General features: G+C 70.5%; 104 protein-coding genes, 4 tRNA genes and 2 pseudogenes (1 of these 110 only partly in view). 19 read left to right on the top strand and 91 right to left on the bottom strand.

What is annotated here, in order from left to right:
* From glmM to rplM, 3 genes are all read right to left on the bottom strand, one after another.
* Positions 1–1,131, bottom strand: partial view of a phosphoglucosamine mutase gene (gene glmM / locus AB0881_RS15505; protein ID WP_366617522.1) — the 5' portion only. Its footprint begins 213 nt before the window's first position; only the first 1,131 of its 1,344 coding nucleotides appear in the window; its start codon is at positions 1,129–1,131; its stop codon lies off the left edge, out of view.
* Between the two features lie 346 nt (positions 1,132–1,477).
* On the bottom strand, positions 1,478–1,999 hold the full coding sequence (rpsI, locus tag AB0881_RS15510; RefSeq protein WP_366617524.1) for a 30S ribosomal protein S9: 522 nt from the start codon (positions 1,997–1,999) through the stop codon (positions 1,478–1,480).
* 154 nt (positions 2,000–2,153) lie between these two features.
* The gene (rplM, locus tag AB0881_RS15515) at positions 2,154–2,597 is read right to left on the bottom strand and encodes a 50S ribosomal protein L13 (protein ID WP_366617526.1); all 444 of its coding nucleotides are present in this window, start codon (positions 2,595–2,597) and stop codon (positions 2,154–2,156) included.
* 829 nt (positions 2,598–3,426) lie between these two features.
* Here rplM and AB0881_RS15520 point away from each other — a divergent pair.
* From AB0881_RS15520 to AB0881_RS15530, 3 genes are all read left to right on the top strand, one after another.
* Positions 3,427–4,221 carry a CAP domain-containing protein gene (locus AB0881_RS15520; RefSeq protein WP_366617528.1) on the top strand — a complete coding sequence of 265 codons (795 nt, stop codon included), beginning with the start codon at positions 3,427–3,429 and terminating at the stop codon, positions 4,219–4,221.
* 142 nt (positions 4,222–4,363) lie between these two features.
* Positions 4,364–5,422, top strand: a complete 1,059-nt coding sequence (locus AB0881_RS15525) for a hypothetical protein (protein ID WP_366617530.1) — start codon at positions 4,364–4,366, stop codon at positions 5,420–5,422.
* Between the two features lie 24 nt (positions 5,423–5,446).
* Positions 5,447–7,276 carry a hypothetical protein gene (locus AB0881_RS15530; protein WP_366617531.1) on the top strand — a complete coding sequence of 610 codons (1,830 nt, stop codon included), beginning with the start codon at positions 5,447–5,449 and terminating at the stop codon, positions 7,274–7,276.
* Positions 7,277–7,280: 4 nt separating this feature from the next.
* On the opposite strand, the gene truA is transcribed toward AB0881_RS15530, so the two are convergent.
* The 8 genes from truA to infA all read right to left on the bottom strand — a co-directional run bounded on the left by truA (position 7,281) and on the right by infA (position 12,212).
* Positions 7,281–8,186 carry a tRNA pseudouridine(38-40) synthase TruA gene (gene truA / locus AB0881_RS15535; protein ID WP_366617533.1) on the bottom strand — a complete coding sequence of 302 codons (906 nt, stop codon included), beginning with the start codon at positions 8,184–8,186 and terminating at the stop codon, positions 7,281–7,283.
* Between the two features lie 176 nt (positions 8,187–8,362).
* Complete coding sequence (gene rplQ / locus AB0881_RS15540) at positions 8,363–8,890, bottom strand: 50S ribosomal protein L17 (RefSeq protein ID WP_366617534.1); 528 nt, start codon at positions 8,888–8,890, stop codon at positions 8,363–8,365.
* Between the two features lie 53 nt (positions 8,891–8,943).
* Positions 8,944–9,957 (bottom strand): DNA-directed RNA polymerase subunit alpha, encoded by a 1,014-nt coding sequence (locus AB0881_RS15545; protein ID WP_366617536.1) that lies wholly within the window; start codon positions 9,955–9,957, stop codon positions 8,944–8,946.
* Between the two features lie 126 nt (positions 9,958–10,083).
* On the bottom strand, positions 10,084–10,710 hold the full coding sequence (rpsD, locus tag AB0881_RS15550) for a 30S ribosomal protein S4 (protein WP_366617538.1): 627 nt from the start codon (positions 10,708–10,710) through the stop codon (positions 10,084–10,086).
* 21 nt (positions 10,711–10,731) lie between these two features.
* A complete protein-coding gene (gene rpsK / locus AB0881_RS15555) occupies positions 10,732–11,133 on the bottom strand; it encodes a 30S ribosomal protein S11 (RefSeq protein WP_344596409.1) in 402 nt (133 codons plus the stop codon).
* A gap of 60 nt (positions 11,134–11,193) precedes the next feature.
* Positions 11,194–11,574 carry a 30S ribosomal protein S13 gene (gene rpsM / locus AB0881_RS15560; RefSeq protein ID WP_366617540.1) on the bottom strand — a complete coding sequence of 127 codons (381 nt, stop codon included), beginning with the start codon at positions 11,572–11,574 and terminating at the stop codon, positions 11,194–11,196.
* Between the two features lie 238 nt (positions 11,575–11,812).
* Positions 11,813–11,926 carry a 50S ribosomal protein L36 gene (rpmJ, locus tag AB0881_RS15565; protein ID WP_018657566.1) on the bottom strand — a complete coding sequence of 38 codons (114 nt, stop codon included), beginning with the start codon at positions 11,924–11,926 and terminating at the stop codon, positions 11,813–11,815.
* A gap of 64 nt (positions 11,927–11,990) precedes the next feature.
* A complete protein-coding gene (infA, locus tag AB0881_RS15570; protein WP_197009446.1) occupies positions 11,991–12,212 on the bottom strand; it encodes a translation initiation factor IF-1 in 222 nt (73 codons plus the stop codon).
* Between the two features lie 296 nt (positions 12,213–12,508).
* Between infA and AB0881_RS15575 the strand changes: the two genes are divergently transcribed.
* A complete protein-coding gene (locus AB0881_RS15575; protein WP_366617542.1) occupies positions 12,509–13,066 on the top strand; it encodes a hypothetical protein in 558 nt (185 codons plus the stop codon).
* Between the two features lie 202 nt (positions 13,067–13,268).
* A complete protein-coding gene (locus AB0881_RS15580) occupies positions 13,269–14,084 on the top strand; it encodes a phosphodiesterase (protein ID WP_366617543.1) in 816 nt (271 codons plus the stop codon).
* A 15-nt stretch (positions 14,085–14,099) separates the two neighbouring features.
* Here the strand turns inward: AB0881_RS15580 and AB0881_RS15585 are convergent, their stop codons facing one another.
* From AB0881_RS15585 to AB0881_RS15850, 54 genes are all read right to left on the bottom strand, one after another.
* Positions 14,100–14,540, bottom strand: coding sequence for a DUF1707 domain-containing protein (locus AB0881_RS15585; RefSeq protein WP_366617545.1), 441 nt, complete (start codon positions 14,538–14,540; stop codon positions 14,100–14,102).
* Positions 14,541–14,558: 18 nt separating this feature from the next.
* Positions 14,559–15,380: a type I methionyl aminopeptidase gene (map, locus tag AB0881_RS15590; protein ID WP_366617547.1), complete on the bottom strand. Its 822-nt coding sequence runs from the start codon at positions 15,378–15,380 to the stop codon at positions 14,559–14,561.
* Positions 15,381–15,419: 39 nt separating this feature from the next.
* Positions 15,420–16,070, bottom strand: a complete 651-nt coding sequence (locus AB0881_RS15595) for an adenylate kinase (protein WP_366617548.1) — start codon at positions 16,068–16,070, stop codon at positions 15,420–15,422.
* Complete coding sequence (secY, locus tag AB0881_RS15600; protein WP_366617656.1) at positions 16,070–17,365, bottom strand: preprotein translocase subunit SecY; 1,296 nt, start codon at positions 17,363–17,365, stop codon at positions 16,070–16,072. The genes AB0881_RS15595 and secY overlap by 1 nt, the downstream gene beginning before the upstream one ends.
* A gap of 201 nt (positions 17,366–17,566) precedes the next feature.
* A complete protein-coding gene (gene rplO / locus AB0881_RS15605) occupies positions 17,567–18,046 on the bottom strand; it encodes a 50S ribosomal protein L15 (RefSeq protein ID WP_366617549.1) in 480 nt (159 codons plus the stop codon).
* Position 18,047: 1 nt separating this feature from the next.
* On the bottom strand, positions 18,048–18,230 hold the full coding sequence (rpmD, locus tag AB0881_RS15610; protein WP_366617550.1) for a 50S ribosomal protein L30: 183 nt from the start codon (positions 18,228–18,230) through the stop codon (positions 18,048–18,050).
* Positions 18,227–18,853, bottom strand: a complete 627-nt coding sequence (gene rpsE / locus AB0881_RS15615) for a 30S ribosomal protein S5 (RefSeq protein ID WP_366617657.1) — start codon at positions 18,851–18,853, stop codon at positions 18,227–18,229. Before rpsE ends, rpmD begins: the two co-directional genes overlap by 4 nt.
* Before the next feature lie 34 nt (positions 18,854–18,887).
* On the bottom strand, positions 18,888–19,274 hold the full coding sequence (gene rplR / locus AB0881_RS15620) for a 50S ribosomal protein L18 (protein WP_366617551.1): 387 nt from the start codon (positions 19,272–19,274) through the stop codon (positions 18,888–18,890).
* A 2-nt stretch (positions 19,275–19,276) separates the two neighbouring features.
* Positions 19,277–19,813 (bottom strand): 50S ribosomal protein L6, encoded by a 537-nt coding sequence (gene rplF, locus AB0881_RS15625; RefSeq protein WP_366617553.1) that lies wholly within the window; start codon positions 19,811–19,813, stop codon positions 19,277–19,279.
* A 16-nt stretch (positions 19,814–19,829) separates the two neighbouring features.
* The gene (gene rpsH, locus AB0881_RS15630; protein WP_197009436.1) at positions 19,830–20,228 is read right to left on the bottom strand and encodes a 30S ribosomal protein S8; all 399 of its coding nucleotides are present in this window, start codon (positions 20,226–20,228) and stop codon (positions 19,830–19,832) included.
* 134 nt (positions 20,229–20,362) lie between these two features.
* Positions 20,363–20,548: a type Z 30S ribosomal protein S14 gene (locus AB0881_RS15635; protein WP_285942699.1), complete on the bottom strand. Its 186-nt coding sequence runs from the start codon at positions 20,546–20,548 to the stop codon at positions 20,363–20,365.
* A gap of 2 nt (positions 20,549–20,550) precedes the next feature.
* On the bottom strand, positions 20,551–21,126 hold the full coding sequence (rplE, locus tag AB0881_RS15640) for a 50S ribosomal protein L5 (RefSeq protein ID WP_366617555.1): 576 nt from the start codon (positions 21,124–21,126) through the stop codon (positions 20,551–20,553).
* Between the two features lies 1 nt (position 21,127).
* Entirely contained in the window at positions 21,128–21,436 is a 309-nt protein-coding gene (rplX, locus tag AB0881_RS15645) for a 50S ribosomal protein L24 (RefSeq protein ID WP_366617557.1), read from the bottom strand.
* Positions 21,436–21,804 carry a 50S ribosomal protein L14 gene (gene rplN / locus AB0881_RS15650; RefSeq protein WP_366617558.1) on the bottom strand — a complete coding sequence of 123 codons (369 nt, stop codon included), beginning with the start codon at positions 21,802–21,804 and terminating at the stop codon, positions 21,436–21,438. Before rplN ends, rplX begins: the two co-directional genes overlap by 1 nt.
* Positions 21,805–21,879: 75 nt before the next feature.
* Positions 21,880–22,152 (bottom strand): 30S ribosomal protein S17, encoded by a 273-nt coding sequence (gene rpsQ, locus AB0881_RS15655; RefSeq protein ID WP_366617560.1) that lies wholly within the window; start codon positions 22,150–22,152, stop codon positions 21,880–21,882.
* On the bottom strand, positions 22,145–22,387 hold the full coding sequence (gene rpmC, locus AB0881_RS15660; protein ID WP_366617561.1) for a 50S ribosomal protein L29: 243 nt from the start codon (positions 22,385–22,387) through the stop codon (positions 22,145–22,147). Before rpmC ends, rpsQ begins: the two co-directional genes overlap by 8 nt.
* Positions 22,387–22,806, bottom strand: coding sequence for a 50S ribosomal protein L16 (rplP, locus tag AB0881_RS15665; RefSeq protein ID WP_366617563.1), 420 nt, complete (start codon positions 22,804–22,806; stop codon positions 22,387–22,389). Before rplP ends, rpmC begins: the two co-directional genes overlap by 1 nt.
* 8 nt (positions 22,807–22,814) lie before the next feature.
* Entirely contained in the window at positions 22,815–23,672 is an 858-nt protein-coding gene (rpsC, locus tag AB0881_RS15670; protein ID WP_366617564.1) for a 30S ribosomal protein S3, read from the bottom strand.
* Complete coding sequence (gene rplV / locus AB0881_RS15675; protein WP_366617565.1) at positions 23,672–24,049, bottom strand: 50S ribosomal protein L22; 378 nt, start codon at positions 24,047–24,049, stop codon at positions 23,672–23,674. Before rplV ends, rpsC begins: the two co-directional genes overlap by 1 nt.
* Positions 24,050–24,084: 35 nt before the next feature.
* Complete coding sequence (rpsS, locus tag AB0881_RS15680; protein ID WP_030176138.1) at positions 24,085–24,366, bottom strand: 30S ribosomal protein S19; 282 nt, start codon at positions 24,364–24,366, stop codon at positions 24,085–24,087.
* Between the two features lie 12 nt (positions 24,367–24,378).
* Positions 24,379–25,212, bottom strand: coding sequence for a 50S ribosomal protein L2 (gene rplB / locus AB0881_RS15685; RefSeq protein WP_366617566.1), 834 nt, complete (start codon positions 25,210–25,212; stop codon positions 24,379–24,381).
* A gap of 45 nt (positions 25,213–25,257) precedes the next feature.
* Positions 25,258–25,557, bottom strand: a complete 300-nt coding sequence (rplW, locus tag AB0881_RS15690) for a 50S ribosomal protein L23 (RefSeq protein WP_366617567.1) — start codon at positions 25,555–25,557, stop codon at positions 25,258–25,260.
* Entirely contained in the window at positions 25,554–26,168 is a 615-nt protein-coding gene (gene rplD / locus AB0881_RS15695; protein WP_366617568.1) for a 50S ribosomal protein L4, read from the bottom strand. Before rplD ends, rplW begins: the two co-directional genes overlap by 4 nt.
* Positions 26,165–26,815, bottom strand: a complete 651-nt coding sequence (rplC, locus tag AB0881_RS15700; protein WP_366617570.1) for a 50S ribosomal protein L3 — start codon at positions 26,813–26,815, stop codon at positions 26,165–26,167. The genes rplD and rplC overlap by 4 nt, the downstream gene beginning before the upstream one ends.
* A gap of 15 nt (positions 26,816–26,830) precedes the next feature.
* Positions 26,831–27,139 (bottom strand): 30S ribosomal protein S10, encoded by a 309-nt coding sequence (gene rpsJ / locus AB0881_RS15705; RefSeq protein WP_018657599.1) that lies wholly within the window; start codon positions 27,137–27,139, stop codon positions 26,831–26,833.
* A 107-nt stretch (positions 27,140–27,246) separates the two neighbouring features.
* Entirely contained in the window at positions 27,247–28,440 is a 1,194-nt protein-coding gene (gene tuf / locus AB0881_RS15710; protein WP_366617573.1) for an elongation factor Tu, read from the bottom strand.
* A 78-nt stretch (positions 28,441–28,518) separates the two neighbouring features.
* Entirely contained in the window at positions 28,519–30,630 is a 2,112-nt protein-coding gene (gene fusA / locus AB0881_RS15715; RefSeq protein ID WP_366617575.1) for an elongation factor G, read from the bottom strand.
* Positions 30,631–30,673: 43 nt separating this feature from the next.
* Positions 30,674–31,144 (bottom strand): 30S ribosomal protein S7, encoded by a 471-nt coding sequence (rpsG, locus tag AB0881_RS15720; RefSeq protein WP_366617577.1) that lies wholly within the window; start codon positions 31,142–31,144, stop codon positions 30,674–30,676.
* Between the two features lies 1 nt (position 31,145).
* Positions 31,146–31,520 carry a 30S ribosomal protein S12 gene (gene rpsL / locus AB0881_RS15725; RefSeq protein WP_117398359.1) on the bottom strand — a complete coding sequence of 125 codons (375 nt, stop codon included), beginning with the start codon at positions 31,518–31,520 and terminating at the stop codon, positions 31,146–31,148.
* A 533-nt stretch (positions 31,521–32,053) separates the two neighbouring features.
* Positions 32,054–33,733: a hypothetical protein gene (locus tag AB0881_RS15730; RefSeq protein ID WP_366617580.1), complete on the bottom strand. Its 1,680-nt coding sequence runs from the start codon at positions 33,731–33,733 to the stop codon at positions 32,054–32,056.
* A gap of 362 nt (positions 33,734–34,095) precedes the next feature.
* On the bottom strand, positions 34,096–34,338 hold the full coding sequence (locus AB0881_RS15735) for a hypothetical protein (RefSeq protein WP_366617582.1): 243 nt from the start codon (positions 34,336–34,338) through the stop codon (positions 34,096–34,098).
* A 202-nt stretch (positions 34,339–34,540) separates the two neighbouring features.
* Entirely contained in the window at positions 34,541–38,413 is a 3,873-nt protein-coding gene (locus AB0881_RS15740) for a DNA-directed RNA polymerase subunit beta' (RefSeq protein ID WP_366617584.1), read from the bottom strand.
* Between the two features lie 20 nt (positions 38,414–38,433).
* Complete coding sequence (gene rpoB / locus AB0881_RS15745; RefSeq protein WP_366617586.1) at positions 38,434–41,901, bottom strand: DNA-directed RNA polymerase subunit beta; 3,468 nt, start codon at positions 41,899–41,901, stop codon at positions 38,434–38,436.
* Between the two features lie 492 nt (positions 41,902–42,393).
* Positions 42,394–43,494: a hypothetical protein gene (locus AB0881_RS15750; protein WP_366617588.1), complete on the bottom strand. Its 1,101-nt coding sequence runs from the start codon at positions 43,492–43,494 to the stop codon at positions 42,394–42,396.
* On the bottom strand, positions 43,491–43,988 hold the full coding sequence (locus AB0881_RS15755) for a hypothetical protein (protein ID WP_366617590.1): 498 nt from the start codon (positions 43,986–43,988) through the stop codon (positions 43,491–43,493). The genes AB0881_RS15750 and AB0881_RS15755 overlap by 4 nt, the downstream gene beginning before the upstream one ends.
* Before the next feature lie 17 nt (positions 43,989–44,005).
* Positions 44,006–45,487 (bottom strand): MCE family protein, encoded by a 1,482-nt coding sequence (locus tag AB0881_RS15760; RefSeq protein WP_366617592.1) that lies wholly within the window; start codon positions 45,485–45,487, stop codon positions 44,006–44,008.
* Positions 45,484–46,842 (bottom strand): MCE family protein, encoded by a 1,359-nt coding sequence (locus AB0881_RS15765; RefSeq protein WP_366617594.1) that lies wholly within the window; start codon positions 46,840–46,842, stop codon positions 45,484–45,486. Before AB0881_RS15765 ends, AB0881_RS15760 begins: the two co-directional genes overlap by 4 nt.
* Complete coding sequence (locus AB0881_RS15770) at positions 46,839–48,095, bottom strand: MCE family protein (RefSeq protein WP_366617596.1); 1,257 nt, start codon at positions 48,093–48,095, stop codon at positions 46,839–46,841. The genes AB0881_RS15765 and AB0881_RS15770 overlap by 4 nt, the downstream gene beginning before the upstream one ends.
* 18 nt (positions 48,096–48,113) lie before the next feature.
* On the bottom strand, positions 48,114–49,223 hold the full coding sequence (locus AB0881_RS15775; RefSeq protein ID WP_366617598.1) for an MCE family protein: 1,110 nt from the start codon (positions 49,221–49,223) through the stop codon (positions 48,114–48,116).
* Complete coding sequence (locus AB0881_RS15780; protein ID WP_366617600.1) at positions 49,224–50,255, bottom strand: MCE family protein; 1,032 nt, start codon at positions 50,253–50,255, stop codon at positions 49,224–49,226.
* Positions 50,252–51,595, bottom strand: a complete 1,344-nt coding sequence (locus tag AB0881_RS15785) for an MCE family protein (RefSeq protein ID WP_366617602.1) — start codon at positions 51,593–51,595, stop codon at positions 50,252–50,254. The genes AB0881_RS15780 and AB0881_RS15785 overlap by 4 nt, the downstream gene beginning before the upstream one ends.
* Before the next feature lie 7 nt (positions 51,596–51,602).
* A complete protein-coding gene (locus tag AB0881_RS15790; protein ID WP_366617604.1) occupies positions 51,603–52,454 on the bottom strand; it encodes an ABC transporter permease in 852 nt (283 codons plus the stop codon).
* Complete coding sequence (locus AB0881_RS15795) at positions 52,454–53,152, bottom strand: ABC transporter permease (protein ID WP_366617658.1); 699 nt, start codon at positions 53,150–53,152, stop codon at positions 52,454–52,456. Before AB0881_RS15795 ends, AB0881_RS15790 begins: the two co-directional genes overlap by 1 nt.
* Positions 53,153–53,301: 149 nt before the next feature.
* The gene (locus AB0881_RS15800; protein ID WP_366617606.1) at positions 53,302–54,363 is read right to left on the bottom strand and encodes an ABC transporter ATP-binding protein; all 1,062 of its coding nucleotides are present in this window, start codon (positions 54,361–54,363) and stop codon (positions 53,302–53,304) included.
* 563 nt (positions 54,364–54,926) lie between these two features.
* On the bottom strand, positions 54,927–55,319 hold the full coding sequence (gene rplL, locus AB0881_RS15805; RefSeq protein ID WP_366617608.1) for a 50S ribosomal protein L7/L12: 393 nt from the start codon (positions 55,317–55,319) through the stop codon (positions 54,927–54,929).
* A 60-nt stretch (positions 55,320–55,379) separates the two neighbouring features.
* Positions 55,380–55,934: a 50S ribosomal protein L10 gene (rplJ, locus tag AB0881_RS15810; protein ID WP_366617610.1), complete on the bottom strand. Its 555-nt coding sequence runs from the start codon at positions 55,932–55,934 to the stop codon at positions 55,380–55,382.
* Between the two features lie 323 nt (positions 55,935–56,257).
* A complete protein-coding gene (locus AB0881_RS15815; protein ID WP_366617612.1) occupies positions 56,258–57,106 on the bottom strand; it encodes a hypothetical protein in 849 nt (282 codons plus the stop codon).
* A 107-nt stretch (positions 57,107–57,213) separates the two neighbouring features.
* The gene (locus AB0881_RS15820) at positions 57,214–58,080 is read right to left on the bottom strand and encodes an LppX_LprAFG lipoprotein (protein ID WP_366617614.1); all 867 of its coding nucleotides are present in this window, start codon (positions 58,078–58,080) and stop codon (positions 57,214–57,216) included.
* 183 nt (positions 58,081–58,263) lie between these two features.
* Positions 58,264–59,160, bottom strand: coding sequence for a hypothetical protein (locus AB0881_RS15825; RefSeq protein WP_366617616.1), 897 nt, complete (start codon positions 59,158–59,160; stop codon positions 58,264–58,266).
* Positions 59,161–59,329: 169 nt separating this feature from the next.
* Positions 59,330–60,046 carry a 50S ribosomal protein L1 gene (rplA, locus tag AB0881_RS15830; RefSeq protein ID WP_366617617.1) on the bottom strand — a complete coding sequence of 239 codons (717 nt, stop codon included), beginning with the start codon at positions 60,044–60,046 and terminating at the stop codon, positions 59,330–59,332.
* Positions 60,047–60,107: 61 nt separating this feature from the next.
* Positions 60,108–60,536 (bottom strand): 50S ribosomal protein L11, encoded by a 429-nt coding sequence (gene rplK, locus AB0881_RS15835; protein ID WP_366617618.1) that lies wholly within the window; start codon positions 60,534–60,536, stop codon positions 60,108–60,110.
* Positions 60,537–60,692: 156 nt separating this feature from the next.
* A complete protein-coding gene (nusG, locus tag AB0881_RS15840; protein ID WP_366617619.1) occupies positions 60,693–61,577 on the bottom strand; it encodes a transcription termination/antitermination protein NusG in 885 nt (294 codons plus the stop codon).
* 131 nt (positions 61,578–61,708) lie between these two features.
* A complete protein-coding gene (gene secE, locus AB0881_RS15845) occupies positions 61,709–61,957 on the bottom strand; it encodes a preprotein translocase subunit SecE (protein WP_366617620.1) in 249 nt (82 codons plus the stop codon).
* 144 nt (positions 61,958–62,101) lie between these two features.
* Positions 62,102–62,174: transfer RNA gene (locus AB0881_RS15850), tRNA-Trp, on the bottom strand.
* Between the two features lie 204 nt (positions 62,175–62,378).
* On the opposite strand from AB0881_RS15850, the gene AB0881_RS15855 reads away from it, so the two are divergent.
* Complete coding sequence (locus AB0881_RS15855) at positions 62,379–63,590, top strand: pyridoxal phosphate-dependent aminotransferase (RefSeq protein WP_366617621.1); 1,212 nt, start codon at positions 62,379–62,381, stop codon at positions 63,588–63,590.
* Positions 63,591–63,740: 150 nt separating this feature from the next.
* Here the strand turns inward: AB0881_RS15855 and AB0881_RS15860 are convergent, their stop codons facing one another.
* The 3 genes from AB0881_RS15860 to AB0881_RS15870 form a co-directional block, all read right to left on the bottom strand.
* On the bottom strand, positions 63,741–64,484 hold the full coding sequence (locus AB0881_RS15860) for a hypothetical protein (protein ID WP_366617622.1): 744 nt from the start codon (positions 64,482–64,484) through the stop codon (positions 63,741–63,743).
* Between the two features lie 3 nt (positions 64,485–64,487).
* Complete coding sequence (locus tag AB0881_RS15865; RefSeq protein WP_366617623.1) at positions 64,488–64,997, bottom strand: SigE family RNA polymerase sigma factor; 510 nt, start codon at positions 64,995–64,997, stop codon at positions 64,488–64,490.
* 166 nt (positions 64,998–65,163) lie between these two features.
* Positions 65,164–66,060: a hypothetical protein gene (locus AB0881_RS15870; protein ID WP_366617624.1), complete on the bottom strand. Its 897-nt coding sequence runs from the start codon at positions 66,058–66,060 to the stop codon at positions 65,164–65,166.
* A gap of 242 nt (positions 66,061–66,302) precedes the next feature.
* Here AB0881_RS15870 and AB0881_RS15875 point away from each other — a divergent pair, with 242 nt between their 5' ends.
* Positions 66,303–67,397 (top strand): adenosine deaminase, encoded by a 1,095-nt coding sequence (locus AB0881_RS15875; protein WP_366617625.1) that lies wholly within the window; start codon positions 66,303–66,305, stop codon positions 67,395–67,397.
* A gap of 27 nt (positions 67,398–67,424) precedes the next feature.
* Here AB0881_RS15875 and AB0881_RS15880 read toward each other — a convergent pair whose 3' ends face one another.
* The 8 genes from AB0881_RS15880 to AB0881_RS15915 all read right to left on the bottom strand — a co-directional run bounded on the left by AB0881_RS15880 (position 67,425) and on the right by AB0881_RS15915 (position 72,549).
* Positions 67,425–68,120, bottom strand: a complete 696-nt coding sequence (locus AB0881_RS15880; protein WP_366617626.1) for a GntR family transcriptional regulator — start codon at positions 68,118–68,120, stop codon at positions 67,425–67,427.
* A 217-nt stretch (positions 68,121–68,337) separates the two neighbouring features.
* Positions 68,338–69,420, bottom strand: coding sequence for a UDP-N-acetylmuramate dehydrogenase (locus AB0881_RS15885; protein WP_366617627.1), 1,083 nt, complete (start codon positions 69,418–69,420; stop codon positions 68,338–68,340).
* A gap of 89 nt (positions 69,421–69,509) precedes the next feature.
* The gene (locus AB0881_RS15890) at positions 69,510–69,935 is read right to left on the bottom strand and encodes a MaoC family dehydratase (protein WP_366617628.1); all 426 of its coding nucleotides are present in this window, start codon (positions 69,933–69,935) and stop codon (positions 69,510–69,512) included.
* Positions 69,935–70,372 (bottom strand): MaoC family dehydratase N-terminal domain-containing protein, encoded by a 438-nt coding sequence (locus AB0881_RS15895; protein WP_366617629.1) that lies wholly within the window; start codon positions 70,370–70,372, stop codon positions 69,935–69,937. Before AB0881_RS15895 ends, AB0881_RS15890 begins: the two co-directional genes overlap by 1 nt.
* A 223-nt stretch (positions 70,373–70,595) precedes the next feature.
* The gene (gene rpmG / locus AB0881_RS15900; protein WP_067812252.1) at positions 70,596–70,760 is read right to left on the bottom strand and encodes a 50S ribosomal protein L33; all 165 of its coding nucleotides are present in this window, start codon (positions 70,758–70,760) and stop codon (positions 70,596–70,598) included.
* A 112-nt stretch (positions 70,761–70,872) separates the two neighbouring features.
* Positions 70,873–70,946 (bottom strand) — tRNA-Met (locus AB0881_RS15905).
* 322 nt (positions 70,947–71,268) lie between these two features.
* Positions 71,269–71,341: transfer RNA gene (locus AB0881_RS15910), tRNA-Thr, on the bottom strand.
* Positions 71,342–71,421: 80 nt separating this feature from the next.
* The gene (locus AB0881_RS15915; RefSeq protein ID WP_366617630.1) at positions 71,422–72,549 is read right to left on the bottom strand and encodes an acyl-CoA dehydrogenase family protein; all 1,128 of its coding nucleotides are present in this window, start codon (positions 72,547–72,549) and stop codon (positions 71,422–71,424) included.
* Between the two features lie 69 nt (positions 72,550–72,618).
* Here AB0881_RS15915 and AB0881_RS15920 point away from each other — a divergent pair, with 69 nt between their 5' ends.
* Positions 72,619–73,656: a hypothetical protein gene (locus AB0881_RS15920; RefSeq protein ID WP_366617631.1), complete on the top strand. Its 1,038-nt coding sequence runs from the start codon at positions 72,619–72,621 to the stop codon at positions 73,654–73,656.
* Between the two features lie 2 nt (positions 73,657–73,658).
* On the opposite strand, the gene AB0881_RS15925 is transcribed toward AB0881_RS15920, so the two are convergent.
* Complete coding sequence (locus AB0881_RS15925; protein ID WP_366617632.1) at positions 73,659–74,390, bottom strand: hypothetical protein; 732 nt, start codon at positions 74,388–74,390, stop codon at positions 73,659–73,661.
* A gap of 79 nt (positions 74,391–74,469) precedes the next feature.
* On the opposite strand from AB0881_RS15925, the gene AB0881_RS15930 reads away from it, so the two are divergent.
* Positions 74,470–75,351 (top strand): hypothetical protein, encoded by an 882-nt coding sequence (locus AB0881_RS15930; protein WP_366617633.1) that lies wholly within the window; start codon positions 74,470–74,472, stop codon positions 75,349–75,351.
* A gap of 44 nt (positions 75,352–75,395) precedes the next feature.
* Here AB0881_RS15930 and AB0881_RS15935 read toward each other — a convergent pair whose 3' ends face one another.
* Entirely contained in the window at positions 75,396–75,944 is a 549-nt protein-coding gene (locus AB0881_RS15935) for a YciI family protein (protein WP_366617634.1), read from the bottom strand.
* A gap of 108 nt (positions 75,945–76,052) precedes the next feature.
* On the opposite strand from AB0881_RS15935, the gene AB0881_RS15940 reads away from it, so the two are divergent.
* Positions 76,053–76,496, top strand: a complete 444-nt coding sequence (locus tag AB0881_RS15940) for a hypothetical protein (protein ID WP_366617635.1) — start codon at positions 76,053–76,055, stop codon at positions 76,494–76,496.
* A gap of 15 nt (positions 76,497–76,511) precedes the next feature.
* Here the strand turns inward: AB0881_RS15940 and AB0881_RS15945 are convergent, their stop codons facing one another.
* A complete protein-coding gene (locus AB0881_RS15945) occupies positions 76,512–77,354 on the bottom strand; it encodes an SDR family NAD(P)-dependent oxidoreductase (RefSeq protein ID WP_366617636.1) in 843 nt (280 codons plus the stop codon).
* Between the two features lie 78 nt (positions 77,355–77,432).
* Between AB0881_RS15945 and AB0881_RS15950 the strand changes: the two genes are divergently transcribed.
* The 3 genes and pseudogenes from AB0881_RS15950 to AB0881_RS15960 all read left to right on the top strand — a co-directional run.
* Positions 77,433–77,840, top strand: coding sequence for a helix-turn-helix domain-containing protein (locus AB0881_RS15950; protein ID WP_366617637.1), 408 nt, complete (start codon positions 77,433–77,435; stop codon positions 77,838–77,840).
* A gap of 449 nt (positions 77,841–78,289) precedes the next feature.
* Entirely contained in the window at positions 78,290–78,790 is a 501-nt protein-coding gene (locus AB0881_RS15955) for a GNAT family N-acetyltransferase (RefSeq protein ID WP_366617638.1), read from the top strand.
* 525 nt (positions 78,791–79,315) lie between these two features.
* Positions 79,316–79,537, top strand: a pseudogene (locus AB0881_RS15960) (site-specific integrase); the annotation flags it as partial.
* 248 nt (positions 79,538–79,785) lie between these two features.
* Here AB0881_RS15960 and AB0881_RS15965 read toward each other — a convergent pair.
* A tRNA-Tyr gene (locus AB0881_RS15965) sits at positions 79,786–79,867 on the bottom strand.
* Between the two features lie 178 nt (positions 79,868–80,045).
* Between AB0881_RS15965 and AB0881_RS15970 the strand changes: the two genes are divergently transcribed.
* Positions 80,046–80,534 carry a YajQ family cyclic di-GMP-binding protein gene (locus tag AB0881_RS15970; RefSeq protein ID WP_366617639.1) on the top strand — a complete coding sequence of 163 codons (489 nt, stop codon included), beginning with the start codon at positions 80,046–80,048 and terminating at the stop codon, positions 80,532–80,534.
* Between the two features lie 120 nt (positions 80,535–80,654).
* On the opposite strand, the gene htpX is transcribed toward AB0881_RS15970, so the two are convergent.
* From htpX to AB0881_RS16005, 7 genes are all read right to left on the bottom strand, one after another.
* Entirely contained in the window at positions 80,655–81,509 is an 855-nt protein-coding gene (htpX, locus tag AB0881_RS15975; RefSeq protein WP_366617640.1) for a zinc metalloprotease HtpX, read from the bottom strand.
* A gap of 70 nt (positions 81,510–81,579) precedes the next feature.
* Complete coding sequence (locus AB0881_RS15980; protein WP_366617641.1) at positions 81,580–83,034, bottom strand: NADH-quinone oxidoreductase subunit N; 1,455 nt, start codon at positions 83,032–83,034, stop codon at positions 81,580–81,582.
* A 1-nt stretch (position 83,035) separates the two neighbouring features.
* Positions 83,036–84,517 carry an NADH-quinone oxidoreductase subunit M gene (locus AB0881_RS15985; protein WP_366617659.1) on the bottom strand — a complete coding sequence of 494 codons (1,482 nt, stop codon included), beginning with the start codon at positions 84,515–84,517 and terminating at the stop codon, positions 83,036–83,038.
* Between the two features lie 5 nt (positions 84,518–84,522).
* Positions 84,523–86,355 carry an NADH-quinone oxidoreductase subunit L gene (locus AB0881_RS15990; protein WP_366617642.1) on the bottom strand — a complete coding sequence of 611 codons (1,833 nt, stop codon included), beginning with the start codon at positions 86,353–86,355 and terminating at the stop codon, positions 84,523–84,525.
* Positions 86,352–86,726, bottom strand: coding sequence for an NADH-quinone oxidoreductase subunit NuoK (gene nuoK / locus AB0881_RS15995; protein ID WP_366617643.1), 375 nt, complete (start codon positions 86,724–86,726; stop codon positions 86,352–86,354). Before nuoK ends, AB0881_RS15990 begins: the two co-directional genes overlap by 4 nt.
* The gene (locus AB0881_RS16000) at positions 86,726–87,277 is read right to left on the bottom strand and encodes an NADH-quinone oxidoreductase subunit J (RefSeq protein ID WP_366617644.1); all 552 of its coding nucleotides are present in this window, start codon (positions 87,275–87,277) and stop codon (positions 86,726–86,728) included. The genes nuoK and AB0881_RS16000 overlap by 1 nt, the downstream gene beginning before the upstream one ends.
* The gene (locus tag AB0881_RS16005; RefSeq protein WP_366617645.1) at positions 87,274–87,804 is read right to left on the bottom strand and encodes an NADH-quinone oxidoreductase subunit I; all 531 of its coding nucleotides are present in this window, start codon (positions 87,802–87,804) and stop codon (positions 87,274–87,276) included. Before AB0881_RS16005 ends, AB0881_RS16000 begins: the two co-directional genes overlap by 4 nt.
* Before the next feature lie 114 nt (positions 87,805–87,918).
* Between AB0881_RS16005 and AB0881_RS16010 the strand changes: the two genes are divergently transcribed.
* On the top strand, positions 87,919–88,839 hold the full coding sequence (locus tag AB0881_RS16010) for a helix-hairpin-helix domain-containing protein (protein WP_366617646.1): 921 nt from the start codon (positions 87,919–87,921) through the stop codon (positions 88,837–88,839).
* A 37-nt stretch (positions 88,840–88,876) separates the two neighbouring features.
* On the opposite strand, the gene nuoH is transcribed toward AB0881_RS16010, so the two are convergent.
* The 4 genes and pseudogenes from nuoH to AB0881_RS16030 all read right to left on the bottom strand — a co-directional run bounded on the left by nuoH (position 88,877) and on the right by AB0881_RS16030 (position 91,808).
* Positions 88,877–89,830, bottom strand: coding sequence for an NADH-quinone oxidoreductase subunit NuoH (gene nuoH / locus AB0881_RS16015; RefSeq protein WP_366617647.1), 954 nt, complete (start codon positions 89,828–89,830; stop codon positions 88,877–88,879).
* A gap of 121 nt (positions 89,831–89,951) precedes the next feature.
* Positions 89,952–90,380: pseudogene (locus AB0881_RS16020) on the bottom strand (NADH-quinone oxidoreductase subunit C); the annotation flags it as partial.
* Positions 90,377–91,396, bottom strand: coding sequence for an NADH-quinone oxidoreductase subunit B family protein (locus tag AB0881_RS16025; RefSeq protein ID WP_366617648.1), 1,020 nt, complete (start codon positions 91,394–91,396; stop codon positions 90,377–90,379). The pseudogene AB0881_RS16020 and the gene AB0881_RS16025, both read right to left, overlap by 4 nt.
* A 40-nt stretch (positions 91,397–91,436) precedes the next feature.
* Positions 91,437–91,808 (bottom strand): NADH-quinone oxidoreductase subunit A, encoded by a 372-nt coding sequence (locus AB0881_RS16030; protein WP_366617649.1) that lies wholly within the window; start codon positions 91,806–91,808, stop codon positions 91,437–91,439.
* Between the two features lie 270 nt (positions 91,809–92,078).
* Between AB0881_RS16030 and AB0881_RS16035 the strand changes: the two genes are divergently transcribed.
* The 4 genes from AB0881_RS16035 to AB0881_RS16050 all read left to right on the top strand — a co-directional run.
* Positions 92,079–93,278, top strand: coding sequence for a hypothetical protein (locus AB0881_RS16035; protein WP_366617650.1), 1,200 nt, complete (start codon positions 92,079–92,081; stop codon positions 93,276–93,278).
* A gap of 243 nt (positions 93,279–93,521) precedes the next feature.
* The gene (locus tag AB0881_RS16040) at positions 93,522–94,814 is read left to right on the top strand and encodes a hypothetical protein (protein WP_366617651.1); all 1,293 of its coding nucleotides are present in this window, start codon (positions 93,522–93,524) and stop codon (positions 94,812–94,814) included.
* Between the two features lie 101 nt (positions 94,815–94,915).
* The gene (locus AB0881_RS16045) at positions 94,916–95,065 is read left to right on the top strand and encodes a putative leader peptide (protein ID WP_366617652.1); all 150 of its coding nucleotides are present in this window, start codon (positions 94,916–94,918) and stop codon (positions 95,063–95,065) included.
* Positions 95,066–95,418: 353 nt separating this feature from the next.
* On the top strand, positions 95,419–96,827 hold a 1,409-nt coding region (locus AB0881_RS16050), incomplete at its 3' end, for a 2-oxoacid:acceptor oxidoreductase subunit alpha (protein WP_366617653.1).

Here is a 96,827-nt window from a genome sequence, read left to right on the forward strand (position 1 = left end):
GACGTTCACGAGCACCTGCGGCAGCCGCGTCATCACCTTGGCCAGCTCGTCCAGCGGCCGGCCGCGGCGGGCCATCGCGGCCAGCAGGTGCAGGCCGGTCAGCACGCCGTCGCCGGTGGTGGCGTGCTCCAGCATGATGACGTGGCCGGACTGCTCCCCGCCGAACCCGAAGCCGCCCTCCTTCATGGCCTCCAGCACGTAGCGGTCGCCGACGGCGGTCTCCACGACGGTGACACCGGCCTCGCGCAGGGCGTTCTTGAACCCGAGGTTCGACATCACGGTCGCGACCACCGTGTCGGCCGGCAGCCGGCCGGACTCGCGCAGCTCCAGCGCCAGGATCGCCATGATCTGGTCGCCGTCGATCGGCTCGCCGCTCGCGGTGACCGCGAGGCAGCGGTCGGCGTCGCCGTCGTTGGCGATGCCCGCGTCCGCGCCGTGCTCCCGGACGGCCCGCTGCAGCGCCTCCAGATGGGTCGAGCCGCAACCGGAGTTGATGTTGAGGCCGTCGGGGGCCGCGCCGATCGTGATCACCTCGGCGCCCGCGCGGCGCAGCGCCTCGGGCGCCACGTCGGAGGACGCGCCGTTCGCGCAGTCGACCACGACGCGCAGGCCGTCCAGCGACACCGGAACGGTCGAGACCAGGTGCGCCACGTACTGCTCGACCGCGCCGTACGCGTCGCGGACGCGGCCCACGGAGGCGCCGGTCGGCGGGTCCCAGTCCTGGCCGAGGGCGGCCTCGATCCGGTCCTCGATCTCGTCCGGCAGCTTGTGGCCGCTGCGGTCGAAGAACTTGATGCCGTTGTCGGGCGCCGGGTTGTGCGAGGCCGACAGCATCACGCCGAGGTCGGCCGTCAGCGTGTGGGTCAGGTACGCGACCGCCGGCGTCGGCAGCACCCCGAGGCGCAGCACCTCGACGCCCGCGCTGGCGAGCCCGGCCACCACCGCGGCCTCCAGGAACTCGCCCGAGGCGCGCGGATCCCGGCCCACCACGGCCAGCGGGCGGTGCCCCTGGAACGCTCCCGCCTCGCCCAGCACGCGCGCCGCGGCGACGGACAGGTCCATCGCCAGCGGTGCGGTCAGATCGCGGTTGGCGAGCCCGCGTACGCCATCGGTCCCGAAGAGACGACCCACAGTTCAACTCCCGATAAGGCAAAAGACCGCGGGACGCGGCCGGGGCCGGCGCCCCGCCCGCTCCACACGGTCGAATCTAGTGCGCATGCCCCGCGCGCTTCCGGCGGCACCGCACGGCGCGCCCGGATTGCGGCACGTAAGCCATGACGTCCATCAAAGCAGCCGAAGGGCTGGATCGTCCCGAGGAATCCCCATCCGGCCGTCCGGATGGGGCCGCGAGGACACCCGCGGGGCCCGGAGAAACGGACGAGCCGCCGCACCCGTGCCGCCGACCATGAGGGTCGGCCGCGAGATCGTTCCGGGGGTGCGGCGGCTCGTGCCTGCGATCAACGTCTGGAGAGGCCGATCAGCGCTTGCTGTACTGCGGAGCCTTACGGGCCTTCTTGAGACCGGCCTTCTTGCGCTCGGTCGCCCGCGCGTCACGGGTGAGGAAGCCCGCCTTCTTCAGCGCCGGGCGGTGCTCGATGTTGGCGAACTGCAGCGCCCGGGAGATCCCGAGGCGCAGCGCGCCGGCCTGGCCGGTGGTGCCACCGCCGTTGACCCGCGCCAGCACGTCGAACTGGCCCTCCAGGCCCAGCAGCACGAACGGCTCGTTCACGATCTGCTGGTGGACCTTGTTGGGGAAGTACTGGTCGAGGGACCGGCCGTTGATGGTCCAGTTGCCCGAACCGGGGACGATCCGGACCCGCGCGATGGCCTCCTTGCGGCGGCCGGTGCCGGCGGCCGGGCCGGTCGCGACCGGCTGCGCGAGGAAGCCCTCGCCGGCGGCCTCGGGGGACTCGGTGCTGTACTCCGACGGGGCGTCTTCGTACGAGTCGAGCTCGGCGCCGCCTTCGGCGGTCGTCTCGGTGTCGAAGGACTCGTCCACGGTTCTCCTAGGGTCTTCTGGCCAGGGCGGCGGGCCCGCGCGTTCATCGCTCCGGGTGCCCCGGCGGCCACAGGTCTGGGGCGCGTACGGGTTCGTACGGCTTGAGGGTGGTGCTGGTCGTGCTCGTGGTGCTGGGTGGTGCTCGTGCGCCGCGCTACTGCTTGATCTGGGTGATCTCGAACGGAACGGGCTTCTGCGCCTGGTGCGGGTGGTCCGGACCGGCGTAGACCTTCACCTTGCCGAACATCTTCCGGCCGAGGGAGTTCTTGGGCAGCATGCCCTTGATCGCCTTCTCGACGGCCCGCTCGGGGTGCTTCTCCAGCAGGTCGGCGTAGGACACCGAGCGGAGACCGCCCGGGTAGCCGGAGTGCCGGTAGGCCCGCTTCTGCTCGAGCTTGTTGCCGGACAGCGCCACCTTGTCGGCGTTCACGATGACGACGAAGTCACCGGTGTCGAGGTGCGGCGCGTAGATCGGCTTGTGCTTACCCCGAAGCAGCTGCGCGACCTGGCTTGCGAGGCGGCCCAGCACGACATCGGTCGCGTCGATGACATGCCACTGACGCTGTACGTCAGCAGGCTTTGGGGTGTACGTGCGCACGGTCGTAGGCCTTCGTTTCTTGTCGACTTCTCAGCGGATTCCTGCTCGCGCCGATCAGAGGCTGATCCGACCTGGCGCTCCGGGAGGCCGGGACCCGATCACGCGTCCCGATCACGCGGGACGGCGCTGCGAGTGCACCGGCGGTTGCGGCCGGTGCCCTTCCCGAAGGACAGGCGTCACCGCATACAGCGAATAGGTAGGATACCCAGCGCCGAGGGTGCCGGTCAAAGCGGGGCCTCGCGGAAGGCCCGGCGGAGAGCGGTGTGCCGGGTCACCGTGCCGACCGTACCCGGCCCCTGGATTTGGCCGGTAACAAGGACTTGAGGGCCTTTATAGGGATAAGGTGCGGGCCGACCGGTCTCTGACGACGGCCGTCACCGTCCAGCCCCCGGGAGGCCCGCCGATGCCCCGTAGTTCCGGCCGACCCGCCGACCCCGGACGTTCCGGAGGGAACGGCGCATCCGGACCCGCCGTCCCGCCAGGACCTCCCCCCGGCTCCGCGCCAGGGCAGACCGGACGGTACGGCAGGCGGGGCGCGCCGGCACCCGGCGAGGCCCGCCTGGTCGCAGGACGCGGCCTCACGCCCGAACGGCCCCCCGCACCCCCCGCACCGCCGGCACCCGCGGCGCCCGCCGGCCAGGAGGGCGACTGGTTCTCCCGGCCGAGCCGCCCCCGCCCAGAAGAGCCGATCATCGCCGCGTCCCCGAGCGCAGGCCCGCCGACCCCTTCGCCTTCGCCCGCCGCGCCCGCGGCACCGGTCTCGCCTGCCGGTACGAGCGCGGGTGGCGGCGGCGACCGGCCGGTCCGGGTCGAGTTCGCCGGTCCGCCGATGCCTCCCCGCCGCTCCGCACCGCCCGGCTCTCCGGGGCCCGGCCGCCGCGGGCCCGGGTCGCGGCGCAAGCGCGGCACGTCCAAGGCGACCGTCCTCGCGGTGCTGGGCGTCGCGGTCCTGGCCGTCGGCACGGGCGTCGCGATCGACCGGCTCGTCCTGCCCGAGACGCGGTCGGAGCCCCTCGCCGCGTCCAAGCGGACCCCGCAGGCGGACATGCCGGCGCCCGGTACCGACCTCGACCGGCAGCGGAGCGCCGGCGGCGCCACCCCGCCCGCCGCGCCGAGCGAGAGCGCCCCGCCGCTCAAGGTGCTGCCCAAGCGGGACACCGAGCCCTCCCCGAGCCCGGACACCTCCGAGTCGTCCTCCCCGGACGGCTCCAAGCCCGACCGCGGGACCGCGCCGGCGCCCGGCTCGTCGGTCACCGAGACCGCCGTGGCGCTTCTCACCAACAAGGAGCGGGCGGCGAAGGGCTGCGCGCCGCTGCGCATCGACACCCGCCTGGTGAGGTCGGCCCGCGCGCACTCCCGGGACATGGCCGCCAACGACTACTTCTCCCACACGTCCAAGAACGGCGACAGCCCCTGGAAGCGGATGGAGGACGCCGGTTACCCGAGCCCCGGCGCGGAGAACATCGCCAAGGGCTACCCCACCGCCGAGGCCGTGGTGGAGGGCTGGATGAACAGCCCCGGGCACCGCGCGAACATCCTCAACTGCGATCTGCGCGCGATCGGCGTCGGGATGGCGGCGGGCGGCGGCGGTCCGTACTGGACGCAGAACTTCGGCTGGAAATAGGACCATTCCGCACGGTAGGCGACCTGGCGAAACCGGCGGCGGCCCGTTCGGCCCCATGTCATGGTGGGTGTTCGAACCGACCGGAACAGGGGCCGCGAGCATCGGTCCAGAGCCAGGATGAAGGAACGGTAAGGTCCAAGCCATGGGTTATCCGGGCGATCAAGGCAAACCCGGCGGCTGGCCTCCCGAGCAGCCGCCGCACGCCCCGTACGGAGAAGAGCGGCAGGGCGACGACCCCTTCGCGCCGCGCGGCGACGACGCGTTCGCCCCCCGCGGGGACGACCCCTACGGCGCGCCGCCGGGCGACCACTTCGGCGCTCCGGGAGCCGGCGACCAGTTCGGTCCGGGCCCGGGCGACCGGTTCGCCTCCGGCCCCGGCGACCACTTCGGCCCGGGCGGTCCCGGCGGGGACTTCGGCGACGGGTACGGCCCCGGCCCCGGCGGCCCCACGCCCCCGCGCAAGAAGCGCAACCTCCCGCTGATCATCGGCGCCGCGGCGGTGGCCGGGCTGGTGCTGGTCGGCGGCGGAATCGGGCTGTCCTCGCTCCTCAAGGACGACGAGTCCAAGGCCGGTACGGCGGGCAACGACCAGGCCGCCGCGACGCGCAAGCCGACGGCGGCGCCGTCCCCGACGCAGCCCGTGCTGGAGCCGGTCAAGCTGAAGAGCCGGACCACCGACCCCAGCCCGCTGACGCTCAAGGAGGCGTTCGGCAAGTCCAAGTTCAAGGCCGGCGGCGAGAACTTCGTGCGGACCGGCTGGCACGCCAGGCGCGACTGCACCAAGACCGTGAACGGGAGCAGGCTCGTCTCCGCGGTCAAGAAGGGCGGCTGCACGCAGGCGCTGCGGGCCACCTACGCCCGCGGCGACAAGGTGCTCGTCGGCACGGTCGGGGTGCTCAACCTCAAGACCGAGGCGGCCGCCCAGGCCGCCCAGAAGGCCGCGGTCGCCAAGGACGCGTTCCTGGAGCCGCTGGCCGGGAGCGGCGCCAGCAAGACCATCGGCAAGGGCGAGGCCCTCGGCACCGCGCAGGCGCAGGGCCACTACCTGGTGATGACCTGGGTACAGCGGCCGGACGGCAAGAAGATCCCCGAGAAGTACCACAAGACCGTCTCCGCCTTCGGGCAGCAGCTCATCAAGGGCAGCAATCTGAGCTTCGCCCTGCATTACCGGGAAACCGAAGGAAAGCCCTTCTCCAACTGATCTGGATGAATACCTTTCTTGGCTATGTCTGGACCTAACGAGGCCCCGGAGCGGGCCGGGGACGACGGGACCGAACCCGTCCCCCACCCGGCCCCGCCCAGTTTCGGCAACGCGGACGATCCCGCGGCCGGCGACGCGGGCGCGCCCGCCGAGCTCCGGCTGCCCATCGGCCTGCAGAAGCCCTGGTGGGCCTCCTCCCCCGAAGCGTCCGCCGAAGCCGACACCGACCCCGAAGCCGAGCCGGAGCCCGAGGGCGCGGACGAGGTCGTCTTCGGCGAGCGCGCGAAGCCCGCGGAACCGGCCGCCCCTCCCGGCACGCTGGTGGCCGGGCACGGCGCCCCGAAGATCGACACACGTGGCGCCGTCCCCGCCGAGCCGGTGATCCCGACGTCCGCCCCGTCGTTCCCCGACACCGACCCGGACGGCATCCCGGTCATGCGACCGGACGAGCCCGCCGCCGAGACGCTCCCGGAACCCCCCGCGCCACCGTCTCCCGAGACGCGGCCTGAAACGACGTCCAAGGCCGAGCCCGCACCGGCACCCGAGGCGACCCCCGAAGCCGAAGCAGCCCCCGCATCTGACGCGAAGCACGAGGCCAAGGCCACCGAGCCCGGCCCGAGCACGGAGCCCGAGGCCACGCCAGGGGCGGAGTCCTGGTCTGGGGCTCGGCGCGAGGCCTACGCCACCGAGCCCGGCCCGGCATTGGAACCCGAGGCGGAGCCGGAGGCCCAGCGCGAGGTTGGAACTCGGCGTGAGGCCAAGGGCGGCGAGTCCGGCCCCGGAGCGGAGTCTGAGGGCGAGCGGACGGGGCGCGAGGCCGCCGTGGCGCCCGTACCGGCGCCTCGGGTCGAACCCGAAACCGCAGGCGGTGCGGCCGCTGGGGCGGAGCCGCAGCCCCGGGCGGGGAGCGAGACGGCGGGTGCGCCGGTGTTGCGGCCGGAGGTCGTGGGGCCGGCGAGCGCCCAGGAGACACGGCCGCAGCCGGTCGTGCCGGAAGGCCCGGCTCCCACGGTGATCACGCCGGTCTACCACGCCGAGGGCGGCGTCCCGGTCGAGGGCGGGCAGAGCCCGTTCAACGCCGGTCCGCTCGGGCCGGGCGCGCCGGGCACTCCCGGCAAGGCCGGCGGCGGGCGCGGGCGCAAGCCGCTGCTGATCGGCGGCGGCGTGGTCGCGGCGGCCGTCGTCGCCATCGCGGCCTTCGCGTTCGCGGGCGGCGACTCCGACAGCAAGGGCCGTACCGCCAAGGCGGTCGAGTCCTCCGGTACGAAGACCGCCCCGGCGCAGTCCCAGGCCCCCGCCCCCGGCGCCTCGCCCACCGCCGACGGCGGTCCGCCGTCCACCATCGACAGCGCGCGCACCGACGCCAAGCCGCTGGCGCTCACCGAGGCGTTCCCGAACTCGCGGATCGCGCTCGGCGGCCGCGACTACGTCCGCGACCGCGCCTCGGTCAACCACCAGTGCGCGCTCACCGCGCGCGGCGCCATGGCCAAGGCGCTCACCACCGGACGCTGCAGCAGCGTCGTCCGCGTCACGTTCCTGGACAGGGAGCGCTCCCTCGCCGTCACCTCGGGCATCGCCGTCCTCCCCACCAAGGCGGGCGCGCTCAAGGCCAACGGCGCCGGCGACCCCAGCCGGTACGAGTGGTTCCGCGGCATGGCCGGCGAGCGGACGAAGAACATCGACCGCGCGGGCGGCTACGCGGCCAGCACCGTGCGCGGCCGCTACATCGCCTACGCGTACGCCACGTACGCCGACGGCAGGCAGCCCAAGCCCGCCGACCCGACGCTGAAGTCGGTCGCCGAGCAGTTCGTGGGGTACGCGCTGCGTCCCGTCGACGCCCGCGCCCGCGGCTGACGCGCTAGGAGGGCGAGGACGCGGCGCCGCCGGGGTTGAGCGTCCGGACGCGCCGCGTCTCCTGCGCGCGCCGCGCGAGGTCCTCGGCCTGCGGGTAGCGGATCTCCTCCAGCGAGAGGCCGTGCGCGGGCGCGACGTTCACGGCCGAGTCGCGGGTCCGGGCGGCGAGCACCTTCGCGGGCCACTCCACGTCCCGCCGGCCGTCGCCGACCACCAGCATGGCGCCGACGAGCGCGCGCACCATCGAGTGGCAGAACGCGTCCGCCTCGACCGTCGCGACCGCCACGCCGCGCTGGGGGGCCGCGGAGCGCAGCACGCGGCCCTCGGTGCGGTCCTTGACCCCGTACGGGTCCTCGCGGTGCCAGTCGAAGCGCAGCAGCTCGCGGATCGTCGTCGCGCCCTCGCGCTTGCGGCAGTACGCGGCGAAGTCGTGCTCGCCGACCAGCAGCGCGGCGGCGGCGTTCATCCGGTCCAGGTCCAGGGGCCGCGGGTGCCACAGGACGTCGTGGCGGCGCAGCGGGTCCACGCCCACCGGGTCGTCGCAGACGCTGTAGGCGTAGCGCCGCGACAGCGCCGAGAACCGCGCGTCGAAGCCCTCGGGCGCCACCGACACCCGCCACACGCGCACGTCCGGGGGCAGCAGGCCCGCCAGCCGGCGCGGCATGGTGCCGTTCACCATCGAGTACGAGGCGGCCGGCACGACCAGGTGCGCGACCTGGCCGCGCGCGTGCACGCCCGCGTCCGTACGGCCCGCCACGGTCAGTACCGGGGCCGGGTCCAGCCGCAGCAGCCGGGCCAGCGCGTCCTCGATGACGCCCTGCACGGTGCGCTGGTTCGGCTGGCGCGCCCAGCCCGCGAAGCCCGAACCGTCGTACCCGATGTCGAGCCTGAGTCGTACCAAAGCGGTCATGTCAGAGCTTCTCTCCCTCGCGGCGCCCACGCCCCGGCGCGCTGGCGGACAACCGACGACCCCCCTGACGTGACCATGAGTGCAGTCTGGCAAAGAACGGGCCCGCCGTCCCGTAGCGGAACGGCGGGCCCGTGCGCATGTCGGGCGCGGACCCCCTCGCGGGTGCCCGCCCGGCCCTACTTGGCCTCGCCCTCGCCCTTCGACACGTCGTCGGTGATCTCGACGTCGGTCTCCGCGGCCTCGGGGGCCTCGTCGGCCTCGCCCTTGGTGAGCGTGACGTCCTCGGCGGGCGCGGTGTCCTCGGCGGCCGGAGCCGCGGCCTGGACCGTGCCGCCCGAGGCGGCCAGCGGCTCGCGCACCAGCTCGATCACGGCCATGGGGGCGTTGTCGCCCTTGCGCGGCCCGAGCTTGGTGATGCGGGTGTAACCACCGGGACGGGTCTCGAACGCCGGCGCGATCTCGGTGAAGAGCTCGTGCACGACGCCCTTGTCGCGGATCACGCGGGCCACCTGGCGACGGTTGTGCAGGTCGCCCTTCTTGGCCTTGGTGATCAGCTTCTCGGCCAGCGGGCGCACCCGCCGGGCCTTGGCCTCGGTGGTGGTGACGCGGCCGTGCTCGAACAGCGCCGTGGCCAGGTTGGCCAGGATGAGCCGCTGGTGCGCGGCGCTGCCGCCCAGACGGGCGCCCTTGGTGGGCTGAGGCATGGTCGTTCCTCTCTGCACCGGCCGTATCAGGTACCGGTGTCAGCTTGTGTTCTCTAGTACTGCTCGGTCTCGGCGTAGCCGGCGTCGTCGTCGCCGTAGTTGTCGGCCGCCGCGCTCGGGTCGAACCCGGGCGGGGAGTCCTTCAGCGACAGCCCCATGTCGTTGAGCTTCTGCTTGACCTCTTCGATCGACTTGGCGCCGAAGTTGCGGATGTCCAGCAGGTCCTGCTCGCTGCGGGCCACCAGCTCGCCCACCGAGTGGATGCCCTCGCGCTTGAGGCAGTTGTAGGAGCGGACCGTGAGGTTGAGCTCCTCGATCGGCAGGGCCAGGTCCGCGGCCAGCGCGGCGTCCGTCGGGGACGGGCCCATGTCGATGCCCTCGGCCTCGACGTTGAGCTCCCGGGCCAGGCCGAACAGCTCGACGAGGGTCTTGCCGGCGGAGGCGACCGCGTCGCGCGGCGCCATCGCCTGCTTGGTCTCCACGTCCAGGATCAGGCGGTCGAAGTCGGTGCGCTGCTCGACTCGGGTCGCCTCGACCTTGTACGTGACCTTGAGCACGGGCGAGTAGATGGAGTCGATCGGGATCCGGCCGATCTCCTGGCCCGGCTGCTTGTTCTGGGCGGCCGAGACGTAGCCGCGGCCGCGCTCGACCGTCAGCTCCATCTCCAGCTTGGCCTTGTTGTTCAGGGTGGCGATGTGCAGGTCGGGGTTGTGCACCTCGACGCCGGCCGGCGGCGCGATGTCGGCCGCGGTCACCTCGCCGGGACCCTGCTTGCGCAGGTACATCACCACGGGCTCGTCGTGCTCGGACGAGACCACCAGCTCCTTGAGGTTCAGGATGATGTCGGTGACATCCTCCTTGACCCCGGGAACGGTGCTGAACTCGTGCAGCACGCCCTCGATCCGGATGCTGGTGACGGCGGCACCGGGGATCGAGGAGAGGAGGGTGCGGCGGAGCGAGTTGCCGATCGTGTAGCCGAAGCCCGGCTCCAGCGGCTCGATGGTGAACCGCGACCGGAACTCGTCGACCTGCTCCTCGGTGAGGGTGGGACGCTGTGCGATGAGCATGGATGATCCTTCTTTCCGCGGTGCCCGCTATTTGACGACCGCGTTCTCCATGGTACGTGACCGTCCCCCGCACGCCCCGGGCCGGCGTTTCCGCGGGCCCGGGGCGTGCCGGGGACGATGTGAGCCCTACTTGGAGTAGAGCTCGACGATCAGCTGCTCCTGGACGGGAGCGTCGATCTGCTGCCGGACGGGCAGCGAGTGGACGAAGATCCGCATCTTGTCCGCGTCCACGCCCAGCCACGCCGGGACCTGGCGCTCGCCGGCCTCGGCCTTGGCGACCTGGAACGGCGTCATCTCCTGGGACTTGGCCTTGACATCGACGATGTCGGCCTCCTTCACCAGGGCGGACGGGATGTTGACCTTGCGGCCGTTGACCCGGATGTGACCGTGCCGGATCAGCTGGCGGGCCATGTCGCGGGACTTGGCGAAGCCCGCGCGGTAGACCACGTTGTCGAGCCGGCGCTCCAGGAGGCTGAGCAGGTTCTCACCCGTCTTGCCGCCCTGGCGGTTCGCCTCGACGTAGTAGTTGCTGAACTGCCGCTCCAGAACGCCGTAGATGCGCTTGGCCTTCTGCTTCTCGCGGAGCTGCAGCAGGTACTCGGTCTCCTTGGGACGGCCGCGGCCGTGCTCACCCGGCGGGTACGGCCGGATCTCGATGGGGCACTTCGGCCCCTCGCACTTGCTGCCCTTGAGGAACAGCTTCATCTTCTCGCGACGGCAAAGCTTGCAGTCGGCGCCCGTGTAACGAGCCATTGTCTGTCTTCTCCTCCTGGCTCAGACCCGGCGCCGCTTCGGCGGGCGGCAGCCGTTGTGCGGGACCGGGGTGACGTCCTGGATGGAGCCCACCTCGAGGCCGGTCGCCTGCAGCGACCGGATGGCGGTCTCACGGCCGGAGCCCGGGCCCTTGACGAACACGTCGACCTTGCGCATGCCGTGCTCCATGGCGCGGCGCGCGGCAGACTCGGCGGCCTGCTGGGCGGCGTAGGGCGTCGACTTGCGGGAGCCCTTGAAGCCCACGTGGCCGGAGGAGGCCCACGAGATCACGTTCCCGTTCGGGTCGGTGATCGAGACGATCGTGTTGTTGAACGTGCTCTTGATGTGGGCGTGCCCGTGAGCGACGTTCTTCTTTTCCTTGCGGCGCACCTTCTTCGCGCCGACACGGCTCTTGGGAGGCATCTGCTCTCTCTACTCCTGAGGTCATCGATCCGGAACGGACCGAGCGGTCCGCGTACCGGACTACTTCTTGCCGGCCTTCTTCTTGCCGGCCACGGTCTTCTTCTTGCCCTTGCGCGTACGCGCGTTGGTCTGCGTGCGCTGGCCGTGCACGGGAAGACCGCGGCGGTGCCGGATGCCCTGGTAGCAACCGATCTCGATCTTGCGGCGGATGTCGGCCTGAACCTCGCGGCGGAGGTCGCCCTCCGTCTTGTAGTTCGCCTCGATCCAGTCGCGGAGCTTGATCAGCTCATCGTCGCCGAGCTGGTGGACCCGCAGGTCCGGGTTCACCCCGGTGCCCGCCAGGGTCTCCTGGGCCCGGGTCCGGCCGATGCCGAAGATGTAGGTGAGAGCGATCTCCACGCGCTTGTCGCGCGGGAGGTCGACGCCGAGCAGGCGTGCCATCTCGGGCAGTCCTTTCGTTTCGCGGAGGTATGAGCGCACCGCTTCCCGCGAACACCCTGCCCGGGTGGCGGCCTCGGCCTCCGTCCGAGGGTTCCCCCTCACACGCCGGTGCCGTACGACCTGATCTAGAGCCTGGGCTCCGGACCGGTTTCGTACGGCGACGTGTGAAGGAGTGCGATGCGCGTTCTGGAGTTTCTCCGGACGCCGTCCCCGGGTGGGGGCGGTGTCCGTCAGGGCGTCAGCCCTGGCGCTGCTTGTGGCGCGGGTCGGAGCAGATCACCATGACCCGGCCGTGCCGGCGGATGACGCGGCACTTCTGGCAGATCTTCTTGACGCTCGGCTTGACCTTCACTGGGTCTCCTAGGTTCAGGGTCACCCCCGCGCCGCCACGCACGGGGAAGGCAACCCCAGTGGGATTACTTGTAGCGGTAGACGATCCGACCGCGCGAGAGGTCGTAGGGGCTCAGCTCCACGACGACGCGGTCGTCCGGCAGGATCCGGATGTAGTGCATCCGCATCTTCCCGCTGATGTGGGCGAGCACCTTGTGCCCGTTGTCCAGCTCCACTCGGAACATGGCGTTGGGGAGGGACTCGATGACGGTGCCCTCGATCTCGATGGCGCCTTCCTTCTTGGGCATGTCCTCCGCGCTTCACTGATCGGCTCATTGGACGCCGGCCCGCAGCGTCCACCACAAGAAATCCTGGGATCTCCAAGGGAACCCGGCCGCGACCATCGCCGGGACGGAAAGTCCGGGCAGGAACGAGGCGGCCGACAGCGAGCCGACATGAGAGTTTACGTCACCCGGCGGCCGAATGTGAAATTGTCGCACGACTCGGCTCCGGAGACTGCTCCCGACCCAAGCATACAGCGCCCGCGCGTTGTACCTTTCGGGAGGAAGGACGTCCAGGGAGGATCCGTCCGGGGAGGGTCGGCATGCCGAGTTACGACTTCGCGCTGATCCTCAGCCGTCCCCTCTTCGAGGAGGAGCTGGACGACCTGTTCGACCGCACGCACGGCTACGTCACCGTCTCGATCGTCACCGAACCGCAGCACGCCGAACGGCCCGGCAACGCCTCGTGCACCTGGCAGGGCCGCACCCTCGCCGCCGCGATCATGGAACTGGTCGAGCACATGGAGGCCAGCGCGCCCGGGCTGCGCGTCCAGCGGGTCGAGGCCGACCCGCTGCTGACGATCCGCGACATCTCCGAGCGCGTCGGCCGGTCGGTCGACTCGGTACGGTTGTCGATCACCGGCGCGCGCGGGCCGGGCGGGTTCCCCGCCTCCGAGATGTCGTCGGCGGGGCACCGGCTCTGGCGCTGGTCCAAGGTCGCCGCGTGGTACGACTACGACGACCCGCAGCTGCGCGAGGCCCGTCCCACCACCCAGGCGATCAACGGCTGGCTCGCGCTGCGCGACGTCGTACCGGACGTGGCGCCGGCCGCCGAGGACGTCACCACGGCGCTCCAGGCGGTCATCCAGCACGTCGCCTGACCAGCGGCCCGGCCAGGGGACTGCGGGCCTCCGGCAGAGGCCGCGCCACGCCCGGGACGGCCCGCCGCGGACGTGATGTTGCTCTCGGACGGCCGGATCGACAGCGCGCCCGCGCGCCGTCAAGATCGACTCGGTTCCGGCGCCGGGGGGCGCGTGCCCGCGGCCCGGTTCCGTGATGTGCTTGCTCAGGGGGAGGGGATCAATGGCGATCATCGCGCAGCTCAGCGACATCCACATCGCGGTCGGCCGCGGCGGCGCGGTGGACGACGACTCCGGCCCCGTACGGGCCCTGCGGGCCGCGGTGTCGAGCCTGCTGTCGCTGCCTGCGCGCCCGGACGCCGTGGTCCTCACCGGCGATCTCGCCGACGGCGGCCGGCCGGCGGAGTACGCCCGCCTGCACGCGCTCCTGTCGCCGCTGCCGATGGCCGTCTACCCGCTGCCCGGCAACCACGACGACCGCGACTCGCTGCGCGCCGCGTTCGGCGATCATCCGGCGGTGGCGGCGAGCGGCGTCCTCCCCCAGGCCCCGGTGCAGTACGCGGTGGACGTGGCCGGCGTGCGCCTGGTGTGCTGCGACACCAGCGTCCCCGGCTCGCAGTACGGGAACATGGACCCCGAGCGGCTGGCCTGGCTCGACGCCACGCTCGCGGAGCAGCCCGGGACCCCGACCGTGGTCGCGACCCACCACCCGCCGTTCCCCGTCGGCATCCCGTTCCTGGACGACCTGCGCTTCATCGACCCGAGCGGGTTCGCCGACGTCATCGGGCGCCACAAGCAGGTGGTCCGGCTGATCAGCGGTTACGTGCACCGCGGCTCGGTGGGGATGCTGGCCGGCCGGGTGAGCACCACCTGCCCCAGCACGTACCGGCAGCTGTTCCTCGACCTGACCTCGGCCGGGCGCGCGGCCGTGACCGGCGAGCCGGCCGGCTTCGCGGTGCACCTGGTGGGCGTGGACGGCGGCGCGACCACGCACTTCCTGCCGACGGGCAACTACCGCCCGCTGATGGAGGTGGACTGACCGGGAGCGCCGCGTTCAGGGGCGCTTCGGGCCGAAGATCTGGCCGATCAAGAGCATGATCCCCCACGGGCCGGCGACCCACAGCCACCACGGGTAGACCAGGTTGCCGGTCAGCGCGATGGCCAGCCAGATGACGAGGTTGATCCCGCTGACGGTCGCCCAGGTGGCCCACATCCCGCGCATCCCGGCCCGGTACAGCTCACCGCCCTGGCCCTTGCGCTCCGGGACGTACGAGGTCCGCTGGTCGGCCGGGACGGGCAGCTGGTGCAGGTCCTCTTCCGGCAGGTCGTGGGTGACCTCTTCGAGCTGGCCGAGCGTGCGGGCGGCGTAGGTGGCCTCCAGCCGCTCCTCCAGCTCGTCCATGGTGATCCGGCCCTGCGCGCAGTGCTCGCGCAGGGTCGAGGCGACCCGGTCGCGGTCGGCGTCCGAGGCCCTCATGTCGGGGTTGGGCGGCATGGCCATTCCCTCGTGGCTTCAGGAGGAGTTGCTGCTCCCCAGCTTGGCGAACCACTCCCGGCCCTCGTCAAGTGCCGTGAGCACGCGAGGCCCTTCGGGGGTCACGGCGAACGTGTGCTCGAAGTGCGCCGAGTGGAGGCCGTCGGTGGTGACGACGGTCCAGCCGTCCTCGAGTTCCAGGGTGTTCTTGGTGCCGAGATTGACCATCGGCTCGACCGCGAAGCACATCCCGACCTCCAGCTCGGGCCCGTGGCCGGGCGCGCCGTGGTTGGGGATCAGCGGGTCCATGTGCATCTCGGTCCCGATGCCGTGCCCCCCGTACCCCTCGACGATGCCGTAGCGGCCCTGAGAGCGGATGTACGACTCGATCGCGTGCGACATGTCCGTGAGCCTGGCCCCGGCGATCCCGGCCGCCAGACCGTGCCACAGGGACGTCTCGGTGACCTCCAGGAGCCGGGCCTGCTCGGCGGAGATCTCCCCCACCGGGACGGTGATCGCCGAGTCGCCGTGCCAGCCCTCGACGATCGCGCCGCAGTCGATGGAGATGATGTCGCCGTCCCGCAGCTCCTTGCCGGAGCTGGGGATGCCGTGCACGATCTCCTCGTTCACCGAGGCGCAGATCGTCGCCGGGAAGCCGTGGTAGCCCTTGAACGACGGGACGCCGCCGTTGTCGCGGATGTTGGTCTCCGCGATCACGTCGAGATCCTTGGTGGTGATCCCGGGCTTGACCGCGTCGCGCAGCAGCTCCAGGGTCCGGCCGACCAGCAGGCCGGCCGCCCGCATCAGCTCCACCTGCTCCGGGGTCTTCACCTGGATCGCGGGCCTACGCCGTCTGAACATCTCTCCCCTTGACCATGGCCGTTCTCCGGGCCGCGGGGATCACTTCTCCAGCGGCCGAAGCGCCGCGAGGGCGCGGTTGGTGACCTCCTCGACCGGACCGGTCGCGTCGATACCGACCAGAATGTTCTCGTCTGCATAGAACTGCACGAGCGGCGCGGTTTGTTCCTGGTACACCTCGAGGCGGTGCCGGACGACCTCTTCCTTGTCGTCGTCCCGCTGGAACAGGTGACCGCCGCACTCGTCGCAGATGTCGTCCTGCTTGTCGTCGAAGTCGACGTGCCAGATGCGCCCGCACTGCTCGCAGGTGCGCCGGCCCGACAGCCGCCGTACGACCTCGTCCTCGTCGACGACCAGCTCCAGCACGATGTCCAGGCGGGAGTCCCACTCGGCGAGGATCTTCTTCAGCGTCTCGGCCTGCGGCACGTTGCGCGGGAACCCGTCCAGCAGGAACCCGTGCGCCGCGTCGTCCTCGGCCAGCCGGTCGCGCACCATCGCGATCGTGACCTCATCGGGGACGAGGTCGCCGCGGTCCATGAACTTCTTGGCCTGCTTGCCGAGTTCGGTGCCGCCGCTGACGTTGGCGCGGAAGATGTCACCTGTCGAGATCTTCGGGATGGACAGATGCGATGCGATGAACTGGGCCTGCGTCCCCTTGCCCGCTCCCGGGGGGCCCACCAGAACGATGCGCACTACCGGAGGAAGCCCTCGTAATTGCGCTGCTGGAGCTGACTCTCGATCTGCTTCACGGTATCCAGTCCGACGCCGACGACGATGAGGATGCTCGTCCCCCCGAACGCGAAGTCCTGGCTCGCCCCGATGAGCGCGAAGGCGACCATCGGGATCAGGGAGACGACCCCCAGGTAGAGCGCACCGGGCGTGGTGATCCTGGTGAGCACGTAGTCGAGGTACTCGGCGGTCGGCCGGCCCGGACGGATACCTGGGATGAAACCACCATACTTCTTCATGTTGTCGGCGACTTCAGTGGGGTTGAACGTGATGGCCACATAGAAGTACGTGAAGAAGACGATGAAGGCGAAGAAGACGCCCATGTGCCAGGGGTTGTCCTGGGCCAGGTACGGCTGGGCCTTCTGCAGCCACTTCGTGTTGGGCCACAGCTGCGTCGCCAGCACCGGCAGGTAGAGCAGCGATGAGGCGAAGATCACGGGGATGATGCCCGCCTGGTTGACCTTCAGCGGGATGTAGGTCGAGGTCCCGCCGTACATCCGGCGGCCGACCATCCGCTTGGCGTACTGCACCGGGATGCGCCGCTGGGCCTGCTCGACGAAGACGACACCGGCCATGATCGCGATACCGACGATCAGCACGATGGCGAAGACGAAGCCGCCCTTGGACTTGTAGATGCTCCAGAACTGGCCGGGGAAGACCGCGACCACCTGGGTGAAGATCAGAATGGACATGCCGTTGCCGACGCCGCGGTCGGTGATCAGCTCGCCCAGCCACATGATGACCGCGGTGCCGGCCGTCATGCAGACCACGATCGTGATGATCGTGAACACGTCGTTGTTGTAGAGGACGTCCTGGCCGCCGGCCACGCCCTGGAACAGCTGCCCCGTACTCGCCATCGCCACGATGCCGGTGGCCTGCAGGATCGCCAGGCCGACGGTCAGGTAGCGGGTGTACTGGGTGATCTTGGTGGTGCCGGACTGGCCCTCCTTCTTGAGGGCCTCCAGCCGCGGGATCACCACCGTCAGCAGCTGGAGAATGATGCTCGCGGTGATGTAGGGCATGATGCCCAGCGCGAACACCGACAGTTTCAGCAGCGCTCCGCCGCTGAACAGGTCGACCAGGCCGTAGAGCTGGTTGCTCTCCTTGGCGGCGTCGGCCGTCTCGCGCAGCACCTCGGTGTTCACGCCCGGGGACGGCAGCATCGAGCCGATCCGGAAGATCACGATGATGAACAGCGTGAACAAGAGTTTCTTACGCAGGTCCGGCGTACGGAAAGCCCGAGCGAACGCGGTCAGCACCATTCCTCCTGCGCGACTGGCGAATCCTTGGCCGCCGAGGGGCCGGAATCGGGTCCATGGACGACGGCGGGCCCGTAGGGGGACACCACCGCCGGTGTGACTCTAACAGCAGATGATGCCGGGACCGTGCCGCCGAGCGCCGGGACCTCGGGAGTCCCGGCGGACGGCGCGCACGTCCCCGGCATCATCGGGCGTTCCTTCTTACAGCTCTTCGGCGGAGCCGCCGGCGGCCGCGATCTTCTCCTTGGCGGAGCCGGAGAAGGCGTGCGCCTTCACCTGCACCGCGACGGAAATCTCGCCGCTGCCGAGCACCTTGACCGGACGGCCGCGGCGCACCGCGCCCTTGGCCGCCAGGTCCTCGGCGGTGACCTCGCCGCCCTCGGGGTAGAGGGCGGAGAGCTTGTCCAGGTTCACGACCTGGAACTCGACCCGGTTCGGGTTCTTGAAGCCCTTGAGCTTCGGCACCCGGCGGATCAGGGGCATCTGGCCGCCCTCGAACCCGACCGGGACCGTGCTGCGGGCCTTGGTGCCCTTGGTGCCGCGGCCCGCGGTCTTGCCCTTGGACGCCTCGCCGCGGCCCTTGCGGGTCTTGGCCCTGTTGGCGCCCGGGGCGGGCCGCAGGTCGTGCACCTTCAGCGGGGTGCCCTCGGCACCCGCGGCGTCCTTGCTGAGGTCCGCCATGTCAGTCGACCTCCTCGACGGTGACCAGGTGGTTCACCGTCCGGATCATGCCGCGCACCTCGGGCCGGTCCTCGCGGACGACACTCTGGCCGATCTTCTTGAGACCGAGGGTGCGCAGCGTGTCACGCTGGTTCTGCTTCTCGCTGATCACCGACTTGGTCTGGGTGATCTTGAGCTGGCTCATGAGGAGGCGACCTCCTGTCGCGGCTCGCTGCCGGCGGCGCGCGCCCGCAGCATGGCGGCCGGGGCGACGTCCTCGATCGGCAGACCGCGCTTGGCGGCGATCTCCTCGGGCCGCTTCAGCGACTTCAGGCCCGCGATCGTGGCGTGCACGATGTTGATCGCGTTGTCGCTGCCCAGCGACTTGCTCAGCACGTCGTGGATGCCGGCGGCCTCCAGGACCGCGCGCACCGGGCCACCGGCGATGACGCCGGTACCGGGGCTGGCCGGACGCAGCAGGACCTCGCCCGCGGCGTCGCGCGCCTGCACCAGGTGCGGGATGGTGCCCTGGATCCGCGGCACCTTGAAGAAGTGCTTCTTGGCCTCCTCGACGCCCTTGGCGATCGCCGCGGGCACCTCCTTGGCCTTGCCGTAGCCGACGCCGACGGTGCCGTTGCCGTCACCGACGATCACCAGGGCGGTGAAGCTGAAGCGACGACCACCCTTCACGACCTTGGCGACGCGGTTGATCGCCACGACCTTCTCGATGTACGACTGGCCCTTGTCGGCGCCACCGCGGCGGTCGTCGCGGCGGCCGTCGCGACGGTCGCCACCCTGACCGCCACCACGCCTCTGCGCTGCCATCAGTGGTTCCTCTTCTCGTTGACGAAAGACAGGGCCATCAGAGTTCCAGGCCCCCCTCGCGCGCGCCGTCGGCGACGGCGGCCACGCGGCCGTGGTACTTGTTCCCGCCCCGGTCGAAGACCACGGCGGTCACCCCGGCCTCCTTGGCCCGGGCGGCGACGAGCTCGCCGACCCGGCGGGACTTGGCCGTCTTGTCGCCGTCGCCGGCGCGCAGGTCGACCTCCATCGTCGACGCGTAGGCCAGCGTGTGGCCCGCGGTGTCGTCGATCACCTGGACGAACATGTGCCGGCTGGAGCGCGTCACGACCAGGCGCGGCCGCGCGGCGGTGCCCACGACCTTCTTGCGGACCCGGATGTGCCGGCGCTTGCGGGACTTCGCCCGTGCCGACGTGGCCTTGCCGGCCAGGGTCTTCGTGCCTGCCATGACTACTTACCAGCCTTTCCGACCTTGCGGCGGATCTGCTCGCCCTCGTACCGCACGCCCTTGCCCTTGTACGGGTCGGGCTTGCGCAGCTTGCGGATGTTGGCGGCGACCTCGCCGACCTTCTGCTTGTCGATGCCCTCGACGACCAGCTGGGTCGGCTTCTCCACCGTGAAGGTGATGCCCTCCGGGGGCTCCACCGTGATCGGGTGGCTGTAGCCGAGCGAGAACTCCAGGTTCTTGCCCTTGGCCACCACTCGGTAGCCGACGCCCTGGATGACCAGGGTCTTCTTGTAACCCTCGGTCACGCCGACCACCATGTTGTTGATCAGCGTGCGGGTCAGCCCGTGCAGCGCGCGGTTGACGTTGATGTCGTCCGGGCGGGTCACGGTGACCGTGCCGTCCTCCAGCGCCACCTCGATGGGCTCGGCGACGGTGTGGCTGAGCTCGCCCTTGGGCCCCTTGACGGTGACCTGGCGGCCGTCGACCCGCAGGTCGACACCGCTGGGAACGGCGATGGGGAGACGTCCGATACGCGACATAACTAGTGCCCTCCCCTCACCAGACGTAGGCGAGGACTTCCCCGCCCACGCCACGCTTGCCGGCCTGCCGGTCGGTCATCAGGCCGGAGGACGTCGAGATGATCGCGACGCCCAGTCCGCCGAGGACCTTGGGCAGGTTGTCCTTCTTCGCGTACACGCGCAGACCCGGCTTCGAGACGCGCTTGATGCCGGCGATGGAGCGCTCACGCGTCGGGCCGAACTTCAGCTCGATCACGAGCTTCTTGCCGACCTCGGCGTCCTCCACGCTCCAGCCCGAGATGTAGCCCTCCTGCTGGAGGATCTCGGAGATGTGCGCCTTGATCTTCGAGTACGGCATCGACACCGAGTCGTGGTACGCCGAGTTCGCGTTCCGCAGACGCGTCAGCATGTCTGCGATCGGATCGGTCATCGTCATGGGCTACAGGCCCTCCCTCGCCACGGTTTCCTCGGGCCGATGAAACCCGTGGACCTTTGGCGCGGTCGTGGGCACCTTCTTCAGGTGCCCGGTGGTTATTACAGGCTGGGACGCCGGCTCAGTGCGGCCGGCGCTTACCAGCTGGACTTGGTGATGCCCGGCAGCTCGCCGCGGTGGGCCATCTCCCGGAAGCAGACCCGGCACAGGCCGAACTTCCGGTAGACCGAACGCGGGCGCCCGCAGCGCGAGCAACGAGTGTAGCTGCGCACGCCGAACTTGGGCTTCCGGGCCGCCTTGGCGATCAGCGACTTCTTCGCCATGCTCAGTTCTCCTTGAAGGGGAAGCCCAGGAGCTTCAGGAGCGCCCGGCCCTCGTCGTCGGTCTTCGCGGTGGTGACCACCGTGATGTCCATGCCGCGGGTGCGGTCGATCTTGTCCGGGTCCACCTCGTGGAACATGACCTGCTCGGTCAGGCCGAAGGTGTAGTTCCCGTTCCCGTCGAACTGCTTGGGCGACAGGCCGCGGAAGTCGCGGATCCGGGGCAGCGCGGTGGCCAGCAGCCGGTCCAGGAACTCCCACATGCGGTCGCCGCGCAGCGTGACGTGCGCGCCGATCGGCATGCCCTCGCGCAGCTTGAACTGGGCGATCGACTTCTTGGCCCGGTTCACGGCCGGCTTCTGACCGGTGATCGCCGACAGGTCGCGGATCGCGCCCTCGATGACCTTCGCGTCCTTGGCGGCCTCGCCGACACCCATGTTGACCACGATCTTGGTCAGCCCGGGGATCTGCATCACGTTGGCGTAGCCGAACTGCTCCTGCATGGCCTGGGCGATCTCTTCGCGGTAGCGAAGCTTCAGCCGGGGGGCCGGAACGGGGCGCTCGGTGGCAGTTTCGGTCATCTCAGATCTCCTTACCGCTACGGCGCGAGATCCGGACCTTGTTGCCGTCGTCGTCGAACTTGTAGCCGATCCGGACCGGCTTGCCGTCCTCGACGATCGCGACGTTGCTGGCGTGCAGCGGCGCCTCGACCGTCACGCGGCCGCTCTCCTTGCCGGCGCGCTGCTGGTCGGCCTTGATGTTCTTGGTGATGAGGTTGACGCCCTCGACGACGACGCGCTCGGCGCGCGGGTCGACGCGCAGGACCTTGCCCGTCGCACCCTTGTCCTTGCCGGCGAGGACGATGACCTCGTCGCCCTTCCTGATCTTCATCACAGCACCTCCGGCGCGAGCGAGATGATCTTCATGAACTTCTTCTCGCGCAGCTCGCGGCCCACCGGGCCGAAGATACGGGTGCCACGGGGGTCGCCACCGTCCTTGATCAGGACGGCCGCGTTCTCGTCGAAGCGGATGTAGGAGCCGTCCGGACGCCGGCGCTCCTTGCGGGTGCGCACGACGACCGCCTTGACGACGTCACCCTTCTTCACGCCCGCGCCGGGAAGGGCGTCCTTCACCGTCGCGACGATGATGTCGCCGACTCCCGCGTAGCGCCGACCCGAGCCGCCGAGAACCCGGATGCAAAGGATCTCCTTCGCACCCGTGTTGTCGGCGACCTTGAGTCGCGACTCCTGCTGGATCACGTCAACTCCTGTTCGTCACACCGGTTCTCCCCGGATCGCGTTCCCGCGTTCCGGGGAGCCTGGCGGAACCAGTAATTACTTGGCCTTCTCGAGGATCTCCACCACGCGCCAGCGCTTGGTCGCCGACATCGGGCGGGTCTCCATGAGCCGGACGCGGTCGCCGACGCCACACTCGTTGGCCTCGTCGTGCGCCTTGTACTTGGTCGTACGGCGGATCACCTTGTGGTACCGGCGGTGGGTGATGCGGTCCTCGACGGACACGACCACGGTCTTGTCCATCTTGTCGCTCACCACGAGGCCCTCGAGCACCTTGCGGGTGTTCCGCTGCTCCGTCTGCTGCTCAGTCATCGTTGCCCTCCGAGGACTCCTCGACCGTGACGATGCCGAGCTCCCGCTCCCGCATCACGGTGTAGATGCGGGCGATCTCGCGCTTCACGGTGCGCAGCCGCCCGTGGCTCTCCAGCTGGCCGGTGGCGGCCTGGAAGCGAAGGTTGAAAAGCTCCTCCTTCGCCTCCTTCAGCTTGGTGACCAGGACGTCCTCGGGCTCGGTCCGCAGATCGTCGGCGGTAAGACCCTTGGCCATCAGGACTCACCCACCTCTCGCTTAACAATCTTGCACTTCATCGGCAGCTTGTGGATCGCGCGGGTGAGCGCCTCACGAGCGATCTGCTCGTTCGGGTACGAGATCTCGAACATCACGCGGCCCGGCTTCACGTTGGCCACCCACCACTCGACCGAGCCCTTACCGGAACCCATGCGGGTCTCGGCCGGCTTCTTGGTCAGCGGGCGGTCCGGGAAGATGTTGATCCAGACCTTGCCGCCACGCTTGATGTGGCGGGTCATCGCGATACGCGCGGCCTCGATCTGCCGGTTGGTCACGTACGCGCCCTCGACGGCCTGGATGCCGAACTCGCCGAACGTCACGCGGGTGCCGCCCTTGGCCATCCCCCGGCGCTTCGGGTGGTGCTGCTTACGGTGCTTGACCTTACGAGGGATCAGCATCGGCTACTTCAGCTCCCCTCACCACTCGCAGCAGCCTCGTTCGCGGGGGCCTGCTGCTCTGAACTCTGCTGCTGCTTGGGGGCGCGCTCGCCGCGCTCGCCGCCGCCGCGCTGACCGCCGCGGCCACCGCCGCCACCGCCACCGCGACCGCCACGGCGGTCACCGCGGCGCTCGCGGCCACCGCCGCCGCCACCGCCGGCGGCGCGCTGCTGCGCGGCCTTCTGCTCGCGCTCGGCGCGGGTCGCCGCGGCCTCGCCCTTGTAGATCCACACCTTCACGCCGATGCGGCCGAACGTCGTACGGGCCTCGTAGAAGCCGTAGTCGATGTCGGCGCGCAGGGTGTGCAGCGGGACCTGGCCCTCGCGGTAGAACTCCGAACGGGACATCTCGGCCCCGCCCAGGCGCCCGCCGCACTGGACCTTGATGCCCTTGGCACCGGACTTCATCGCGGACTGGATCGCCTTGCGCATGGCGCGGCGGAACGCGACCCGGCTGGACAGCTGCTCGGCCACGCCCTGCGCGACCAGCTGAGCGTCGATCTCGGGGTTCTTGACCTCGAGGATGTTCAGCCGCACCTGCTTGCCGGTCAGCTTCTCCAGGTCGCCCCGGAGCCGCTCGGCCTCCGCGCCGCGGCGGCCGATGACGATGCCCGGCCGGGCGGTGTGGATGTTGACCTCGACACGGTCACGGGTCCGCTCGATCTCCACCTTGGAGATGCCCGCCCGGTCCATGCCCTTCTGCAGCATGCGCCGGATCTGGACGTCTTCCTTGACGTAGTCCTTGTAGAGCTTGTCGGCGAACCACACGCTCTTGTGGTCGGTGGTGATGCCGAGCCGGAACCCGTGCGGGTTGATCTTCTGACCCACTACCGGGCCCTCCTCTGCTTCTTACCGCTCGTCGCCGAAGCCTCTTCGCGCGACTCCACGACCACGGTGATGTGGCTCGTGCGCTTGTTGATGCGGTAAGCCCGACCCTGAGCGCGAGGCCGGAAACGCTTGAGCGTCGGCCCCTCGTCGACCCACGCACGGCTCACGACGAGCGTGTCGGTGTCGAGCTTGAAGTTGTGCTCGGCGTTGGCGATGGCACTCGCCAGCACCTTGCCCACCGGCTCACTCGCAGCCTGTGGGGCGAACCGCAGCACCGCCTGAGCCTCCGCGGCAGGCAGGCCGCGGATGAGGTCCACCACGCGGCGGGCCTTCCTGGGCGTGACGCGGATGAACCGCGCCTGGGCCCTGGCTTCCATCGCTGTTCCCTCTCTCCGTACGATCTACTGCCTGCTCAGCCGCGACGGCTGCGGCGGTCTTCCTTGACGTGGCTGCGGAACGTGCGCGTCGGCGCGAACTCGCCGAGCTTGTGTCCCACCATCGCGTCGGTGATGAACACCGGCACGTGCTTGCGGCCGTCGTGCACGGCGATCGTGTGACCGATCATGTCCGGCACGATCATGGAGCGCCGCGACCACGTCTTGATGACGTTCTTGGTGCCCTTCTCGTTCTGGGCGTCCACCTTCTTGATCAGGTGGTCGTCCACGAAGGGACCCTTCTTAAGGCTACGTGGCATAGCGAGCGACTCCTACCGCTTCTTCTTGCTGCGACGACGGACGATCAGCCGGTCGCTCGACTTGTTCGCCTGGCGAGTACGGCCTTCCTTCTTGCCGTTCGGGTTCACCGGGTGCCGGCCACCGGAGGTCTTGCCCTCACCACCACCGTGCGGGTGGTCGATCGGGTTCATGGCCACACCGCGGACGGTCGGGCGCTTGCCCTTCCACCGCATCCGGCCGGCCTTGCCCCAGTTGATGTTCGACTGCTCGGCGTTGCCCACGGAGCCGACCGTCGCGCGGCAGCGCACGTCGACCATCCGCATCTCGCCGGAGGGCATGCGCAGCGTGGCGTACTTGCCCTCCTTGGCCAGCAGCTGGACGCCGGCGCCCGCGGAACGGGCCAGCTTGGCGCCGCCGCCGGGCCGCAGCTCGATGGCGTGCACGACCGTACCGGTCGGGATGTTGCGCAGCGGCAGGCAGTTGCCCGGCTTGATGTCCGAGCCCGCGCCGTTCTCCACGCGGTCGCCCTGCTTCAGGCCGGTCGGCGCGAGGATGTAGCGCTTCTCGCCGTCGGCGTAGTGCAGCAGCGCGATGCGCGCGGTGCGGTTGGGGTCGTACTCGATGTGCGCGACCTTCGCCGGCACGCCGTCCTTGTCGTGCCGGCGGAAGTCGATCACCCGGTAGGCGCGCTTGTGCCCGCCGCCCTGGTGGCGCGTGGTGATGCGGCCGTGGTTGTTGCGGCCGCCCTTCTTGGGGAGCGGACGCAGCAGCGACTTCTCGGGCTCGCGGCGCGTGACCTCCACGAAGTCGGCCACGCTGGACCCGCGACGACCCGGAGTCGTCGGCTTGTACTTACGGATGCCCATCTTTTTCGTTCATCCCTTACTAACTCTTCGGTCGGTCTCCCGGCCTTAGGCCGGGCCGCCGAAGATGTCGATCCGCTCGCCCTCGGCCAGGCTGACGATGGCGCGCTTGGTGTCCTTGCGCTTGCCGTAGCCGAACCGGGTGCGCTTGCGCTTGCCCGGCCGGTTGAGGGTGTTCACGTTCGTCACCTTGACGTTGAACACCTCCTCGACGGCCTGCTTGATCTGCGTCTTGTTGGCGTCGGGCGCGACGACGAACGTGTACTTGTTCTCGTCGAGAAGCCCGTAGCTCTTCTCCGAGACGACCGGCGCGATGATGACGTCCCGGGGGTCGGCGATCCTGCTCACTTCGCCCGCTCCTTCTTGCCGGCGCGCGCCACGAACTCGTCGTAGGCGGCCTTGGTGAAGACGACGTCGTGGTTCACCAGCACGTCGTAGGTGTTGAGCTGGTCGGAGACGATGACGTGCACCTCGGCCACGTTGCGCAGGCTCTTCCAGGTGACCTCGTCCTCGCGGTCGAGGACCACCAGGACCCGCTGGGCCTCGGTGATCGTGCGGAGCGCGGCCAGCGCGTCCTTCGTCTTCGGGGTGTCGCCCTCGATGAGGTTGTCGACCACGTGGACCAGCCCGTAGCGCGCCCGGTCCGACAGGGCGCCGCGCAGCGCGGCGGCCTTCATCTTCTTGGGCGTGCGCTGGCTGTAGTCGCGCGGCTGAGGGCCGTGCACGGTGCCACCGCCGGCGAACTGCGGCGCCCGGGTCGAACCCTGGCGGGCCCGGCCGGTGCCCTTCTGCCGGTACGGCTTCTTGCCGCCGCCGGAGACCTCGCCCCGGGTCTTGGTGGAGTGCGTGCCCTGGCGGGCCGCGGCCTCCTGCGCCACCACGACCTGGTGGATCAGCGGGACGCTGGTCTTCGCGTCGAAGATGTCCGCAGGCAGATCGATGTCGAGCTTGGTCGTCACTTGCCCGCTCCCTTCACAGCGTCGCGGACCAGCACCACGCCACCGTTCGGACCGGGAACCGCGCCCTTGATGAGCAGCAGGTTCTTGTCCGTGTCGATGGCGTGAACGGTCAGGTTCTGCACGGTGGTGCGGGCGTTGCCGTGCCGCCCCGCCATGCGCAGGCCCTTGAAGACGCGACCAGGGGTCGCGCAGCCGCCGATCGAGCCGGGCGAGCGGTGCTTGCGCTGGGTGCCGTGAGAGGCGCCCAGGCCGGCGAACCCGTGGCGCTTCATGACGCCCGCGGTGCCCTTGCCCTTGCTCGTGCCGGTGACGTCGATCTTCTGGCCGGCCTCGAAGACCTCGACGGTGATCTCCTGGCCGAGTTCGTACCCGGTGGTGTCGTCGGCCCGCAGTTCGACGAGGTAGCGGCGCGGCGTCACGCCGGCCTTCTCGAAGTGACCCGTGCGCGGCTTGTTCACCTTGCGCGGGTCGATCTGCCCGTACCCGATCTGGACGGCGGTGTATCCGTCGCTCTCCTGGGTGCGGAGCTGGGTCACGACACACGGCCCGGCCTGGACGACGGTCACCGGAACGATCCGGCCCTCATCGTCGAAGACCTGGGTCATGCCGAGCTTCTCGCCCAGGACGCCCTTCCTCTGCTTACTCATCTCTCGGTGCGTCCCTTAGAGCTTGATCTCGATGTCAACGCCGGCCGGAAGGTCGAGCCGCATGAGCGAGTCGACCGTCTTGGGCGTGGGATCGATGATGTCGATCAGCCGCTTGTGCGTGCGCATCTCGAAGTGCTCGCGGCTGTCCTTGTACTTGTGCGGCGAGCGGATGACGCAGTACACGTTCTTCTCGGTCGGCAGCGGCACCGGGCCCGCGACCTTGGCGCCCGTCCGCGTCACCGTCTCAACGATCTTCTTCGCGGAGGTGTCGATGACCTCGTGGTCGTAGGCCTTGAGCCGGATGCGGATCTTCTGTCCCGCCATGGTGGCCTCGGTGTCCTTTGCTGTAGTGCCGCTGGTTACTTCTTCTGTCGCGGTACGGCGGCCCGCCTGCCCGCAGGAGGTCGGGCCGCCGTACCGGCGAGGGAGTCCTACTTGATGATCTTGGTGACGCGACCCGAGCCGACGGTCCGGCCACCCTCGCGGATGGCGAACTTCAGGCCCTCCTCCATGGCGACGGGCTGGATCAGCTCGACGCGCATCTCGGTGTTGTCGCTCGGCATGACCATCTCGGTGCCCTCGGGGAGGTTCACCACGCCGGTCACGTCGGTGGTCCGGAAGTAGAACTGCGGACGGTAGTTGTTGAAGAACGGCGTGTGCCGGCCGCCCTCGTCCTTGGACAGGATGTAGACCTGCGCCTCGAACTCGGTGTGCGGGGTGGTGGTGCCCGGCTTGATGACGCACTGGCCGCGCTCGACGTCCTCGCGCTTGATGCCGCGCAGGAGCAGGCCGACGTTGTCGCCCGCCTGGCCCTGGTCGAGCAGCTTGCGGAACATCTCGACACCGGTGACGGTGGTCGAGGTCTTCTCGTTCTTGATGCCGATGATGTCGACGGTCTCGTTGACGTTCACGACACCGCGCTCGACGCGGCCGGTCACGACGGTGCCGCGGCCGGTGATCGAGAAGACGTCCTCGATCGGCATCAGGAACGGCTTGTCGATGTCACGGACCGGCTCAGGCACGTTCTCGTCGACGGCGTTCATCAGCTCGACGATCGACTCGCCCCACTTGGCGTCGCCCTGGAGCGCCTGGAAGGCGGACACCTTGACGACCGGGACGTCGTCGCCCGGGAACTCGTACTCGGAGAGCAGCTCGCGGACCTCGAGCTCGACGAGCTCCAGGATCTCCTCGTCGTCCACCATGTCGCACTTGTTCAGCGCGACGACGATGTAGGGAACGCCGACCTGGCGGGCCAGGAGCACGTGCTCCTTGGTCTGCGGCATCGGGCCGTCGGTCGCCGCGACCACCAGGATGGCGCCGTCCATCTGCGCCGCACCGGTGATCATGTTCTTGATGTAGTCGGCGTGACCGGGGCAGTCCACGTGCGCGTAGTGCCGGGCCTCGGTCTGGTACTCCACGTGCGCGATCGAGATGGTGATACCGCGCTCGCGCTCCTCCGGCGCCTTGTCGATGTCCTCGAACGGCGTGAAGGGGTTGAGGTCCGGGTGCTGGTCGTGGAGCACCTTGGTGATCGCCGCGGTAAGGGTGGTCTTACCGTGGTCGATGTGACCGATGGTGCCGATGTTCACGTGCGGCTTCGTCCGCTCGAACTTGGCCTTCGCCACTGGTTGCTCCTTGTTGCGATCCTCGGCCGGCTAGCGGCCGCTTCGTGTGCTGGCTGGTGATCTGGGGCAGGCCGGGAGCTATTCGCCCCGAGCCTTGGCGATGATCTCCTGCGCGACGTTTCCAGGAACCTCGGCGTAGGAGTCGAACTGCATGGTGAAAACAGCCCGGCCCTGGGTCTTGCTGCGCAGATCACCCACGTAGCCGAACATCTCCGAAAGGGGCACGAGGGCCTTGACGACCCGCATCCCCGAGCGCTCGTCCATCGACTGGACCTGACCGCGCCGGCTGTTGAGGTCACCGATCACGTCGCCCATGTTGTCCTCGGGCGTGGTGACCTCGACGGCCATCATCGGCTCCAGAAGCGTGGCGCCCGCGCGGCGCGCGGCCTCCTTGAACGCCATGGAACCGGCGACCTTGAACGCCATCTCCGAGGAGTCCACCTCGTGGTAGGCGCCGTCCTGCAGGGTGACCTTGACACCCACCATCGGGTACCCGGCCAGCACGCCGAACTCGGCGGCCTCCTGGCACCCGGTGTCCACCGACGGGATGTACTCCCGCGGGATGCGGCCACCGGTGACCTTGTTCTCGAACTCGTAGCCGTCGGACCCGCCGCCCAGCGGCTCCAGGTCGATGATCACGCGGCCGAACTGGCCCGAGCCACCCGTCTGCTTCTTGTGGGTGTACTCGACCTTCTCGACCTTCTTGGTGATCGTCTCGCGGTACGCCACCTGCGGCTTGCCGACGTTGGCCTCGACCTTGAACTCGCGCTTCATCCGGTCGACGAGGATCTCCAGGTGGAGCTCGCCCATGCCGGAGATCACGGTCTGGCCGGTGTCCTCCTCGGTCCGGACCGTGAAGGACGGGTCCTCCTCGGCCAGCCGCTGGATCGCGGTGCCCAGCTTCTGCTGGTCGGCCTTGGTCTTCGGCTCGATCGCGACGTGGATGACCGGCGCCGGGAAGTTCATCGACTCCAGCACGATCGGGGCCTTGTCGTCGCACAGCGTCTCACCGGTGGTGGTCTGCTTGAGACCCATCACCGCGACGATGTCGCCGGCGCCCGCGCGCTCGATCTCGGTGCGCTTGTTGGCGTGCATCCGGTAGATCTTGCCGATGCGCTCCTTGCGCTCCTTGACGGAGTTCATCACCTGCGTGCCGGCCTCCAGCACGCCCGAGTAGACGCGCACGAAGGTCAGCTTGCCCAGGTGCGGGTCGCTGGCGATCTTGAAGGCCAGGGCGGCGAACGGCTCGTCCTCGCTCGGCTTCCGGGTGAGCACCTGCTCCTCGTCGCGGACGGCGTGGCCCTCGATGGCCTCGACGTCCAGCGGGGAGGGCAGGTAGCGGACGATCGCGTCGAGCAGGGGCTGGACGCCCTTGTTCTTGAACGCGGTGCCGCAGGTGACCGGGGTCAGGTTGGCGGCGATCGTCGCGCGGCGGATGCCGGCGTGGAGCTGCTCCACCGAGGGCTCCTCGCCCTCCAGGTACAGCTCCATGATCTCGTCGTCGTTCTCGGCGAGGGTCTCGACCAGCTTGTCGTGCCACTCGCGGGCGGCGTCGGCGTGCGTGTCGGGGATGTCGACGGTGTCGTACATCTCGCCGAGCTTGGCCTCCTCGTTCCAGAGGAGGGCCTTCATGCGCACCAGGTCGATGACGCCCTTGAAGTCGGCCTCGGCGCCGATCGGCAGCTGGAGCACCAGCGGCGTGGCGTTGAGCCGGTCCCGGATCATGTCGACGCAGCGGTGGAACTCCGCGCCGACCCGGTCGAGCTTGTTGACGAAGCACATGCGGGGCACGCCGTACCGGTCGGCCTGGCGCCACACGGTCTCGGACTGCGGCTCGACGCCCGCGACACCGTCGAACACCGCGACCGCGCCGTCCAGGACGCGCAGGTTGCGCTCCACCTCGACGGTGAAGTCGACGTGGCCGGGGGTGTCGATGATGTTGATGGTGTGCTTGACGTCGTCGACCGGCCATTCGCAGGTGGTGGCGGCGGAGGTGATGGTGATCCCCCGCTCCTGCTCCTGCTCCATCCAGTCCATGGTCGCCGCGCCGTCGTGGACCTCGCCGATCTTGTAGCTGATACCCGTGTAGAACAGGATCCGCTCGGTCGTCGTGGTCTTGCCCGCGTCGATATGGGCCATGATCCCGATGTTGCGGACCTTGGCCAGGTCTACACCGGTTTTGGTAGCCACTGTGTCCTCGCGTCGTCTCGTCGTCGTTCAGTACCCGCCGGGGTTACCAGCGGTAGTGGGCGAAGGCCTTGTTGGACTCCGCCATCTTGTGCGTGTCCTCGCGCTTCTTGACGGAGGCGCCGAGGCCGTTGCTGGCGTCGAGCAGCTCGTTCATGAGGCGCTCGGTCATGGTCTTCTCGCGGCGCTGGCGGGCGTACACCACCAGCCACCGGAGCGCGAGGGTGGTGCTGCGGGCCGGCCGCACCTCCACCGGGACCTGGTAGGTCGCGCCACCGACGCGGCGGCTGCGGACCTCCAGGGTGGGCTTGACGTTGTCGAGCGCGCGCTTGAGCGTGACGACCGGGTCGTTGCCGGTCTTCTCGCGGCACCCCTCGAGCGCGTCGTACACGATGTTCTGCGCGATGGACCGCTTGCCGTCCAGGAGAATCTTGTTGACCAGCGCGGTGACCAGCGGCGAGTTGTACACCGGGTCAGCGATCAGCTGGCGCTTGCCAGCGGGGCCCTTGCGCGGCATGTCAGCTCTTCTCCTTCTTCGCGCCGTAGTGGCTGCGTCCCTGCTTGCGGTTCCGGACGCCCTGGGTGTCCAGCGTGCCGCGAATGATCTTGTACCGGACGCCCGGGAGGTCCTTCACACGGCCGCCGCGCACGAGCACGATCGAGTGCTCCTGCAGGTTGTGGCCGACGCCGGGGATGTAGGCCGTCACCTCGATGCCGCTGGACAGCCGGACACGGGCGACCTTGCGGAGCGCCGAATTGGGCTTCTTGGGCGTCGTGGTGTAGACGCGCGTGCAAACACCCCGGCGCTGGGGGCTGCCCTTGAGCGCAGGCGTCTTGTTCTTGGTCACCTTGTCCTGGCGGCCCTTTCGGACCAGCTGCTGGATCGTGGGCACCGCGTCTCCGTCTTCCCTCGTACCGAGCCGGTAAGTCTCTGTTCTGGATGAGTCCCGATTACGCGAGACCCGTCATCACCACCACTTGCGCGGCTGTGACCTGCCGGTTTCCCGACCTCTCCGACCCACGCGGTCGGGCGTGTCGCGCTCTCCCTGAGAGCCGCACACCACCGCCCGGCCCAGAAGGGCCGAATCAAGCCGGGGAGTTTGGCGCGACGCGAAACCGCCACCCGAGGTGGACCGATAGCCCGCGCGCACGCAGAGCGGCCCGCATTAAGCGGGCACGAAGAAAGAGATTACCTCAGCCCCGCGGGGTGTGCAAAGCGAGCACCGCACTACCGCGCCGGAGGCCTCCAGCGCAAGATCGTAGCGCCGTGGACGGACTCTTTCGCGGAAACGGCCGGGCGTCACCGGGAGTTCCCCGCCGCGAGGGGGGAACGCCCCACCCCGGCATGATGCACCGGCCCCGCCGGGTTGGGGAAGATCTGGCGAACTCTTGGATCCTCCCCGACCCGGCGCGGCCTATCGGCGTATCAGAGCACGAACGCGATGACCAGCACCGCGATGATGACCACCAGGGCCACCACACCGGCGACCATCAGCAGCAGGTTCTTCTTGCCGCCCTTGGCCGCGGGCTGCCCGCCCTGGGCGCCGTACTGCTGGCCGTAGCCCTGCTGCCCCGGCTGGCCCTGCTGCCCGTACGCCTGCTGCGGCTGCTGCCCGTACTGCTGCTCGCCGGGCTGGCCGAACTGCTGCTGGCCCTGCTGGCCGTAGCCCTGCTGCTGGCCGAACTGCTGACCCTGCTGCCCCGGCTGACCCTGCTGGCCGTACCCCTGCTGGCCCGGCTGGCTCTGCTGCCCGTAGTCCTGCTGCCCGAAGCCCTGGCCCTGCTGGCCGAACTCCTGCGGCTGGCCGTAGCCCTGCTGCGGCTGCTGGGCCTGCTGCGCGCCCCACTGCTGCTGGCCGATGTCGAGGCGGGTCTGGTCCGGGTTGGCCGGCGCGTCACCGCCGATCTGGCCCTGGTGCGACGACGGGTCGAACGCCTGCGTCGACTGCGCGTCCTCGCCCTGCGCGGCCGGAGCGCCGAAGCCCTGGTCCTGCCCGAAAGCCTGGGGCTCCTGCCCGGACGAGGCGGCACCGAACCCGGAGTCGGGCGGCGGCACCATCAGCGTGCGGTCGCCGTCCGCCTGGCCTCCCTGACCGCTGCCCTGGCCCTCCTGCTGCCACGGCTCGGCCGGGGGCTCGGCGGGCTTGCGCTCGGGACCGGTGGCCACCGGCACGTCGGTCCCGGGCGACCAGTGCAGCGTCGCCTGGTCGTCGATGGCGGGCTTGGGCGGCTCGGCCGCGGGCACGCCCGTACCGGGGCCCGGCACGATCAGCGTGCGGTCCGCCGACACCTCGGGCTCGGCCGGCTGCTGCGGCTGCTCGGCCGTCTCCGGTGTGCCCTGAGGCTGCGCGTGCTGCCCGTAGCCGGCCTGCGGCTCGAAGGCGGGGGTCGCGGGCGGCTGCTGCTGCCCGAAGCCGTGCTGAGGCTCCTGCGGATACTGCTGCTGCGGCTCCTGGCCGTACTGCGGCTCCTGGCCGTACTGCGGCTGCTGCTCCGGCTGGCCGTAGCCCTGCTGCGGCTGCTCCGGCTGGCCGTACCCCTGGGGCTGCTGACCGAAGTCCTGCTGCTGCCCGTACCCCGGCTGCGGCTGCCCGTACTGCTGCTGGGGCTCGCCGGGCTGGCCGTAACCCTGCTGCTGACCGTAGCCCTGCTGCCCGTACTGCTGCTGCTCGCCCGGCTGGCCGTAGCCCTGCTGGGGCTGCTGCTGCTCGTACGCGGGCGCGGGCGGGTCGTAGATGCCCGGCTGCTGGGGCTGCTGGCCGTACTGCTGCTGCTCCTGCGGCGCGCCGTACTGCGGCTGCGGCGGTTCGGGCTGCTCGGCCTGCGGCTGCACCGGGATCGGCTCGATCATCGTGGGCGGCGGCGGGGCCGGCGCGGGACGCTCCTCCCGCGGCGCCTGCTGCTGCGGCTGCTGGGGCTGCTGGGGCTGCTGAGGCGGGGCCGGGGGCTGGCCGCCCAGCTGGGGCGCCCCGAACACCACCGTGCGGTCGCCGAGCGGCCGCGCCGGGGGTTCGTTCCGCTCCGGCTGAGCACCCTGCTCGCCGGCGGCGTCATTGTCGTCAGGCAACGGCCACTGCGGGCCCTGCGTGCCGTCTTTTTCGGTCATCGTCGGGCTCCTTCAGCGCCGTTGTCCCGGGAGTTCGCACTCCCGGGCCCGTGCCCGTACCCCGGAGACGCGCGGCGCATAACGCGGTCCCCGGGACCTATGCCTCACCCCCGCGCGGCGGCGGCGCCACGCTGGGGACTTTCGTCCCCAAGCCTGCCCCGATCGCCGGTGGTATCGCAAATCATCCGCCCACACGGCTCGCGGCGCGACCCGCGAACACCACCGTGACTCAGGAGTGACCCGGGATCCGACGCGGTACGGCCCGCCGCGGTTGCGGGCGGCTCAGGGGCGGCCGTAAGAACGCGCTGGGGCCCGTTCCAGACGGAACGGGCCCCAGCGCGTCACTCGGCCGGTCTCGTTGCCTACGGGAGGGCGGTGCACTCCACCGTCGCGCGGCGCTCGGTCATGCCCTGTTCGACGGCCGCGGTCACGCAGCCGCGCTGCTTCTCGGTGAGCTTGGGCTGCCCGCACTGGGTGACCCCCGAGTAGGTGCGGCAGTCCTGGCGCGCGGTGCCGTCCCCCGACGGCTGGGCCGCGCTGGCGGCGCCCGCGCCGCCGATCCCGAGGACGGCGGTCAGCAGCACTCCGGTCATGACCCTCTTCATCCGTCTTCTCCCCCGTTCTCTGGCATCTCCGTCGTGCACGTTAGCCAACGAGAACGTCCTTCCCCGTCCCTAACCCGGCAAGACGCAACAAAAGGTAATAAAAGGAGATAAAGCGCAGGTCATGGCCGCGGGCAAAGGGAGAGGCCCCTCCCGAGCCCGGCTCGGAAGGGGCCTCTGCGCTGCCCTCGGAAGTACCGCCCGATCAGCGGTTGTACTGGCCGAAGTCGTACTCCTCCAGCGGGACGGCCTCGCCGGACCCCTGGCCGAAGGCGTACTCGGCGCCGTCGTCGTACGAGCCGACGCTGTAGACGGCGGCCTTCGCCTCCTCGGTGGGCTCCACCCGGACGTTGCGGTACTGCGGCATGCCGGTACCCGCCGGGATGAGCTTACCGATGATGACGTTCTCCTTGAGGCCCAGCAGCGGGTCGCTCTTGGCGTGCATGGCCGCCTCGGTCAGCACCCGCGTCGTCTCTTGGAAGGAGGCGGCGGACAGCCAGGACTCGGTGGCCAGCGACGCCTTGGTGATGCCCATGAGGACCGGACGGCCCGCGGCGGGCACCCCGCCCTCGGCGACCACGTTGCGGTTGGTCTCCTCGAAGAGGGGACGCTCGACGAGGTCGCCCGGGAGCAGCTCGGTGTCGCCCGACTCGAGGATGTTCACCCGCTTGAGCATCTGGCGGACGATGATCTCGATGTGCTTGTCGTGGATCGACACACCCTGCGACCGGTAGACCTCCTGGACCTCCTGGACCAGGTGGAGCTGCACGGCGCGCGGGCCGAGGATGCGCAGCACCTCGTGCGGGTTGATCGCACCCGCGATGAGCTGCTGGCCCACCGTGACGGGCTGCCCCTCCTTGACCAGCAGGCGGGACCGCATCGGCACCTGGTAGGCGATCTCGTCCGAGCCGTCGTCCGGGACGATGACGACCTTGCGGGTCTTCTCCGTCTCGTCGATCTTGACCCGGCCGGCCACCTCGCTGATCGGGGCCACACCCTTGGGGATGCGGGCCTCGAACAGCTCCTGGACACGCGGCAGACCGTGCGTGATGTCGCCACCGGCCACACCACCGGTGTGGAAGGTGCGCATCGTCAGCTGGGTGCCGGGCTCACCGATGGACTGCGCGGCGATGATGCCGACGGCCTCGCCGACGTCCACCCGCTTGCCGGTGGCCAGCGAGCGGCCGTAGCAGGCGGCGCAGACACCGATCTTGGCCTCGCAGACCAGCGCCGAACGGGTCCGGACCTCCTCGACCCCGGCCTCGACCAGGCGCGACACCACCGAGTCGGACAGGTCGGTGTCGGCCGGGAAGATGACCGTCCCGTCGACCACGACCTCCTCGGCGATGGTCCGGCCGACCAGGCTCGTCTCCGAGGTGGCCGGCTTGACCAGCGAGCCGTCCTGGAGCCGGTCGGCCACCCGGAACGGGATCGTGCGGTCGGTGCCGCAGTCCTCCTCGCGCACGATGACGTCCTGCGCGACGTCCACCAGACGACGGGTCAGGTAACCCGAGTCGGCGGTACGGAGCGCGGTGTCGGCCAGGCCCTTACGGGCGCCGTGGGTCGAGATGAAGTACTCGACCACCGACAGGCCCTCGCGGAACGAGGACTTGATCGGCCGCGGGATGGTCTCGCCCTTCGGGTTGGACACCAGGCCGCGCATACCGGCGATCTGCCGGATCTGCAGCGGGTTGCCGCGGGCACCGGAGTTGACCATCATCCAGACCGGGTTGGTCCGGGGGAAGGCCGCCTCCATGTCCTTGGCGACGTCCGCCGTGGCGTGGTTCCAGATCTCGATGAGCTCCTGCTTGCGCTCGTCGTCGGTGATCAGACCGCGGTTGAACTCGCGCTGCACCTTGTCGGCCTGGCGCTCGTAGTCGCCCAGGATCGACTGCTTGTTCGGCGGGACGACGACGTCCTCGATCGAGATGGTGACCCCGGACCGGGTGGCCCAGTGGAAACCGGTGCTCTTGAGGGCGTCCAGCGCGTTGGCGACCTCGACCTTGGGGTAGGTCTCGGCCAGCTCGTTCACGATCGCCGACAGCTGCTTCTTGCCGACCTCGTAGTTCACGAACGGGAAGTCGTTCGGCAGCGTCTCGTTGAACAGCGACCGGCCCAGCGTGGTCTCCAGCCGGTACGGCTGGCCGGGCTCGTAGCCCTCGGGCGCCTGCCAGCCGCGCGGCGGCGGGACGTCCTTGAGCCGGATCTGGATCTTCGCCTGGAGGTCGAGCTCGCCCCGGTCGTAGGCCATGATGGCCTCGGCGACCGAACCGAACGCCCGGCCCTCGCCCGGCGCGCCGTCCTTCTCGGTCGTCAGCCAGTAGAGGCCGATCACCATGTCCTGGGTGGGCATGGTGACGGGCTTGCCGTCCGACGGCTTGAGGATGTTGTTGGTGGACAGCATCAGGATCCGGGCCTCGGCCTGCGCCTCCGCCGACAGCGGCAGGTGGACCGCCATCTGGTCGCCGTCGAAGTCGGCGTTGAAGGCGGTGCAGACCAGCGGGTGGATCTGGATGGCCTTGCCCTCGACCAGCTGCGGCTCGAACGCCTGGATGCCCAGCCGGTGCAGGGTCGGCGCGCGGTTCAGCAGCACGGGGTGCTCGGTGATGACCTCTTCCAGCACGTCCCACACGACCGGGCGGGCCCGCTCGACCATCCGCTTGGCGGACTTGATGTTCTGCGCGTGGTTGAGGTCGACCAGCCGCTTCATCACGAACGGCTTGAACAGCTCCAGCGCCATCTGCTTGGGCAGGCCGCACTGGTGCAGCTTGAGCTGCGGGCCGACGACGATGACCGAACGGCCGGAGTAGTCGACGCGCTTGCCGAGCAGGTTCTGCCGGAACCGGCCCTGCTTGCCCTTGAGCATGTCGGACAGCGACTTCAGCGGGCGGTTACCGGGACCGGTGACCGGGCGGCCGCGGCGGCCGTTGTCGAACAGCGCGTCGACGGCCTCCTGCAGCATCCGCTTCTCGTTGTTGACGATGATCTCGGGCGCGCCCAGGTCGAGCAGGCGCTTGAGCCGGTTGTTCCGGTTGATCACGCGGCGGTACAGGTCGTTCAGGTCGGAGGTCGCGAAGCGGCCGCCGTCCAGCTGCACCATCGGACGCAGGTCCGGCGGGATCACCGGGATGCAGTCGAGCACCATGCCCAGCGGGCTGTTGCGGGTGTTGAGGAACGCCGAGACGACCTTCAGCCGCTTGAGGGCGCGGGCCTTCTTCTGGCCCTTGCCGGTGCGGATGATGTCGCGCAGCTTCTCGGCCTCGGCGTCGAGGTCGAAGTTCTGCAGCCGGGCCTGGATGGCCGCGGCGCCCATGCCGCCCTCGAAGTACTTCCCGAAGCGGTCCCGCATCTCGCGGTAGAGCAGCTCGTCGCCCTCCAGGTCCTGGACCTTGAGGTTCTTGAAGCGGCTCCAGACCTCTTCGAGGCGGTCGAGCTCGCGCTGCGCCCGGTCGCGCAGCTGCTTCATCTCCCGCTCGGCGCCGTCGCGCACCTTGCGCTTCTGGTCGGCCTTCGCGCCGGCCTCCTCCAGCTCCGCCAGGTCGCCCTCCAGCTTCTGCTGGCGGGCCTCGACCTGGGCGTCGCGGGCCTGCTCGATCTGCTGGCGCTCCACCGAGATGTGCGCCTCCAGCGTGGGCAGGTCGCGGTCGCGCCGCTCCGCGTCCACGCTGGTGATCATGTACGCCGCGAAGTAGATGATCTTCTCGAGATCCTTCGGGGCCAGGTCGAGCAGGTAGCCGAGCCGGCTGGGCACGCCCTTGAAGTACCAGATGTGCGTGACCGGCGCGGCCAGCTCGATGTGGCCCATCCGCTCGCGGCGCACCTTGGCGCGGGTCACCTCGACGCCGCAGCGCTCGCAGATGATGCCCTTGAAGCGGACGCGCTTGTACTTACCGCAGTAGCACTCCCAGTCCCGGGTCGGGCCGAAGATCTTCTCGCAGAAGAGCCCGTCCTTCTCCGGCTTGAGGGTCCGGTAGTTGATCGTCTCCGGCTTCTTCACCTCGCCGTGCGACCACTGGCGGATGTCGTCGGCGGTCGCCAGACCGATGCGAAGCTCGTCGAAGAAGTTGACGTCAAGCAACTGTTTTCCCCTTGAGTTGATCAGACCTCTTCGACACTGCTCGGCTCACGCCGGGACAGGTCGATGCCGAGCTCCTCCGCAGCGCGGAAGACGTCCTCATCGGTGTCGCGCATCTCGATGGACATGCCGTCGCTCGACAGGACCTCGACGTTGAGGCAGAGCGACTGCATCTCCTTGATGAGCACCTTGAAGGACTCGGGAATGCCGGGCTCGGGGATGTTCTCGCCCTTGACGATGGCCTCGTACACCTTCACGCGGCCGAGCACGTCGTCGGACTTGATGGTCAGCAGCTCCTGCAGCGCGTACGCGGCGCCGTAAGCCTCAAGGGCCCAGACCTCCATCTCACCGAAGCGCTGGCCGCCGAACTGGGCCTTACCGCCCAGCGGCTGCTGCGTGATCATGGAGTAGGGGCCGGTCGACCGAGCGTGGATCTTGTCGTCGACCAGGTGGAGCAGCTTGAGAATGTAGATGTAGCCGACCGAGATCGGGTCCTTGTACGGCTCGCCGGTGCGGCCGTCGAAGAGCCGCGCCTTGCCGCCGGGGCCGACCAGGCGGTCGCCGTCCCGGTTGGGCAGGGTGCTCTCGATCAGGCCGGTCACGTCGTTCTCGCGGGCACCGTCGAAGACCGGGGTCGCGGTGTTGGTCCACGGCTCGGCCTCGTCGGCGCCGATCTCCTTGAGAGCGCGCTTCCAGTCGGCGTCGTCGCCCTCGACCTTCCAGCCGCGGCTGGCCACCCACCCGAGGTGGGTCTCCAGCACCTGCCCCACGTTCATTCGACCGGGGACGCCCAGCGGGTTGAGGACGATGTCGACCGGGGTGCCGTCCTCGAGGAACGGCATGTCCTCGACCGGCAGCACCTTGGAGATGACGCCCTTGTTGCCGTGCCGGCCGGCCAGCTTGTCACCGTCGGTGATCTTGCGCTTCTGCGCCACGTAGACGCGGACCAGCTCGTTCACGCCGGGCGGGAGCTCGTCGCCCTCGTCGCGGGAGAACACCCGGACGCCGATGACCTTGCCCTGCTCGCCGTGCGGCACCTTCAGCGAGGTGTCGCGGACCTCGCGCGCCTTCTCACCGAAGATCGCGCGCAGCAGCCGCTCCTCGGGAGTCAGCTCGGTCTCGCCCTTGGGCGTGACCTTGCCGACGAGGATGTCGCCGGGGACGACGTCGGCGCCGATCCGGATGATGCCGCGCTCGTCGAGGTCGGCCAGCACCTCCTCGGAGACGTTCGGGATGTCCCGGGTGATCTCCTCGGGGCCCAGCTTGGTGTCGCGGGCGTCGACCTCGTGCTCCTCGATGTGGATCGAGGACAGGACGTCGTCCTGCACCAGGCGCTGGCTGAGGATGATGGCGTCCTCGTAGTTGTGGCCCTCCCACGGCATGAACGCCACGAGGAGGTTCTTGCCGAGCGCCATCTCGCCCTCGTCGGTGCACGGGCCGTCGGCCACGACCTGGCCCACCTCGACCCGCTGCCCCTCGTGCACGATGGGCTTCTGGTTGAAGCAGGTGCCCTGGTTGGACCGCTTGAACTTGGCGACCCGGTAGGTGGTCCGGGTGCCGTCGTCGTTCATGACGGTCACGTAGTCGGCGGAGACCTCCTCGACCACGCCGGCCTTCTCGGCGACGATCACGTCACCGGCGTCGACCGCGGCACGGTACTCCATGCCGGTGCCGACCAGCGGCGCCTCGCTGCGCAGCAGCGGGACCGACTGGCGCTGCATGTTGGAGCCCATCAGCGCGCGGTTGGCGTCGTCGTGCTCCAGGAACGGGATCATCGCGGTCGCGACCGAGGTCATCTGCCGCGCGGAGACGTCCATGTACTGGACCTCGCGCGGCGGGACCAGCTCGACCTCGCCGCCCTTCTTGCGGATCAGGATCTTGTCGTCGACGAACGAGCCGTCCTCGTTCAGCAGCGAGTTGGCCTGCGCGACGACGAAGCGGTCCTCCTCGTCGGCGGTCAGGTAGTCGATCTGCTCGGTGACGACGCCGTCCACGACCTTGCGGTACGGGGTCTCGACGAAGCCGAACGGGTTGACCCGCCCGAAGGCGGCCAGCGAGCCGATCAGGCCGATGTTCGGGCCTTCCGGCGTCTCGATCGGGCACATGCGGCCGTAGTGCGACGGGTGGACGTCGCGGACCTCCATGCCCGCACGCTCACGGGACAGACCGCCCGGGCCGAGCGCGTTCAGACGCCGCTTGTGCGTCAGGCCCGCCAGCGGGTTGGTCTGGTCCATGAACTGCGACAGCTGGCTGGTGCCGAAGAACTCCTTGATGGAGGCGACGACCGGCCGGATGTTGATCAGCGTCTGCGGCGTGATCGCCTCGACGTCCTGGGTCGTCATCCGCTCGCGGACGACGCGCTCCATGCGGGCCAGGCCCAGGCGGACCTGGTTCTGGATCAGCTCGCCCACCGTGCGCAGGCGCCGGTTGCCGAAGTGGTCGATGTCGTCGACCTCGATCGGCACGGGGACGGCCCCGAGGGTGGCCTCCTCCTCGCCGGCGTGCAGCCGGACGAGGTACTCGACCGTGGCGACGATGTCGTCCTCGGTGAGCGTGCCCTGCCGCATGTCCAGGTCGAGACCCAGCTTCTTGTTCACCTTGTAGCGCCCGACCTTGGCGAGGTCGTACCGCTTCGGGTTGAAGTAGAGGTTCTCCAGCAGGGTCTGCGCCGACTCCTTGGTCGGCGGCTCGCCCGGCCGCAGCTTGCGGTAGATGTCGAGCAGCGCGTCGTCCTGGCCGGAGGTGTGGTCCTTCTCCAGCGTGACGTTGATCGACTCGTAGCCTCCGAACCGCTCGCGGATGCGGTCCTCGGTCCAGCCGAGGGCCTTGAGCAGCACGGTCACCGGCTGCTTGCGCTTGCGGTCGATGCGGACGCCGACGTTGTCGCGCTTGTCGATCTCGAACTCGAGCCAGGCGCCGCGGCTCGGGATGACCTTGCAGCCGTAGATGTCCTTGTCGGACGCCTTGTCGAGGGCGCGGTCGAAGTACACGCCCGGCGACCGGGTCAGCTGCGAGACGACGACACGCTCGGTGCCGTTGATGATGAAGGTGCCCTTCGGCGTCATGAGCGGGAAATCGCCCATGAACACCGTCTGGCTCTTGATCTCACCAGTGGTGTTGTTGATGAACTCCGCCGTGACGAACAGCGGAGCGGAGAACGTCATGTCCTTGTCCTTGCACTCCTCGACGGAGTACTTGGGCGGCTCGAACCGGTGGTCGCGGAACGAGAGGGACATGGTCCCGGAGAAGTCCTCGATGGGACTGATCTCCTCGAAGATCTCCTCGAGGCCCGACTGGGTCGGGACGCTCTTACTTCCGGCCTTCTGGGCCGCCTCGACCCGGGCCTTCCACCTCTCATTGCCCAGCAGCCAGTCGACGGAGTTGGTCTGCAGAGCAAGGAGGTCCGGGACTTCGAGCGGCTCCTTGATGCGCGCGAAGGAGACGCGGTGCGGACCGGTTGCGGTATTCGAGGCGTTGCGCGAGGCTGCCAAGAGTGGTCCTTCCGAGGGCTCGCGGCGTAATTGACGACACGCACGCCAGACGACCCACAGCGAGCCCTGGTCCTGGATGGGCCCCGGAAAAGGGGCAGGACAGGGGTGCTCTCACACGTGGATAGTCAGAGGGCAGCGCAAAGGGGCAGTGTAGCCGACCACCACACCGCTCGCAACTCTACCGCCGCAGTATGCATCACAGTTGCCATGGAGCATCGCCCCTCAGCGCCGGAGAGTCAAGAGCGGACTTGGACTTTTCGGGCTCTGACCTGCAGTGAGGAAGGCCATAGTTTAGGATCCTCCGCGCTACCGGCCGGCCGACGCGCCGAGACCCGCCCTGAGAGCCGCTCCCGCCGCGGGACGGTGAGCGTGCCGGAAGGCGCCCGAACGGCGCGCTGAGGGCCGCTGAGGCCCTCGCAGGCGGAACGCGGCGGGCGGTGACCGCCCCGGGATCGGGGACCGTCACCGCCCGCTCAGAGCGTCCGGGCCCGTTCAGAGGACCTCGACCTTGGAGGCCAGCCAGCGGTCCCCGACCTTGGTCATGCTCATCCGGAGCGTGAACTGGCTCGGCAGCCGCTGCGGCTGCCCGCTCTTGTCCGTCTGCGTGGACTTCACGGTCTGCTGGTTGAGGAACACCAGGACCGTTCCCTTGGTGGGCGACATCTCCTCGACGGCGGTCTTCACCGCCGTGCCGGTGACCATCGCCTGCTCCTGCGGGGCGAGCGTCCGGACCCGCTCGGCCTGCTGCTCGAACTCCTTGCGGAACTGGCCGGTCGCGTAGCCGGTGGCCCGCCGCATGTCGGCGTCGACCGTACGGTAGTCGTACGACGAGATGCTCTGCGCCGCCTGCGTCGCCGCGTAGGTCGCCTGCTTGGTGGCGTCCTGCGTCGCGTCCAGGTTCGACTTCTGCGTCCACAGCCAGCCGACCCCGGCCGCCACCAGGACCGCGACCAGCGCGAGCGACACGAGCGCGCGCGACCCGCCGGCGGGCGCCGCGACGCGGACCCGCCTGCGAAGGGGCTTCTTCCCTCCGCCGGAGTCCTCGCCCTTCTCCGACTTCTCCGACTTCTCGGCCTTCTCGCTCTTGCTGGACGCCTCGGGCTCGTCCTCGGAGTCCTCGGAGTCCGCCGAGTCCTTTGCGTCCTCTGGGTCCGCCTTCTTGGAGAGCTCGACCGTCTCGGCGCTCTCGGCCTTCTCCGGCTCGCCGGACTCCTCCTCGGAGTCGTCCGCCTCAGAGTCGTCCTCGGCCTTGGCGTCCGCCTCTGGGGCGTCCTCGCCGGGCTCGTCAGCGTCGTTAGAGCCCTTGGAGTCCTTGGAGTCCTCGGTCGTCTCGGCGGCCTCGGGCCCGTCCTCGTCCCGGTCGTCGGCCTCGTCCAGAGCGGCGGCGGCCTCGGCGGCCTCCTTGGCGGCCTGCTCGGCGAGTTCGGCCAGCTCGGCGGCCTTGCGGGCCTTCTCCTTGGCCTCGGCGGCGCGCCGTTCGGCCGCGGAGAGCGGGGCGGTCTCCGCCGTCTCCTCCACCGCCTCCCCGGCCTCGGTCGTGTTCTCGGGAGCGCGGTCCTTGACAGGCCGCCTCCCTCGTCCGAGGAACGTCACGGAACCACTCCAAGCTTGGAAACGAGCCAACGATCACCGTCGCGGGTGAGCTCGAAGTCCCAGCGACCCGACATCGGCATGCCCTGCGGCACCTTCTCGTTGGTCGAGATCGCGGAGACCCAGACGATGACCTCGGCCGAGTCGCGGTCCATCGAGACCAGCCCGGCCCGCGCGGTCTGCACCGACGAGGACGTCTTGGTCTTGGTGACCGTCTCGGTGAGCGTCTTGGCCAGCGTCGCCCACTGGTCCTTGGCGGTGCCGGTCATCCCGCCGGTCACCCGGGCGATGTCCTTCTGCAGGTTCTTGTGGTCGAGCGTCTGCATGTTGATCGCCGTCTGCTTGGCCGACTGCAGTGCGGCCGCGCGCCGGTCCTCATCCTGCCTGGCCGTCCAGATCTGCCGGCCGAGCAGTCCGGCGGCGACGGCCAGGGCGACGATCACAGCGCCCAGCGCCCACAGGCCGATACGGCCCCGGGGCTTCGCCTCCGACTTCACTATCGCGCCGTTCCCTTTCACCGCATCAGCGGGTCGAGTAGGAGCATCTTCCACGAAGCGTCTCCGAGCAGACGCTGCTGGCTTCCGGAGGCGCCCAGCTGGTAGCGCTTGCCGTCCGGGCCGTAGACCACACCGGTCGACGGATCGTACCCGGCCAGTTCGACCGCCTTGTCCGGGAAGGGGATGTAGACGCTCTGCAGCGCCGCGTCCTGGCCGGAAAGCGACGTCGTGCCGCCCTGGCCCTGGGCGCCCGTACGCCCGGAGTCCTTGCCGCCGCCGTCCTTGCCCTTGGCGTCGGAGCCGTACGCGCCGCCCTCGGGGAACCCGGCGCCGTCGGTGGCGCCCGGCGGGACCTTCGGCGCCGGCGAGATCGCGTCCTTGGGGAAGTTGCGGGCGCCGCGGACGGCCTTGCCGGAGTCCTTGGGGTCCTTGCAGCCGATGTCCAGCCGCGGCTTGCGGTGCTTGGTGTCCTGCGGCCAGCGGGTCTCTTCCTTGCTCTTGTACCCGGTGGTGCACGGCGGCGGGTGGTCGATGTTGAGCGCCAGCCCGAGGTGCTGGGTGCCGTCGCCGGGCGTCACGGTGAACGCGCCGCCCACGGTGAGCGGGTACAGGATGAACAGCGAGCGCAGCCCGGCCTTCCGGGTGGCGATGACCTGGCCGGTGGTGGTCAGGTTGGCCAGCAGCACCGGCAGCGTGGGCGCCAGGCCGTCGATGGTCTTGTCGGCCTGGACGACCGCGCCGGGGGTCGCGTCGATGACGCCGCGCAGCGCCGGGTCGTCCCGCCGCAGCTGGGTGGTCAGCTCGTTCAGGTTGCGCGCGAAGCCCCGGATGTTGGCGCCCTGCTGCCGCTGGGTGTTCAGGACGACCGCGCCGTTGTCCAGCAGCCGCTTGGTGTCGGGGTACGCCTGGTCGGCGGTCTGGATCAGCCGGTCGGTGTCGTCCAGGATCGCCTGGAGGTCGGCGGCCGAGCCGGAGAACGCCTTGTCCAGCTCGTCCACGATGGTGCCGAGGTGCTGCGGGTTGACCGAGGAGACGAGCTTGTCGACGTTGCGGAGCAGCTCGGCGGTGGACACCGGCAGCTTGGTCCGCTCGCGCGGGATCGTGTACGCGCCGTGCTCGTCCACCTGGTCCAGGTACGGGCCGCCGGCCTTGCTGGGCTGGAGGTCGATGTACTGCTCGCCGACCGCGGAACGGTTGGCGACCACGGCGCTGGTGCCCTCGCGCGGGATCCGCTTGCCGCGGTCGAGGATCAGCTCGACCTTGATCCCGCTGTCGGTGAGCCGGATCGGCCCGACCCTGCCGACGGCGACGCCGCGGTAGGTGACCTCGGCGTTTGTGAACACGCCGCCGGAGTCGCTCAGGTCCACGTACGCCGTGTACTGGCGGTCCAGCAGGCCCCGGCCGAGGCCGATGTAGTTGACCGAGATGATCCAGACCCCGATCACCGTGATGACGGCGAACGCGAGCAGCTGGATCTTGACGCCGCGCTTGAGGATCACGACAGGCCCCCCGTCATCAGCGTCTGGAGATCTTTCTCGCCGGGGCCGAGCGAGCGGGGCCTGGGGCCGCCGCTCGGCGACGGCGTCCCCGTCGGGGTCCCGGTGCCGTTCTGCGTGCCGGCCCCGGGGATCCCGCCGCCGGCGCCGGGCAGGCCCGGCAGGCCGCCGTTCTGGCCGGTGCCTCCGGCGGGCGTCTCGGGGAGCACGCCCAGCGGCGTCCGCGGCAGCGTCACGTTCGGGACCGTGAGCATGCTGCGCATCTTCTCGCCGCTGCCGAGCAGGTTCTCCAGCTCGGTGCCGCCGAACAGGTTGCGCGCGATGGACTCGAAGTCCAGGTCCAGGGTGAGGTGGACGTTGCCGTAGTCGCCCTTGATGACGTTGTCGAACGTGGCCGGGAACGGCCAGGTCAGCAGCCCCTCCAGGGCCTTGGGCAGGTCGGCCCCGGCCTTGTTGAGGTTGGTCAGGATCGTCTGGAGGTCCTTGAGGTTGGCCAGCAGGTCGGCCTGGGACCGGTTGATCACGTTGGTGGTGGTGCGGCTCAGCCGGTCCAGCGCCTTGAGCATCTTGGTGAGGTCGGCGCGGTTGCGGTTGAGGATCGTCAGGGCCGGGCCGGTCTTGTCGATGGTGTCGGCGATCGTCTTCCGCTCGGCCGACAGCTTCCCGGACAGCCGGTCGATGCTGTCGATCGCCCGGGTGATCTCGCCGCGGTTGCGGTCGAGGGTGCCGACGAACGTGTCGACCCGGTGCAGCACCGACTTGATCGTGGACGTGCGGCCGTTCATCGCCGCGTTCAGCTCGCGGGTGATCGTGGAGACCTGCTCGATGCCGCCGCCGTTGAGCAGCATCGACATCGCCGACAGGACCTCTTCGATCTCGGTGCTGCGGGTCGTGCGGGCCAGCGGGATGAGGTCGCCGGAGGCCAGCTCGCCCTGGGGCGCCTCGCCGGGCGGGTTGGACAGCGCCACGAACTTCTCGCCCAGGAGGCTCGTCTGCCCGATGGTGGCGACGGCGTTGTCGGGCAGCTTGGTGTCCCGGCGGACCTTGAGCGTGACCAGCGCGTGCCAGCCGCTCCTGGCGCCGCCGGCCGCCGGCTTGCTGCCGGTGAGCTCGATCTTCTCGACCTGGCCGACCGAGACGTCGTTGACCTTGACCATCGACTGCGGCACCAGGTCGAGCACGTTGGAGAACTCGACCTTGACCGTCTTCGGCCGGTCGCCCAGGTCGGCGCCGCCGGGCAGCGGGAGCGAGTCGACGCCGCGGAACGAGCAGCCCGACAGCGCGGTCACGCCGGCCAGCGCGGCGATCCCGAAGGCGCCCAGGCGCCGGGCGCGGGGCCTGTCGACGGGGAGCTTCATTCGCCACCTCCGGGCAGCAGCGCGCGGATGTCCCTGGGCTTGGTCCCCGAACCGGCCTGCTTGGTCTGGTTCCGGCCGCCGTTGCCGCTCTGGCCGTTCTTGCCGCCGGGGCCGTACGCGTCCGGCGGGATGGGCTCCGGGTCGTAGTGCGTGGTCAGCGCGGTGATCCAGGACAGGTCCAGGCTGAGCCCGGTCAGCGCCTTGCCGATCCCGTTGTACGGGGTGACGAAGTCCAGGCACTGCTTGGCCGGGGTGCCCACCGAGTACGCCAGCGAGCAGATCCAGTCGGCCAGGTCGTGGAACTGGCGGAGGTCGGCCCGGTTGTGGATGGTGCCGCTGATCGGGTCGTACGCGCGCGCCAGGTTGTTGATGCCCAGCGGCGCGACCTCCAGCAGCTCGGCCAGGGACTCCTTCTCCTTGACCAGCACGCCGGTGATCTGCGCCAGCTGGCGGACGTTGTCCGACAGCTGCCCGCGGTTGTCCTTGATGAAGCGCTGGACGTTGCGCAGCGTGGGGCCGAGGCTGTTGAGCGCGGCGCTCAGCTCCTCCTTCTCCCCCGCCAGCTGGCCGGACACCCCGTTCAGGTTGGTGGTGAAGCTCCGGATCTGCTGGTCGTTGGCCTTCATCGTGTCGGTGATGACGCGCAGGTTCTCGATCGTCTTGGCGACGTCGCCGCGGTCGGCGCTGAGGGTGCTGAGCATCTTGGACGTGTCGGCGATCGTCTGCCGCATGTCGGTGCCCTGCCCCTGGAGGGTGTTCGCGCCGACCTGGAGCAGCCGCGACAGCGCACCGTCGGCGTTGGCGCCCTCGGGCCCCAGCGCCTTGCTGAGGTCGTTCAGGCCGCCGCCGACCTCGTCCACCTCGACCGGTACGGCGGTGCGGTTGATCTCCAGCGTCTGGCCGTTCGGCATCACCGGGCCGCCCTTGTAGACGGGGGTGAGCTGGATGTAGCGGTCGGCGACCAGCGTCTGGTTGACGATCACCGCCTGGGCGGTGGCCGGGACCTTGTACTTGGCCTCGTACTCCAGCTCCACCCGGACCGCGCCGCCGACCGGCGTCACCTTGGTGACCTTGCCGACCTGGATGCCGAGGATGCGCACGTCGGCGCCCGCGTACAGGCCGACCGTCCGGCTGAAGTACGCGGTCACGCGCTTGTGCTCCGGTTCGCGCAGGAGCACCACCAGCACGGTCGCGAGCACGGCGACGGCCAGGAGCGCGCCGCCGAGGCGGAGGACCATTCCTGAGTTACGCACGGATACCTGCCTGCTCGCTTACGGGAGGAAGGGCAGCGGGTTGCCGCGCTGCCCGCCCTGCTGTTGGCCGCCCTGCTGCTGCCCGCCCTGCCGGCCGTTCTGCTGACCGTTCTGCTGCTGACCGTTCTGGCGGGTGCCGGCGGCGCCGTTGCCCTGGGCCTCCGGGTCCTTGATGGACGCCGGGATGGGGATCAGGTTCTGGAGGTAGGCGTCGAACCAGCGGCCGGTCCCGGTGACGTCCGAGAACTGCCGCGCGAACGGCGCGAACAGCTGCAGGATCCGGTCGAGGTTCTTCTGGTTCTTCAGCAGGACCCCGTTGACCTTCTCCAGGTTGTCCAGCATCGGGCGCAGCTGCCCCTCGTTCTCCTTGATCAGCGCGTTCACCTGCTGCGACAGCACCACGGTGTTGACCAGCAGCTGGTGGATCACCTGCCGCCTCGCCCGCACCGCCTGGAGGATCTTGTCGCCGTCCTGGACGAGCCGGGCGAAGTCCTGGTTGCGGTCGGCGAGCAGCTGCGACACGTCCGCGGCGCGGCCGGTCAGCTCGTGCAGCTCCCTGTCGCGCGAGGCGACGGTGTTGGACAGCCGCCGCAGGCCCTTCAGGGACGCCTGGATCTCCTCCGGCGAGTTGCGGAAGGTGTCGGCCAGCACGTCGAACGACTGCGCGACCTGCCGGTGGTCGATCTTCTGCACCCGCTGGGTCAGCTCGCTGATCGCGGGGACCACCTCGAACGGGACGGTGGTCCGCTCGACCGGGATCTCCTTGCTCAGCCGGCCCGTACCGCGCGGGTCCAGGGCCACGTAGTGCGCGCCGAGCATCGTCTTGATCTTGATCTCGGCGCGGGTCAGATCGCCCAGCCGCACGTCGTCGTTCACCCGGAAGGTGACCTTGACATGGTCGCCGGCCAGTTCGAGCCCGGTGACCTGGCCGACCTTGACCCCGGCGATGCGCACCTCCTCGTCCGCCTTCAGCCCGGCGGCCTCGGCGAACGCGGCGGTGTGCTCCCGGCCGCCGCTCAGGAACGGGATGCTGTTCAGGTTCATCGCCACCAGCAGGGCGACGATGATGACGGCGAACGCGGCGAGGCCGATGGGGACCGGGTTGCGCTCCCGGAACGGGATCCTCATCTACTTGCACCTCGCGTTCTCGTTCACGATCGCAGGGGTCTGGTAGACGGGACCGCCGGGCAGCCGCACGCGCGCGTCCATGCCGCAGACGTACATGTTGAACCAGGAGCCGTAGGAGGAGATGTTGATCAGCTCCTCCATCTGGTGCGGCGTGTTCCGCAGGGCCCTGTCGACGTCCCCCTTGTTCGCGTCGAGCGTCCCGGCCAGCTTGCGCAGGCCGGCGATGTCGTTGCGGATGCTCGGACGGGCGCTCTTGAGCAGGTCGGCGGTGGTGCCCTCCAGCTGGTTGATCGCCGCGACCGAGTCGAAGATCGCGTCGCGGTCGTCGGCGACGCCGCTCACGAACCCGCGCAGGTCGGCGATCAGCCGGTTGACCTCGTCGTGCCGCTGGTCGATGGTGCCGAGCACCTTGTTCAGGTTGTCGATCACCCGGCCGATGACCTGGTCGCGGTCGGCGAGGGTGTTGGTCAGCGACGCCACGTGCGTCAGCAGGCTGTTGACCGTCCCGGCCTCGCCCTGCAGCGTCTGCACGATCTGGAACGCGAGCTTGTTGACGTCGTCCGGCTGGAGCGCGGTGAACAGCGGGCGGAACCCGTTGAACAGCACGGTCAGGTCCAGCGCGGGCTTGGTCTGGGACACCGGGATGGTGCCGCCGGGGCTCAGGTAGTCGTTCGGCGCGCCGGGGCCCTCGACCAGCGCCAGGTAGCGCTGCCCCATGAGGTTCCGGTAGCGCACGTTGACCTGCGTGGACTTCGGCAGGCCCGCCTCGAAGACGCCCTCCTTGTTGACGCTGAAGGTCACCTCGGCCCGGTTGCCCCGGTGCAGCTCGATCTTCTCGACCTGGCCGACCCGGACGCCGGCGACCCGGACGTCGTCGTTCTCCAGCAGCCCGGCGACGTCGGTGAAGACCGCGCTGTACGAGCGCGCGTCGGTGAACCGGACGTTGGCGATGGTCATCGCGAGCACGCCGGTGGCCAGCGAGGTGGCCAGCACGAAGATCAGCAGCTTGACGGCCGCGCCGGTGGTCTTCACTGGACGTTCACCACCGATCCCCGCAGCAGCGGCCCATACAGGAGCTGCGCCACGTCCGGCACCTCGTCGGCGGGGGTCCGCGTCATCGGCCCCACGATGCTGTCGATCCGCTCGCGCTCGCTCATGTCCTGGCCGGGGTCGACGAACACGCCCGAGGTCGCGCGGCCGCGGCTGCCCGCGTTGTGCGGGTTCGGCTGGTTCGGGTCGTGCGGGTTCTTCCACCACAGGTCGTCCTGGGTCCCGTCCAGGGCCAGGTAGTCGGGGAAGGGCACCTGCGGGTTCGGCAGGTTGTAGCAGCGCGGGTTGCGCTGGTCCTTCGCCTCGGGCACGTCCAGCGGGTACTTGTACGCCGGCCGCGGCTTGACGATCTCGATGGTCAGGTTGAACGAGGAGTTCTTCCCGCCGCCCGCCTCCTCGGCCCGCGACTTGATCTTCATCATCCCGTCCAGCACGCAGGGCAGCGACGGCGAGTAGCGGGCGATCAGCGACAGCCCCTCCCGGCTCGCCACGTTCATCCCGATGATCTTCGGGGTGTTGTCGGCCACGAACCGGTTCCCCTTGTCACCGAACCCGGTCACCATCGGGATCAGGTCCTCGATCTCGCGGCGCTTGTCGGTGATCGTCTTGCTGGTCACATTGATGTTGCGCAGCGTGTTGAGCAGGTCGGGGGCCGCGGCGCTGTAGATGTCGGACACGTCCGACAGGGCGCGCAGGTCGTACACCAGCGTGCGCAGCTCCGGGTTGATCTTCTTCAGCAGCGAGTCCGCCTGCTCCAGGTTCCGGCCGATCTGCTCGCCGCGGCCCTGGAGCGCGGTGGCGACCGCGTTCAGGGTCGCGTTCAGCTTCTCCGGCCGTACGGCCTGCAGCAGCGGCAGCAGGTTGTTCAGCACCCGGTCGATCTCGACCGCGGTCTGCGACCGGTCCTGCTGGATCACCTGGCCCTCGCGCAGCCCCTTCGCCCCGGCCTGCGCCGGGATCTGGAGGTCCACGTACTTCTCGCCGAACAGCGTCTTGGGCAGCAGCCGCGCCTGGACGTTGCCGGGGATCAGCTCGGCCTTGTCCGGGTCCAGGGCGAGTTCGATCTCGGCCCCGTCCGCGGTCGCCCGGGTGTCTCGGACCTCGCCGACGATCAGGCCGCGGACCTTGACGTCCGAGCGCGGCAGCAGCTGCAGCCCGGCCCGCTCGGCCCGTACCGTGACCTCGGTCACCGGGGTCAGCGCCTTGTTGAACAGGGCGACGGTCAGTGCCAGCAGCAGCGCCAGCACGACCACCATGGACAGGCCCAGCAGCTGGTAGCGCGCGCGCTGGGACAGCCCCTTCGGGTTGGCGACATGGGTCATCGCGCCGTCACCCCGCTATCCGTACGGTCGTGGTGGCTCCCCAGATCGCCATGCCCATCATCAGGTCGGCCACGTTAATGACGACGATGCTGGTCCGCACGGCGCGGCCCACCGCGACGCCGACGCCCGCCGGGCCGCCGCTGGCGTTGTAGCCGTAGTAGCAGTGGATCAGCATCACCAGGACGGAGAAGACGATCACCTTTCCGAACGACCACAAGATGTCGTACGGAGGCAGGAAGAGTTTGAAGTAGTGGTCGTAGGTGCCCGTCGACTGCTCGTAGAAGATCGTCACGATCAGCCGGGTGGCGCCGTACGAGGCGAGCAGCCCCACGATGTACAGCGGGATCACCGCGATCATCCCGGCGATCATCCGGGTGGTGACGAGGAACGGCATCGACGGGACGGCCATGACCTCCAGCGCGTCGATCTCGTCGGAGATCCGCATCGCGCCCAGCTGGGCGGTGAAGCCGCAGCCGACCGTGGCCGACAGCGCCAGCGCCGACACCAGCGGGGCGATCTCGCGCGTGTTGAAGTACGAGGCGACGAACCCGGTGAACGCGGCGGTGCCGATCTGGTTCAGGGAGTTGTAGCCCTGCAACCCGACCTGGCTGCCGGTGAAGAACGTCATGAAACCGACGATCACCACGCTGCCGCCGATCACGGCGAGTCCGCCGGTGCCGAGGCTGACCTCGGCCAGCAGCCGCATCACCTCGGTCCGGTAGCGGCGCAGCACCCGGAAGATCCAGGCGAACGCGCGCGCGTAGAACGACAGCTGGTGGCCGAAGTCCTCCAGGCGCTGGAGCGGGGTGCCCAGCCACCTGAAGAACGGCTTGCGGGTGCCTCCCAAGGGCGCGCTCATCACATGCCCTTCTGGGGGACGAACTGGAAGTACAGGGTGGAGATCAGGAAGTTCTCCAGGAACAGCAGCATGAAGGTGATGACCACGGTCTGGTTGACCGCGTCACCGACCCCCTTGGGGCCGCCCTTGGCGTTCAGCCCCTTGTAGGCCGCGACGAGCCCGGCCGTGATGCCGAAGACGAACGCCTTGATCTCCGCCTGGATGAGGTCGGGCAGCTGCGCGATCGCGTTGAACGAGGCCAGGTAGGCGCCGGGGGTGCCGTCCTGGAGCATCACGTTGAACACGTAGCCGCCGGCCAGCCCGACCACCGAGACCAGGCCGTTGAGGAAGAGCGCGACGAACGCGCACGCGAGCATGCGCGGCACCACCAGGCGGTGCAGGGGGTTGATCCCCAGCACCTCCATGGCGTCGATCTCCTCACGGATCTTGCGGGAGCCGATGTCGGCGCACATGGCCGAGCCCGCGGCGCCCGCGACCAGCAGCGAGGTGACCAGCGGGCTGGCCTCGCGGACGATCGCGACCACCGCGGTGGCTCCGGTGAACGACTGCGCGCCCAGCTGCCGGATCAGGCCGCCCACCTGCAGCGACAGGATGCCGCCGAAGGGGATGGCCACCAGCATCGTGGGCACGACGGTGACGCTGACGATGAACCAGGCCTGCTGGATGAACTCACGCCACTGGAACGGCCAGACGAACATCGCCCGGACGGTGTCCAGGCAGAGAGCGAAGAACCTGCCCGGTTCCTTGATGACGACGTTGGCCGCGCCGTCGGAGATCTTGCGGAACTTGGCGGGGGCGTCGCCCCCCTTGCCTCCTCGCTGGTCCGCGCCGATACCAGGAGTGGACATCAGGCCGTCGCACCCGCCCCGGGGTGTCCGCCGCCCTTGTAGACGCCCGGGCCGCCGGCCGCGCCGGCCACCGGGCCCATCGCGGCCACGTACCGCGGCCACTCCTCGACCCAGTTGCGGCCCAGGTCGTCGATGAACGACCCGGGCGGCGGGACGACGCCGTGCGCGGCGCACCAGGAGCCGGGGGCGTGCTGGGTCGGCCGGATGCGGCCGTCCGACGGCATCAGCTGCGGCGGGATCGGGGGCAGCTTGCCCGGGTCGTGGCCCATCTTGGCCTCGGCCTCCAGCTCGGAGACGTCCTTCTCCTCCGACATGCCGATCGGGCCGACCTTGCGGGCGTTGAGGAACTGCCGGACGACCGGCTCCTCGCTGGACAGCAGCATCTCGCGCGGACCGAACATCACCAGCTCGCGGCGGAACAGCAGGCCGATGTTGTCCGGGACGGTGCGGGCGGTGTTGATGTCGTGGGTGACGATCAGGAACGTCGCGCCGATCTGCGAGTTCAGGTCGACGATCAGCTGGTTGAGGTAGGCGGTGCGGACCGGGTCCAGACCGGAGTCCGGCTCGTCCACCAGCAGGATCTCGGGGTCGAGGACGAGTGCGCGGGCCAGGCCGGCGCGCTTCTTCATCCCGCCGGAGATCTCGCCGGGCAGCTTCTTCTCGGCGCCGAGGAGACCGACCATCTCCATCTTCTCCATGACGATGCGCCGGACCTCGGACTCGCCCTTCTTGGTGTGCTCGCGCAGCGGGAAGGCGATGTTGTCGTAGAGGTTCATCGACCCGAACAGGGCGCCATCCTGGAACAGCACGCCGAACAGCTTCCGGGTGTCGTACAGCTGGGACTCGGGCAGGTACGGCAGGTCGCGGTCACCGATCCAGATGTGGCCGTTGTCGGGCTTGAGCAGGCCGACCAGGGACTTCAGGAAGACCGACTTGCCCGTGCCGGAGGGCCCGAGGAGAACGCTGATCTCTCCTGCGGGAAGCGTTAGCGATACGTCCTGCCAGATGGTCTGGCGGCCGAAGGACTTGGTCAGGCCTTCGACCCTGATCTCGACGCCCACTCGTCACCTTTCGTCCAGGCCGGGGGGTTCCGGAACCAATGAGCGAGTAGCACACTCAGGCTGCTGTCGCGCCATCACGCCTCGTGTCCAACCCGTTGCTACCGTCCGGTAGCTGTGGCGGGTGCCACTACCGTAGCGGCCCCCTCCGAAAATGGAAGGGGGAGGGGTGCGGATCAGCAGTAAAAAAGTGGCGCTGTAAGACAATCGTTACTTACGTCGCCGGACAGGCTACTGCCGGTGACCCCCGAGCCCCGAACCCGGGGCTGAGGTGGACGGACGCTACGGGACGGACCACTGGGGCGCGATGCCTTGAGGGACGCTACGCGGGCTCCGCCACCCCACACAACTCGCCTTCGCACCCGGTTTCCGGACACGGTTTATCACCCCCGGACAAATCAATGCCGCCCGGCGGAACGCGCCCCCGGCCGCCCGCCGGCGCCGTCCGGGAACGCGAAAGCGGCCGCCCCACCGAGTGGGACGGCCGCTTCGCACGCGAGGGCCGCGGAGCCGGCGTACCGGCTCCGGACACTGCCTCGCGAGGGTCTTTCCGGGTACCGCCGGAGTTACTTGACGGTCACCGAGGCGCCGGCCTTCTCCAGGGCCTCCTTGGCCTTGTCGGCGGTCTCCTTGTTGACCTTCTCCAGCAGCGGCTTCGGCGCGCCGTCGACCAGGTCCTTGGCCTCCTTGAGGCCGAGGCTCGTCAGGGCGCGCACCTCCTTGATGACCTGGATCTTCTTGTCGCCGGCACCCTCGAGGATGACGTCGAACTCGTCCTGCGCGGCGGCCTCGTCGCCACCGCCGGCGGCGCCCTGGGTGGTCGGGGCGGCCACGGCCGCGACCGGCGCGGCGGCCTTGACGTCGAAGACGTCCTCGAACTGCTTCACGAACTCGGAGAGCTCGAGAAGGGTCATCTCCTTGAAGGCGTCGAGCAGTTCGTCGGTGCTGAGCTTCGCCATGATGTGTTCCTCCGCTATGGCTGTCTGTCTGGGGTGTTGTGGAACCGCGGGTCCCTGCCGCTACTCGGCGGCGGGTGCCTCGGCCGTCTCGCCGCCCTCGCCCTCGCGCTTGGCGCGCAGCGCCTCGGCGAGCTGGGCGGCCTGGGTCGGGAGCGCGTTGAACAGCGCGGCCGCGTTGGCCATCGAGCCCTTCATCGCACCCGCCAGCTTGGCCAGGAGCACCTCGCGCGACTCGAGGTCCGCCAGCTTGCCGACCTCGGCGGCGTCCATCGACTGGCCGTCGATGTAGCCGCCCTTGATCACAAGCAGCGGGTTCGCCTTGGCGAAGTCACGCAGCCCCTTGGCGGCCTCGACGACGTCGCCCTTCACGAAGGCGATGGCGGACGGGCCTTCGAGCAGCGAACGGAACTGCTCGTCGACACCGGCCTCGTCGGCGGCGCGCTTGGTCAGCGTGTTCTTCACCACGGCGAACCTGGCGTTCTCGCCGAGGTTGGTGCGCAGCTCCTTGAGCTGCGCCACCGTGAGCCCGCGGTACTCGGTCAGCACGGCGCCGTTCGAGCTCTCGAAGTCGTTCTTGAGCTCGGCGATCGCCGCAGCCTTTTCGGCCTTTGCCATGGGCCTCCTTCCGATTACCTGGGTGGGAAGCCGCCGGGGCGAAAAGCTCCAGAAACACAGGAACGCCCCGGCGCAGGCGCACGGGGCGTGGCACGACACTCGAAAGCGGAGGTCGTACGAAGCTCTCGTCTCACCTACGCGGGCCGCCCGAATCTCTTCGGGTCCTTCGGCCGCCCATGTGGGCGGCGACCGGCGGTCTTCGGCAACCAACAGAGTAAGCGCCGAGGGCGCCGCATACCAAATCGCGCGCCGGACGGGAACGGCCCGCCGGCGCCGGAGAGGCGCCCGCGGGCCGTGATGCCGTCCTGCCGTCTCGCCGCGGATCAGTTCCGCAGTCCGGGCAGGTTGAGGTCGCCGGTCTCCGCCGTGGCCGGAGCCACCACGTTCACGGGCCTGTTGTAGTCGCTGTACGTCGCGGTCGTGGTCATCTCGTTCGCGCCGGCCGCCACCTTCACCGAGATCTTCCGCGGCAGGTCGTCATCGCCGACCCACACGTCGAACGGGATCTCGGTGACCCCCAGCTGCTGGTACGACTGCCGCATGGCCTGCTGGTTCTCGGCGTCGAGCTGGGCCAGCGCCTCCTCCACGCTCACCGTCCCGGCGTAGTGCCGGGTGCGGACGCCCTCGACGGTCTCCGTGCCGACCTCGCGGGCGTTCTTGGACGCGGTGAACATCTTGGTCTGCTCGGCCGGGCTCTGCCGCCTGGCCTGCTCCATGGCCTGCTGCATGTTGAGGCCGCCGGTGATGTCCCGGCTCAGCTCCGAGATGGCGACCCGCCCCCAGGGCTTGCCCCCGGTCGCCTCCTCCAGCCCGGGCATCTTCATGTACATCGCGTCGCCGACCACCCGCATCTCGTACGCGGGGACGCGCTGCCCGCCCACGTTCATGGAGTCGAAGTTCATGCCCATCGCGACGTCCGGCCGCAGCCGCATCTCGATCCTGGCGTTCATCTGGGTGGTCTGGCCCTCGGCCGTCCCGGCGATGCTCATGCCCATCCTGAACGAGTTGATCTGCCCACTCTTCTGGGCGGCCTTGCCGAGGACCTGTGCCGCCGTCTGCTTGATGGCCTCACGGGCCTGGTCCGCCCTCTCCTTGCCCTCGCCGAGGCAGCCGGTGAGAGCGAGCACGAGGGTGGTGGCCGCAGCCGTTCCCGTGAGGAGGCGACGCAACATCAGGGGGTTCTCCTGTCGTCATGACAACGTCCGGACAGCGATCGCCGGACGCTATCTCTGACGCGCGAACGACCGAACAGGTTCACTTGTCCCGATGTGCGGCGTTCTCAGTTGCGCGGCTGGTGACCACCGAGGAGACCGCTGAGGGACAGCTCGCCGACCTGGTCGGCGGGCGGCGGGTTCACGCTGATCGGCTTGCCGTAGTCGCTGTAGAGAACGGTCACCGTCCCGCTCTCGCCCTTGGCGGGCGTGCCCTTGGAGACCAGCTTGCGCGGCAGCTGGTCGTTCCCGGTCCACAGGTCGAACGAGATCTTCTCGTTCTCGGCGCCCTGCGGGAACCAGCGCCGCACCTTCTCGCGGGCCTGCGCGTCGAGCCGGCCCAGCGCGTCCTGGACGGTCACCGTCCCGGTGTAGTGCGTGGTGTCCACGCCGTCGACCTTCTCGGTGCCGACGCGGCGCACGTCCTTGGAGCCGGTGAACATCCTCGTCTGCTCGGCCGGGTTGATCTTCTGGACCTGCTGGATCAGCGCGCCGGCGTCGAAGCCGAACTGCCGGCCGGCCTGGTCGACGTTCACCTTCAGCCACGGCTTGCCCTCGCCGACGAACCGGGCGAGCATCGGGACCTTCGCGTACAGCACGTTCCCGGTGTAGATCGCCTGCCCCTGGGCGCCCGGCACCGCCTGGCCGTTGCGGGACATCTCGTCCAGCCGCGCGCTGAACGTCAGCTCGGGACGCAGCCGGAACTGGCCGCTGGCCTTGACCCGGTTCGCGCCGTCACCGGTGTCGGTCACGGTCAGGTCGGCCTTGAACGTGTCCGCCTGCCCGGTCTTCTGCGACGTCTTGACCAGCGCTTCGGCGGCGGTCAGCTTCATGTTCCCGGTCGAGGTCTCCGCACCGGTGCCACCGCATCCGGCCAGAACGAGGGCGGTGCCCATCGCGGTGCCGCCGGCGGCCACGACGAATCGACGCTTCATGAGGAATGTGCCTCCCTTGTCGCCTGCTGGTGCCCCCAGTCTCGTGCGGCGGCGGGCCCGCCACATCCCCCGCTGGTACGAATGGGGTGGAATCCCGTACGACTTCGGGGGTACCCGGGCAAGCCGCTTCAGAACGCCGGGAACCGGGCCCAGTGGCACGAACGGCTCAGCGGCACGAACGGCTCAGCGGTACGAGTGGAACGTCATCGAGCCGGTGAACCGCGTCCCGGCCCCCGAGGCGTCCAGCCCGATCCAGGACGGCCGGCTGTTCCGGTCGGCCCGCATGTCCAGCGCCACGGCGGTGCCGCCCGGCAGCATCTTGCGCGCCTCCGCCGCGGCCTGCGGCGGGAGCAGCGCGTACAGGTGGTCGAGGGCCGTCGTGCCCTGGAAGCGCGTCGTGCCGGCCGCGTCCGGGCCGGTCACCTTCAGTCCCGGCAGGCCGCGCAGGACGGCGGTCAGCAGCCGCGGGTCCGACTCGTCCCGCATCTTGCCGATCTGGGCCGCCGTCAGCGTCGAGTGCGACCACGCCTTGCCGTCGTACCCCGACAGCTTCGTGCCCTCGATGATCACCTTCTGGGTCAGCGAGCTGAGCACGCCGCCCCGCATCGTCTCGCGGACGCCCGTCGCGTTCAGCGAGTACGACGGCGACATCCTGAACGTCGCCGTCTCGCGCTGCCGCTGGTAGTCGCCGTTCGCCGCGCCGGACAGCCGCACCTCGGTGACCCGCACGAACGACTTCAGCCGCGGTGTTCCCGGCGGCAGGGCGGGAAGCTCGGCCGTGCCGCCGCCGCCCTTCTGGCCGCCCGCGCTCGCAGCGCCGCCGCCGTTGCCGTTGCCGCCCGCCGCGGCCGTTCCGTTCTTCCCGCCGCCGGGGACCGGGGAGGTCGTCCCTGCGGGCGTGGCGTCCGGCACCCCGCCGCCGGGCCGGGTCTGCTGCTGCGCCGCCACGTTCGCCGGAGGACGGGCCGGGTCCTCCTCGGGCGAGGACCCGAGGCTCGCCTTGACCACCACCAGCGCCGCCAGCGGGACCACCGTGACGGCGGTCGCGATCACGAGCGGGCGGTCCGTTCCGAGGCGCACCGGTCCTCCAGGCAGGGCGGGGGTCGATTATTGGCGATTTAACACCATTCGCCCCATCCGCACCGTGTCCGGCGGCCCGTGGCGGCTGGCCTCATCCGGCCGCCCGGAAACGCGTGAAGGGGCGCCCCGAACCGGGACGCCCCTCCGCCGACTTCGCGTACGGCCCTGATCAGGCCTCGTCGAGCTCCGCGGTGAGGTTGCGGACCGCGTTGGGGTCGACCGGGATGCTCGGCCCCATCGAGGTGGTCACCACGGCCTTCTTGACGTACCGGCCCTTGGCGGCCGACGGCTTGAGCCGCTGGATCTCCTCGACCGCGGCCGCGTAGTTCTCCACCAGCTGACGCTCGGTGAAGGACGCCTTGCCGATGATGAAGTGCAGGTTCGCGTGCCGGTCGACCCGGAACTCGATCTTCCCGCCCTTGATGTCGGAGACGGCCTTGGCCACGTCCATGGTCACGGTGCCGGTCTTCGGGTTCGGCATCAGGCCGCGCGGACCGAGCACCCGGCCCAGCCGGCCGACCTTGCCCATCTGGTCCGGCGTGGCCACGACCGCGTCGAAGTCCAGGAAGCCGCCCTGGATCTTCTCGATCATGTCGTCCGAGCCCACCAGGTCGGCGCCGGCCTCGCGGGCCTCGTCGGCCTTGGCGCCACCGGCGAAGACCAGCACGCGGGCGGTCTTGCCGGTGCCGTTCGGCAGGTTGACGGTGCCGCGGACCATCTGGTCGGCCTTGCGCGGGTCGACGCCCAGCCGCAGGGCGACCTCCACGGTCGCGTCGAACTTGGTGACCGAGGTCTGCTTGGCCAGCTTCATGGCCTCGGCCGGGCTGTACTGCCGGTCGCGGTCGATCTGCTCGGCCGCGCTCCGGTAACCCTTGCTGCGCTTCATTCCGGTTCCTCCAATGGAACGTGTGGTACGGGCCGCGCGAGGCCCTGCCACGGATTGCGGACTACTTGACCTCGATGCCCATGGAACGCGCGGTGCCGGCGACGATCTTCTCGGCGGCGTCCAGGTCCTTGGCGTTGAGGTCCGGCATCTTGGTGGTGGCGATCTCGCGGATCTGGTCGCGGGAGACCGAGCCGACCTTGGTCTTGTGCGGCTCGCCGCTGCCCTTCTCGACCCCGGCGGCCTTGAGGATCAGCTGCGCGGCCGGCGGCGTCTTGGTGACGAAGCTGAACGAGCGGTCCTCGTAGATGGTGATCTCTACGGGGATGACGTTGCCGCGCTGGGCTTCCGTCGCAGCGTTGTACTGCTTGCAGAAGTCCATGATGTTGACGCCGTGCGGACCGAGCGCGGTACCGACCGGCGGCGCCGGGGTGGCCTGGCCGGCCTGCAGCTGGACCTTGACGATCGCCGCGATCTTCTTCTTCGGAGGCATGCGAACCCCTATGTCCCGTTTGATGGCGACCCCGACTCCCGCCCGGCGGGCAACACGGCGGCGGGACTCGTCCGCCGTGTAGGGATCACTGAAACTCGCGTCCCGCTCGCGCGGGGAGCACCTACCCAGGGTACGTGCTGCTCAGACCGTGTCCGGTCAGATCTTGGAGACCTGGTTGAAGGACAGCTCCACCGGCGTCTCGCGGCCGAAGATCGAAACCAGGACCTTCAATTTCTGCTGCTCGGCGTTGATCTCGTTCACGGTGGCGGGGAGGGTGGCGAACGGGCCGTCCATGACGGTGACGGACTCGCCGACCTCGAAGTCCACGGCCGGGACCGCGGCCTTGGACTGCTGCTCCTTGGTCTTGACCTGCTCCTCCGGCTCGGGGGCCAGCAGGTTGGCGACCTCGTCCAGGCTCAGCGGGGACGGCTTGTTGAGCAGGCCGACGAAGCCGGTGACACCGGGGGTGTTGCGGACCGCGGCCCACGACTCGTCGGTGAGCTCCATCCGGACCAGGATGTAGCCCGGCAGGACCTTCTCGTTGACCTTCTGCCGCTTGCCCTGCTTGATCTCGGTCACCTCGTGCTGAGGGACCTCGATCTGGAAGATGTAGTCCTCCATGTTCAGGGTCTGGGTCCGGGTCTCGATGTTGGTCTTGACCCGGTTCTCGTACCCCGCGTAGGAGTGCACGACGTACCAGTCGCCCGGCTGGAGCCGGAGCTGCATCTTGAAGTCCGCGTACGGGTCGGCCGGGGGCGCCGCGGCCTCCTCGCCCTCCTCGGCGTCCGCGTCCTCCGAGTCCTCCGAGTCTTCGGCGTCCTCGCCCTCGACGGCCGCGGCGAGGTCGGCGGTCTCCGCCGCGTCGCCGGGCACGGTGTCGTCGCCGTCGCCGGCGCCGTCGAACTCGCCGCCTTCGGCCCCGGCCTCGGCGGCGGTCTCCGCGTCGGCCTGGTCGGCGTCGCCCGCGGGCTCGGCCGCAGCAGCCGCAGCGGAGACGGCCTCGTCGACGGCCTCGTCGTTGGGCTGAGAGGGCTCGGACACGATGACTCTTTCTGTCGTACGGACTGCGAATGAAGATCTTGCGGGGCGGGGCGTACGCCGCCGGTGGTGGAACGGTATGGAGCGGGACGTTCAGGTCGTCCGGGCCGTCCGGCGTGGCCGGGTACGGCGCGTCAGCCGAAGACCCAGAAGACGCCCTTCTGGAAGGCCCAGTCGAGTCCCGAGACGATCCCCATCATGATCAGCACGAACACCAGGGAGACCGTGGTGTACATGATGAGCTCACGCCGGGTGGGCCAGATGACCTTGCGAAGTTCGGCGATCACCTGGCGCACGAAGAGGGCCGGAGAGGTCCGCTTGCGCGCGGGCTTCCCCTTGCCTTCGTCCTTGGCCGCGGCCTCGCCGCGCGTCTCAGTCGCCATTGTGCCGCCGTTCACCTCATAGGTCGTGTTCAACCACCCAGTGGTTGTCGCGCGGTCCCGCGCCGACGCCTGCCATGACGGCGTGCCATGTGTTCCACGCCGATGACACGCGTGAGCCGGTACGGGTGCACGCACCGCACCTCGCAGGGCAGGAGGGACTCGAACCCCCAACCGCCGGTTTTGGAGACCGGAGCTCTGCCAATTGAGCCACTGCCCTTCACTCGTGACGTGACCAGGATACGACCTTTCGCGGACATGACCGTATGCCGATGTCGCGTCACTAGGTGGCAGAGTCTACGTTGCCGAACGCCCCCGCGTCGAACCGGAAGCCCGGAAGACCTCTCCGGTGCGTCGGAAAGCCCACTCCCACCAGGGGCGCATCCGGCTGAACTCACCGCACGGCGTCTGTAACGATAGAGCCATGAGCATCGACCGACCTCGCATCTCCAAGCGCATCGCCGCGATCTCCGAATCCGCCACGCTGGCCGTCGACGCCAAGGCCAAGGCGCTGAAGGCTGCGGGCCGCCCGGTCATCGGCTTCGGCGCGGGCGAGCCCGACTTCCCGACGCCGGACTACATCGTCCAGGCCGCCGTCGAGGCGTGCTCCGTGCCGCGGTTCCACAAGTACACGCCGGCCGGCGGGCTCCCCGAGCTGAAGCAGGCCATCGCCGACAAGACCGCCCGCGACTCCGGCTTCCAGGTCTCGGCGGCGCAGGTGCTCGTCACCAACGGCGGCAAGCAGGCCGTGTACGAGGCGTTCGCGGCGCTGCTCGACCCGGGCGACGAGGTGCTGGTCCCGACGCCGTACTGGACCACCTACCCCGAGTCGATCAAGCTGGCCGGCGGGGTGCCGGTGGACGTGGTCGCCGACGAGACCACCGGCTACCGGGTGAGCGTGGAGCAGCTGGAGGCGGCGCGCACCGACCGCACCAAGGTGCTGCTGTTCGTGTCGCCGTCCAACCCGACCGGCGCGGTGTACAGCCGCGACCAGATCGAGGCGATCGGCCGCTGGGCCGACGAGCACGGGCTCTGGGTGATCACGGACGAGATCTACGAGCACCTGGTGTACGGGGACGCGGAGTTCCACTCGATGCCGGTCGTGGTGCCGGAGCTGGCCGACCGCACGCTGGTGCTGAACGGCGTCGCCAAGACGTACGCGATGACCGGCTGGCGGGTGGGCTGGCTGATCGGCCCGCAGGACGTGGTGAAGGCCGCCGCGAACATGCAGTCGCACGCCACGTCCAACGTGGCGAACGTCTCGCAGGCCGCCGCGCTCGCGGCGGTGTCGGGCGACCTGACGGCGGTCGCGGAGATGCGCACGGCGTTCGACCGGCGCCGGCAGACGATGGTCCGGATGCTGAACGAGATCGCGGGCGTGGTGTGCCCCGAGCCGGAGGGGGCGTTCTACGTCTACCCGTCGGTCAAGGAGCTGCTCGGCAAGGAGATCCGCGGCAAGCGCCCGCAGACCTCGGTGGAGCTGGCCTCGCTGATCCTGGAGGAGGCCGAGGTGGCGCTGGTGCCGGGCGAGGCGTTCGGCACCCCGGGCTACTTCCGCCTGTCGTACGCGCTGGGCGACGACGACCTCGTCGAGGGCGTGTCCCGCGTCGCCAAGCTGCTCGCAGAGGCGCACTGACGCTCGCCGAGAGGCTCGGGGGGCGTCGGACGCCCCCCGAGGACCCAGGTGAGGGCGCCCGCCCCTTGGCATGCCCTCACCTGGGCGCCGGTTCCCCGTCCGCGATAGCGACGGAATCGAATGTTCCGGGCGTACGGCGGGAGCCGCCGGTCAGGGGCGGACGCCCTCGGCGATCCGCATCAGCTGGTCGCGCGTGCCGCCGCCGGCCGCGACCACGACGCCCAGGCCGGGGCGTTCCATCCAGGCGATCTGGCGGCCGGAGTCGGGCCGGTCGGCGGTGATCGCGCGTTCGCCCCGTACCGAGGCGGGACGGGGCACGCCCGGGGATTTCATCAGGTCCTCAGGGCCGCCCAGGCCGGAGCCGCGCACCAGCCTGATCTCCACCCAGCCGGCCGGGCCGCGCCAGCGGCAGGTGGTGGTCCTGGCGCCGTTCTCGGTGCCGGCGGCGCAGGGCGCCTCCGCCTTGAGCCCGGTCGGCAGGAACGTCACCCAGGCGGGCACCTTGATCCCCGCGATCCCGCCCTTGGACGGCTCGCCGCCCCGCTCGGCGGGGTCCTCCCCCGCCGGCCTGCCGTCCTTGCCGGACTTGCCCGGCGCCGGCGCGGCCGACTTGGGCAGTCCCGACACGGTCGGCCCCGGCGAGGCAGGCGGCGCGGACTTCCCGCCAGGATCGTCCGGCCGCCCGTTCGACCCCACCGGGTCGGCCCGGAACGACTGGTAGCCCGGCGCCACCACCGCCACCGCGACGGCGGCGGCCGCGACGCCGACCGTCACCCGGATCCGGGTCTGCCGGCGGCGGTGCCTGCGGCGGACGTCCGCGACGAGCGACGGCGGAGCCTCCGCCCCGGCCACCCGTTCGGCCATGGCCTCGCGCAGCTCACTCTCCAGATCCATCGCTCAGCTCCCCATCGGCGCCAGGTTGGTGTCGAGACGCTCCCGGAGTCTGGCGAGCCCCCGGGACGCCTGGCTCTTGACGGTGCCGACCGAGCAGCCGAGCACCCGCGCGGTCTCGGCCTCCGAGAGGTCCTCCCAGAAGCGCAGCACCAGCACCGCCCGCTGCCGCGGGCCGAGCCTGCGCAGTTCCTCCATCAGGGTGCCCCGCAGCTCGACCGCGTGCGTCGCGGACGAGCCCGGCAGCTCCGGCGGGCTGGCCATGTAGATCTCCTTGAGCACCTTCCACCGCCGCGATCTGCTGATCACGAGGTTGACGAGGATGCGGCGCACGTACGGCTCGGGATCGCTGTCGGGATCCAGCCGCCCCCAGTGGCGGTACGCCTTCTCCAGAGCGCTCTGCAGGATGTCCTCCGCGTCCTGGTGGGCACCGCACAGCAATGACGCGGTCCGCAGCAGCGCGCTACCGCGCGCCGCAACGAACTCGGCGAACGACTTCTCGTCTCGACGCCCCACTGTGCTCCGTCCGGCTGGGAGGGTTACGGGTACGGCCGACCGGGTCGGCGGGTGGCCCCCCGCGCAGGGGCCACCCCGCCACGGCCGCTCTTCACTTGGAGAACCTGCGGTTCGAAGATCTGCGGCGCGGGTGCCCCGATGCCGGTCGGGGCACCCCCTGGTGTCTCTACTTGGCGGTCTGGGCGATCTTGGTGGCCAGGTCCTGCAGGCCGCCCTGGTAGACCGGGCTGCCGTTCACGAACAGCGCGCCGCCGTCCGGGGAGGCGACCAGCACGCCGCTCTGGCCGGCGGGGGCCTGCCACACCACGGCGCCGTTGACGTTCGTGGTCTTGCCGCCCTGGGGCAGCTTCAGCGCCTGCCGGAGCCGCTGGCCCTCCATGCCGGCCGGGGCCTGGATCCGCTCGACCGTGATCCAGCCGGTGGAGCCGGCGCGGGAGACCCACTTCTGCGTCACGGCGCAGATGTTCTTCGCCCGCAGCTCCTTGGGGGCCTTGGTGGCGGAGGCGTACTTGAGGCCCTTGGGCAGCATGATCGCCCGCTCCACCGGGCCGCCGACCTCGACGGCCGGGGCCAGCTTGGCACAGTCGGGGGCGGTGACGGCGGGAACCTTCACTTCCGGCTTCTTCGCCTCCGGCAGCTTCGCGCCCGGCTTGCGCGCGTTGTCACCGGCGCCGGTCTCCGGGCACGGGGGCAGCTCGGCCTTGGGCAGTTCCCCCTTGGGCAGCTTGCCCTCGGGGAGCCTCGCGTCCGGCTTGGCGGGAACCTCGGCCCCCGGCACCTGCACCTGGTTCTTGGAGGGGAGCTGGCCCTTGACGTCCGGCAGGTCGCCGGCGCCCTTCCGCGCGGCCTGCTCGCCCTTCTTGGCGAGGTCCGAGGCGGGCACGCAGGTCGGCGTCGGCACGGCGGGCGCCGACGGCTTCGCCTTCTTGACGGCGTCGGGCAGCTGGCCGTTGGCCGACACGGGAGCGGCCTCCGGCTGGGCGACCGAGGCCCACGTGACACCGCCGGCGGCGACGGCCCCGACGGCGGAGGCGGCGATCACGGCGGCCTTGAGCGAAATCATTCCTCGTGTTCCCTTCTGCCCTCTGAACTCTCTTGCGCCCCTCGTATACGCGCGGCCACGGAGCGGGGTTGCACGGGTTCCAGAAGTTTTTCCGGGAGACTTCGCGAGCCCAGGTGGACCGGGACATCCGGGCCGGACGGACGGGGCGCGCATGGCCGCGGCGGACCATCGTTCATGGCCCGGACTGATGATCCTGGTGAGCCGGACGCCCGCACTCCGTCGCCATCCGGCAGCATTAGGTCATGGAGGCCCGTCTCGCTGCACCCCGCCACGACCGCCACGACCGCCACGATTCAGCCCGCCCGCGGCCCGCCGGCCAGGGCCGGCCGCGCGATGTGGCCGCGCTGCCGAAGGCGCACCTGCACCTGCACTTCACCGGCTCGATGCGGCACTCCACGCTGGTGGAGCTGGCGGCCGAGCACGAGGTGCACCTGCCGGACGCGCTGGTCGAGGACTGGCCGCCCCGGCTGCGGGCCACCGACGAGCGCGGCTGGTTCCGGTTCCAGCGGCTGTACGACATCGCCCGTTCCGTCCTGCGCACCCCCGGCGACCTGCGGCGGCTCGTTCGGGAGACCGCCGAGGACGAGGCGGCCGAGGGGTCGGGCTGGCTGGAGATCCAGGTGGACCCGAGCGGGTACGCGGCGCGGTTCGGCGGGCTGACCCCGACCGTCGAGCTGGTGCTGGACGCCGTTCGGGACGCGAGCGAGGCCACCGGGGTCGGGATCGGCGTGGTGATCGCGGCCAACCGGACCCGGCACCCGCTGGACGCCAAGACGCTGGCGCGGCTGGCCGTCCGGTACGCCGACCGCGGGGTCGTGGGCTTCGGGCTGTCGAACGACGAGCGCCGGGGCCGGGCGTACGACTTCGAGGGCGCGTTCCGGATCGCGCGGCGCGGCGGCCTGCTGTCGGTGCCGCACGGCGGCGAGCTGCTCGGGCCGGCGAGCGTCCGGGAGTGCCTGGAGACGCTGTCGGCCGACCGGCTCGGGCACGGCGTGCGGGCGATCGAGGACCCGCGGCTGCTGGCCCGGATCGTGGACCGCGAGGTGACGCTGGAGGTGTGCCCCGCCTCGAACGTCGGCCTGGGCGTGGCGGCGACGGCGGCCGACGTGCCGCTGCGGGCGCTGTACGAGGCGGGCGCGCGGATGGCGCTGGGCGCCGACGACCCGCTGCTGTTCGGTTCGCGGCTGGCGCGGCAGTACGAGCTGGCGCGTACCGAGCACGCGTTCGGCGACGCGGAGCTGGCCGAGCTGGCCCGCCAGTCGATCCGCGGCTCGGCGGCCCCCGACGAGGTGCGGCGGCGCCTGCTGGCGGGTGTGGACGACTGGGAGCGCGCCTAGCCGGGCGCGGCGGTACGGCGGCCGCTACTAGGTGTCGGGCGCGCCGCCCCACATGCCGCGGCGCTCCAGGTACGCGATCACCAGCTCGCCCGACCGGACGATGTGCGCGCGCATCTCGGCGCCGGCCGCGGCGGGGTCGCCGGCGCGCAGCGCGGCCAGGATCAGCCGGTGGTCGCGGGCGGCGGACCCCGGCCAGTCGGGGACGCGCCCGTACAGGCCGCGCGGGACGTACCGGGCGACCGCGGCCAGCGTCCAGGCGAGCTTGGCCGACCCGGCGGCCAGGTTGATCGACCGGTGGAAGGCGTGGTTGCGCTCCTCGGCCAGGTCGGCCCGGCCGGCGGCGGCCGCCCGCTCCAGGCCCGCCTGGGTGTCGGCGAGCGCGGCCAGCCGGTCGGCGGTCATGCGGGCGGCCGCGCGGGCCGTCAGCTCCCCGGCGATGGCCGCCTGCACCCAGAAGAGGTCCCCGACGTCCTGGCGCGACAGCGGGGTGACCACGAAGCCGCGGCGCGGCTCCAGGTGCACGAAGCCCTCGCTGCGCAGCGACTGCAGCGCCTCGCGGACGGGCGTGACGCTGATGCCGAACTCCAGCGCCAGCCGTTCCAGCCGGAGGTACTCCCCCGGCCGCACCCGCCCGTCCATGATCATTTCTCTGATGCGCGACGCGACCTCGTCGCTCAGCTGAGGCCGCAGTCCCAGCCCCCGCTGCTCACGCGGAATGGCCACGGTCATGGTCCGCCCCACCGGGGCCCTCCCACGGCCCCCACGGCGGAAGCCGTGTGCGCAAAGGGTCCCTCGCCCCAATGATGCGCGCCGGATCCGCGCTACGGAACGCGCGCGCCGCCGAAAACATCCCACGTCACGGCCGTCGCGGCGGCATAAGTTCATTCGCCGGAGCAGCCGCAGGTGGCGGGGGCCGGGGCCGGTCGGCGCGGCCCCGCGGTCAGAGGCGGACGCCGACGAGGACGGGCTCGTTCACCAGCTCGACGCCGAACGCCTCGCGCACGCCGTCGCGCACCTCGCGGGCGAGCGCGAGCAGATCGTCCGTACGGGCGCCGCCCGGGTTGGTGAGCGCGAGCGTGTGCTTGCCGGAGATCCGGACCGGGCCGCGCGCGTGGCCCTTGGCGAACCCGGCCCGGTCGATCAGCCAGGCGGCGGAGGTCTTGGTGCGCGGCTCGCCGTCCGCCCCCGGGCTCTCGGCGTACCGGGGGAACGACACGTCGGGGCCGAGCCGTTCGGCGACGCGGCGCTCCAGCTCGGCGAGGCCCTTCGCGTCCAGGATCGGGTTGGTGAAGAACGATCCGGCGCTGCGCGTGTCGGGGTCGGCCGGGTCGAGGACCATGCCCTTGCCGCGGCGCAGCTCCAGGACGGCCTCGCGGGCCTCCTTCAGCGGCACCCGGTCGCCCGGCCGGACGCCCAGCGTGCGGGCGAGCTCGGCGTACGCGACGGGCTGCGAGTCCTCGGCCTCGTGGAGGGCGTAGACGACCTCCAGGACGACGTAGCGGTCGTTCCCCTTGAAGGCGCTGTTGCGGTACGTGAACGCGCACGCCGCGCGGTCGAGCGTGACGACCTTGCGGGCCTCGCGGTCGTAGGCGCGGACCCTGACGATCGTCTCGCTGACGTCCTGGCCGTACGCGCCGACGTTCTGGATGGGGGTCGCGCCGACCCGTCCCGGGATGCCCGACAGGCACTCGACGCCCGCCAGGCCCTCCTCGACGCAGCGCGCGACGAACGGCTCCCACTCCTCGCCCGCCTGGACGCGGACGAACATCCGGCCGCCCTCGCCGGCGGCGCGCTCGACGCCGCGGGTGGCGACCCGCACGACCGTCCCGGCGAAGCCGTCGTCCGACACCACCAGGTTGCTGCCGCCGCCGAGCACCAGTACCGGCTCGCCGTCCTCGTCGGCCTTGCGGACCGCGCCGACCAGCTCGGCCTCGGTCGTCGCCTCCACGAACCGCCGGGCCGGGCCGCCCAGCCGCAGCGTGGTGTATCCGGCCAGGTTCACCTCTTCAGCGAACACCGCCACGTGGTCTTCCCCTCCCGTGCGCGCGTGACCGCGCGGGCCGGGACGCCGCCGGCGCGTCCCGGGCCCGCGCGATCGGGGCCCTGGCGTCCTCAGGCGAGCCGGACGACGGCCTTGGCGCGCGTGAGGACCTTCTGTTCGCCCGACCGGGCGGTCAGCGCGACGACGACCTTGTTGTCGTCGAGCTTCTCCTCCACCTTGCCGCTGATCTCCAGGGTCGCGCCGCCCTCGTCGGGCACCACGACCGGCGAGGAGAACCGTACCCCGTAGTCGACCACGGCGCCCGGGTCGCCCGCCCAGTCGGTGACGAACCGGCCGCCCTGCGCCATCGTGAACATGCCGTGCGCGATGACGTCCGGCAGGCCGACCTGCTTCGCGAACGACTCGCGCCAGTGGATCGGGTTGAAGTCGCCGGAGGCGCCCGCGTACATCACCAGGTTCGCCCGGTCCACCTTGTACGTCTGGGCGGGGATCTCGGTGCCGACCTCGACGTCGGCGTAGCTCACCTTGGCGGTCATCAGGCCCCCCGCTCCACGATCGTGTTGTACGTCTTGCAGACCAGCTCGCCCTCGACCGTCTTGACGTCGGTCTCCAGGACCATCTTCTCGTTGTTGCCGATCGACTTGATCTCGGTGATCGTCGACGTGCAGGTGACGACGTCCCCGGCGCGCAGCGGGCGGGTGTACTCGAACCGCTGCTCGCCGTGCACGACCATCGCGTAGTTGAGCCCGAGTTCGGGGTCGGCCAGGCCCGCGTTGCCGAGCGAGACCACGATCGGGAAGGTCGGCGGGGCGATCACGTCGGGGTGCCCGGCGGCCTTCGCCGCCTCCGCGTCGCGGTAGATCGGGTTGCCGTCGCCGATCGCGTCCGCGAACTCCCGGATCTTCACCCGGCTGACCTCGTACGGGTCGGTGGGCGGGAAGCTCCGCCCGATGAAATCACGGTTGAGTGGCATGAAGTCCGTCCCTCCACGGTCGAACGGGGCAGGGGGCCGGGCCTCGGACCCGCTCGCCCGCGCCCGAGCTCGTCGTTCCAGTCTGGACGGACGGTAACAGAACGACGTTCAGCCCGTCCTCGCGGGTGGTGCGAGAACGGGCTGATCGAGTGGCAAGCGAAGAAGCGGCCGACGGCGGCACGCGCCGCCACGCCATCACCAACTGCGGAGCCGCGGAACGGGACTAGCGGGTCTCGCGGTGCGCGCGGTGGGTGCGGCAGTTGGGGCAGTACTTCTTGATCTCCAGGCGGTCCGGGTCGTTGCGCCGGTTCTTCCGCGTGATGTAGTTGCGGTGCTTGCACTCCTGGCAGGCCAGCGTGATCTTCGGCCGTACGTCGGTGGCAGCCACGATGGAGTGCCTTTCTGACTAGGGACTTGGACATACTCGGCCGCCCCCGAAGGGTGGGCCGGCGTTTCTTACCCAGCCCTCTCGCCCCTGTCGGGGCGAGAGGATCGAGTAGTAGCGAGGGCCGGACTTGAACCGGCGACACAGCGATTATGAGCCGCTTGCTCTGCCTGACTGAGCTACCCCGCCGTGATGGTCGGTGTGGACCGGATTGCAAGGATACCGGAACTTCACCGGAGCCTGGAATCACGAGGATCCGGGTCTTGATCGGACGGATCCTGCCCGGATCCGGCGCCGGGTGCCGGTCGATGCGTACCGCGTCCCAGGATACCGGGCTGGGCCGATGACCTGGGAATCGTCCGCTGGGACCGGGTGGACGGTATCACGAAGCGACGGAGCGGGGCGAATCCGCCCGCCGCCGCCCCGCGGCCTCCCGCCACCGGTGACCGCCGGGAACGATCGAAGGCCGCCCGGGATCTCTGTGGATCTCCGGACGGCCTTCGCGCTGCCGAGCCCCTTTACGGAATCGAACCGTAGACCTTCTCCTTACCATGGAGACGCTCTGCCGACTGAGCTAAAGGGGCTTGCGTCGTTCGCGCAGTAGAACCATACATGCTCCGGGAACCACATGCGAAATCGATTAGCCCCTGCCTTCCGGCGGCGGTCAGCGCAGCAGGTTCCGGGCGATGACCAGCTGCTGGATCTGGCTCGTCCCCTCGTAGATGCGGAAGAGGCGGACGTCCCGGTAGAAGCGCTCCACGGCGACGCCGCGCATGTAGCCCATGCCGCCGTACACCTGGACGGCCCGGTCGGCGACGCGGCCGACCATCTCCGAGCAGAAGTACTTGGCGCAGGACGGGCCGAGCCTGGTGTCCTCGCCCGCGTCGTACGCGCGCGCCGCCTCCAGCACCATCGAGCGGCCGGCGAACAGCTCGGTCTGGGAGTCGGCGATGAGTCCCTGGATCAGCTGGTGGTCGCCGATCCTGCTGCCGCCCTGGGAGCGCTCGCGGGCGTACGCGACGGTCTCGTCGAGGATCCGCTGCGCGAGCCCGACGCAGACGGCCGCGATGCTCAGCCGGCCGTGGGAGAGCGAGGCCATGGCGGTACGGAAGCCGGTGCCCTCCTCGCCGACCATCGCGGCCGCGGGGACGCGCACGCCGTCGAAGAACACCTCGGCGGTGTGGGCGCCGCGCTGGCCCATCTTGTCGTCGGCCGGGCCGACCGTCAGGCCCGGGGTGCCCTGCTCCACGAGGAACGTGGAGATGCCGCGCGCGCCGGCGCCGCCCGTCCGGGCGAAGACCATGAACACGTCGGCCTCGGGGGCGTTGGTGATGAACCGCTTGGCGCCGTCGATGACGTACTCGCCGCCGTCCCGCCGGGCCGTGGTGGTCAGCGTGCTCGGGTCGGAGCCGGCCTCGGCCTCGGTGAGCGCGAACGCGCCGACGACCTCGCCGGACGCCAGCCGCGGCAGCCAGCTCCCGCGCTGCTCGGGCGTGCCCGCGTTCACCAGCACCTGCCCGGCGATGCCGTTGCTGGTGCCGAACATCGACCGGAACGCGGGGCTCGCGTACCCGATCTCGAAGCAGAGCCGCACCTCCTCGCTCAGCGCGAGCCCGAGCCCGCCGTACTCCTCGGGCAGCGCGTACCCGAACAGCCCCATCTCCCGCGCGGCCTGCCGGATCTCCTCCGGGATCGCGTCGGTCTCCTCGATCTCCTCCTCGCGCGGGACCACCCGGTCCCGGACGAAGGCGCGCACGGCCGCCAGCACGTCGGCGAAGTCCTGTGAGTCCATGGGAACAATTCTAGAATCAAGTTCGAGGAACGCGCCCGGTCACCCCGCCCTGTGCGAAGGTGATCCCCCATGAACGATCAATTCCTCCAGCGGGTGCACGCCATGGTCCGCGCGGCGACGGCCGAGGACCAGGCGTTCAGCGACCTGATGCCGCAGGTCATGCGCGAGTCGCAGGACCTCCCGCCGGTCGTGCTGAACCTGGCGATGATGAAGATGGGCGAGGGCATCGCCGCCGCGCCGCCCAACCTCGGCTGCTGGCTCGCGATCATGGCGGGCTCCTGGGTGGAGATGGGCGCCACGACCTTCGCGGTCGACGAGCCCGTCCTGAACAAGACGCTGGAAGTCGCGGAGGCGAGCGTCGCGTTCGCCGAGGCGTGGGAGAAGGCCGGCGCCGGAAACCCGCCCGACCCGAGCGCCGACCAGCCGTCCCAGCAGATCGTCGACACCATCGGGCCGCACCTGCCGGACCCGGTGGGCGCGATGCTGTCGTGGTTCTCGATGGAGCGGTTCGCCCTCAGCGCCAACACGATGCTGTCGAAGTCGGCGGAGCTGCGGTCCGGCGTCGCCGACCGGGAGGGGCGCGCCGCGCTCGTCCGGCGGCTGGCCGGGCACTGCGAGCAGATGGGCTGGGTGGCCGGCCTCCTGCGCGTCCTCGACGGCGAGCGCCTGCTGGTCCTGGACCGTGCCACCCAGCACGGCTGGACCGTGACGATCGGCGGCATCGGCGACAACTTCCAGCTGCACACCCTCCTGGCGGGCGCCCTCATCGGCCGTCCCGGCGGCCTGCCCGGCACCCCGCCCGCCCCCGAGATCGTCAACTGCTTCCTGGACGCCGAGACCCCGCCCGGCCGGCCGGTCATCACCAGCCCGTGGAACCTGGTGGACGCGCACGGCGAGTGGATCTACAACGAGGGCGTCCCGGCCGACATCCCCGCCGTGAACGGCACCCGCGTCGTCGTCCTCGACCCGCCCTCGTACGAGCGCCAGTTCCCGGCCGGCCGCCGCTACCCGATGCTCCCCGGCTCCCTCACCCTCGACGGCATGCACCTCCCCGAGGACCTGCACGCCTGGTGGCCGCACATCGCTCCCGCCCGCAACCCCGCCTGAGTTCACCCGCCGAGACGCACCAGGACCGCCGTGGCGTCGTCGTACCGCTTTCCCCGCGGGAAGTCGCCGCCCGCCGCCTCGGCGGCCCGGGTGCGCCGGATCAGCTCCTCCGGGCCCTCGCCGTCCAGGAGTTCGAGCAGGCCGCTCCACTCCATGAGCCCGAACCGTTCCACCAGACGGGACGCGCCGTCGCTCAGCAGGGCCACCCGCCTCACACCGGACGCCTCGCCCGCCAGCGCCTCGTACGCGGCCTCGGGCCTGGTGCTCGCCACCCAGAAGCCGTCCGCGCTGTTTCGCGCCTCCCGTACGGCCGCCGCCGTATAGCTGGGCAGCCGGTCGACCCGGTCGTCCCGGACGACGCGCACCCCGTCCCCCGAATCCAGCAGGACCGGCGAGTCGGCCAGGACCAGCCACTCCACGCGCTCGCCCCACCGCACCATCGCCGCGGTCGCCGAGGGGCTGTCCGGGTTGTCGAGATCGCATTCGGGATGCAGGTCCCGTACGGCCTTGATGGCCGACGCCAGCGCATCGGCCAGCGTCCCGTCCCCGGAGAGCCGTACCGCCAGCTCACCGCCCAGCCGCCGGACGAGCCACCCGGGCCCGTGCGCGCACCCGCAGTCGATCCCCGGCCGCGGCGTCGCCCCGTCCAGGACGACCGCCCAGTGCGGCCCCACCACCACGAAGTCCTCGTTCACCGACCCGGGCGTCGCCTCGGTAGCGCAAGTCACCAGCACGCACAAAGGTCTATCTCAGCGGAACCTCGCCGGGGGCGCGAGAGTCCAAGGCCGATATCCCGATCAAGACAGGAGAACGATGGACATCATCGGAGACGCGCTCGTCCAGGCCTTCGCCGAAAGGGGGTACCAGGCCGCGCTGCAAACACCGGAAAGGCTCGTCGTCACCCTCCCCGGCGGCACCACCGGCCCCCTGGACATCGGCGAGTGGCGCGCGTTCGCCGGCCGCAACCCCCGCGCGGAGCTCCCCGAGCACGCCGCCGCCTTCGTCCGGGGCTTCGTCAGGAACATCGAGACGGCCCAGCGCGCCGAGGAGCACTCCGAGATCGACCGCCTCCTCGCCGAGGAGCGCCTCCGCGTGCGCCTCTACACCGAGGAGGACCTCAACGCCGCCCCCGGCATGCGCGACGCCCTGGTCAACCGCCCCCTCGCCCCCGGCCTCCTCGAAACGGTCGTCGTCGACTACCCCGACTCGATCATGCCGCTGAACCGCTCCTCGATCGGCTCCAGGCCCGAGGCCGAGATCTTCGCCGCCGCCGTGCGCGCCTCGATCGAGAAGGAGCCGCACTACGTCAAGACCGACGAGATCTGGGACGTCCCGATCTCGCACATCGGCGAGACGCACCGCTACATCGGCGCCCACGTCCACGCCCTGCCCCGCCACCTCGGCCCCGCCCCTTACGGCGCGCTGGTGTCGTTCCCGGTCCCCGAGTACCTCGTCTTCCACGAGATCGGCGGCACCCACCTCTTCGCCGCCATGGAGGCGATGCAGGCCCTCACCCGCACCCACTTCGACAAGGGCGAGAAGGCCATCTCCCCCCAGGTCTACTGGTACCGCCCCGGCCCCGCCCTCGACCTGCGCCCCGTCGGCATCCAGGTCGACCACGAGCAGAAGAGCATCGCCGCCCAATCCGCCGAAACGGACGAACTCATCACCCTCTGGACCCGCGACCACTCCTGAGCCCGCCGGCCCCTGACCTGCCGGTCAGGGGCTTCTTCACACCCTCACGACCGCCCGCCGAACGCCCACTCGTGGACCTCGACACCGGCGTACCGCTCCACGGTCAGGACGCCCCGCGCCGCGTCCACCCCGGGCGCCCTGACCAGCGCGGCCGTCCCGACCCAGGTGCCGCCGTCGTCGGACAGCAGCGGCCCGTACGCGATCAGCTCGTCCCGATCGCCCGGCGCCTCCAGATCGACGGCCTCCCCTTCTCCGAACCCGAGCACGAGGTAACGGTCACCGCCGTCCCGTCCGCCGGGGAACTCCCACATCGTGCGTCCCAGCAGGTTCCGCCACCGCCGCAGCAGCACGTCCCGGTACACGCCGGCCTGGTAGTTGGGCTCCTCGAACGCGAACGCCCGCGCCGCGGCGGGATCCGCCAGATCGACGATGTGCACGCTGCCGGTGGCCGTCTCACCGTCGTCCACGAGCGTCGGACCGCGAGCGATCATCTCCTTCTCGAACCGGTCCATGTACGACCAGTGCTCCTCCTGCAACTCCCGGCGCAGCGCCATCGAACCGGGCCGATCACGGTGGTAACAGAAGAACTCCATGCCCCACAGTCTCCACCTGATCAAGGACGGCGGGCAGCCACCGACCACCCAAAGGCCCGATACGATCACAATCCACGCATTTCACGGCCGCGACCAGGGGAGAACGCCATGTTCGCAAGGGTCGGCGGGCACCTGACCGGTTCGCTGGTGGCCTGCCTGGCGTTCACCGTGCAGGGCGTCGCCGCCTACGCCGCCCTGATCGCGTACGCCCTCGTCACCGACGCGGACACCGGCGGTCCCTTGGCAGGCCCCTTCCTGGTGCTGCTCGCCGGCGCGGCAGGCGTCGCCATGATCCCGCTGCTCTTCCTGCCGGCCGGCGTCGCCGGAGAAATGGCGGCGAAGAGCGGACGCCTGCTCACCAAGTTGCTCGTCTCCTCCGCCGTCGCCGGAGCCCTGGCCATGATCTACGTACTTCTCATCGCCATGGCCATCGACGCACCCACCACGACCCTGCTGCCGGCGAGCCTGCTCGGGGCGCTCGCGGTGCTCGTTCCCACGGCGTTGGGCGTCAGCGTCCCCCACGGCGCACTGAAACTCATGCCAGGCGGCTAGGGACCTCTTGGCCGGTCAAGAGGTGTGGCCACGGCTGCGCAACAGGTCTTGCGTGTAGGCGGCGAGACGGGCGGCGTCGTCAGGGTTCAAGGTCTTCAGGGACAGGTCGACGGGCTTGCCGCGGTCGAACGCGGACAGCGCGCCCGCGGGCGGGTGGTCGATCCAGTCGACGATCGGCCGGATCGCGTCGGCGACGGGGCGGGCGAAGAACCTCGCGAGCAGTCTGATCGCGTTCCGCACGAGCGGGTTCGGGTGGGCGTCGGCTCCGCTGCGGGTGAATCCCGGATGGTAGAGGATGTAGCGGGCCTTGCTCCCCGCCTGGCCGGCGAACGCGACGCCGAGCAGGTCGTTCGCCCGGCCGGCCTGGAGCTGGGCGCGCACCTGGCCATAACGGCGCGTCAGCTGCGGATCGTCCCAAAAGATCTTCCCTGCGGTGTTGCCGACACCGGCCACGTTGACGATCACGGGGTCGGGGGCGGCGTCGAGAAGTGGGCGTAGCCGGTGGCCGAGCAGATGGCGGCTCAGGTAGTAGAGGGCGAAGGTGTACTCGAGTCCGTCCGGGGTCCCGGCGTATCCGGCACTGATCCGATTGGCGAACAGCGCCAGCGCGTCGATGGCCTGGTGCCGCTCGGAAATGTCGGTGACGACCCGTTCGACTTCAGCGATCGAGGACAGATCCGCCTGCAGAAACCGCAGGTTCGTACCAGCGGCCCGGTCGAGCAGTGCGCGTCCCCTCGCCCGGTTACTGCCGATCACGGTGACGTGGTCGCCCCTGGCCAGCCGTTCCAGAGCGACCGCCCGGCCCATGCCGGTGGTCCCGCCGCTGATGATGACCGTCTTGGGCGGTTGGTCCGGCACGGCATGGCTCCTTAGGTTCGTAGGCAGAACGTCTGAATCATGTGGCCGCCCCGGCGGATGGCGAAAGAAGGCAGTTTCATGTCCGGTACGCACACCGGTGTTCCTTCGGTACTGGCACACGAGCTGCCTCGCCCGGTGCCCGCCGACGAGTTGGCCGCATGTCCGGTCGGGGACGTGTTCCGGCGAGTGGGCGACAAGTGGAGCATGCTCCTGGTGATCCTGCTTGGGACCCGTCCGCACCGGTACAACGAACTGCACCGCGCCATCGAGGGCATCAGCCAACGCATGCTGACCCGTACCTTGCGGGGCCTGGAGACCGACGGCCTGGTACGACGCGAGGTGCACCCAACGGTGCCGCCCAGCGTCACGTACAGCCTCACCTCGCTCGGCCGCACGCTGCTGGAACCGCTGTCCGCGCTGGCCGACTGGGCAGTACGCCACGAGGAGGAGATCAACCAGGCCCGCTCCCGACACACGGACACATGACCACACCAGAACCAGGTCACATTGCGGGCGCCCTCAACCTGGGGCCTGCGGGCGGTCAGGCAGTGCCGTCGCGCTCCTGCCGGGCGGACATCGCCGGGTAGATCGGCTCAATGCCCCGCCCCAGCCCGAGGAGCCGACCGCGCCGCGGGATCCTGGTGAGGATCCGCCCGCGATCTTCGATGCGCTGCCGCAGTCGCACCGCGCGCAGTTCCGGGCCGAGTACGACCCCTCATCGCGTAATCACAGGTGAGGGGCCGGTTCTGCTGCTGTGGCGGGTGCAGGGTTCGAACCTGCGTGGGCTAAGCCGATGGAATCACAGCCCGCCTCGCGCTCCCCTTCTGACCTCGCGCTGGGTGCTGCTCACGACCGGTGGCGTCCGCTGGCGCTGCTGCCACTGCCGTCCCGGAGGTATGGGGTCGTTTTGTGGTTCGCCCGGCTATCTTGCAGGGATGGCGATGGGGACAAGCAGCGAACGGCAAGGTGGCGGGAACGCTACGGATCTTGGTGTCAGACCATTCCGTGATCTCGATGCGGTCAACGTCGCGGGGCTGGTCCAGCGTTGTCTGCGCGAGGTGAACAGCCACGACTACGCAGCCGACATCATCGACGGCATGTGCAGGCACTTCACCCCTGACCGCTTCATCGAGTTGTCTCAAAGCCGGAGCGTCTACGTAGCTGAGATCGCCGATCAGCTCGTGGGGACTGTTTCGCGTGACGGGAACAAGGTCTACACGATGTTCGTCGACCCTGACCAGCACGGACGGGGGATCGGTCGTTATCTCATGCTGCACATCGAAACGCATGCCGCCGATGAGGGCTATGACTTCATGGAGACCGGGGCCAGCATCACCGGACATCGCTTCTATCACAGGCTGGGCTATGTCGATGTTCGCGAGACCGAGACTGAGCTCTCTGGACTGAACTACATCATGCGCAAGACACTGCACTGACAGCTGAGAGCAGGCTCTCTCGCGCAACCCGCTCGTGTCAGCACTACGGGTGGCACCTCTTTGCTCGCGACGACGTACACCGGCTTCTCAGAGTCGGTGGCCCCCGCCGGAGGCTTGATTCTGGGCGCCTCGCCGCTGCCTGCTAGCGGGATCGGCGGATCAGCCATGTTGCTACGGGAACGCCGACAAGCATCGCTGGGACTGACTCGTAAGGCGGTTCGAAGAGGGCGATACCCGTGCTCACGGTGGCGATGATGACGAGACCCACCTTGAGGGCCAAGCGCGGACGCGTTCCCATTCGCCGGACAACGTCACTGAAAGTCTCGCCGTCGGCCTGGCGGTGCTCCTCCGTCCGGCTCACAGGATCTTCGCTACTCATGGGTGACACGATGGCACGGGTCAACCTCGTTGAGGATGCCGCTGCTCTAACGATTCTGCTGGCGGTGGCGCGTGACCCCGTGACCGCCGTTAGCCGGAGAGTCGGCCGGCGGCCGCGCGGTGCGCGGCCGTCCGGCGACTCGGGCTCTGGCGCTCACGCCTGCTCAAGTGGCCTCTCCCCTGGCTCGGCGGCCGTACGACTTTCGGCATGCGGGCGTGTCGCTGTGGCTCAACTCCGGTGTTCCGGCAACCGAGGTGGCCGAACGGGCCGGGCACAGCGTGAAGGTGCTTCTCCAGATCTATGCCAAGTGCATCGAGGGCCAGCAGGACCGGGCCATCAGGCGGATTGGCGATGCGCTCGACGAGTAGGCGCCATGCCGGGCCCAATGCGGGCCCAAGCGGCGGTCGGCTCGGCTACCGTGCAGGGACCCGGTGCGCTCCGGGGTCCCTTCCCCGTTCCGGGAGCGACCTGCGAAAACGCTTCGGATTGCATTCCGCGTATAGTCCGCGACCAGTGACATGGGGCTGCTTCTGGTGGCATCCGGCTGCGGTGGAGAGGTTCCGGCAACGACAGAGCCCCTGACCATCGTCCCTGGTCAGGGGCTCTATGCGTGGTGTGGCGGGTGCAGGGTTCGAACCTGCGTAGGCTAAGCCGACGGATTTACAGTCCGCTCCCATTGGCCACTCGGGCAACCCGCCGTGGCGTCGCTCTGCGACGGCACTGGAAAGAATAGCGGACGCGGGGACTGGTCGTGACATCGCAGGGGTGGGGCGGCGGTCGCTACGCTGATGGGGGCGTCCGGGACGGGTGAGGGTCCGGTGCGCCGTCGGGATCGTGCCGCCTAGGTCGCAGGCGGACTCCAGGAGAAGGATTGCCATGGCGGACTCGTCATTTGATGTTGTGTCGAAGCTGGATCGGCAGGAGGTCGACAACGCGCTGAACCAGGCGGCCAAGGAGGTCGCGAACCGGTTCGACTTCCGGAACGTGGACGCGGGGATCAAGTGGTCCGGGGAGGCCATCGAGATCCAGGCGAACACCGATGAGCGGGCGCTGGCCGTGCTGGACGTGCTGAAGGACAAGCTCGTCAAGCGGGGGATCTCGCTCAAGGCGATCGAGGAGGGCGAGCCGCGGGTGTCCGGCAAGGTCTCCAAGATCGGGGTGACCCTCAAGGAGGGGATCTCGCAGGAGAACGCCAAGAAGATCAGCAAGATCATCCGGGATGAGGGGCCGAAGGGCGTCAAGGCCCAGATCCAGGGTGAGGAGCTGCGGGTCAGCTCGAAGAAGAAGGACGATCTGCAGGAGATCATCGCGCTGCTGAAGGGCAAGGACCTCGATGTGGCCCTGCAGTTCACCAACTACCGGTGACGTCGGGAACGCGCCGGGCTCCCTCCCCCGCTGAGGGAGCCCGGCGCGCTCTCGGTGGATAGGACGGTGCCGGGGCCCCGCGGGTTCGCGGGGAACATGGTTGGCACCTTGAGGTGACAGTCAGCGGCGGCCGGCCATGCGTTCCAGGCGGGCGATCCGCTCGTCGGTGGACGGGTGGGTGGAGAAGAGGCGGCCGATGCCGGCGCCGCGGAACGGGTTGGCGATCATCAGGGAGCTGGTGGTGGCCAGTTCGGGGTCCTGCGGGAGGGGTGCGGCCCGGGTGCCGGCCTCGATCTTGCGCAGGGCGGAGGCAAGCGCGAGGGGGTCGCCGGTGAGCATGGCGCCGGAGGCGTCGGCCTGGAACTCGCGGGTACGGCTGATCGCCATCTGGACGACGGCGGCGGCCAGCGGGCCGAGGACCAGCATGAGGAGGGCGCCGAGGATGCCGGGGCCCTCGTCGTCGTCGGTGCGGCCGATCGGCAGGAAGATCGCCAGGTGCGACAGGTACGTGATCACGGTGGCGATCGCGGCGGCGACCGAGGAGATCAGGATGTCGCGGTTGTAGACGTGCGACAGTTCGTGGCCGAGGACGGCGCGCAGTTCGCGTTCGGTCAGGATCTCCAGGATGCCGCGGGTGCAGCAGACGGCGGCGTTGCGCGGGTTGCGGCCGGTGGCGAACGCGTTGGGCTGCCGCGTCTCGGAGATGTAGAGCCGCGGCATCGGCTGGCGGGACGATGTGGCCAGTTCGCGGACGAGCCGGTACAGGACGGGCGCCTCGACCTCGCCGACGGGATGGGCGCGCATCGAGCGCAGGGCGATCCGGTCGCTGAAGAAGTACGCGAAGCCGTTGGTGCCCAGGGCGATGATCAGGGCGATGGCGAGCCCGGCGGAGCCGCCGAGGGCCCAGCCGGCGGCCAGCATCAGTGCCGACAGGGCGCCGATCAGTGCCGCCGTCTTGACGCCGTTGAACCGCACTTGCGCCTGCCTCCCCGTCGTTCGTCCGCTATCGGGGTCAACGGGTTGACCTGCCGGAACGTTCCCCCGGTCAGGTGACCGAGCGGACGGTCTCCAGGACGAGCTGGGGCGCCACGGAGAGGACGACGGCGGCGGTCGCGGTGGCGGCGATGGCGGCCCGGACGGGGACGTCGGGCGTGGGAGCGGTGGTCGTCCCGGCGAAAAGGCGGGCCGCCCAGGCCAGGTAGTAGTAGAGGCCGATGACGGTGTTGACCGCCATGATCACGGCCAGCCAGGTGACGCCGCCGGCGACGGTGGCGCGGAAGACCACCACTTTGGCGAAGAGGCCCATGACGCCGGGCGGCAGGCCCGCGAGGCAGATGAGGAAGAACGCGAGGGCCGCGCCGGTGGCGGGGCTGTCGCGGGCCAGGCCGCGGAAGTCGTCCAGGGTGGCGCCGCGGCGGTACGCGGTGACGACGGCGAACGCGCCGAGGTTCATGGCGGCGTACAGGGCGACGTACGCGGTGGTGGCGGCGACGGCCTCGGGGAGGCGGTGCGCGCCGACGGCGAGCGGCGCGATCATGTAGCCGGACTGGGCGACCGAGGACCAGGCGAGCAGGCGGATCGCGGTGCGCTGGCGGAGGGCCATGAGGTTGCCGAGGGTCATCGTGACCGCGGCGATGATCGCGATGACGGGGCCCCAGATGTGGCCGTACGCGGGGAAGCCGAGGGCGAGGACGATCGCGAGCCCGGCGAAGCCGGCGGCCTTGGACGCGACGGAGAGGAACGCGGCGATCGGGAGCGGGGCGCCCTGGTAGACGTCGGGCGCCCAGAAGTGGAACGGGACGGCGGCGACCTTGAACCCGAACCCGGCGACGACCAGGACGATGCCCACGGCGGCGACCGGTTCGAGGTCGGCGGGGAGCCGTTCGAGGGCGGGCGCGACGCGGTCGAGGTGCATGGCGCCGGTGGCGCCGTACACGAGGCTGATCCCGAACAGCATGATCGCGGCGGAGACGACGGAGACGAGGAAGAGCTTGAGCGCGGCCTCGGTGGCGGCGCCGTCGTAGCGGCGCAGGGCGACGAGGGCGAAGACGGGCAGGGAGAGGGTCTCCAGGGCGACCGCGAGGAGGATCAGGTCGCGGGCGGCGACGAGGGTGAGGGCGCCGGTGATGGCGGCCATCAGGAGGAAGTGGTACTCGCCGGCGGGCATCCGGGCCTCGGTGATCTCCCGGGCGGAGAGCAGTACGACGATCACGGCGGCGGCCAGCACGATGCCCTGGAAGAGCAGGGTGAAGTCGTCGGCGACGTACGAGCAGGAGGGGGGACCCTTCGCGCGGAGGTCCTCGGGGAGGCAGAACGTGGCGCGGCGGGAGCCCCGGCCCAGGACGATCACCGCGGCGAGGGCGATCAGGAGTGACAGGCCGCTGAGGAGGCCGAGGAGGCGCCGGGGGACGTCGAACGCGTCGGCGAGCAGGAGCGCGATGGCGGCGACCGCCACGATGAGCGGGGGCGCGATCGCCGCGTAGTCGATGCCCTGGATCATGTCAGCCGCCTCCGAACAGCGCGCGGACGGGCGCCGTGGTCACGTCCAGCAGGGTCTTGGGCCAGAGCCCGACCAGCAGGATCAGGGCGATCAGCGGGGTCCACGCCGCGTACTCGTGGGCGCTGATCGCCGCGACCGGGCTCCCGGCGGTGCGCGGACCGTGGGTGATCTTGGCGAGGAGGCGCAGGAAGTAGGCGGCGGTCAGCACGGCGCCGAGCGCGGCGACGGCCATGAACGCGATGAACGTCCCGCGCGGCAGCCCGGAGTGCGGCCGGTACGCGCCGACGAGCGCGAGCATCTCGCCCCAGAAGCCCGCGAGGCCGGGGAGCCCGAGCGAGGCGATCGAGGCGAACGTGAGGAACGAGGCGAGCCGGGGCGCGCTGCCGAGCATGCCGGAGCCGAGCGCGTCCAGGTCGCCGGTCCCGTACCGGTCCTTGATCGCGCCGGCGAGGAAGAAGAGCAGCCCGGTGATCAGCCCGTGCGCGATGTTGCCGAAGAGCGCGGCGTTGATCCCGACGGGGGTGAGGGTGGCGATGCCGAGCAGGACGAAGCCCATGTGCCCGACGGACGAGAACGCGATCATCCGCTTGAGGTCGCGCTGGGCGAGGCAGGCGAGCGCCCCGTACACGATCCCGATCACCGCGAGCAGGCCGAGGTACGGCGCCCAGAACTCGGCGCCCTCGGGGGCGGCGGGGACGGCGACGCGGACGAGGCCGTACGTGCCCATCTTCAGCAGGACGCCCGCGAGCAGCACGGACCCGACGGTGGGGGCCTCGGTGTGCGCGTCGGGCAGCCAGGTGTGCAGCGGCCACATCGGCGCCTTGATCGCGAAGCCCAGTCCCATCAGGAGGAACGCGACGATCTGGACGCCGCGGGCGACCTCGTGCCCGGCGGCGAGCGCGGTCATGTCGAGCGTGCCGGCGTTCACCGCGACCAGCAGCATCCCGGCGAGGAGCAGGCCGGAGCCGAGCAGGGTGTAGAGGATGAACTTGTACGCGGCCGCGCGCCGCCCCGGCCCGCCCCACTGCGCGATCACCAGGTACATCGGGATCAGGACGACCTCGAAGAACACGAAGAACAGCACCATGTCGAGCGCGACGAACGTGCCGAGCAGGCCGATCTCGAGGAGCAGCAGGAGCGCGGTGAGCAGGCGGGCGGACCCGCCGGCCGGCGGATGTCTCACCAGGTGGACGAAGCAGAGGAACGTCAGCAGCGCGGTCAGGACGACCAGCGGCAGCGAGATCCCGTCGGCGCCGAGGTGGAACCGCAGCCCGATGGCGGGCGCCCACGCCCGGTCGACCTCGAACTGCATCCGGGACGGCGCCGAGTAGTCGAACGCGGCGAGCGCGTAGAGGGCCGCGAGGAGCGTGGCGCCCGAGACGCCGAGCCCGTACCGGCGTACGGCGGTGTCGCCGGGCAGGAGGCGGCGCGGCGGGACGAGCAGGAGCAGGGCCCCCGCGAGCGGGATCGCCGCCATCAGCATGAGGATCACAGGAAGATCACCACTCCGGCCGTGATGATGACGACTCCGGCGAGCAGCCCGGTCAGGTAGGTCTGCGGGTTGCCGTTCTGCGGGATCCGCAGCGGCCCGGACAGCCGCCGCGTGCCCCGGGCGGCGCCGACGGCGAGCGCGTCGATCCCCCGCGTGTCGAACGCGACGACGCGCCGCGCCAGCGCCCTGATCGGCGCGGCGACGGCGTACGCGTACGCCTCGTCGACGTAGAAGGCGCGCGCGAAGGCCGGACGGGCCGGGCCGAGCACCCGTGCCGGGTCGAGCGCCGGATCCCGGTTCCAGACGAGGAACGCCGCCCCGCCGCCGAGCAGCAGGAACACGAGCCCGATCAGCGCCGCGCCCACGTGCGGACGCAGCTCGGCGGCGCCGAGCCCGAAGAAGCCGAGGACCGCGGCGGGTACGGCCAGGGCGGCGACCGGCCACGACATCAGCGGCGGCGCCTCCCTGATCTCGTACGAGCCGCGCGGCTCCCCGAAGAACGTCATCAGCCAGGCGCGCATCGCGTACGCGGCCGTCAGCGCCACCGTGGCCAGCAGCCCCAGGTAGACGATCCAGGCGGCGGCGCCGGGAATCTCGCCGCCGTGCAGGGCGGTGTGCTGCGCGCCCTCGATCACCGCGTCCTTGCTTAACCAGCCGCTCGCGGGCGGCACCCCGGCCAGCGCCGCGAGCCCGATCGTCATGGACCAGAACGTCAGCGGCATGTTCTGCCGCAGGCCGCCGTAGTCGCGCAGCATGTTCGACCCCGCCACCGTGATCACGCAGCCCGCGGCCAGGAAGAGCAGCGCCTTGAACGCGCCGTGCGTGAGCAGGTGGAACACCGCGCCGGTGTCCGCGCCGACCGCGAGCCCGGCGGCCATCACGGCCAGTTGGCTGACGGTGGAGTACGCGAGGACGCGCTTGAGGTCGTCCTGCGCGAGCGCGGCCAGCGCCGCGCCGACCATCGAGATCACCGCGAGCAGGCCGAGCACGGTCAGCGCCGCCGGAGCCGCCAGGAACGCCGGGTAGAGGCGCGCGACGACGTAGATCCCGGCCGCGACCATGGTGGCCGCGTGGATCAGCGCGCTGATCGGCGTCGGGCCGGCCATCGCGTCCGGCAGCCACGTGTGCAGCGGGAACTGCGCGCTCTTGCCCGCGACCCCGGCGAGCAGCAGCAGCGCCGCCGCCGTCACGGTCGCGTCCGGCAGCGTCCCGACCCGGCCGAGCACGCCGTCGATCTCGAACGTCCCGGCGCCGACCCCGAGGACGATGATCCCCAGCAGGAAGCCGACGTCGCCGAGCCGCGTCACCAGGAACGCCTTGACCGCGGCCCGCGAGTTGGCCCGGTCCTCCCAGTGGTGGCCGATCAGGAAGTACGAGCAGACGCCCATGACCTCCCACCCCACGTACAGGAGCAGCAGGTCGCCCGCGTACACCACCAGCAGCATCGCGGCGGTGAACAGCGACACGAACGCCGCGTACGAGGAGTAGCGCGGGTCCCCGGCCATGTAGGCGATCGAGTAGATCTGGACGGCGAGCGCGACGCAGCAGACCATCAGCCCGACGAGCGCGGCGAGCCCGTCCACCTGGAGGCCGATCGCGATGTCCACCCCGCCCGTGGGGATCATCGAGAGGGTGCCGGTACGGGCCCCGGGCGTCCGCCACACCGCGAACGCGACGACCGCGGCGAGCACGGCCGCGGCGGCGACCGGCGCGCAGGCGAGCACCGCGGGGCCGTTGCGCAGCGGCCGCGACAGCCTCGGCCCGAACAGGAAGCCGGCGAACGCGGCGGCGAACGGCAGCAGGATCACCAGCGCGGTGGACGCGATCATCGGACGGCGCCCTCCTCCGTGCGCGACCCGGTACCCGGTTCCGGAGCCGGGGCCGGGGCCGTGCCGTCCTCGCGCAGCTCCCGCAGCCGGTCGACGTCGATCATCCGGCGGTTGCGGTAGACCAGCAGCACGATCGCCAGCCCCAGCCCGATCTCGGCCGCCGCGATCACGATCGTGAACAGCGTCAGCACCTGCCCGCCGTGCAGCCGGTCGCGCAGCCACACGTCGAACGCCACCAGGTTGAGGTTGACCGCGTTCAGCATCAGCTCGACCGACATCAGGACGAGGATCGCGTTGCGGCGGGCGAGCACCCCGTACACGCCCACGGAGAACAGCAGCGCCGCGACGACCAGCGGATAGGCCAGATGCATCAGCGCTCGCCCTTCCCGTCGTCATCGCCGCCGGCGCCGTCGCCGGCGCCGGGGCCGATGTCGGAGCGCGACAGCACGATCGCGCCGACCAGCGCGGCCAGCAGCAGCACCGACAGCACCTCGAACGGCAGTACCCAGGTACGGAAGATGCCCGACCCGAGCGACTCGGCGGACCCGCCGCCCGGTGCCAGCGGCGTGTACGCGTCCCGGAAGCCCATCACCAGCACGGTGACGAGCAGGACGGCGGTCGCGGCGGCCACCGCCAGCGCGGCCCACCGGTTGCCGGAGTCCAGGTCGGCCGACTCGCCGATCGGCGCCCGGGTCAGCATGATCCCGAACAGCAGCAGGACGATCACGGCGCCGACGTAGATGAGCACCTGCACCCACGCGACGAACTCGGCGGTGAGCACCAGGTAGCCGCCGGCCAGCGCGCCGAACGACACCACCAGCCACAGCGCCGCGTGCACCAGCCGCCGCGTGGTCACCACGAGGACCGCGGAGCCGACCGCGACCACGCCCAGCAGCGTGAAGACGACCTCGGCGCCGGTCACGCCGGCCGCCCCCTCGGCCCCCGCGCCCCGCCCCGGGCCGCGGTGGTGACCTCCTTGGGCGGCTCGGCGCCGGAGTCGTGCGCCTGCGGCGGCGGCACCGTCCACATCCACTCGCGCAGCCGCTCCCGCTCGTGGGTCAGCTCGCCGATGTCGTACTCGGCGTACTCGAACTCCGGCGACCAGAACAGCGCGTCGAACGGGCACGCCTCGATGCAGATCCCGCAGTACATGCACAGCGCGAAGTCGATCGCGAACCGGTCGAGCACGTTGCGGGTACGGGCCCGGCCGCCGCCCTCGGCGGGCAGCGTCTCCTTGTGCGAGTCGATGTAGATGCACCAGTCGGGACACTCGCGCGCGCAGAGCATGCACACCGTGCAGTTCTCCTCGAAGAGCGCGATCACCCCCCGGCTGCGCGGGGGGAGGTCCGGTTGCACCTCGGGGTACTGTCGCGTGATGGAGCGCCGCGTCATCGTCCGCAACGTGACCGCCAGCCCCTTGGCCAGCCCGCCTCCTGGTAGCCGTCCCACGGGTCATCATGATTCCTTACTGAGCGCCGCAGGGGAACGTAGTGGCTCCGGCGTTCGTCCAACCAAGCGTGAGCGGCCGGGACCGGCCGCTCCTCCGGACTTCCAGGAGGGGACGTGACCCACGGCGTGGACGGCCCTTTCGACCAGGACGGCCCCAACGGCCAGGACCGGCCCGTCAACCGTGACGAGGGCGGGCACGCGCCGCCGCCGCGCCGCCCGCCGGGCCCCGGGACCGGGCCTTATCCGCGGCCGCGCCCGCCGCATCCGGGCGGGCGCGCCCCCTACCCGCATCCGCCCGGCCCGCCGACCGCGCCGGGCTGGCGCCGGCAGTACCCGCCCCCGGCCCCCGTCCCGCCGCCGGGCCCGCCCCCGATGCCGGCGATGCCGCCCATCCCGCCGGCGCCGCCGCCCGAGCCGCGCGGGGTGATGTGGGCGTTCGTCCCGTTCATCAGCCTCGGCTTCGGCACGCCGTTCTCGTTCATGTACGCGGCGGTGCGCCGCCAGTCGTGGAATCTCGGCGCGGCCGCCGCCGGCTACGGCGCCGCGACCGGCAGCGCGATGCTGATGGCGCAGTCGGGCGACGCGATGCTGGGCGCGCTGAGCGCGATCATGTTCCTGATGCTGTGGGTCGCCGGGAGCGTGCACGCCTTCGCGGTACGGCCGGCGGTCTTCCCCAAGGCCGCCCCGCACAGCCAGCGCAACGAGCACGCCATCAAGCTCGCCAAGTACCGCCGCGTCCTGCGCGAGGACGCCCGCGCGCTGGCCACCGAGGACCCGGCGCTGGCCCACGAGCTGCGGATCGGCCGGCCCGACCTGCCGCGCGGCTACGACGACGGCGGCCTGGTCGACGTCAACCACGCCCCGCCGTCCGCGCTGGCGATGCTCCCCGGCCTGACCGACGAGCATGTCGAGCGGATCGTCCGGCGGCGCGAGGAGCAGGGCGGTTTCTTCTCCGCCGAGGAGATGGCCGTCGACATCGACCTGCCGCCCGCCCTCCTGGCCCAGATCGCCGAGTACGCCCTCTTCCTGCCCTGACGCGCTTGCCGCCCTGGCGCCGTACCGGCCGGCCGTCCTAGACGGCGACGCGGATGACGCCGGTGAGGGCGAGCTGCGCCAGGGACAGCGGGACGAGCCACGCCCACGCGAGCTTCTGGAGCTGGTCCTCGCGCATGCGCGGGTAGCTGACGCGCAGCCAGATGACCACGAACGCGAGCGCGGCCGTCTTCAGCAGCGTCCACAGCCAGCCCAGCTCGGTGTCCAGGAACGGGCCCTTCCAGCCGCCCAGGAACAGCACCGTGGTCAGCAGGCAGAGCACCACGATGCCCGCGTACTCCGCCAGGATGAACAGCGCGAACCGCAGCCCGCCGTACTCGGTGTACGGACCGAAGATGATCTCCGAGTCGGCCACCGGCATGTCGAACGGCGGGCGGCGCAGCTCGGCCAGCCCGGCGACGAAGAAGACCACCGCGCCGACCGCCTGCCAGGGCAGCCACCACCAGCGCCACTCCTCCACGATGCCGCCCAGCGACAGCGTCCCGGCGGCCATCGCGACCGAGGCCGCGGCGAACACCATCGGCAGCTCGTACGACATCAGCTGCGCCGCGACCCGCATCCCGCCGAGCAGCGAGTACTTGTTGGCGCTCGCCCAGCCCGCCATGATCGCGCCGATCACGCCGACGCCCATCACCGCCAGCGCGAAGAACAGCCCGATGTCCAGCTCCAGCGCGACCTGGCCGTCCGGCCCGATCGGGATCACGATCAGGACCAGCAGGTACGGGACGAGCGCGACGGCCGGGGCGAGCTTGAAGACGCGGCGGTCGGCGTCGCGCGGGACGACGTCCTCCTTCTGCGCGAACTTCACCCCGTCGGCGACCAGCTGCGCCCAGCCGTGGAAGCGGCCCGCGTACATCGGCCCGAGGCGCCCCTGCATGTGCGCCATGACCTTGTGCTCGGCCTGCCCGACCAGCAGCGGCAGGACCGCGAACGCGGCCGCGACCAGCGCCAGCTTGACGACGATCTCAAGCATGGGGGCCCCAGTCGTCCGGTACGCCCGGCGGCCGCACCCGGCGGCGGCTCGGCGCGCCGCCACCGGACTCGCCGGGCTCCTTCGCGCCCGGCCACGGCTTGGCGACCCGCGCGGCCAGCACGAACTCCTTGCGCAGCGGATGCCCCTCGAAGCCGTCCGGGAGCAGCAGCGGCTTGAGATCGGGGTGGCCCTCGAAGACCACGCCGAACATCTCGTACGTCTCGCGCTCGTGCCACGCGGCGCCCCGGTAGATCCCGGTGGCGGTCGGCAGCACCGGGGCCTCCCTCGGCACCCGCGTGCGGACGAGCAGGTGGTGGCGCCGTTCCAGCGAGTAGACGTGCGCGACGACCGCGAAGCCGTCCTCCAGCTCGTCCACGCCGGTCAGCCAGTCGAAGAACCCGCACTCCAGGTCGTCGCGGGCGAACGCGAGGGCGTCCAGCCAGGTCTCGGCCGGGACGCCGACCGCGAGGCCGCCGGCGCTCTCCTCGCTCGTGACCTCGTCCCCGTACCGCCCGTGCCACGCGGCGGTGAGCTCCGCGGCCGCGCTCACCGCTCCGCCTCCCCGTCGCCGTCGCCTTCGCCGTCGCCGTCGGTCAGGCCGGGAATGATGGACGGGTCGTGCTCGCCCGCGTCCCGCCGCGCCCGCTCGCGCCTCTGCTTCTCCGGCTTCCCTGGTTTCTCCGCTTTCTCTGGTTTCTCTGGTGCCACGGCCTCCCGGGGTTCCTCGGGAAGCGGCTCGACCGGCACGGTCGCGTCATCGGGCGCCCCGGACGGCTCCGCCGCCTTCTCGGCCTTCTCGGCCTTCTCGGTCTTCTCGGCTTTCTCGGAAGGGGCCTCGGGCTTCGGAGCGGGCTCTTCGACCGGCGTGAACGCGTGGGTGCGGTGGGACGGGCCGCCCGGGGGTTCCTCAGGGGGCGGCTGTTCCGCGGGTTCGTCCGGGAGGGCGCGGAGGCCGAGGGTGGGGACGTCGTCCGGGGGCGGCATCGGCTGGACGGGGCGGCGCAGCACGGTGGCCGATAGCGGACGCGGGGCCGGCGGCGGCATCACCGGCTCGCCGCCGGAGCCGCTGTAGCGCGCGCCGAGCGACTCGCCGGCGATCTTGTCCTGGAGCCGGACGATGCCGTGCAGCAACGCCTCGGGCCGGGGCGGGCAGCCGGGCACGTACACGTCCACCGGGACGATCTGATCGACGCCCTTGGTGACGCAGTAGGAGTCCCAGTACGGGCCGCCGCAGTTGGAGCAGGCGCCGAACGAGATGACGTACTTGGGCTCGGGCATCTGCTCGTACAGCCGGCGCACGGCGGGCGCCATCTTGTCGCTGACCGTCCCCGACACGACCATCAGGTCGGCCTGGCGCGGCCCGGGCGCGAACGGGATCACGCCGAGCCGGATGAAGTCGTGCCGGCTCATCGAGGTCGCGATGAACTCGATCGCGCAGCAGGCCAGCCCGAAGTTGAACACCCAGAGGGAATAGCGGCGGCCCCAATTGAGCACGAACTTGACCGGCTTCGGCGCGAGCCGGGACAGGGGCCCGACGCTGGGCGGCGGCAGATCGACAGTGCTCACGAGAGCATTCTTACAGCCGTCGCGCGGAGCGCCAGAGGGTTCACACCCATGACAGGACGCCCTTCTTGCCCGCGTACACCAGGCCGGTGGCGAGGAAGCCGAGGAAGACGAACATCTCCACCAGGGTCGTCATCCCGTAACCCGGGGCGGAGAAGATCGTGGCCCAGGGGAACAGGAACACGGCGTCTACCGCGAACACGACGTACAGGTAGGCGAACACGTAGTAGCGCACGTACGACTGCGCCCAGCCGTCGCCGACCGGATCGACGCCGCATTCGTACGTGGTGAGCTTCTCCGCGGTCGGGCGGTGCGGGCGGAGCAGCCGGTTGGCGCCCAGCCCGCCGGCGACGATCGCCCCGCCGACCAGGACCAGCGCCAGCACGGCGGCGTACCCGTCGAAGTAGTCCGGCACAACTGCCTCCCCTGGCTCCCGTCAAGTATCGCCCAGTGCACGGCGAACTCACGTCCCCGTGCCGCGTCTAAACCGTTGCGCGGATCGTCATCCTTTTGCTGCAAACTAGAGAGCCATATGGGGTCAGTTGACCTGGAAGGACGTGACCGGATGAGCAACCCTCCACCTCCCCCCGGCTGGGATCCGCCCGCCGGACCCTCGTGGCCGCCGCCTCCGCCCGAGGGCCCGGGTGGTGCTCCCGGCGCTCCGGGTACGCCCCCTGGACCCCCCATGCCGCCCGGGCCGCCGGGTCCGCCCGGGCCCGGCGGGTACGCGGGGCCGAACACCCCGCCTCCGTTCCCGCCGCCCGGCCCCGGCATGCCGCCGCCCGGTCCCGGCATGGGGATGGGCATGGGCGGCATGGCGCCGCCGCCTCCCAAGAAGGGGAACGGCGCGCTGATCGCCATCATCGGCGGCGGCGTGTTCGCGGTGCTGCTGATCATCGTTGCGGTGGTCGTCGTGGTGGCGGCGAACAGCGGGAAGACGCCCGAGGAGCGCCTGACCGCCGCGGCCACCTCGATCTCGGGGGCGCGCAACGTCAAGCTCAAGGGCTCGTTCAGCTCCGGCTCCGACACGCTGCAGGGTGAGCTGATCGTCACCAAGGGCGGCCGCGCCACCGGCCGGGTCACCTGGGACGGCGACAGCGTGACGCTGCTCTCGGCGGACGACAAGCTGTTCGTCAAGGCGTCCAAGGCGTACTGGCAGGGCAAGCTGACCTCGACCACGTCCGACCGCTTCCTCAAGGACGGCGACCAGTGGGGCCTGGTCGACGACACCGACCTGAGCGTGAAGTTCGACCGTGACCTGACGCCGTCGGCGCTCGCGACCGAGCTGCGACAGACGAGCCGGTACAACCTGCGGGAGACCGAGACCACGGTCAACGGCCGCAAGGCCATCAAGATCCGCAGCAGCCTGTCCACCTTCTACGTGAGCGACGGCGACGAGCCGGAGCTGCTGCGGTACGAGAGCACCTCCTCGCCGCGGGTCTCCGCCGACGTCAGCGTGCCGAGCGGCACCAGCGACATCACCGCGATGCGCACGGCCATGGGCGAGCTGACCGACGCGTTCGACTCCAGCAAGTCGCCGCGCAACTCGGCGAAGCCGGAGTTCGTGTCGTGCGACAAGGGCGGCCAGCCCTGCACCGTGGCGGTGAAGGTGTGGAGCACCCGGGGCGGCGCGCCGGCCGTGCCGATCAAGGTGAACTTCCGGCTGACCTCCGAGCAGGGCGGCGGCAAGCTGTTCGGCGAGTGCGAGGCGACCGGCACCGTCACCGGGCTGGACGACGTGCGCGTGCAGTGCACGATCTCCGGCGGCGAGTGGGCCCGCAGCGGCAAGAACGTCCGCCGTGTGTGGGTGTCCGCGTCACCGATGGCGGTCGGGGCGACGGCCGCCGACGTGCAGGCCCTCCAGCGGGGCCTCGACTCCGAGTGACCGGGCGGCCGCCCGGGAGGAGCCGCTGAATACGGCCTGAACGGGCGCCGAACAACTCCATACGGAACGACCCGGCGAGTGCCGGATGATCCGCCGTCCTGCTGCGAGTGGTCGGATCGTCCGGCACTCTATGTCTGTGATGCCGGATGTCAGCAGAATGAGCGCCGAGTGAGCGTCGAACCCGGGGGGCCGCCGCCGGAAGGCCCCCGACCTCCTCTTTCAGGTCCCGGAACGCCGCCGCCGATGTCCCCGCTCCCCCCGCGGCCCATGGGCGGGCCGCCCCCGCCGCCGGGACAGCCGGGCCAGGGACAGCCGGGCCAGCCGTTCCCGATGCCGGGGTCGCGGCCGCCGGGCGACCGGCAGCGGAACGGGGGGCCGCGCCGCCGCCTGCTGATCGTCGCGGGCGCGGTGGTGGTCGTGACGGCCGCGGTCGTGGCGTTCGGCGTCGCCGCCACCGGCGGTGACGGCGCCGGGAAGAGCGGCGCCACGGAGACGCCCGCGCCGCCCGCGTGGTCCCGGGAGGCGGGCCGCGGCCTGACGTCGCTGCCGGGCGTCCGGTACGACGGGACCGTGACGATGCAGGGCAAGCCCGTACGGCTGCGGCTGAAGGTCACCCGGTCCGGGCTGGCCACCGGGACGCTCGCCGCGAACGGTGTGGAGGCCGACCTGGTCGCGGTCGAGGGCTCCACGTACGTCAAGGGCGGGCCGGTCTTCTGGCGCACGTACACCACGGAGGCGGCCCGCGCCGGCAGCTTCGCGAACCGCTGGACGAAGGTGCCCGCGTCGTTCCCCGGGGTGGCGGCCGTCCGGGACGTGCTGGGTCCGGAGGCGATCGCCCGGACGCTGGCCAAGGCGACCCGCAAGCCCGCGACCGAGAACGCCGGCGGCACGCCCGCGTACCGGGTCAAGACCCCAAAGGCCGACTACTTCGTCGCCAAAGCCGCGCCGCACCGGCTACTCCAGGTGCGGACGGCGGGCCACGGCGACCCGCTGCTCACCGCCGTCCCGCTCGCGGACCCGGAGCTGGCGTTCAAGCAGCTGCGGCCGCGGGTGGCCGCGCTGGGCGGCGCCGCCGACCCGTCGCTGCGCTTCCAGCCGGGCAAGCCGACGTTCATCAACTGCAACGAGAACACCAGCGGGTGCACGCTGAGCGTGAGGGCGACGCTGACCGTCCCGGAGGCGACGGTGCCGGAAGGGGCCCGCGCGTCGCTGCTGGCGACGATCACCGCGGCCGGCCGGACGCTGGGCTCGTGCACCGCCTCGGCGGGCGTTCCCACCGACCGCCGGCCGACGCTGCGGTGCACGGTCGAGAGCCGCGGCTGGCGGACCTGGATGCGGGCGGCCCAGGACGACCCCGGCGAGCACCGGTACGAGGCGCACGCGCGGGTGCTCGGCGAGGCGGTGGCCGCGGCCGACCTGACCCGGATGCTGGCGCTGGTCGACCGCGAGCGCGCCGCGGTGGCGCCGTCCGGCTCGCCGTCGCCCCAGGGGACGGCCACGACCACGGCCACGCCGGGCGCCTCGCCCGCGCCCTAGCGGGCCCCACCGCCGGGCGGAAGCGCACGAACGTCCCCAACGTCCTCGAACATCCTCGAAGGTCCTCGAACGGGACACTGGCCATGCGGGTACGGGGCCGGATGGAACGGGCCATCCGGCCTCTGTCTATAGTTCGGGGCGTGAACTCCGTGCCCCCGGGGAGCCCCGGCTCCTCACCCCACCCCCCAAGGCTCGTGCGGCGCCTTCATGTCGACCTGTGCCGCCTGGCCAGCTGCCTGTGTTCAGGATGAACCCGGGGCACCGTCCAGGTCGTACCACCGGATAGGACCTGCCCGATACCGGCGGAGCCGCGCCCGCTTCCCCGCGAAGTGGTACCTCTTGTGTTACGGGGTCGCGACTCCCTGGAAGAGGGATGTCACATGACGGGCGGAACGGTGCCCGCGGCCGGACGGCCGCGGCGCCACGGGACGATCAGGGACCGGGTCGCCGGGCGGCGGCGCCGCCATGCACCCTCCCCCTTGGCCACCCTCCCCCCGAGAAGAGCATTCCATCCCGGACATACCATGAAGGTAAGCCTAAGTAGCATCACGATCCTGGGTGCCTCCCCCGGGACGGGTGCTGCGTGTCGAGGAGGTCTTCCTCTGTGACCAAACAGGTCCAGCAACTCGACCGCGTCATCATCCGCTTCGCCGGAGACTCCGGTGACGGCATGCAGCTGACCGGTGATCGCTTCACCCAGGAGACGGCCGCGTTCGGCAACGACTTGTCGACGCTGCCGAACTTCCCCGCCGAGATCCGCGCCCCCGCCGGCACGCTGCCCGGCGTGTCCAGCTTCCAGCTGCACTTCGCCGACCACGACATCCTGACGCCAGGAGACGCGCCCAACGTCCTGGTCGCCATGAACCCCGCCGCCCTCAAGGCCAACCTCGGGGACCTCCCCCGCGGGGCGGACCTGATCGTCAACACCGACGAGTTCACCAAGCGCAACCTGGCCAAGGTCGGGTACGCGGCCAACCCGGTCGAGGACGACTCCCTCGCCGAGTACCGCGTGCACGCGCTGCCGCTGACCTCGATGACCGTGGGCGCGCTGGCCGACTTCGACATCTCGAAGAAGGACGCCGAGCGGGCCAAGAACATGTTCGCCCTCGGCCTGCTGTCGTGGCTGTACCACCGTCCCACCGAGGGCACGATCGGCTTCCTGGAGCGCAAGTTCGCCAAGAAGCCGGAGATCATGAAGGCCAACATCGCGGCCTTCCAGGCGGGCTGGAGCTACGGCGAGACCACCGAGGCGTTCTCGGTGCAGTACGAGATCAAGCCCGCCGAGCACGAGCCCGGTCTCTACCGCAACATCACCGGGAACGTGGCACTGGCGTACGGCCTGGTCGCGGCCGGCGAGCAGAGCGGGCTGGACATCTACCTCGGCTCGTACCCGATCACCCCGGCCTCGGACATCCTGCACGAGCTGTCCAAGCACAAGAGGTTCGGCGTGCGGACGTTCCAGGCCGAGGACGAGATCGCCGCGGTGGGCGCCGCGCTGGGCGCCTCGTTCGGCGGCTCGCTGGGCGTCACCACGACCTCCGGTCCCGGCATCGCGCTCAAGAGCGAGACGATCGGGCTGGCCGTGGCGACCGAGCTGCCGCTGCTGGTCATCGACGTGCAGCGGGCGGGCCCGTCCACCGGGCTGCCGACCAAGACCGAGCAGGCCGACCTGCTGCAGGCCATGCACGGCCGCAACGGCGAGGCCCCGGTGCCGGTGATCGCGCCGCGCTCCCCGTCGGACTGCTTCGACGCCGCGCTGGAGGCGGGCCGGATCGCGGTGAAGTACCGCACCCCGGTCATCCTGCTGTCGGACGGCTACCTCGCGAACGGCTCCGAGCCGTGGAAGCTGCCCGAGGTCGACACCCTCCCGAGGATCGAGCCCGGTTTCGCCGAGCCCGACCAGGAGGACTTCCAGCCGTTCAAGCGCGACCCCGACACCCTCGCCCGCCCCTGGGCGGTCCCGGGCACGCCGGGGCTGGAGCACCGCATCGGCGGCCTGGAGAAGGCCGACGG

This window comes from Spirillospora sp. NPDC029432 (genome assembly GCF_040703975.1).
Taxonomy (GTDB): Bacteria; Actinomycetota; Actinomycetes; order Streptosporangiales; family Streptosporangiaceae; genus Spirillospora.

What these genes read in the sequence shown, in the direction of transcription:
- AB0881_RS15520 (WP_366617528.1), top strand. Translation starts at nt 3,427, where the DNA reads ATGCCTCCCCGCCGCTCCGCACCGCCCGGCTCTCCGGGGCCCGGCCGC.
- AB0881_RS15525 (WP_366617530.1), top strand. Translation starts at nt 4,364, where the DNA reads ATGGGTTATCCGGGCGATCAAGGCAAACCCGGCGGCTGGCCTCCCGAG.
- AB0881_RS15530 (WP_366617531.1), top strand. Translation starts at nt 5,447, where the DNA reads ATGTCTGGACCTAACGAGGCCCCGGAGCGGGCCGGGGACGACGGGACC.
- truA (WP_366617533.1), bottom strand. Translation starts at nt 8,186, where the DNA reads ATGACCGCTTTGGTACGACTCAGGCTCGACATCGGGTACGACGGTTCG.
- rplQ (WP_366617534.1), bottom strand. Translation starts at nt 8,890, where the DNA reads ATGCCTCAGCCCACCAAGGGCGCCCGTCTGGGCGGCAGCGCCGCGCAC.
- AB0881_RS15545 (WP_366617536.1), bottom strand. Translation starts at nt 9,957, where the DNA reads ATGCTCATCGCACAGCGTCCCACCCTCACCGAGGAGCAGGTCGACGAG.
- rpsD (WP_366617538.1), bottom strand. Translation starts at nt 10,710, where the DNA reads ATGGCTCGTTACACGGGCGCCGACTGCAAGCTTTGCCGTCGCGAGAAG.
- rpsK (WP_344596409.1), bottom strand. Translation starts at nt 11,133, where the DNA reads ATGCCTCCCAAGAGCCGTGTCGGCGCGAAGAAGGTGCGCCGCAAGGAA.
- rpsM (WP_366617540.1), bottom strand. Translation starts at nt 11,574, where the DNA reads ATGGCACGCCTGCTCGGCGTCGACCTCCCGCGCGACAAGCGCGTGGAG.
- infA (WP_197009446.1), bottom strand. Translation starts at nt 12,212, where the DNA reads ATGCCCAAGAAGGAAGGCGCCATCGAGATCGAGGGCACCGTCATCGAG.
- AB0881_RS15575 (WP_366617542.1), top strand. Translation starts at nt 12,509, where the DNA reads ATGCCGAGTTACGACTTCGCGCTGATCCTCAGCCGTCCCCTCTTCGAG.
- AB0881_RS15580 (WP_366617543.1), top strand. Translation starts at nt 13,269, where the DNA reads ATGGCGATCATCGCGCAGCTCAGCGACATCCACATCGCGGTCGGCCGC.
- AB0881_RS15585 (WP_366617545.1), bottom strand. Translation starts at nt 14,540, where the DNA reads ATGCCGCCCAACCCCGACATGAGGGCCTCGGACGCCGACCGCGACCGG.
- map (WP_366617547.1), bottom strand. Translation starts at nt 15,380, where the DNA reads ATGTTCAGACGGCGTAGGCCCGCGATCCAGGTGAAGACCCCGGAGCAG.
- rplO (WP_366617549.1), bottom strand. Translation starts at nt 18,046, where the DNA reads ATGGCGGACCTCAGCAAGGACGCCGCGGGTGCCGAGGGCACCCCGCTG.
- rpmD (WP_366617550.1), bottom strand. Translation starts at nt 18,230, where the DNA reads ATGAGCCAGCTCAAGATCACCCAGACCAAGTCGGTGATCAGCGAGAAG.
- rplR (WP_366617551.1), bottom strand. Translation starts at nt 19,274, where the DNA reads ATGGCAGGCACGAAGACCCTGGCCGGCAAGGCCACGTCGGCACGGGCG.
- rplF (WP_366617553.1), bottom strand. Translation starts at nt 19,813, where the DNA reads ATGTCGCGTATCGGACGTCTCCCCATCGCCGTTCCCAGCGGTGTCGAC.
- rpsH (WP_197009436.1), bottom strand. Translation starts at nt 20,228, where the DNA reads ATGACGATGACCGATCCGATCGCAGACATGCTGACGCGTCTGCGGAAC.
- AB0881_RS15635 (WP_285942699.1), bottom strand. Translation starts at nt 20,548, where the DNA reads ATGGCGAAGAAGTCGCTGATCGCCAAGGCGGCCCGGAAGCCCAAGTTC.
- rplE (WP_366617555.1), bottom strand. Translation starts at nt 21,126, where the DNA reads ATGACCGAAACTGCCACCGAGCGCCCCGTTCCGGCCCCCCGGCTGAAG.
- rplX (WP_366617557.1), bottom strand. Translation starts at nt 21,436, where the DNA reads ATGAAGATCAGGAAGGGCGACGAGGTCATCGTCCTCGCCGGCAAGGAC.
- rpsQ (WP_366617560.1), bottom strand. Translation starts at nt 22,152, where the DNA reads ATGACTGAGCAGCAGACGGAGCAGCGGAACACCCGCAAGGTGCTCGAG.
- rpmC (WP_366617561.1), bottom strand. Translation starts at nt 22,387, where the DNA reads ATGGCCAAGGGTCTTACCGCCGACGATCTGCGGACCGAGCCCGAGGAC.
- rplP (WP_366617563.1), bottom strand. Translation starts at nt 22,806, where the DNA reads ATGCTGATCCCTCGTAAGGTCAAGCACCGTAAGCAGCACCACCCGAAG.
- rplV (WP_366617565.1), bottom strand. Translation starts at nt 24,049, where the DNA reads ATGGAAGCCAGGGCCCAGGCGCGGTTCATCCGCGTCACGCCCAGGAAG.
- rpsS (WP_030176138.1), bottom strand. Translation starts at nt 24,366, where the DNA reads ATGCCACGTAGCCTTAAGAAGGGTCCCTTCGTGGACGACCACCTGATC.
- rplB (WP_366617566.1), bottom strand. Translation starts at nt 25,212, where the DNA reads ATGGGCATCCGTAAGTACAAGCCGACGACTCCGGGTCGTCGCGGGTCC.
- rplC (WP_366617570.1), bottom strand. Translation starts at nt 26,815, where the DNA reads ATGAGTAAGCAGAGGAAGGGCGTCCTGGGCGAGAAGCTCGGCATGACC.
- rpsJ (WP_018657599.1), bottom strand. Translation starts at nt 27,139, where the DNA reads ATGGCGGGACAGAAGATCCGCATCCGGCTCAAGGCCTACGACCACGAG.
- rpsG (WP_366617577.1), bottom strand. Translation starts at nt 31,144, where the DNA reads ATGCCGCGCAAGGGCCCCGCTGGCAAGCGCCAGCTGATCGCTGACCCG.
- AB0881_RS15730 (WP_366617580.1), bottom strand. Translation starts at nt 33,733, where the DNA reads ATGACCGAAAAAGACGGCACGCAGGGCCCGCAGTGGCCGTTGCCTGAC.
- AB0881_RS15735 (WP_366617582.1), bottom strand. Translation starts at nt 34,338, where the DNA reads ATGAAGAGGGTCATGACCGGAGTGCTGCTGACCGCCGTCCTCGGGATC.
- AB0881_RS15765 (WP_366617594.1), bottom strand. Translation starts at nt 46,842, where the DNA reads ATGAAGCTCCCCGTCGACAGGCCCCGCGCCCGGCGCCTGGGCGCCTTC.
- AB0881_RS15775 (WP_366617598.1), bottom strand. Translation starts at nt 49,223, where the DNA reads ATGAGGATCCCGTTCCGGGAGCGCAACCCGGTCCCCATCGGCCTCGCC.
- AB0881_RS15785 (WP_366617602.1), bottom strand. Translation starts at nt 51,595, where the DNA reads ATGACCCATGTCGCCAACCCGAAGGGGCTGTCCCAGCGCGCGCGCTAC.
- AB0881_RS15790 (WP_366617604.1), bottom strand. Translation starts at nt 52,454, where the DNA reads ATGAGCGCGCCCTTGGGAGGCACCCGCAAGCCGTTCTTCAGGTGGCTG.
- AB0881_RS15795 (WP_366617658.1), bottom strand. Translation starts at nt 53,152, where the DNA reads ATGTTCGTCTGGCCGTTCCAGTGGCGTGAGTTCATCCAGCAGGCCTGG.
- rplL (WP_366617608.1), bottom strand. Translation starts at nt 55,319, where the DNA reads ATGGCGAAGCTCAGCACCGACGAACTGCTCGACGCCTTCAAGGAGATG.
- rplJ (WP_366617610.1), bottom strand. Translation starts at nt 55,934, where the DNA reads ATGGCAAAGGCCGAAAAGGCTGCGGCGATCGCCGAGCTCAAGAACGAC.
- AB0881_RS15815 (WP_366617612.1), bottom strand. Translation starts at nt 57,106, where the DNA reads ATGTTGCGTCGCCTCCTCACGGGAACGGCTGCGGCCACCACCCTCGTG.
- AB0881_RS15820 (WP_366617614.1), bottom strand. Translation starts at nt 58,080, where the DNA reads ATGAAGCGTCGATTCGTCGTGGCCGCCGGCGGCACCGCGATGGGCACC.
- rplA (WP_366617617.1), bottom strand. Translation starts at nt 60,046, where the DNA reads ATGAAGCGCAGCAAGGGTTACCGGAGCGCGGCCGAGCAGATCGACCGC.
- rplK (WP_366617618.1), bottom strand. Translation starts at nt 60,536, where the DNA reads ATGCCTCCGAAGAAGAAGATCGCGGCGATCGTCAAGGTCCAGCTGCAG.
- secE (WP_366617620.1), bottom strand. Translation starts at nt 61,957, where the DNA reads ATGGCGACTGAGACGCGCGGCGAGGCCGCGGCCAAGGACGAAGGCAAG.
- AB0881_RS15855 (WP_366617621.1), top strand. Translation starts at nt 62,379, where the DNA reads ATGAGCATCGACCGACCTCGCATCTCCAAGCGCATCGCCGCGATCTCC.
- AB0881_RS15860 (WP_366617622.1), bottom strand. Translation starts at nt 64,484, where the DNA reads ATGGATCTGGAGAGTGAGCTGCGCGAGGCCATGGCCGAACGGGTGGCC.
- AB0881_RS15870 (WP_366617624.1), bottom strand. Translation starts at nt 66,060, where the DNA reads ATGATTTCGCTCAAGGCCGCCGTGATCGCCGCCTCCGCCGTCGGGGCC.
- AB0881_RS15875 (WP_366617625.1), top strand. Translation starts at nt 66,303, where the DNA reads ATGGAGGCCCGTCTCGCTGCACCCCGCCACGACCGCCACGACCGCCAC.
- AB0881_RS15890 (WP_366617628.1), bottom strand. Translation starts at nt 69,935, where the DNA reads ATGACCGCCAAGGTGAGCTACGCCGACGTCGAGGTCGGCACCGAGATC.
- AB0881_RS15895 (WP_366617629.1), bottom strand. Translation starts at nt 70,372, where the DNA reads ATGCCACTCAACCGTGATTTCATCGGGCGGAGCTTCCCGCCCACCGAC.
- AB0881_RS15915 (WP_366617630.1), bottom strand. Translation starts at nt 72,549, where the DNA reads ATGGACTCACAGGACTTCGCCGACGTGCTGGCGGCCGTGCGCGCCTTC.
- AB0881_RS15920 (WP_366617631.1), top strand. Translation starts at nt 72,619, where the DNA reads ATGAACGATCAATTCCTCCAGCGGGTGCACGCCATGGTCCGCGCGGCG.
- AB0881_RS15930 (WP_366617633.1), top strand. Translation starts at nt 74,470, where the DNA reads ATGGACATCATCGGAGACGCGCTCGTCCAGGCCTTCGCCGAAAGGGGG.
- AB0881_RS15935 (WP_366617634.1), bottom strand. Translation starts at nt 75,944, where the DNA reads ATGGAGTTCTTCTGTTACCACCGTGATCGGCCCGGTTCGATGGCGCTG.
- AB0881_RS15940 (WP_366617635.1), top strand. Translation starts at nt 76,053, where the DNA reads ATGTTCGCAAGGGTCGGCGGGCACCTGACCGGTTCGCTGGTGGCCTGC.
- AB0881_RS15950 (WP_366617637.1), top strand. Translation starts at nt 77,433, where the DNA reads ATGTCCGGTACGCACACCGGTGTTCCTTCGGTACTGGCACACGAGCTG.
- AB0881_RS15955 (WP_366617638.1), top strand. Translation starts at nt 78,290, where the DNA reads ATGGCGATGGGGACAAGCAGCGAACGGCAAGGTGGCGGGAACGCTACG.
- AB0881_RS15970 (WP_366617639.1), top strand. Translation starts at nt 80,046, where the DNA reads ATGGCGGACTCGTCATTTGATGTTGTGTCGAAGCTGGATCGGCAGGAG.
- AB0881_RS15980 (WP_366617641.1), bottom strand. Translation starts at nt 83,034, where the DNA reads ATGATCCAGGGCATCGACTACGCGGCGATCGCGCCCCCGCTCATCGTG.
- AB0881_RS15985 (WP_366617659.1), bottom strand. Translation starts at nt 84,517, where the DNA reads ATGCTGATGGCGGCGATCCCGCTCGCGGGGGCCCTGCTCCTGCTCGTC.
- AB0881_RS15990 (WP_366617642.1), bottom strand. Translation starts at nt 86,355, where the DNA reads ATGATCGCGTCCACCGCGCTGGTGATCCTGCTGCCGTTCGCCGCCGCG.
- nuoK (WP_366617643.1), bottom strand. Translation starts at nt 86,726, where the DNA reads ATGCATCTGGCCTATCCGCTGGTCGTCGCGGCGCTGCTGTTCTCCGTG.
- nuoH (WP_366617647.1), bottom strand. Translation starts at nt 89,830, where the DNA reads ATGCTTGAGATCGTCGTCAAGCTGGCGCTGGTCGCGGCCGCGTTCGCG.
- AB0881_RS16035 (WP_366617650.1), top strand. Translation starts at nt 92,079, where the DNA reads ATGCCGCCCGGGCCGCCGGGTCCGCCCGGGCCCGGCGGGTACGCGGGG.
- AB0881_RS16040 (WP_366617651.1), top strand. Translation starts at nt 93,522, where the DNA reads ATGTCCCCGCTCCCCCCGCGGCCCATGGGCGGGCCGCCCCCGCCGCCG.
- AB0881_RS16045 (WP_366617652.1), top strand. Translation starts at nt 94,916, where the DNA reads ATGGAACGGGCCATCCGGCCTCTGTCTATAGTTCGGGGCGTGAACTCC.